This window comes from Rhodoplanes sp. SY1, from assembly GCF_046000175.1.
Classification (GTDB): Bacteria; Pseudomonadota; Alphaproteobacteria; order Rhizobiales; family Xanthobacteraceae; genus Rhodoplanes.
The window spans coordinates 1-107,401 of sequence record NZ_JBEOMB010000009.1; the positions used below are offsets into that span (position 1 = coordinate 1).

General features: G+C 69.8%; 92 protein-coding genes, 2 tRNA genes, 3 pseudogenes and 1 riboswitch. Of the genes and pseudogenes, 57 read left to right on the top strand and 40 right to left on the bottom strand.

Annotated features, from left to right (window positions below):
• Positions 1-176 precede the first annotated feature (176 nt).
• The 3 genes from rpsI to ABTU92_RS03290 all read right to left on the bottom strand — a co-directional run bounded on the left by rpsI (position 177) and on the right by ABTU92_RS03290 (position 1,808).
• Positions 177-656 (bottom strand): 30S ribosomal protein S9, encoded by a 480-nt coding sequence (rpsI, locus tag ABTU92_RS03280; RefSeq protein WP_111356765.1) that lies wholly within the window; start codon positions 654-656, stop codon positions 177-179.
• Positions 657-658: 2 nt separating this feature from the next.
• The gene (gene rplM, locus ABTU92_RS03285; protein ID WP_111356766.1) at positions 659-1,123 is read right to left on the bottom strand and encodes a 50S ribosomal protein L13; all 465 of its coding nucleotides are present in this window, start codon (positions 1,121-1,123) and stop codon (positions 659-661) included.
• Between the two features lie 202 nt (positions 1,124-1,325).
• Positions 1,326-1,808: a PaaI family thioesterase gene (locus ABTU92_RS03290; RefSeq protein WP_408087639.1), complete on the bottom strand. Its 483-nt coding sequence runs from the start codon at positions 1,806-1,808 to the stop codon at positions 1,326-1,328.
• Between the two features lie 171 nt (positions 1,809-1,979).
• Between ABTU92_RS03290 and ABTU92_RS03295 the strand changes: the two genes are divergently transcribed.
• The 6 genes from ABTU92_RS03295 (at position 1,980) to ABTU92_RS03320 (ending at position 11,656) form a co-directional block, all read left to right on the top strand.
• The gene (locus tag ABTU92_RS03295; protein ID WP_408087641.1) at positions 1,980-2,801 is read left to right on the top strand and encodes an enoyl-CoA hydratase; all 822 of its coding nucleotides are present in this window, start codon (positions 1,980-1,982) and stop codon (positions 2,799-2,801) included.
• Between the two features lie 23 nt (positions 2,802-2,824).
• The gene (locus tag ABTU92_RS03300; RefSeq protein ID WP_408087643.1) at positions 2,825-3,127 is read left to right on the top strand and encodes a hypothetical protein; all 303 of its coding nucleotides are present in this window, start codon (positions 2,825-2,827) and stop codon (positions 3,125-3,127) included.
• A gap of 136 nt (positions 3,128-3,263) precedes the next feature.
• A complete protein-coding gene (locus ABTU92_RS03305) occupies positions 3,264-3,530 on the top strand; it encodes a cysteine rich repeat-containing protein (protein WP_408087645.1) in 267 nt (88 codons plus the stop codon).
• Between the two features lie 177 nt (positions 3,531-3,707).
• The gene (locus ABTU92_RS03310; RefSeq protein WP_408087647.1) at positions 3,708-4,289 is read left to right on the top strand and encodes a CoA-binding protein; all 582 of its coding nucleotides are present in this window, start codon (positions 3,708-3,710) and stop codon (positions 4,287-4,289) included.
• Between the two features lie 855 nt (positions 4,290-5,144).
• Positions 5,145-10,172 carry an autotransporter-associated beta strand repeat-containing protein gene (locus ABTU92_RS03315; RefSeq protein ID WP_408087649.1) on the top strand — a complete coding sequence of 1,676 codons (5,028 nt, stop codon included), beginning with the start codon at positions 5,145-5,147 and terminating at the stop codon, positions 10,170-10,172.
• A gap of 203 nt (positions 10,173-10,375) precedes the next feature.
• Entirely contained in the window at positions 10,376-11,656 is a 1,281-nt protein-coding gene (locus ABTU92_RS03320) for an O-acetylhomoserine aminocarboxypropyltransferase (protein WP_408087651.1), read from the top strand.
• Between the two features lie 149 nt (positions 11,657-11,805).
• Here the strand turns inward: ABTU92_RS03320 and ABTU92_RS03325 are convergent, their stop codons facing one another.
• A complete protein-coding gene (locus ABTU92_RS03325; protein ID WP_408087653.1) occupies positions 11,806-13,788 on the bottom strand; it encodes a diguanylate cyclase domain-containing protein in 1,983 nt (660 codons plus the stop codon).
• A gap of 186 nt (positions 13,789-13,974) precedes the next feature.
• Between ABTU92_RS03325 and ABTU92_RS03330 the strand changes: the two genes are divergently transcribed.
• A complete protein-coding gene (locus ABTU92_RS03330; protein WP_408087655.1) occupies positions 13,975-15,555 on the top strand; it encodes an NADase-type glycan-binding domain-containing protein in 1,581 nt (526 codons plus the stop codon).
• Complete coding sequence (locus ABTU92_RS03335) at positions 15,555-15,713, top strand: hypothetical protein (protein WP_170145880.1); 159 nt, start codon at positions 15,555-15,557, stop codon at positions 15,711-15,713. The genes ABTU92_RS03330 and ABTU92_RS03335 overlap by 1 nt, the downstream gene beginning before the upstream one ends.
• A gap of 9 nt (positions 15,714-15,722) precedes the next feature.
• Here ABTU92_RS03335 and ABTU92_RS03340 read toward each other — a convergent pair whose 3' ends face one another.
• Positions 15,723-16,793, bottom strand: coding sequence for a COX15/CtaA family protein (locus tag ABTU92_RS03340; RefSeq protein ID WP_408087657.1), 1,071 nt, complete (start codon positions 16,791-16,793; stop codon positions 15,723-15,725).
• A gap of 199 nt (positions 16,794-16,992) precedes the next feature.
• Between ABTU92_RS03340 and ABTU92_RS03345 the strand changes: the two genes are divergently transcribed.
• Positions 16,993-17,196 (top strand): DUF2842 domain-containing protein, encoded by a 204-nt coding sequence (locus ABTU92_RS03345; protein ID WP_408087659.1) that lies wholly within the window; start codon positions 16,993-16,995, stop codon positions 17,194-17,196.
• A 119-nt stretch (positions 17,197-17,315) separates the two neighbouring features.
• On the opposite strand, the gene ABTU92_RS03350 is transcribed toward ABTU92_RS03345, so the two are convergent.
• Positions 17,316-18,020 (bottom strand): hypothetical protein, encoded by a 705-nt coding sequence (locus tag ABTU92_RS03350; RefSeq protein ID WP_408087661.1) that lies wholly within the window; start codon positions 18,018-18,020, stop codon positions 17,316-17,318.
• Positions 18,021-18,160: 140 nt separating this feature from the next.
• Positions 18,161-19,219, bottom strand: coding sequence for a polysaccharide deacetylase family protein (locus tag ABTU92_RS03355; RefSeq protein ID WP_408087663.1), 1,059 nt, complete (start codon positions 19,217-19,219; stop codon positions 18,161-18,163).
• A gap of 277 nt (positions 19,220-19,496) precedes the next feature.
• On the opposite strand from ABTU92_RS03355, the gene ABTU92_RS03360 reads away from it, so the two are divergent.
• Positions 19,497-20,744: a GNAT family N-acetyltransferase gene (locus tag ABTU92_RS03360; protein ID WP_408087665.1), complete on the top strand. Its 1,248-nt coding sequence runs from the start codon at positions 19,497-19,499 to the stop codon at positions 20,742-20,744.
• A 198-nt stretch (positions 20,745-20,942) separates the two neighbouring features.
• On the opposite strand, the gene ABTU92_RS03365 is transcribed toward ABTU92_RS03360, so the two are convergent.
• On the bottom strand, positions 20,943-23,453 hold the full coding sequence (locus ABTU92_RS03365) for an exopolysaccharide transport family protein (RefSeq protein ID WP_408087667.1): 2,511 nt from the start codon (positions 23,451-23,453) through the stop codon (positions 20,943-20,945).
• Positions 23,454-23,680: 227 nt separating this feature from the next.
• Between ABTU92_RS03365 and ABTU92_RS03370 the strand changes: the two genes are divergently transcribed.
• The 3 genes from ABTU92_RS03370 (at position 23,681) to ABTU92_RS03380 (ending at position 28,078) form a co-directional block, all read left to right on the top strand.
• Entirely contained in the window at positions 23,681-25,084 is a 1,404-nt protein-coding gene (locus ABTU92_RS03370) for a glycosyltransferase family 4 protein (protein ID WP_408087669.1), read from the top strand.
• A 148-nt stretch (positions 25,085-25,232) separates the two neighbouring features.
• Positions 25,233-26,756: an undecaprenyl-phosphate glucose phosphotransferase gene (locus tag ABTU92_RS03375; protein ID WP_408087671.1), complete on the top strand. Its 1,524-nt coding sequence runs from the start codon at positions 25,233-25,235 to the stop codon at positions 26,754-26,756.
• Positions 26,753-28,078: an O-antigen ligase family protein gene (locus ABTU92_RS03380; RefSeq protein ID WP_408087673.1), complete on the top strand. Its 1,326-nt coding sequence runs from the start codon at positions 26,753-26,755 to the stop codon at positions 28,076-28,078. The genes ABTU92_RS03375 and ABTU92_RS03380 overlap by 4 nt, the downstream gene beginning before the upstream one ends.
• Before the next feature lie 184 nt (positions 28,079-28,262).
• On the opposite strand, the gene ABTU92_RS03385 is transcribed toward ABTU92_RS03380, so the two are convergent.
• Positions 28,263-29,114, bottom strand: coding sequence for a class I SAM-dependent methyltransferase (locus ABTU92_RS03385; protein WP_408087675.1), 852 nt, complete (start codon positions 29,112-29,114; stop codon positions 28,263-28,265).
• A gap of 476 nt (positions 29,115-29,590) precedes the next feature.
• Between ABTU92_RS03385 and ABTU92_RS03390 the strand changes: the two genes are divergently transcribed.
• Positions 29,591-29,668: transfer RNA gene (locus ABTU92_RS03390), tRNA-Pro, on the top strand.
• A 173-nt stretch (positions 29,669-29,841) separates the two neighbouring features.
• On the opposite strand, the gene ABTU92_RS03395 is transcribed toward ABTU92_RS03390, so the two are convergent.
• The 3 genes from ABTU92_RS03395 to ABTU92_RS03405 form a co-directional block, all read right to left on the bottom strand.
• Positions 29,842-30,444 (bottom strand): hypothetical protein, encoded by a 603-nt coding sequence (locus ABTU92_RS03395; RefSeq protein WP_408087677.1) that lies wholly within the window; start codon positions 30,442-30,444, stop codon positions 29,842-29,844.
• 286 nt (positions 30,445-30,730) lie between these two features.
• Positions 30,731-32,317, bottom strand: a complete 1,587-nt coding sequence (locus ABTU92_RS03400; RefSeq protein WP_408087679.1) for a cobyric acid synthase — start codon at positions 32,315-32,317, stop codon at positions 30,731-30,733.
• Entirely contained in the window at positions 32,314-32,730 is a 417-nt protein-coding gene (locus tag ABTU92_RS03405; protein ID WP_408087681.1) for a cysteine-rich small domain-containing protein, read from the bottom strand. Before ABTU92_RS03405 ends, ABTU92_RS03400 begins: the two co-directional genes overlap by 4 nt.
• A gap of 181 nt (positions 32,731-32,911) precedes the next feature.
• Positions 32,912-33,137: riboswitch (cobalamin riboswitch) on the bottom strand.
• A 136-nt stretch (positions 33,138-33,273) separates the two neighbouring features.
• On the opposite strand from ABTU92_RS03405, the gene ABTU92_RS03410 reads away from it, so the two are divergent.
• From ABTU92_RS03410 to ABTU92_RS03440, 7 genes are all read left to right on the top strand, one after another.
• Entirely contained in the window at positions 33,274-33,699 is a 426-nt protein-coding gene (locus ABTU92_RS03410; RefSeq protein WP_408087683.1) for a phosphopantetheine-binding protein, read from the top strand.
• Positions 33,700-33,770: 71 nt separating this feature from the next.
• Complete coding sequence (locus tag ABTU92_RS03415; protein WP_111359018.1) at positions 33,771-34,286, top strand: MotA/TolQ/ExbB proton channel family protein; 516 nt, start codon at positions 33,771-33,773, stop codon at positions 34,284-34,286.
• Positions 34,283-34,711: a DUF2149 domain-containing protein gene (locus tag ABTU92_RS03420; protein WP_408087685.1), complete on the top strand. Its 429-nt coding sequence runs from the start codon at positions 34,283-34,285 to the stop codon at positions 34,709-34,711. Before ABTU92_RS03415 ends, ABTU92_RS03420 begins: the two co-directional genes overlap by 4 nt.
• Before the next feature lie 8 nt (positions 34,712-34,719).
• The gene (locus ABTU92_RS03425) at positions 34,720-37,218 is read left to right on the top strand and encodes a TonB-dependent receptor family protein (protein ID WP_408087687.1); all 2,499 of its coding nucleotides are present in this window, start codon (positions 34,720-34,722) and stop codon (positions 37,216-37,218) included.
• Between the two features lie 22 nt (positions 37,219-37,240).
• Positions 37,241-41,215, top strand: coding sequence for a cobaltochelatase subunit CobN (gene cobN, locus ABTU92_RS03430; RefSeq protein ID WP_408087689.1), 3,975 nt, complete (start codon positions 37,241-37,243; stop codon positions 41,213-41,215).
• 234 nt (positions 41,216-41,449) lie between these two features.
• Entirely contained in the window at positions 41,450-41,830 is a 381-nt protein-coding gene (locus tag ABTU92_RS03435; RefSeq protein ID WP_408087691.1) for a hypothetical protein, read from the top strand.
• Positions 41,831-41,898: 68 nt separating this feature from the next.
• On the top strand, positions 41,899-42,450 hold the full coding sequence (locus ABTU92_RS03440; RefSeq protein WP_408087693.1) for a DUF3124 domain-containing protein: 552 nt from the start codon (positions 41,899-41,901) through the stop codon (positions 42,448-42,450).
• Here the strand turns inward: ABTU92_RS03440 and ABTU92_RS03445 are convergent.
• The 5 genes from ABTU92_RS03445 to ABTU92_RS03465 form a co-directional block, all read right to left on the bottom strand.
• Entirely contained in the window at positions 42,408-43,229 is an 822-nt protein-coding gene (locus ABTU92_RS03445; protein ID WP_408087695.1) for a hypothetical protein, read from the bottom strand. The genes ABTU92_RS03440 and ABTU92_RS03445 overlap by 43 nt on opposite strands.
• Before the next feature lie 223 nt (positions 43,230-43,452).
• Entirely contained in the window at positions 43,453-44,409 is a 957-nt protein-coding gene (locus tag ABTU92_RS03450; protein WP_408087697.1) for a PAS domain S-box protein, read from the bottom strand.
• Positions 44,410-44,898: 489 nt separating this feature from the next.
• Positions 44,899-45,393 carry a CreA family protein gene (locus ABTU92_RS03455; RefSeq protein ID WP_408087788.1) on the bottom strand — a complete coding sequence of 165 codons (495 nt, stop codon included), beginning with the start codon at positions 45,391-45,393 and terminating at the stop codon, positions 44,899-44,901.
• A 382-nt stretch (positions 45,394-45,775) separates the two neighbouring features.
• Complete coding sequence (locus ABTU92_RS03460; protein WP_408087699.1) at positions 45,776-46,513, bottom strand: hypothetical protein; 738 nt, start codon at positions 46,511-46,513, stop codon at positions 45,776-45,778.
• Between the two features lie 135 nt (positions 46,514-46,648).
• The gene (locus tag ABTU92_RS03465; RefSeq protein ID WP_408087701.1) at positions 46,649-47,347 is read right to left on the bottom strand and encodes a metal-dependent hydrolase; all 699 of its coding nucleotides are present in this window, start codon (positions 47,345-47,347) and stop codon (positions 46,649-46,651) included.
• 152 nt (positions 47,348-47,499) lie between these two features.
• Between ABTU92_RS03465 and ruvX the strand changes: the two genes are divergently transcribed.
• Complete coding sequence (gene ruvX, locus ABTU92_RS03470; protein WP_408087703.1) at positions 47,500-47,976, top strand: Holliday junction resolvase RuvX; 477 nt, start codon at positions 47,500-47,502, stop codon at positions 47,974-47,976.
• Between the two features lie 80 nt (positions 47,977-48,056).
• Here the strand turns inward: ruvX and ABTU92_RS03475 are convergent, their stop codons facing one another.
• Together ABTU92_RS03475 and ABTU92_RS03480 are read right to left on the bottom strand one after the other, a co-directional pair.
• Positions 48,057-48,599, bottom strand: coding sequence for a hypothetical protein (locus ABTU92_RS03475; protein ID WP_408087705.1), 543 nt, complete (start codon positions 48,597-48,599; stop codon positions 48,057-48,059).
• A 313-nt stretch (positions 48,600-48,912) separates the two neighbouring features.
• Positions 48,913-50,550: an acyl-CoA dehydrogenase family protein gene (locus tag ABTU92_RS03480; RefSeq protein ID WP_408087707.1), complete on the bottom strand. Its 1,638-nt coding sequence runs from the start codon at positions 50,548-50,550 to the stop codon at positions 48,913-48,915.
• A gap of 180 nt (positions 50,551-50,730) precedes the next feature.
• On the opposite strand from ABTU92_RS03480, the gene ABTU92_RS03485 reads away from it, so the two are divergent.
• The 5 genes from ABTU92_RS03485 to dprA all read left to right on the top strand — a co-directional run bounded on the left by ABTU92_RS03485 (position 50,731) and on the right by dprA (position 56,174).
• Positions 50,731-51,684, top strand: coding sequence for an aspartate carbamoyltransferase catalytic subunit (locus tag ABTU92_RS03485; protein ID WP_408087709.1), 954 nt, complete (start codon positions 50,731-50,733; stop codon positions 51,682-51,684).
• 186 nt (positions 51,685-51,870) lie between these two features.
• Positions 51,871-53,172 carry a dihydroorotase gene (locus ABTU92_RS03490; protein ID WP_408087711.1) on the top strand — a complete coding sequence of 434 codons (1,302 nt, stop codon included), beginning with the start codon at positions 51,871-51,873 and terminating at the stop codon, positions 53,170-53,172.
• Between the two features lie 133 nt (positions 53,173-53,305).
• The gene (plsY, locus tag ABTU92_RS03495; protein WP_408087713.1) at positions 53,306-53,968 is read left to right on the top strand and encodes a glycerol-3-phosphate 1-O-acyltransferase PlsY; all 663 of its coding nucleotides are present in this window, start codon (positions 53,306-53,308) and stop codon (positions 53,966-53,968) included.
• 291 nt (positions 53,969-54,259) lie between these two features.
• Positions 54,260-54,910 (top strand): class I SAM-dependent methyltransferase, encoded by a 651-nt coding sequence (locus ABTU92_RS03500; RefSeq protein ID WP_408087715.1) that lies wholly within the window; start codon positions 54,260-54,262, stop codon positions 54,908-54,910.
• Between the two features lie 142 nt (positions 54,911-55,052).
• The gene (gene dprA / locus ABTU92_RS03505; RefSeq protein ID WP_408087717.1) at positions 55,053-56,174 is read left to right on the top strand and encodes a DNA-processing protein DprA; all 1,122 of its coding nucleotides are present in this window, start codon (positions 55,053-55,055) and stop codon (positions 56,172-56,174) included.
• Between the two features lie 201 nt (positions 56,175-56,375).
• Here dprA and ABTU92_RS03510 read toward each other — a convergent pair whose 3' ends face one another.
• Entirely contained in the window at positions 56,376-56,585 is a 210-nt protein-coding gene (locus ABTU92_RS03510) for a hypothetical protein (RefSeq protein WP_408087719.1), read from the bottom strand.
• 251 nt (positions 56,586-56,836) lie between these two features.
• Here ABTU92_RS03510 and topA point away from each other — a divergent pair, with 251 nt between their 5' ends.
• From topA to ABTU92_RS03535, 5 genes and pseudogenes are all read left to right on the top strand, one after another.
• Entirely contained in the window at positions 56,837-59,566 is a 2,730-nt protein-coding gene (gene topA / locus ABTU92_RS03515; RefSeq protein ID WP_408087721.1) for a type I DNA topoisomerase, read from the top strand.
• 333 nt (positions 59,567-59,899) lie between these two features.
• On the top strand, positions 59,900-62,212 hold the full coding sequence (rnr, locus tag ABTU92_RS03520; RefSeq protein WP_408087723.1) for a ribonuclease R: 2,313 nt from the start codon (positions 59,900-59,902) through the stop codon (positions 62,210-62,212).
• An 11-nt stretch (positions 62,213-62,223) separates the two neighbouring features.
• Positions 62,224-63,120: an NUDIX hydrolase gene (locus tag ABTU92_RS03525; RefSeq protein WP_408087725.1), complete on the top strand. Its 897-nt coding sequence runs from the start codon at positions 62,224-62,226 to the stop codon at positions 63,118-63,120.
• Between the two features lie 123 nt (positions 63,121-63,243).
• Positions 63,244-63,405: pseudogene (locus ABTU92_RS03530) on the top strand (type II toxin-antitoxin system HicA family toxin); the annotation flags it as partial.
• Between the two features lie 25 nt (positions 63,406-63,430).
• Positions 63,431-63,970, top strand: coding sequence for a type II toxin-antitoxin system HicB family antitoxin (locus ABTU92_RS03535; RefSeq protein ID WP_408087727.1), 540 nt, complete (start codon positions 63,431-63,433; stop codon positions 63,968-63,970).
• A 16-nt stretch (positions 63,971-63,986) separates the two neighbouring features.
• On the opposite strand, the gene ABTU92_RS03540 is transcribed toward ABTU92_RS03535, so the two are convergent.
• Positions 63,987-65,510, bottom strand: coding sequence for an efflux transporter outer membrane subunit (locus ABTU92_RS03540; protein WP_408087729.1), 1,524 nt, complete (start codon positions 65,508-65,510; stop codon positions 63,987-63,989).
• A 7-nt stretch (positions 65,511-65,517) separates the two neighbouring features.
• Positions 65,518-66,180, bottom strand: coding sequence for a TetR/AcrR family transcriptional regulator (locus ABTU92_RS03545; RefSeq protein ID WP_408087731.1), 663 nt, complete (start codon positions 66,178-66,180; stop codon positions 65,518-65,520).
• 165 nt (positions 66,181-66,345) lie between these two features.
• Here ABTU92_RS03545 and ABTU92_RS03550 point away from each other — a divergent pair, with 165 nt between their 5' ends.
• The 4 genes from ABTU92_RS03550 (at position 66,346) to rpmG (ending at position 71,877) form a co-directional block, all read left to right on the top strand.
• Complete coding sequence (locus tag ABTU92_RS03550) at positions 66,346-67,647, top strand: efflux RND transporter periplasmic adaptor subunit (RefSeq protein WP_408087733.1); 1,302 nt, start codon at positions 66,346-66,348, stop codon at positions 67,645-67,647.
• 4 nt (positions 67,648-67,651) lie between these two features.
• Positions 67,652-70,801 (top strand): efflux RND transporter permease subunit, encoded by a 3,150-nt coding sequence (locus tag ABTU92_RS03555; RefSeq protein WP_408087735.1) that lies wholly within the window; start codon positions 67,652-67,654, stop codon positions 70,799-70,801.
• Between the two features lie 51 nt (positions 70,802-70,852).
• Positions 70,853-71,419: a sigma-70 family RNA polymerase sigma factor gene (locus ABTU92_RS03560; protein ID WP_408087736.1), complete on the top strand. Its 567-nt coding sequence runs from the start codon at positions 70,853-70,855 to the stop codon at positions 71,417-71,419.
• Between the two features lie 290 nt (positions 71,420-71,709).
• Positions 71,710-71,877 (top strand): 50S ribosomal protein L33, encoded by a 168-nt coding sequence (rpmG, locus tag ABTU92_RS03565; RefSeq protein ID WP_111355553.1) that lies wholly within the window; start codon positions 71,710-71,712, stop codon positions 71,875-71,877.
• Between the two features lie 581 nt (positions 71,878-72,458).
• On the opposite strand, the gene ABTU92_RS03570 is transcribed toward rpmG, so the two are convergent.
• Positions 72,459-73,835 (bottom strand): PleD family two-component system response regulator, encoded by a 1,377-nt coding sequence (locus ABTU92_RS03570; RefSeq protein ID WP_111355552.1) that lies wholly within the window; start codon positions 73,833-73,835, stop codon positions 72,459-72,461.
• Positions 73,836-73,847: 12 nt separating this feature from the next.
• Positions 73,848-74,219 carry a response regulator gene (locus tag ABTU92_RS03575; RefSeq protein ID WP_111355551.1) on the bottom strand — a complete coding sequence of 124 codons (372 nt, stop codon included), beginning with the start codon at positions 74,217-74,219 and terminating at the stop codon, positions 73,848-73,850.
• Between the two features lie 250 nt (positions 74,220-74,469).
• On the opposite strand from ABTU92_RS03575, the gene ABTU92_RS03580 reads away from it, so the two are divergent.
• Complete coding sequence (locus ABTU92_RS03580; RefSeq protein WP_408087739.1) at positions 74,470-75,750, top strand: DNA polymerase IV; 1,281 nt, start codon at positions 74,470-74,472, stop codon at positions 75,748-75,750.
• A gap of 229 nt (positions 75,751-75,979) precedes the next feature.
• Here ABTU92_RS03580 and ABTU92_RS03585 read toward each other — a convergent pair whose 3' ends face one another.
• Complete coding sequence (locus ABTU92_RS03585; protein WP_408087790.1) at positions 75,980-76,771, bottom strand: cell envelope integrity EipB family protein; 792 nt, start codon at positions 76,769-76,771, stop codon at positions 75,980-75,982.
• Positions 76,772-77,187: 416 nt separating this feature from the next.
• Between ABTU92_RS03585 and ABTU92_RS03590 the strand changes: the two genes are divergently transcribed.
• The 3 genes from ABTU92_RS03590 to ABTU92_RS03600 all read left to right on the top strand — a co-directional run bounded on the left by ABTU92_RS03590 (position 77,188) and on the right by ABTU92_RS03600 (position 79,769).
• The gene (locus ABTU92_RS03590) at positions 77,188-77,652 is read left to right on the top strand and encodes a RidA family protein (RefSeq protein WP_111355548.1); all 465 of its coding nucleotides are present in this window, start codon (positions 77,188-77,190) and stop codon (positions 77,650-77,652) included.
• A gap of 32 nt (positions 77,653-77,684) precedes the next feature.
• Positions 77,685-78,413: a glycerophosphodiester phosphodiesterase family protein gene (locus tag ABTU92_RS03595; protein ID WP_408087741.1), complete on the top strand. Its 729-nt coding sequence runs from the start codon at positions 77,685-77,687 to the stop codon at positions 78,411-78,413.
• 78 nt (positions 78,414-78,491) lie between these two features.
• Positions 78,492-79,769 (top strand): GNAT family N-acetyltransferase, encoded by a 1,278-nt coding sequence (locus ABTU92_RS03600; protein WP_408087792.1) that lies wholly within the window; start codon positions 78,492-78,494, stop codon positions 79,767-79,769.
• A gap of 10 nt (positions 79,770-79,779) precedes the next feature.
• Here ABTU92_RS03600 and ABTU92_RS03605 read toward each other — a convergent pair whose 3' ends face one another.
• Positions 79,780-80,028, bottom strand: a complete 249-nt coding sequence (locus ABTU92_RS03605) for a PilZ domain-containing protein (RefSeq protein ID WP_408087743.1) — start codon at positions 80,026-80,028, stop codon at positions 79,780-79,782.
• A gap of 227 nt (positions 80,029-80,255) precedes the next feature.
• On the opposite strand from ABTU92_RS03605, the gene ABTU92_RS03610 reads away from it, so the two are divergent.
• On the top strand, positions 80,256-80,681 hold the full coding sequence (locus ABTU92_RS03610) for an HIT family protein (protein WP_408087794.1): 426 nt from the start codon (positions 80,256-80,258) through the stop codon (positions 80,679-80,681).
• 144 nt (positions 80,682-80,825) lie between these two features.
• Here ABTU92_RS03610 and ABTU92_RS03615 read toward each other — a convergent pair whose 3' ends face one another.
• The 3 genes from ABTU92_RS03615 to ABTU92_RS03625 all read right to left on the bottom strand — a co-directional run bounded on the left by ABTU92_RS03615 (position 80,826) and on the right by ABTU92_RS03625 (position 82,696).
• Positions 80,826-81,755: a metal ABC transporter solute-binding protein, Zn/Mn family gene (locus ABTU92_RS03615; RefSeq protein ID WP_408087796.1), complete on the bottom strand. Its 930-nt coding sequence runs from the start codon at positions 81,753-81,755 to the stop codon at positions 80,826-80,828.
• Positions 81,756-82,137: 382 nt separating this feature from the next.
• Positions 82,138-82,443, bottom strand: coding sequence for an ETC complex I subunit (locus ABTU92_RS03620; protein ID WP_111355543.1), 306 nt, complete (start codon positions 82,441-82,443; stop codon positions 82,138-82,140).
• Between the two features lie 176 nt (positions 82,444-82,619).
• A tRNA-Pro gene (locus ABTU92_RS03625) sits at positions 82,620-82,696 on the bottom strand.
• A gap of 407 nt (positions 82,697-83,103) precedes the next feature.
• On the opposite strand from ABTU92_RS03625, the gene ABTU92_RS03630 reads away from it, so the two are divergent.
• Positions 83,104-83,364, top strand: coding sequence for a hypothetical protein (locus tag ABTU92_RS03630; RefSeq protein WP_408087745.1), 261 nt, complete (start codon positions 83,104-83,106; stop codon positions 83,362-83,364).
• Positions 83,365-83,507: 143 nt separating this feature from the next.
• Here the strand turns inward: ABTU92_RS03630 and ABTU92_RS03635 are convergent, their stop codons facing one another.
• Complete coding sequence (locus tag ABTU92_RS03635) at positions 83,508-83,732, bottom strand: hypothetical protein (RefSeq protein WP_408087747.1); 225 nt, start codon at positions 83,730-83,732, stop codon at positions 83,508-83,510.
• A 261-nt stretch (positions 83,733-83,993) separates the two neighbouring features.
• Between ABTU92_RS03635 and ABTU92_RS03640 the strand changes: the two genes are divergently transcribed.
• Positions 83,994-84,275, top strand: a complete 282-nt coding sequence (locus tag ABTU92_RS03640; protein ID WP_408087749.1) for a hypothetical protein — start codon at positions 83,994-83,996, stop codon at positions 84,273-84,275.
• A 136-nt stretch (positions 84,276-84,411) separates the two neighbouring features.
• On the opposite strand, the gene ABTU92_RS03645 is transcribed toward ABTU92_RS03640, so the two are convergent.
• Positions 84,412-84,789 (bottom strand): hypothetical protein, encoded by a 378-nt coding sequence (locus tag ABTU92_RS03645; protein ID WP_408087751.1) that lies wholly within the window; start codon positions 84,787-84,789, stop codon positions 84,412-84,414.
• Between the two features lie 422 nt (positions 84,790-85,211).
• Between ABTU92_RS03645 and ABTU92_RS03650 the strand changes: the two are divergent.
• Together ABTU92_RS03650 and ABTU92_RS03655 are read left to right on the top strand one after the other, a co-directional pair.
• A pseudogene (locus ABTU92_RS03650) lies at positions 85,212-85,394 on the top strand (caspase family protein); the annotation flags it as partial.
• 52 nt (positions 85,395-85,446) lie between these two features.
• Positions 85,447-85,659 (top strand): annotated as a pseudogene (locus tag ABTU92_RS03655) (IS630 family transposase); the annotation flags it as partial.
• 205 nt (positions 85,660-85,864) lie between these two features.
• Here ABTU92_RS03655 and ABTU92_RS03660 read toward each other — a convergent pair.
• A complete protein-coding gene (locus ABTU92_RS03660; protein ID WP_408087753.1) occupies positions 85,865-87,631 on the bottom strand; it encodes a ShlB/FhaC/HecB family hemolysin secretion/activation protein in 1,767 nt (588 codons plus the stop codon).
• A 141-nt stretch (positions 87,632-87,772) separates the two neighbouring features.
• On the opposite strand from ABTU92_RS03660, the gene ABTU92_RS03665 reads away from it, so the two are divergent.
• The 3 genes from ABTU92_RS03665 to ABTU92_RS03675 all read left to right on the top strand — a co-directional run bounded on the left by ABTU92_RS03665 (position 87,773) and on the right by ABTU92_RS03675 (position 92,806).
• Positions 87,773-89,056 (top strand): FecR domain-containing protein, encoded by a 1,284-nt coding sequence (locus ABTU92_RS03665; protein WP_408087755.1) that lies wholly within the window; start codon positions 87,773-87,775, stop codon positions 89,054-89,056.
• A gap of 25 nt (positions 89,057-89,081) precedes the next feature.
• Positions 89,082-91,871 (top strand): EAL domain-containing protein, encoded by a 2,790-nt coding sequence (locus tag ABTU92_RS03670; protein WP_408087757.1) that lies wholly within the window; start codon positions 89,082-89,084, stop codon positions 91,869-91,871.
• 533 nt (positions 91,872-92,404) lie between these two features.
• Positions 92,405-92,806, top strand: coding sequence for an H-NS family nucleoid-associated regulatory protein (locus ABTU92_RS03675; protein ID WP_408087759.1), 402 nt, complete (start codon positions 92,405-92,407; stop codon positions 92,804-92,806).
• 297 nt (positions 92,807-93,103) lie between these two features.
• Here the strand turns inward: ABTU92_RS03675 and ABTU92_RS03680 are convergent, their stop codons facing one another.
• From ABTU92_RS03680 to ABTU92_RS03690, 3 genes are all read right to left on the bottom strand, one after another.
• The gene (locus tag ABTU92_RS03680) at positions 93,104-93,466 is read right to left on the bottom strand and encodes a hypothetical protein (RefSeq protein WP_408087761.1); all 363 of its coding nucleotides are present in this window, start codon (positions 93,464-93,466) and stop codon (positions 93,104-93,106) included.
• A 122-nt stretch (positions 93,467-93,588) separates the two neighbouring features.
• Positions 93,589-94,224: a hypothetical protein gene (locus tag ABTU92_RS03685; protein WP_408087763.1), complete on the bottom strand. Its 636-nt coding sequence runs from the start codon at positions 94,222-94,224 to the stop codon at positions 93,589-93,591.
• A 184-nt stretch (positions 94,225-94,408) separates the two neighbouring features.
• Positions 94,409-94,621 carry a hypothetical protein gene (locus tag ABTU92_RS03690; RefSeq protein WP_408087765.1) on the bottom strand — a complete coding sequence of 71 codons (213 nt, stop codon included), beginning with the start codon at positions 94,619-94,621 and terminating at the stop codon, positions 94,409-94,411.
• A gap of 92 nt (positions 94,622-94,713) precedes the next feature.
• Between ABTU92_RS03690 and ABTU92_RS03695 the strand changes: the two genes are divergently transcribed.
• The gene (locus tag ABTU92_RS03695) at positions 94,714-94,884 is read left to right on the top strand and encodes a hypothetical protein (protein ID WP_408087767.1); all 171 of its coding nucleotides are present in this window, start codon (positions 94,714-94,716) and stop codon (positions 94,882-94,884) included.
• 515 nt (positions 94,885-95,399) lie between these two features.
• Here the strand turns inward: ABTU92_RS03695 and ABTU92_RS03700 are convergent.
• Positions 95,400-96,257, bottom strand: a complete 858-nt coding sequence (locus ABTU92_RS03700; RefSeq protein WP_408087769.1) for an IclR family transcriptional regulator — start codon at positions 96,255-96,257, stop codon at positions 95,400-95,402.
• Between the two features lie 24 nt (positions 96,258-96,281).
• Here ABTU92_RS03700 and ABTU92_RS03705 point away from each other — a divergent pair, with 24 nt between their 5' ends.
• The 6 genes from ABTU92_RS03705 to ABTU92_RS03730 all read left to right on the top strand — a co-directional run bounded on the left by ABTU92_RS03705 (position 96,282) and on the right by ABTU92_RS03730 (position 102,844).
• Complete coding sequence (locus ABTU92_RS03705) at positions 96,282-97,253, top strand: ABC transporter substrate-binding protein (RefSeq protein WP_408087771.1); 972 nt, start codon at positions 96,282-96,284, stop codon at positions 97,251-97,253.
• Positions 97,254-97,256: 3 nt separating this feature from the next.
• Entirely contained in the window at positions 97,257-98,447 is a 1,191-nt protein-coding gene (locus ABTU92_RS03710; RefSeq protein ID WP_408087773.1) for a CobW family GTP-binding protein, read from the top strand.
• Positions 98,448-98,466: 19 nt separating this feature from the next.
• Positions 98,467-99,849, top strand: coding sequence for a dihydroorotase (locus tag ABTU92_RS03715; RefSeq protein ID WP_408087774.1), 1,383 nt, complete (start codon positions 98,467-98,469; stop codon positions 99,847-99,849).
• 137 nt (positions 99,850-99,986) lie between these two features.
• On the top strand, positions 99,987-100,769 hold the full coding sequence (locus ABTU92_RS03720; RefSeq protein ID WP_111356045.1) for an ABC transporter permease: 783 nt from the start codon (positions 99,987-99,989) through the stop codon (positions 100,767-100,769).
• Positions 100,770-100,779: 10 nt separating this feature from the next.
• Positions 100,780-101,583 carry an ABC transporter ATP-binding protein gene (locus ABTU92_RS03725; protein ID WP_408087775.1) on the top strand — a complete coding sequence of 268 codons (804 nt, stop codon included), beginning with the start codon at positions 100,780-100,782 and terminating at the stop codon, positions 101,581-101,583.
• A 187-nt stretch (positions 101,584-101,770) separates the two neighbouring features.
• Entirely contained in the window at positions 101,771-102,844 is a 1,074-nt protein-coding gene (locus tag ABTU92_RS03730; protein ID WP_408087776.1) for a GGDEF domain-containing protein, read from the top strand.
• A 119-nt stretch (positions 102,845-102,963) separates the two neighbouring features.
• Here the strand turns inward: ABTU92_RS03730 and ABTU92_RS03735 are convergent, their stop codons facing one another.
• On the bottom strand, positions 102,964-103,113 hold the full coding sequence (locus tag ABTU92_RS03735) for a hypothetical protein (protein WP_408087778.1): 150 nt from the start codon (positions 103,111-103,113) through the stop codon (positions 102,964-102,966).
• Positions 103,114-103,800: 687 nt separating this feature from the next.
• Between ABTU92_RS03735 and ABTU92_RS03740 the strand changes: the two genes are divergently transcribed.
• The gene (locus ABTU92_RS03740) at positions 103,801-104,070 is read left to right on the top strand and encodes a hypothetical protein (RefSeq protein WP_408087780.1); all 270 of its coding nucleotides are present in this window, start codon (positions 103,801-103,803) and stop codon (positions 104,068-104,070) included.
• A 137-nt stretch (positions 104,071-104,207) separates the two neighbouring features.
• On the opposite strand, the gene ABTU92_RS03745 is transcribed toward ABTU92_RS03740, so the two are convergent.
• Positions 104,208-104,783 (bottom strand): hypothetical protein, encoded by a 576-nt coding sequence (locus tag ABTU92_RS03745; protein WP_408087782.1) that lies wholly within the window; start codon positions 104,781-104,783, stop codon positions 104,208-104,210.
• A gap of 80 nt (positions 104,784-104,863) precedes the next feature.
• Between ABTU92_RS03745 and ABTU92_RS03750 the strand changes: the two genes are divergently transcribed.
• The gene (locus ABTU92_RS03750; RefSeq protein ID WP_408087784.1) at positions 104,864-105,175 is read left to right on the top strand and encodes a hypothetical protein; all 312 of its coding nucleotides are present in this window, start codon (positions 104,864-104,866) and stop codon (positions 105,173-105,175) included.
• Between the two features lie 29 nt (positions 105,176-105,204).
• Here the strand turns inward: ABTU92_RS03750 and istB are convergent, their stop codons facing one another.
• Both istB and istA read right to left on the bottom strand, forming a co-directional pair.
• Positions 105,205-105,990, bottom strand: coding sequence for an IS21-like element helper ATPase IstB (istB, locus tag ABTU92_RS03755; protein ID WP_408087786.1), 786 nt, complete (start codon positions 105,988-105,990; stop codon positions 105,205-105,207).
• Positions 105,990-107,267 carry an IS21 family transposase gene (istA, locus tag ABTU92_RS03760; RefSeq protein WP_408087798.1) on the bottom strand — a complete coding sequence of 426 codons (1,278 nt, stop codon included), beginning with the start codon at positions 107,265-107,267 and terminating at the stop codon, positions 105,990-105,992. The genes istB and istA overlap by 1 nt, the downstream gene beginning before the upstream one ends.
• Positions 107,268-107,401: the final 134 nt, after the last annotated feature.

Below are 107,401 nucleotides of genomic sequence, written 5' to 3' on the forward strand. Positions count from 1 at the left end.
GCCCGGCCCGCCGCCGGCCGAGGCGTCCGGCACGCACGCGAGCAGCGGCACGGCCGGGACGACCGTCGCGGCCGCGGCCTGACCCTCGCGCGTCGGCGCGACCGTCGGCGATGGTGCGAACGCAAAAAGGGGGGCCGCAGAGCCCCCCTTTCGCGTTCCGCAAACGAGCGAAGAAATCAGCGCTTCGAGAACTGGAACGACCGGCGGGCCTTGGCGCGGCCGTACTTCTTGCGCTCGACGACGCGCGAGTCGCGGGTCAGGAAGCCGCCGCGCTTGAGCACGCCGCGCAGATCCGGCTCGTAATGAGTCAGCGCCTTGGAGATGCCGTGGCGCACCGCGCCCGCCTGGCCGGACAGGCCGCCGCCCGACACCGTGCAGGTGATGTCGTACTGGCCGTTGCGGTTCGACGAGACGAGCGGCTGCTGGATCATCATGCGCAGCACCGGACGGGCGAAGTAGACCTCGACGTCGCGGCCGTTGATGACGATCTTGCCGGTGCCCGGCTTCACCCAGACGCGGGCGACCGCGTCCTTGCGCTTGCCGGTCGCGTAGGCGCGGCCTTGCTTGTCGAGCTTCTGCTCGTACTTGGGAGCCTCGACGACGCCGGCCGTCTTCAGGGCCGAGAGATCTTCGAGAGATTGAATGGTCTCGGCCATGATCACGCGCTCCTGGCGTTCTTGCGGTTCAGCGCCGCGACGTCGAGCGTCTCCGGCGTCTGGGCCTCGTGCGGATGGGAGGGGCCGCTGTAGACGCGCAGGTTGCCGAGCTGACGGCGGCCGAGCGGCCCGCGCGGCAGCATGCGCTGCACGGCCTTCTCGACGATGCGCTCGGGGAACCGGCCCTCGAGGATCGACTTGGCCGAGCGCTCCTTGATGCCGCCGATGAAGCCGGTGTGGTGGTAGTACACCTTCTGCTGCACCTTGCGGCCCGTGAACACGACCTTGTCGGCGTTGACGATGATGACGTTGTCGCCGCAGTCGACATGGGGCGTGAAGGTCGGCTTGTGCTTGCCGCGCAGCCGCATCGCCACGATCGCCGCGAGCCGGCCCACGACGAGGCCGGAGGCGTCGATCATCACCCACTTCTTGTCGACCTCGGCAGGCTTGGCCGAATAGCTCTTCATGGCGTCCTGATCCGATGGTTTTGATTTCGTCGGAGGCGCGCCCGGGCCGAACCACAGCCCCCGTCCCGGACACGCCGTCGGCGGGCGCCGGGAGGCCTCCACCGTGGCGGCGTGTGTACCGTCCGGAGCCGTTCGCGTCAATCCGAACATGCGAGAAATTACGCTTTTAAATCAGTCATTTGAAAATATGGTAATTTGGTACCTAGAGCGAATGCCTTGCCGGAATGGAGTAGGTCGCGGTCACATGCGCCACCGGATCGGGGTGCCCCTCCGACAGGATCGCCACCTCGCCGACCGCCAGCCGCTTGCCGAGCTTCATCAGCGCGGCCTGCGCGACAAGGTCGCGCTGCGCCGGGCGGCGCAGGAAGTTGATGTTGAAGCTGGTCGTCACCGCGAGCGGCACCGGGCCGATCGAGGCGAGCACCGCGACATAGAGGGCGACGTCGGCCAGCGCCATCATGGTCGGCCCGGAGATGGTGCCGCCCGGCCGCAGCATCTCGGGCCGGAAGGCCTGGCGGACGCGGGCGCCGTGATACCATGCCGCCTCGATCCGGACGCCGGTTCCGGCGTTGAACATCTGCGGGTACTCGTGCGCCAGAAACGCCTCGAGCTCGGCGACCGCCATCACGGCGGGATGCTCGGGCGAGGACGAGACGGGCGGCGGGGGCGGCGTGCGGTCGGACATGCGGGGGCTGGTCCTGGCTGCGGGGAAAAGCTCCGTCGCCGAAGCGTCGAAGCCGGGCCGGATCATCGTCGCGGCCGGCGGTCCGGAGCAAGCGTTCGCGAAGTTGCGGCCGAAGCTTCCGAGCCGACGCCCGGGCGTAGCGCACCCGCGCCCCCGTCGAGGAGACCATCGATGACCACCGAGACGCTCACCCCTGCCTCGATCGCCACGCCGCCGCTCCGCCGCACGGACGCCGACGGCGTCGCACTGCTGGTGCTCGACCGGCCCGCCGCGCGAAATGCACTCTCCGACGCCATGCTGGCGGCACTCTTCGGCGCCCTCTCTGCGATCGCGCAGGACCGCGGCGTGCGCGCCGTGGTGCTGGCCGCCGAGGGGCCGGCGTTCTGCGCCGGGCACGACCTCAAGGAGATGACGGCACACCGGGCCGACCCGGATCGCGGCCGCGCCTATTTCGCCGACCTCCTGGGCCGCTGCGCCGCCGTCATGCAGGCGATCGTCGCCCTGCCCCAACCCGTGATCGCCGCGGTCAACGGCATCGCGACCGCCGCCGGCTGCCAGCTCGTCGCGAACTGCGACCTCGCGATCGCCGCCGATGACGCCCGCTTCGGCACGCCCGGGGTGAGCATCGGCCTGTTCTGCTCGACCCCGATGGTGGCGCTGTCGCGCGCCGTGGCGGGGAAGCACGCCATGGAGATGCTCCTGACCGGCGACCTGATCGGCGCCGAGGACGCGGTGCGCTTCGGCCTCGTCAACCGGCTGGTGCCGGCCGGGCACGAGCGCGCCGAGGCGCTGGCGCTGGCGGGCCGCATCGCGGCGAAGTCGGCCGTGGCGATCCGCTTCGGCAAGGCGGCCTTCTACAAGCAGCGCGAGCTGCCGCTCGCCGAGGCCTACCACTTTGCTGCCGAAGTCATGACCGAGAACATGCTGGCGCGCGACGCCGAGGAAGGCATCGGCGCGTTCGTGGCGAAGCGCCCGCCGGTCTGGGAGCGCTGAGACCCGCAAGTGACGGAGGTTCGATGACTGCAACGGCCCGTGCCGCCTTCGCCCGCCCTGCTTTCTCGCCGGTCGGGATCGCGCGTAAATGCGTCGCCCACCTCGACGGGCCGGCGCTGCGTCGCATGCTGCTCGCCGGCGCCGCCTGGGGCCTCACGGTGTCGCTCGGGCTGACCGCGGCGCGCGCCTGGCGCTGCGGCGAGCTGTGCCTCGATGCGGCGGCCGTCGACGCCCTGGTGACGGCGGCGATCGGCGTCGTCACGATCGGTCCGCTGGCGCTGCTCCGCCGGCCAGCGGACACCGCCGCGCGCCCATCCGAACCATGAGCCGATTCGCCGACACTCACCACCGGGGAACCTCTGCCCCGTTCGATCCATTTCAGACCGAAGGCTTTTTCTCCCCGACCGCTCTCCGAACGTCACCTCGCTGAAAAGTCACCTCCCTGAAAGGAGACGACGACCCATGCGGATTGCTCTCGTCCCGGCCGCCGCCGGCCTCGCCATCCTGCTCGCGCTCGGTGCCGCGCCCACCCCCGCCCTCGCCCAGTCGAGCCAGGACCAGATGGCCTGCCAGTTCGACGCCCAGACCTACTGCCAGGAGGCGATCCCGGACCACGGCAAGGTCTATCGCTGCCTGAAGCGCAACGCCCGCAAGATCAGCCCGGCCTGCCGGGCGGCGATCAGCAAGGGCAAGGCCCCCCGCCGCAACCGTCCCGGCACGGCCTACTGAATAGGCCGCGCCTTTCAGAATCCGGCGGGACGGACTAACACCGGCCGCGCTTTCTGCGTCATGCCCGGCGTCGTGCCGGGCATCCACGACTTTTAGCCGGTGCGAACCTGGCGTGGATGGCCGGGACGAGCCCGGCCATGACGAGGCAGAGGGTCGCCGAATCGGCCTCGCTCACGCATGACCCACGACGACTATCCTGACTCCTACATCCGCGGCATCCTGACGACGTGCCGGACCATCGCCATGGTCGGCGCCTCGGCCAAGGACAACCGGCCCAGTTACTTCGCCTTCAAGTACCTGCTCGAGCGCGGCTACCGGATGATCCCGGTGAACCCCGGCCTGGCCGGCCAGGAGATCCTCGGCCAGCGCGTGGTGGCGCGGCTCGCCGACATCGACGAGCCGGTCGACATGGTCGACCTGTTCCGCAACGCCTCCTATGCGGCGGGGACGCTCGACGAGATGCTGGCGATGGCGCCGCGCCCCGGCGTGCTGTGGCTGCAGCTCGGCGTCCGCGACGACGCGACCGCGGCGCGCGCCGAGAGCCTCGGCCTCAAGGTGGTGATGGATCGCTGCCCAAAGATCGAGTACGGCCGCCTCTCCTCCGAGATCGGCTGGATGGGCGTCAACTCGCGCACCCTCTCCTCCAAACGCGCCCCGATGCCCCAGAAGGGCGTGCAGCGCCTGTCCCTCGGCCGGGTGACGATGGCGGGTGGCACGTCCGCAGCGCCGCCACGCGAGGACGAGCCGAAGCAGAGCTGATGCGGACGTCCGGCGGCGCCTTCAACCATGTGGACGGGACCGGACGTCACGCGAACCTTATTATATTACCTCACCCAGCCACCGCATCCCGCCTCGACGTTGCTGAACTGCAACGGCCAGGAAAATAGAGCAACCTTTGGCAAAAACGAGAACGGGGGAATCGTCGGACAGATGCTCGGGCCGATCAAAATTCTCTTTTATTTCTCATAACCTATCCGACGCTCACCCGGATGAGCCCATAATTCCTAATTTTTGACTAATCCCTGCTCCTCGCTAGCATCCCGGCGCGAGGGAACCGGTCTCCGCACGCATGCAGACGACGAGTTTGCCGGCGCCGGTCCGTGGGGGCGCCCGCGATGCAGGACCATCGCGCGCCTGTCGGAAGAATGTGGTGGCGACATGCGCGAGGGACCTGGTTCGGCTCGGGAGCTCTCCGGCTGGCGGGTGTCGAGAGAATCTCTCGGCCGACACGCCGCGCGCGGCCGGACACGTGGCGCAGCGCCGGCAGTCGTGCCTGCTTCCGCGGATCCGGCGGATGCGACAGCAACCTCGGCAGCCATGGCGATCAGCCCCGTCGGTCGTCGGTCGGGCGACAAGCGCCCGCGCCACCGTGGTCGGCCGGCGCTGCTCGGCACCAGCGCGCTCGTCGGTCTGCTGCCGGCGGCCGCCCTGTTCGGGATGCTCGCCGCGACTCCCGCGTGGGCCGACGGCGGGAAGGGCACGGCCGGCCCGGGAGGCACGGATAGCGCGACCGGCGCGGGCGGCGTGGGTGCCAGTACCAGCGCCACAGATCCCGGCGGGGGCGGCGGCGGCGCCGGTGTCACGGGCGGAGCGGGTGGAAGCGTCGGAGGTGGAGTGATCGCAGGCGGCGCCGGCGGAAGCTCGGCCGGCGCAAACGGCGGCACCGGCGGCAGCAGCAGCAGCGGCGCCGCCGGCGGCGGCGGCGGTGCTCACGGGTTCGTCGATACGGTGCTGCCGACCGTTGCGGTGCAGGGCGGCCACGGCGGCGCCGGCGGCGCCTCGGTCGGAACCGACGGCGGCGGTGGCGGCGCTGGCGGCTATGGCGCGGTGATCACCGGCGCCGGCGACCTGGGCACGCTTTCGACCAACGTCACCGCGGGCCATGGCGGGCCGGGCGGCGCCGGCGTCGATAATGGCGGCTGGGGCGGCAGTGGTGGCCTCGGCCTGCTGATCCAGGGAACCGCGACCAGCCTCACCAACACGGCCACCATCACGGGTGGCGCAGGCGGCGCCGGCGGAGACAGCGTCGACTTCGGGAACCCGCCGCCGGGCAACGGCGGCACTGGCGGCACAGGCGGCGTCGGCCTGTCGGCGTCGGGCATCCTGCTCACCAACAGCGGCACCATCTTGGGCGGCTCCGGTGGCACCGCTGGTGTCGGCGCGGCCGGGCAGAGCGGGGCAGTCGGCGCCGGCGGGGCCGGCGTCGCCGGCGCCGACCTCACCATCGTCAACAGCGGCGGCATCTTCGGCGGAGTGTCGGGCGACGGCGTCACCCGCGCCAACGCCGTCACCTTCACGGGCGGCACCAACACCTATCAGCTCCAGGCCGGCGGGTCGACCATGGGCAATGTGGTGGTGGCCGGCGGAACCGGAACATTGCAGCTCGGCGGCACCACGAACAGCACGTTCGACGTCTCCGCCATCGGCGCGACGACGAACGGCTATCAGGGCTTCACGGCCTATCAGAAAACCGGCAGCAGCACCTGGAGCCTGACCGGCACGACCACGGCGACGACCTCCTGGCAGATCGACCAGGGCACGCTCGCCATCTCCTCCGACACCAATCTCGGCGCGGCGGCGGGCGGGCTCGGCTTCGGCGGCGGCACGCTGCAGTTGGAGGCGGCCCTCACCAGCGCCCGCACCGTGACGCTGAATGCCGGCGGCGGCACCATCGACACCAATGGCTTCGCCGGCACGCTGTCCGGGATCATCGACGGGACCGGTGGCCTGACCAAGACCGGCACCGGCACGCTGACATTGTCCGGCACCAACACCTATTCGGGCGGCACGACGGTCTCGGGCGGCATCCTCAACATCTCTTCCGACGCCAATCTCGGCGCCACCACGGGCGGGCTGATCCTGGCGGGCGGAACGCTGCAACTCGCCTCGAGCCTCGATCTGGCATCGACCCGGACCGTCACGCTGGGCACGGGCGGCGGCACCATCGAGACCAACGGCGCGACGACGATCTCGCAGGGCATCGGCGAAAACACCGCCGGCGCCGCCTTGACCAAATCCGGCTTCGGGACGCTGACCCTCACCGGCGCCAGCACCTACACGGGCGGCACCACGGTGACGCAGGGCAATCTGAACATCGGCAACGGCGGCACCTCGGGATCCATTCTCGGCGACGTCGTCCTGGGCACGGCCACGAACCTCAATTTCGGCCGGTCCAACGACTATACGTTTTCGGGCAATATCAGCGGGCAGGGCGCGGTTGGTGTAAGTGGTGCGGGAACGCTGACGCTGACCGGCAACAACAGCTACACCGGATCGACGAGTGTTACCAACGGCGGCACGCTCAACCTCGGCAGCGCCGGCGCGATCGGCACGACGGGGACCATCTTCTTCTTCGGAGGCACGCTGCAATACAGCGCCGCCAACCAGACCGACTACTCGTCGCGCTTCGCCACCAATGGCGGTCAACTTTACTCCGTCGACACCAACGGTCAGAACGTCACCTGGGCCAGTAATCTGACGTCGTCCTTAGGCTCGCTCACCAAGCGCGGCGCCGGCAATCTCACCCTCTCCGGCACCAACACCTACGACCAAGGCACGACGATCAGCGCCGGCACCGTCACGGTCGGCAACAATTCCGCGCTCGGCACCGGCACCGTGACGATGGCGCAGGGCACCACCCTGGCGTTCTCGGCCGGCAACAACTACACGCTCACCAACAATTTCGTCATCAACGGCGATCCGATCTTCGACACCCCGACCGGCACCACTCAGACGATCTCCGGCGTGATCTCCGACGGCGGCACGCCCGGCATCGTCGAGAAGACCGGCGCCGGCACGCTGGTGCTGTCCGGTGCCAACACCTATTCGGGCGGCACCATCATCAGCGCCGGCACACTGCGGGTGACCAATTCGACGCCCGGCACGTCGAGCTCGGTCGGCACCGGCGCGGTGACGCTGGACGGCGGCGTTTTCCAGGCGGGCGCCGCCAATCTCGTCTTCGGCAACGCGTTCCGGCTCAACGCCACGGGTGGCCAGATCGACACCAACGGCAATGATATGACGTTGTCCGGCGCCGTCGCGAACGGCACCGGCGCCGGCGCCCTGACGAAGTCCGGCGCGGGCGTCCTGACGCTCACCGGGGCGCTGTCCTACACCGGGCTCACCACGATCACGGGCGGCAGCCTGGTGCTGGGCGACGCGGCCAACGCCGTCACCCTGCCCGGCAATGCGACGCTGAACGGCGGCAATCTCGCCGTCGCCAACGGCTCGCTCGGGACGGGCACGATCACGTCGACAGCGGGCGATTCCATCGTGGTCGGCTCGACGGCCGGGCTGAGCGCGACGGCGGGCAGCGCGACCATCGTCAGCAGCGGCACCGTCGCGTTCCAGAACGCCGGCAGCGCCGGCACCGCGACGATCACCAACACGGGCCTGGTCGACTTCGCCGACACGACGACCGCCGCGAATGCCCGGATCACCAGCACGGGCGGCGGCCTTCTCCAGTTCCGGAACACCGCGACGGCCGGCACCGCGACCATCGTGACCGGCGCCGGATCGAGCACCACGTTCGGCAACCAGTCGACGGCGGGCGCCGCTACCATCACGACCGATGCCGGCGGCCTGCTCACCTTCCAGAGCCAGTCCACGGCCGGTTCGGCGATCATCGTCACCAACGCCGGCGCCGCGCTCGACGGCACCGGCACGCTCTTCACGGACAACGCGACGGGCGGCACCTCGCGCCAGGTCGTCAATGCCGGCGGCCTTCTCGACATCTCGCAGGCGACGGGCGGCGTCACGATCGGCTCGCTCGAAGGCGCCGGCCGCGTCGGCCTCGGCGGCAACACCCTGACGGTCGGCGCCAACGATCTTTCGACCGCGTTCTCGGGCGTGATCCAGAACCTCGGCACCCTGCCGGGCAGCGGCACCGGCACCGGCGGCCTGACCAAGATCGGCACCGGCACGCTGACGCTGTCCGGCACCAGCACCTACACGGGCGCGACGCAGGTCTCGGGGGGCACCCTGATCGTCAACGGCACGATCGCGACGTCGAGCGGGCTGACGGTCGACGCCGGCGCGACGGTCGGCGGCACCGGCACGCTGCCGAGCACCGTGATCGCCGGCACGTTGTCGCCCGGCAACTCGATCGGCACCGTCACGGTCGCCGGCAACCTGACTTTCACGACCGCCGGCACCTACAAGGTCGAGGTGTCGCCGAGCGCCGCCGATCGCACCAATGTCACCGGCACGGCGACGCTCGCAGGAACCGTGTCGGCGCTGTTCCAGCCCGGCACCTACGTCACCCGCAACTACGTGATCCTGTCCGCCGCCGGCGGCCTCGCCGGCACCAGCTTCGCGGCCCTCTCGACCACCAACCTGCCGGCCGGGTTCCTGGCGAAGCTGAGCTACACGTCGACCGACGTGCTGCTCGACCTCACGGCGACGATCGGCACCGTGGAGGGCCTGAACCGGAACCAGCAGGCGGTCGCCTCCTCGCTCGGCAACGCCTTCAACGCCGGCGCGGCGCTGCCGCCCGCCTTCCTCGGCGTGTTCGGCCTGACCGGGACGCCGCTGCGCACCGCGCTCTCGCAGCTCTCCGGCGAACCGGCGACCGGCGCCATCCAGGCCGGCCTGCAGGCGACCGGCGCGTTCCTCGGCCTGATGCTCGATCCGTTCGTCGCGACGCGCGGCGTTTCCGGTACGGGGGCCGGTGGCCCGGCCCTCGCCTTCGCGGGTGATACCGCCGCGGCGAACGCCGCCGCCGCCCTGCCTGCGGACGCCGCCCGCGCCTATGCGGCGGCGATGCCGGGCGTGTACGGCAAGGCGCCGCCCGCCGGCCGTCCGGCGCCGCAGTGGACCGTCTGGGGCGCCGCCTTCGGCGGCAACGGCCGGGTCGACGGCGATGCCGCGACCGGCAGCCACGATCTCGACACCCGCGTGTTCGGCGTCGCGGCCGGTGCCGACTATCGCGTCTCCCCCGACGCGGTCCTCGGCTTCGCGCTCGCCGGCGGCGGCACCCGCTGGACCACGGCCGGGCTCGGCGACGGCAAGACCGACACGGCCCAGGCCGGCCTCTACGGGTCGCACAGGTTCGGGCCGGCCTTCGTCTCGGCGGCGCTCGCCTATGCCTGGCACGACGCGACGACGACCCGCATGGTCTCGGTCGCCGGCGAGACGCTGGAGGGGCGCTTCCATCCGCAGGTGTTCGGCGCCCGGCTGGAGGCCGGCTGGCGCTTTGGCGGCCCGGCGCTCGGACTCACGCCCTACGCGGCCGGCCAGGTGCAAGCCTTCCGCATGCCGGGCTTCGCCGAAACGGCGACGGCCGGGGCCGGCAGCTTCGCCCTCGCCTACGCCGGCGAGACGGTCACGGCGCCGCGCAGCGAGCTCGGCGCCTGGGCCGATGCCCGCACCCCGACTCGGCTCGGCGAGCTGATTCTGCGCGGGCGCGCCGCCTGGGCGCACGACTTCGAGACCGACCGCCGCCTCACTCCGACCTTCCAGGCCCTGCCGACGGCGAGCTTCGTGGTCGCCGGCGCCGCGCCCGACGCCGCCCTCGCCCTTCTGTCCGCCGCCGCGGAGCTGCGCCTCGCCACCGGTGTCACCCTGATCGGCAAGGCCGACGGCGAGCTCGGGGCACACACCCGTGCCCTCGCCGGCACCGGGACGCTCCGCATCACGTGGTGAACGCGATGCCCCGTGTCACGTGGTGAGAGTCTCGCGAAAGAACCCTGTCCTCCTCCAATCGGCATGGGAAGCAGTTTTCTTCGCGATGCGGCAAACGCGTAGGCTGAGATTGCCTTCCGGCGGGCCGCCTTGACGGCCCCCGACGGTGGGCTACACCGGAGGCCCGATTTCCTCTGGTCCGCCCCTCTCCGCACGGAGCCATCATGACCGACCGCCAGCCCGGATTTTCGACGCTCGCCATCCATGCCGGCGCCCAGCCCGATCCGACCACGGGCGCACGGGCGACGCCGATCTACCAGACCACGTCCTATGTGTTCGACAGCGTCGACCATGCGGCCTCGCTGTTCGGGCTGCAGGCGTTCGGCAACATCTACACGCGCATCACCAACCCGACCAACGCGGTGCTGGAGGAGCGCGTCGCCGCGCTGGAGGGCGGCACGGCGGGTCTCGCCGTCGCGTCGGGCCACGCGGCTCAGATGCTGGTGATGCACGCGCTGATGACGCCGGGCGACGAGTTCGTCGCCTCGACCAAGCTCTACGGCGGCTCGATCAACCAGTTCAACCACTCCTACAAGAGCTTCGGCTGGAACGTCGTGTGGGCCGACCCGGACGACCTCGCGAGCTTCGAGCGTGCGGTGTCGCCGAAGACCAAGGCGATCTTCATCGAGTCGATCGCCAATCCGGGCGGCGTGATCACCGACATCGCGGCGATCAGCCAGATCGCCAAGCGGGCCGGCGTGCCGCTGATCGTCGACAACACGCTCGCCACGCCCTATCTGTGCCGGCCGATCGAGCACGGCGCCGACGTCGTCGTGCACTCGCTCACCAAGTTCCTCGGCGGCCACGGCAACTCGATCGGCGGCGTGATCGTCGACGGCGGCAGCTTCAACTGGTCGCGCGAGCGCCGCTATCCGATGCTGTGCGAGCCGCGCCCCGAGTACAACGGCATCGTCCTGCACGAGACCTTCGGCAACTTCGCCTTCGCGATCGCCTGCCGGGTGCTGGGCCTGCGCGACCTCGGGCCGGCGCTGTCCCCGTTCAACGCCTTCATGATCCTCACCGGCATCGAGACGCTGCCGCTGCGCATGCAGCGGCATTGCGACAACGCGCTCGCCGTGGCCGAATGGCTGTCGAGCCATCCGCGCGTCGCCTGGGTGAGCTATCCGGGCCTGCCCGGCGATCGTTATCACAACCTCGCCAAGAAGTACGTGCCGAAGGGCGCCGGCGCCGTGTTCACGTTCGGCCTGAAGGGCGGCTACGACGAGGGCGTGAAGCTCGTCTCCAACGTGAAGCTGTTCTCGCATCTCGCCAACATCGGCGACACCCGCTCGCTGATCATTCACCCCGCCTCGACCACCCACCGCCAGCTCTCCGACGCCCAGAAGGTCGGCGCCGGCGCGGGACCGGACGTGGTGCGCCTGTCGATCGGGATCGAGGACGTGGCCGACATCGTCGCCGACCTGGAGCAGGCGCTGGCGGGGTGACACCGTCTCGGCGACGGGCATCGAACAAGGACGTCATGGCCGGGCTCGTCCCGGCCATTCACGTCTCTACGGCGCGATGAACACCGCCGTGGATGGCCGCGACACGCGCGGCCATGACAAGGCCGAGATTTATAGAGGTTTCGTCGCGTTCACGCCGCGTCGATGCGGGCTCCGCCGACGCCGTGCACCGGGCCGGTGAAGCGCGGGGCGCGGCCGGCCCAGCAGACGCCGTTGCGGCCCTGCGCCTTGACCCGATACATGGCCTGGTCGGCGGCGCGCAGCAGCGCCTCCATGCCGGCGCCGTCCTCCGGCGCGAGCGCGATGCCAACGCTGGCGCCGACCTCCACGGTCTCGCCGTCGATCCGGTAAGGCGCCGTCAGCGCCTCGAGGATCATCCCGGCGAGCGCCGCGCGATCGTCGTCGCCGTGGCGCCGCGTCGCCAGCACGGCGAACTCGTCGCCGCCGAGCCGGGCTGCGACGTCGCCTTCGCCGAGGCAGCGGCGCAGCCGGTGGGCGACCCGCAGGAGCAGCGCGTCGCCGACGGCGTGGCCGTGGCAGTCGTTGACCTCCTTGAAGCGGTCGAGGTCGATGCCGAGCACGGCGAAGGGTGCGCCGCGATCGCGCTGGCGGTCGAGCGCCTGCTCCAGGCGGCTGCGGAACAGCGTGCGGTTGGGCAGGCCGGTGAGCGGATCATGGAGCGCCATGTAGGCGATCCGACGCTCGCCGGCGCGCCGCTCGGTGACGTCCGTGTAGGTGCGCACCATGCCGCCGTCCGGCATCGGCACGCAGCTCACCTCGATGGTCTGGCCGGTCGGCCGGACCCGCTCGAACACCACCGGGCCGGTGTCCGCGGCGGTGGCGCCGAAGGCGACCGACAGGCGCCGGGCCGGCGCGCCGCCCGCCCCGCCGTCGCCGGCGACACCGAGCTCGCCGCGGCGCGCCATCTCGGCGACGAGCGCATCGAAGGTCGGCCGTTCGGCCAGCATCTTCAACGGCACGCCGAGCAGCTCGGCGGCGCGGCGGTTGGCGACCGCGATGCGGCCGTCCCGGTCGACCATGACGATGCCCTGCGCCATGGTGTCGAGCGTGACGGCGAGCTCCTGCGAGGTGCGGCGCGCCACCGCCTCGCTGGCATGCAGGGCCACGCTCGTGCGCTCGAGCCGCATCCGCTGGCGCACGGCGAGCACCATGGCGACGAGCACCACCAGCGTGAGGACGCCGGCGAGCGCCGAGTAGACCTTGACGTACCAGGCATTGTCGGCGAGCGCGTCGGCCGCCGACACCGAAGCGTAGACGACCAGCGGCAGCCCCTCGACCCGGCGGAACGCGACGAAGCGGGTGACTCCGTCGATCAGGCTCGGCCCGACCACGGTGCCGACCGGAACCTTGGCGATGTTCTCGAGCGTCGGCCATGGGCGTTCGCCCTTGCGGCCGATCAGCGGCGCGGCCGCGCCGGCCCCGGCCCGGACCACCCCGTCGGTGCCGACCAGCATGATGGTCCCCTGCCGGCCGATGTCGATGGAGGCGTAGAAGCGCGAGAAGTAGTCGGCGTCGAGCGACGCCACGACGACGCCCCGGAACCGGCCGTCGGGACCGCGGACCGCACGGGAGAGCTGCAGGGTGGTTCGATGAGAGACCCGCCCGACCATCGGGACGCTGATGTCGAGCTCGTCACCGGCCGCGTCACGATGCGCGATGAAATGCGGCCGGTCGGAGAGGTCGATCGCCGCGGTCGGCACCATCAGGCTGTTCAGGCGCAGCCGGCCGTCGGGGCCGATCAGCGAGAGCTGGATCGCGATGTCACCCTGCGGCGTCACCTCGCGAGCGAAGGCGCGCAGGTCGACGCCGTCGGGGTTGCGCAGGATCTCGGCGCGGGCGAGGCGGAGAATCTGGTCCGCCCCGGTGATGGCGCGCGCCGCGTGCTCCTCGACCACGCGAGCGAGATTACGGGTGTTCTGCAGCGCCACGGCACCGAGCTTCTCCCGCTCCAGGCCGAGCTGGTAGCCGATCCCGCTCCACAGCAGCACGATGACGAGCAGCCCCAGCCCGGTCGCCGGCTGGACGACGGAGCGAACCCCGATCGACGAGAAGTGCGCGCCGATTCGCGCCGAGAGGGAATTCCGGAACACCATGTGGACCTTGTAGGCCCCGTGGCTTTCGTTTCCCTTAGGCGAAATCGCGAGATTTCAGACAGTTTTATCGCTGTTTCGAGGACATATCCGCGCGATTCCGATCAACCATCGGTGACCATTTCGCCGCCCCCTAGGCCATGCGCTATCCTGCGGCGGCTCGTCGGGGATCCCTCAGCGATGATGCCCATGCGATATCGATTGCTCGCCGTCCTCGCCGCGACCTTGGCCGCGATGCTTCTCGGGGTCGCGACGCTGACCTGCACGACGCCGGTCCAGGCCCAGGAGCGGGTCGCGCTCGTCATCGGCAACGGCGCCTACCGGGCCGCGACGCCACTGCCCAACCCGCCCAACGACGCCGCCGACGTCGCCGCCGCGCTGCGCCGCATCGGCTTTACCGTGATCGAGGGCCGCGACCTCGACAAGCCGGCGCTCGAGGACAAGATCCGCGCCTTCGGGCGGGCGCTCGACCGTGCCTCGGTGGCGCTGTTCTTCTATGCGGGGCACGGCCTGCAGGTCGCCGGCAAGAACTACCTCGTGCCGGTCGACGCCAGGCTGGAGCGGCCCGGCGACCTCTCCTTCGAGACCGTCGAGGTCGGCCAGGTCTTGGGCCAGATGGAGGCCGAGGCGCGCGTCAATCTCGTCTTCCTCGACGCCTGCCGCGACAATCCCCTCGCCCGCACGCTGGCCCGCTCGCTCGGCACCCGCTCGGCCTCGGTCGGCACCGGGCTCGCCTCGATCCAGAGCGCGGTCGGCACGATGATCGCGTACGCGACCCAGCCCGACAACGTCGCCCTCGACGGCGAGGGCCGCAACAGCCCGTTCACCACGGCGCTCCTGAAGCATCTGCCGACCCCGGGGCTCGACATCGCCGTCACCATGCGGCGCATCCGCTCCGACGTGGTCGCCGCGACGCGGTCGCGCCAGGTTCCGTGGGACCACTCCTCGCTGATCGGCGACGTCGTGCTGGTGCCGGGCGGCGGCGCGCCGCCGCAGACCGCGACGCAGCGGCCCGCCCCCGGCCCCGCGGCGACGACCACGCCGTCCACGACGCCGCCGTCGGCGGCCGCCGCGGGCCGCGGCCAGGATGCCGACATCGCCTACTGGAACTCGGTGAAGGACACGGGCGACGCCGCCCAGCTCCGCAGCTACATCGCCGCCTTCCCGAACGGCACCTTCGTGGCGCTCGCGCATCTCCGCCTCCAGGAGATCGAGAGCCGCGGCGGCCGGCCGGTCGACGACCGCAGCAAGGTCGCCGCCCTGCCGCCCGACGGCGGCGTGCCGCCGCGCCCGCGCTCGCCGCGGGAAAGCTGCGCGAGCTTCTCGGCGCCGGCCGGCACCGATCTCTACTGCGCGAGCTCGGTGCTCGATCCGCAGTTCGGCAGCACCTACGGGGTGCGCAACCTGTTCGGCGGCGATCCGGGCAGCGCCTGGGTCGAAGGCGCCGCGGGCGACGGCACCGGCGAGTGGGTGACGATCGCGTTCGACGGCGAGCGGACGGTGCGCGGCCTCGTGGTCAACAACGGCTACGAGAAGAGCACCGACCTCTACGTCAAGAACGGCCGGGTGCAGACGCTGCGGCTGGTCTTCTCCACCGGCGAGACCCGCAGCCTGACGCTGCAGGACCGCCTCGGCCCGCAGACCGTCACGCTCGACCGTCCGGTGCGCGCCCACTGGGTCCAGCTCGTCATCGACCGCACCTATCGCGGCACCCGCTACACCGACACGGCGATCTCCAAGCTGACGGTGCTTTCTGAAAGGGCGCGGTAGTGGGCACGGCCCGGGCCGCAGTCGTCGTCGACACAGGCGAGGGCTTTGCAGAACTCGTCATTCCGGGGCGCGCCGAAGGCGCGAACCCGGAATCCAGCGGCGAGCTCGACATCCTGGGCTGGATTCCGGGCTCGGCGCGGTGCGCCGCCCCGGAATGACCGAGCCCCTCACCGCGCCGCCAGCACGAGATCCGGCGCCGGCGCCGCGGCGGGGCCGGGCCGGGTCAGGCGCTCGGCGTGCAGCGTCGCGAGCAGCAACACGACCAGCGCCGTGCCCTGATGCAGGATCGCGAGGTCGAGCGGCACGCGGGCGAGCAGCGTCATCACCCCGATGCCGATCTGCACGACGATCGCGACGGCGAGCGCCAGCGCGCCCGCCCGGACGCCGCGCCGAGCGCCGGCGGTCAGCGTCGCGTCGACGAGATGCAGGATCGCGACGAGCGCCAGCGCGTAGCCGACCATGCGGTGGGTGAACTGGATGGTCAGGGTGTTCTCGAAGAAGTTGATCCACACCGGATCGGCGAAGAACAGATCGCGGGCGCTCGGGATCAGCGCGCCGTCGATCAGCGGCCAGGTGTTGTGGACGAGGCCGGCCCGCATGCCGGCGACCAGCGCGCCGACATAGATCTGCGCGAGCACCAGGCCGACCAGCACGCCGGCGCCGACCCGCAGCCGCCACGGCACCGCCTCGCCCGGTCGTGCCGAGAGCCGCGCCCCGGTGAAGACCAGGGCCGAGAAGATCACGCAGGCGAGCGTCAGATGAAAAGCGAGCCGGTAGTGCGAGACGAAGATGCGGTCGGCGAGCCCGGACGCGACCATCCACCAGCCGACCCCGGCCTGCACGGCGCCGAGCGCGAAGATCACCGAGAGGCCGACGACGAGGCCGCGAGTCAGGGCGCCGCGCCAAAGAAACCACAGGAACGGCAGCAGGAACGCCATCCCGGTGAGGCGCGCCACGTTGCGGTGGCCCCACTCCCACCAGTAGATCACCTTGAAGTCGTGCAGCCCCATCCCGCGGTTGAGGATCTCGTATTGCGGGATCGCCTTGTACTTGTCGAACTCGGCCTGCCAGGCGGCCTCCGAGAGCGGCGGCAGCGCACCCGTCAGCGGCTTCCACTCGACGATCGACAGGCCGGACTCGGTGAGGCGGGTCGCCCCGCCGACGATCACGGTGAGGAAGACGAGGCCGGCGACGGCGAACAGCCACAGGCGGAGTGCGACGGAGATGCGATACGGCACGTCGGAGTCCCGGGGGTTGAAGACGACACAACGGTCACGGCCGCTTGCGCGAGCCCGCATCGACCATATAGACCCTCGGTCGCGGGCGGCCAATGTCGGGGTCCCCGCCTCCGCCGGACGCCCAGGTCGCGCCGGCACGCGCGCGAGACGGGGCGCGGTCCGAGGGACCGGCGACCGCCGCGAGGATCGGGGGATCGCCATGACACGCCGCCGCCGCCGCCTGGTCGGGCTGTTCGGCCTCATCGTCCTGCTGGTGCTCTGGGGCTTCTTCGCCGTCGGCGCCGGCTACTTCTTTCTCGGCTCGGAGAGCTGGGCGGTGCGGATGGCCTATTACGCCATTGCGGGCGCCGGCTGGCTGCCCTTCGCGCTGCCGATCGTCACCTTCATGGCGAAGGTGGAGTGAGGCCGGCCGCCTGCGCCGGACGGGGCGTGGCCGGCGTCGCCTGATCGCACCGGACCCGGCTTCGCGGCGCGCCCGGGACACGAGGCCGCGCGCGGCCGCCGGCCGTCACTAAAGCCCGGTCACGCCAGACCGTGTCGCCGCAGCGAGTCCCACAAGGTGCGCAGGTTCGCCTCGACCTGGCGGGTGCGCTCGGGCGTGTTGTAGGCCCGCGCAGCCTCGTTGGCCGAGATGAGATCGGCCATGTGGCGGTTCCAGTCGAAGCCGTCCGAGACATCGCGGGCTCGCGGGTTCCCTCCGTCGACCGGGATCAGAATCCCGCCGACCTGCATCGACAGCATCAGGATGTCGCCTTCGCTCATGCTCGCCGTCGCCTCCTCCCAGGCGGCGCGCAGCGCCGGCGAGGCATTCACGGGCCGGAACGAGAACAGCAGCGCGGCGCCGGTCTGCAGGAGCCCGTCGCCGTTCAGATCGACCCCTTCGGTCGGGGCGAGCAGCAGGTTCTCGGCGCCCTCCTCGGACAGCGCGCCGACATCGATCGGGTCGGCGAGCGACGCCGCACTCTGAAGAAGCGCGAGCGAGGCCGTGTCCAGCCCGGCCAGGAAGCTCCTCGCCTGTCCGCTGCGGACCGCCGATCGTCCGGCCGTGTAGAGGGCTTCCACGCTGTCCTGTCGGGTCTGATCGAGACCGCGGGCCGAGAGAATCCGCTCGTCGTCGACGCTCAATGCGAAGGGCTGGGAGAAGTCCGGGCGATGCCGTCCCTTCAACAAGGGACTGCTCGCGGCGGCCCCGCTGGTCGCGGCGGCCGTGCTGGAAAATGCCGTCATGTCTCGTCCTTCCGGCAGATCTTGCCGGCACGCGTGTCACGATGCGGAAGGCGTTGCCGGAAATCCCGGCAACGCCCGCGCCGCGGGAGCATGGATGCAAGACGAAGGCCGGGGACGGGAGAACGGCGGTCGACGAAACCTCACGCCGCGCTGAGCTTGCGCAGGCCGTTCCACAGCGCCGTGCCGGTGCCGGACAGAAGCACGTCGACATAGCGGCCGCGCTGGAACTCGCCGTTGATCGAGATGCGCGGCAGCGCCGTCAGGGTCTCGGCGTGCTCCGGGAACAGCACGCCGGGGCGCGTCGTCACCGCGGTCTTGAAGCCGAGCTCGGCCGCGATGGCGAACTCGCGCGGCCCCGCTGCGGTGGCGTCGCCGTATGGATAAGCGAGATGACGCGGCGCCTCGCCGAGCGCCGCCTCGAGAACGGCCGATCCCATCTTCAGCTCCGACCGCGCCACCGTGTCGCAGGCCTTGGCCAGCATCACGTGATTGACCGTGTGGGCCCCGATGGTGACGAGCGGATCGGCCGCCAGCGCGCGGATCTCCTCCCAGCTCATGCACAGGCTGTCGCAGATGGCGGCGCTGTCGACCCGGTAGCGGGCCGTCAGCTCGCGTACCGCGTCGAGCATCTGGGCGTCGGTCGGCATCCGGCGGAGCCAGCAATAGAGGAGCGCGAAGGCTTCGCTCTTCTCGGCCGTGGTGGCACAGGCGATGCGGCAGTCGCGCCCGTCCATCTCCAGCACGATCTTGTCGTTCTGCGCGATCACGGCCTCGAGCGCCGCCCACCACAGCTCGCCGAGCCGGTCCGGGAAGCTGGTCGGCACGTAGACGGCGAACGGAATCCCGTGCCGCTTGAGGATCGGATAGGCGAAATCCTTGTTGTCGCGGTAGCCGTCGTCGAACGTGAAGCCGACGAAGCGGCGCCCGAAATCGCGCTCCGAGAGGCGGCGATACACCTCGTCGAGGCTGACGAAATCGACCTTGCTGCGGGCGAGCCGTGCGACGACCTGCTCCAGGAACTCGGGGATGATCTCCAGGAGCCGGTTGGGCTGAAAGCCGTCCGGGCGGGCGGGCCGCACGTGATGAAGCATCAGGATGGCGCCGATGCCGCCCAGGACCGGCCGCATCAGCCGATGCGCCCCCGAGAAGTAGAGCGCCTCGAGACCCGATCTGATGATGGCTCGTTTCAACTGATTCACGTCCTCGAGTCCATTGCGAGGTCGGCTAATCCGCACACCATGATGCGCGAAGCTTCGAACCGTGCAAAGCCGATCCCCCAGGGCCGGGACCGAACGTCGCAGCCACCCGATCGCCTCGGTCGACCGCCACGCGACCCCGACGCGCGCGAAACGTGTCCTCCGCCGGAACTACCTGATCGGCTCGAACATGTTCCATTCCGGCTATACCAACGCTTTGTTGATTTTTCTTTGCCAATCTCGGCGGCAGAAACGATCCAGACAACCAGGCGGTCCCTGCATGAGCGTCATCGAGCTCTCGGCGAAGCACGAGCCGCGCGCGACCGTGTCGCAGTCCGCAACGTCGGGCGGCCCGTCGACGATGCCATGCGCAGCCGGCCCGGTGGTCGAGGTCGCCGTCGTCGACAGCCTCGCAGCCGCGCAACCGGCCTGGCAGGCGATCGAGGCCGTCGGGGCGGTCGCGACCGCGTTCCAACGGCACGCCTGGGTCGACGCCTGGCAGCGTCATGCGGGTGACGCCGAGGGCGCACAGCCTCTGGTCGTGATCGGGCGCGACCGCGACGGGATCCCTGCCTTCCTGTGGCCCTTCGTGGTGTCGCGCGGGCTTCTCTCGATCGCCCGTTTTCCCGGCGGAAGCCATTCGGGACTCAATATCGGCCTGTGGCGGCCCGACGCGGCCGCCGCCATGACGACGGGGGCGATGGTTCGCGACCTGCTGGTGCGGATCGGGCGACAGCACGGCATCGACGCCTTCGCGCTCGTGCGCCAGCCGCGGCGCTGGCGCGGGCTCGACAATCCCTTCGCCCTGCTGCCGTCGCAGCCCTCGGTCGACGACGTGCTGGCGACGACGTTTCCCGAGGGCGGCACGCCCGAGGACGCCGTCAAGGCGACGCTGACGCGCGACATGCGGGGCCGGCTGCGCAACAAGGAGCGCAAGCTCGAGAAGCTCGACGGCTACGGCTATCGGCGGGTCACGACGGGCGCCGACGCCGACCGGGTGCTCGACGCCTTCCTGGCCCAGAAGGCGGCGCAATTCGCCGCCCAGGGCATCCGCAACGTCTTCACCGCGCCGGGCGTCGAGGACTTTCTGCGGGCGGCCTGCCACGCAGGCCTCGCGGACGGCCGTCCCGGCATCGAGCTGCATGCGCTGGAGGGCGGCGGCGAGGTCATCGCGGTGATGGGCGGGGTCTGCGACCAGTACCGCTTCTCCTGCATGTTCAACGCCTACACGACCAGCGAGAACGGCCGCTGGAGTCCGGGCCTCATCCTGATCGGCCACATCGCGCGCGACTGCGCGACGCGTGGCGTCGCCAGCTTCGACCTCGGACCGGGGGCGGCGTCGTACAAGACGTTCTTCTGCCGCGAGCCCCAGGGGTTGTTCGACAGCATGGTGCCGGTGTCGCTCGCGGGCCGCGTCGCGGCGCTCGGCCTCGCCGGCGTCGCCAGCGCCAAGCGGCGCGCCAAGGAGAGCCCGCTGGTGATGAGGCTCATCCAGCGCCTGCGCCGCGGCACGGCGGGCGCTGGCTGAATCACCATCCACGACGACTTGCCCTGACCGACTCGTGTCGCGGCTCTCGGCCGCGTGTCCCGGCGAAAGCCGGGACCCAGGGGCGGCTCGGCCAGCGCCTGCTCCAACCGCTCTGGGTCCCGGGTCACGGCGCAACGCGCCGTGCCCGGGACACGAAACTCTGGTCCGCGGCGGAGAGTTCGAGGCGCAACCGAGAGCCTACGCCGCCTCCGGGTGCGGAGTCGGGGCCACGAGGGGGGCGCCGGCGAGCACGATGAGGCCGTCCCCGTAGCCGGCGTCGGCGAGGCGGGCGCGGGCGACGCCGGCGATCGGGTCGGTCGGATCGGGCACCACCAGCACGCCGCCGGGCGCGAGCTCGGCCATCTGGTCGGCGGCGATCACGTCGAAGGCGCCGGCGTCGATGATCACGTGGTCGTAGGTGCGGGCGAGCGCGTCGATCATGGTGACGAAGCGCAGCGAGGCGAGCAGCGCCGCCGTCTCCGCCTCGCCGCGGCCGCGCGGCACGATGTGGGCGCGCGAGACCTTGTCGCGGGCGATGATCTCGCCGAAGGTCGCCTCGCCCCGGACCATGTCGGTGACGCCGGGGCCGTCGCCCCCGACCGCCGCGGCCGCGCTTCCGGCAGGCTCGGCGCCGAGCCGCACCATCACCACCAGCGCATCGCGGGCGAGCAGCCGCGCCACCGCCATGGCGGCCTGGGTGGCGCGCCCGTCCGGCGCGGTGCCGAAGAACGCGACCTGGCGGCCGACGGCGCCGTCGCGCAGCCGGCCCGCGAGCTCGTCCACGGACGACAGGGTGACGGCCGCGTCGGGCATCACCTCGTCCCGCGCCGCAAAATCCCGCGCCACCAAGTCCGGCGCCGCGACGTCGGCGCCCGCCCGGGCCGGCGGCTCGGCGGCGCCGTCGTGCGGCATGGGGTCGCCGGGGACCGCCGCCGGCGCGTCCGGCAGGTGAGGCGTGGCGTCGGCGAAGGCCGGCGGCACGGGCTCGGCGGCAGCAGCCGACGGCTCGTGCGCCGCGGTGGCCTCGTCGGTGTCGTCGCGCGGCGGCGACGGCGGCTCGGACGTCACCGGCTCGGACGACAGCGCCGGAATGGCGGGTGGCGCACGCCCGGTCCACAGGCTTCGGCCGAACAGGCGGCGGCCCGGTCGTTCCGGCTCCTCCAGGCGGGGCGCCGGTCCGGGCGGCGGGACCGCGGCCGCCGGCGCGACCGGCGGCGCCTCCCGATACGGACCCGCCTCCCTGAACGGAGACGCCTCGCGATAGGGAGACGCAGCCGGCTCGACGCGCGGCACCCCGGCCGGCGCCGGTGCGGCGGCGCGGATCAGCTCGCCCGCCGTGACGAGGCCGGCGGCGACGAAGAAGGTGGCCAGCGTCGCGACCAGCACGATCGGCATCTTCTTCGGGAAGAACGGCGTGTTGGAGACGATCGCGCGGGAGATGACGCGGGCGTCGGCCGGCGCCGAGCCGATGCTCTCGCGCGCCGAGGCCTCGCGAAACTTGCCGAGATAGGACTCGAGCAGATCGCGCTTCGACTTGGCGTCGCGCTCGAGCGCGCGCAGGCGGACGTCGTCCTCGTTGCTGGTCGCGGCCTGGCGCTTGAGCGCGTCGAGCTCGGCGGTCAGCTTGGTCACCCGCTCGGCCGCTTCGCGGGCGTCGTTCTCCAGCGAGCGCACGAGCTTCTCGGCCTCGGAGCGGATCTGCCGGTCGTAGTCGGAGATCTGCGCCTTCAGCTCCTTGATGCGGGGATGGTTGTCGAGCAGCGTCGAGTATTGCTCGGCGAGCTGGGCGCGCAATGCGACGCGCTGCTCGGACAAGCGGCGGATGAACTCGGAGTTGACGATCTCGGACGCCTCGATGGCGTCGCCCCGCCGCAGCATGTCGCGCAGCAGCCGCGCCCGCGTCTCGAGATCCGCCTTGCGGGCGCGCGCCGCGCCGAGCTGCGTGTTGAACTCGCCGAGCTGCTGGTTGGACAGCGTGGTGTTGTTGGTGCCGACGAACAGGTTGCTGGTGGAGCGGAAGCTCTCGACCCGGGCCTCCGCCTCGGCGACCTCGCGGCGCAGCCGGTCGATCTCGCCGGACAGCCAGCGGCTGGCCGCCTGCATGTCCTCCTGCTTGTTGCCCTGCTGCAGCTTGAGATAGGTCTGCGCGATCGCGTTGGCGACGCGCGCCGCCAGCGCCGGATCGAAGGACTGGAACTCGACCGTGATGACCCGCGACTTGTCGACCGCGTAAGCCGTGATCCGCTCGTACCAGGCGTCGAGAACCCGCTCCTCCGGCGTCATGCGGTAGGGATCGCGCGAGACGCCGACCGCCACCAGCACGCGCTTGAGCAGCGGCAACCCGCCGATCAGCGGGTCGAACTCCGCCCGCTTGGCGAGCTCGAGCTCGGCGATCACCTGGGTGGCGAGGTCGCGCGAGAGCACGAGCTGCACCTGGCTCGTCATCGTCTCCTGGTCGGCGGCGCTGCGGTCGAAGCTGTTGCGATCGGCCTCCGGGCGCAGGAAGACGTTCTCGCGCCCCTCGTAGAGGATGCGCGTCTCCGATTTGTAGCGAGGCGTCAGCACGTTGACGACCGCGGTCGCCACCAGGGCGGCGAGCAGCGTCGGAATCACGATCAGCCACTTGCGGCGCCACAGCGCACGACCGATGGCGCGCATGTCGAGCTCGCCGCGCCCGCCCACCGCCTCGGGGTCCGATCCGAACGACATCCTGCAAGCTCCGCACCACACAGACTACGCACGCGGCTCGATTACACTCTATTATGGTTGCCGGCGGGTTAATCGTCACCCCCTGCCCGGAATCCGTGGCGCAACTCCCGCTCAACCTTGACAGACCGTGTGCGGTGTCATGGATTCACGGCCGGTTCTGCCCGGCCTTTGGTCCCGGATCGGCGGCGCCCCCGAGAATCGACGCGAGCCTGCGGAGGATGCGGTTCATGGACATGCCGGTTCGGTTGAGAATCGTGCATGTCGTGCGCGCGCCGATCGGCGGCATCTTCCGCCACGTCTGCGACCTCGCGACCGCCCAGAGCGCCGCCGGCCATACGGTCGGGATCGTCTGCGATTCTCGCACCGGCGGAGACTTCGAGGCGGCGGCGATCGCAGCCGTCGCCGACCGGCTCGACCTCGGGGCGACGCGCATGCCGATGCGGCGCGACGTATCGCCGGCCGATCTCGCCGCCCTGATGCGGCTCACCCGCCACATCGGCGCGATGGCGCCCGACGTGATCCACTGCCACGGCGCCAAAGGCGGCGTCTACGGCCGGCTGATCGGCGCCTGGCTCGGCCGGTCGCGGCCGATCGCCGTGCTCTACGCCCCGCATGGCGGCAGCCTGCACTACGCGGTCGGCTCGCTGGAGGGCCGGTTCTACTTCGCCATCGAGCGGGCGCTGGAGCGGGTCACCGACGCGCTCGTCCATGTCAGCGCCTACGAGGCCGAGACCTATCGCCAGAAGATCGGCCCGCCGCGCTGCCGCGCCGTGGTGATCCACAACGGCCTGCGCGAGGCCGAGTTCGAGCCGGTGATCCCGCACCCGGACGCCCGCGACCTCCTGTTCCTCGGCATGTATCGCGAGCTGAAAGGAACCGACGTGTTCCTCGAGGCGATCGCCAAGCTGCAGAGCCGGTTCGGCCGCCGCGCCACCGCCCACCTGTTCGGCCAGGCCGAGGACGAAGGCCGGGCGCGCTACCAGATGTTGGCCGAGACGCTCGGCATCACCGACCGGGTGACGTTCCACGATCCCGCCCCGACCCGCGAAGCCTTCGCGTTCGGCCGTTCCGTCGTGGTGCCGTCGCGGGCCGAGTCGATGCCCTACATCGTGCTGGAGACGATCGCGGCCGGCCTGCCGATCGTCGCCACCCGGGTCGGCGGCATCCCCGAGATCTTCGGACCGCGCGCCGGCGAGCTGGTGCCGCCCGGCGATCCCGACGCCCTGGCCGGCGCCCTGCAGGCCCTGCTCGCCGATCCGGTGCGGGCCCAGATCGACGCCGCCGCGCGCTACGACTGGGTGCGCCCGCGCTTTCACATCGACGCGATGCAGCGGCGCGTCGACGAGCTCTACCGCGAGATCCTGGCCGGCAAGGCGGCGCGGTTCGGCACGACGGCACTCGGGCGCCCCGCCGCGGAGCCGCGGACCCGAGCGCCGCGCACCCGGGAGCCGGGTCCACCCGCCCCGCCGGCCGCCGAGCCGGACACCGGCTCGCGCCGCGCGCCCGAGCCCGAGGCGAGAGAGACCCGGGTGGACGCGCCGTCGGCACGGCGTATTCTCGGTCCGCACGTGGCCGGACGACGCGCGGGACCTGCGGGCGGCGGGGCCTTCCGGCTGGTTCCGGCGGTCTAGTCGTCGTTTACCAGGTTATGTGAATGCCGCGCGAGAAGCGTCGACGTTTACGCGACCGTGGCCATTTTTACGTATGCCGGAAGCGGAACGACGGCGGACCGTCGCGGCCGTCGAGCGGTCGGCTCCGCAGCCCCCCGGAGGCATCGACATGGCGATCGCAGCTCCACCGATGAACGGTGCTCCTCCCGGCCGCCCCGGCAGCCACTCGGCCGTCCCACGCGAGCTCGGGCCGCTCGCCCGCAAGATCGCCGAGGAGCCGATCGCCGACGCCATCTCGCCCGTCGTGCTGACCGGCGTCGCCCGCATCGTCGAGTTCCTGCTGGTGGTGCTCACGGGTGCCGCCGTGCACGCCGTGTGGCTCTACCCGAGCGAGGGCTTCGAGCCGATCTACCTGATCATCGAGCTCGCCGTCGCGACGGCCGCGATCCTCGCCTTCCAGATGGTCGACATCTACAACGTGCAGGCGTTTCGCTCGCACGTCTATCAGCTCGGCCGGCTGTGGGTGGCGTGGACGGCCGTGTTCCTGATCGCGCTCGCGCTCTCCTTCTTCGCCAAGCACGAGTACTTCTTCTCGCGCGCCTGGACGGCCGGCTGGTACGTCACCGGCATGGTGGTGCTGTTCGCCTTCCGGATCGGCCTCGGCTGGCTGGTGCGACACTGGGCCGACCAGGGACGGCTGATCCGGCGCGTCGTGATCGTCGGCGGCGGCCGCGAGGGCGAGGCCCTGGTGCGCGCCATCGGCGCCGAGGCGCATTCGGACCTGCGCATCTGCGGCGTGTTCGACGACCGCGGCGACGACCGCTCGCCCTCGGTGGTGGCCGGCGTGCCGAAGCTCGGGACGGTCGACGACCTGGTCGAGTTCACCCGCCGCACCCGGGTGGATCTCATCCTGGTGTCGCTGCCGCTCACGGCGGAAGACCGCGTGCTGCAGATGGCGCGCAAGCTGTGGGTGCTGCCCGTGGACGTGCGGCTCGCCGCCCACATGAACCGCCTGCGCTTCCGGCCGCGCGCCTATTCCTACATCGGCAACATCCCGGTGCTGGACATCTTCGACAAGCCGATCGCCGACTGGAACCTGGTGATAAAGTCGGTGTTCGACCGTGTCGCGGCCTTCCTGATCCTGGTCGCGATCTCGCCCGTGATGCTCGCGACAGCGCTCGCCATCAAGCTCGACAGCAAGGGGCCGGTGTTCTTCAAGCAGCGCCGGCTCGGCTTCAACAACGAGGTGATCGAGGTCTACAAGTTCCGCTCGCTGCGTCACGAGCACTCCGATCCCGATGCGAAACGGGTCGTCACCAAGGGCGACGACCGCGTCACCCGGGTCGGGCGGTTCATCCGCAAGACCTCGATCGACGAGCTGCCGCAGCTCATCAACGTGCTCCGCGGTGACCTCTCGCTGGTCGGCCCGCGGCCGCACGCCATCCACGCGCCGCTCGCCAACAAGCTGTGGGACGACGTGGTCGACGGCTACTTCGCCCGCCACCGGGTGAAGCCCGGCATCACCGGCTGGGCGCAGATCAACGGCTGGCGCGGCGAGCTCGACACGCCCGAGAAGCTGCAGCAGCGCGTCGAGCACGACCTGTACTACATCGAGAACTGGTCGCTGCTGTTCGACCTCTACATCCTGCTGCGCACGCCCTTCGCGCTTCTCGAGACGGAGAACGCCTATTGAGCGCGATCGATTCGCCGCTTTCCGGTCCGCTGCCCGGCCCGGCCATGGCGGCCGGTATGCCGGCGGCCGGCATGCCGGCGCGCGTCACGCCGGGGGTGGAGCGGCTGCGTCTCGCGCTGATCTTCATGATCGCCTTCACCAGCGGCTTCGTGCAGCGCGAGCCGGCCCCCTACGAGCTGATCGTGTCGATCGCCATCGTGGTGTTCGCCGCGACCGGGCTGACGCTGCGGGCGACGCTGCTGCCGCTGCTCGGGCTCCTGGTGATCCAGAACATCGGCTATCTCGTCTCGCTGATGCCGGTGATCACCCTCGAGCGCACCGCCATGTGGACGGCGGTGACGAGCTTCCTGTCGATCACGACGCTGTTCTTCGCCATGGTGCTGTCCCAGAACACGGCGCAGCGCCTCGACATGCTGATCCGCGGCTACATCGGAGCCGCGCTCGTCACGGCGGCGATCGCGATCCTCGCCTTCTTCCGCGTGCTGCCCGGCTACGATCAGTTCCTGCTGTACGACCGCGCCGCCTCGACCTTCAAGGACCCCAACGTGTTCGGGCCGTTCCTGGTGCTGCCCGGGCTGGTGCTGCTGCAGCGCATGGTCTCGGCGAGCGATCTGCGCCGGCTCCTCGCCGACGGGCTCAAGCTCCTGGTGATCGCGGCCGGCCTCCTGCTCACGTTCTCGCGCGGCGCGTGGGGGCACTTCACCGTCTCGGCCCTGGTGATGCTCTTCCTCACCTACGTCACCACCCGCTCGGCGAGCGACCGCTTCCGCATTACCTTCGTGTCGGTGATCGGGGTCGTGGTGCTGGCCGGCCTGGTGCTCCTCTTGCTGTCGTTCGACGTGGTCGGCGACATGTTCAAGGTGCGTGCCAATCTGGTGCAGGACTACGACGCCGGCGAGCAGGGCCGGTTCGGTCGCCACATCGCCGGCGCTCTCCTGGTCTTCGAGCTGCCGTGGGGCGTCGGGCCGCTGCAGTTCTCCAAGGAGTTCTCTTACGAGCCCCACAACTCGCTGATCAGCGCGTTCATGAACGGCGGCTGGATCGCCGGCACGACCTGGCTCGCCCTGACCGTGCTGACGCTGGTGATCGGGCTGCGCCACGCCTTCGTGCGCACGCCCTGGCAGCCGATCTTCATCGCCGCCTACGCGACCTTCGTGGGCGAGGTCGGCGAGAGCTGGATCATCGACGTGGCGCATTGGCGCCACTACTTCCTGATCATGGGGATCGTCTGGGGCCTGATCGCGGCCGGTCGCGTCGCCCCGGCGCCGCCCGATCCGGTGGCGTATCGCCGGCCGCAGCCGGGCGTGCGAGACGCATCTTAATCGCGGAGACGTCCGTCATTCCGGGGCGCGCCACCCGGATCGGCGCGTCGCGCCGTAAGGGCGCAGGCTCAGGCGCGAGCCCGGAATCCAGCGGCGGACTCCACATTCTCGATTGCATTCCGCATTTTGGACTGGATTCCGGGTTCGGCGCGGCGCGCCGCCCCGGAATGACCAGGGCCCAGCCTCAGCCCTGCACCCGCACGTATTGCTGATACGAGTAGCGGGTGCCGATGTCGTGGCGGAACAGGAAGTCGTCGATCGCCGCCATCGGCTTCATCAGGCGGCCGCGCAGCAGATAGAGCGAGGCGAGCGCGAAGAACTCCATGCGCGGATGCTCGGTCGTCACCTCGAACACGCCGCGCAGGGTCGCGATCTCCGACGGGGTCAGCGGGAACTCGTGCTCGTCGCCGTATTTCGGCACCCACAGCTTGCCGACCACGTGCTTGCGGAACCACAGCAGCAGATCGCTCGCCGCGTTGTTCTCCCAGAAGAAGGCGCGGCCGCCGGGACGGATGGTCCGGCGCAGCGCCTGGCAGAACTCGCCGAACGGCTCGAGGTGGTGGAGGATCATCGAGCCGTAGACGAAGTCGACCGGCCCCAGCGTGTCGATCGTCATCGCGTCGCAGACGACCGGCCGCACCCGCGTCACGCCGCGCGCCCGGCAGCGCTCGGTCAGCGAGGCGATCGCCACCGGCGAGGCGTCGACCGAGATCACGTCCGCGCCGATCTCGGCGAGCAGCAGCGACGAGGCGCCGGCGCCGCAGCCGAGATCCAGCACGGTCTTGCCGGACAGGTCGCCGAACCAGGCGGCCGCCGCCTGGATCGCCTCGCGGGCCTCGTCGGAGAGCTCCTTCGAGTAGATCGGGTTGGTCGAGTAGACCTCGTCCCAGAAGCCGGCCGAGATCGAGGCGCCCTGCGGCTTCGCCGTGTCCGGCGACGTCGTGGCACCTTGCGGCGGCGTCGCATCCGGCGCCATCGCGGCGCCCTGCGGCGCCGACACGGCGCCGTTCGCCTTCACGGAAACGGCCTGGGTCATGAATCCTCCTGCGGGCGCACGGCCGCTCTCGCGACCCGAGGGGGCGCGCCCGAGACACCGACTACTACGCGACCGGCGTTGGTTTTAGCTTAACGGGAGGCGCGGTCCGCACACGTTGCCGCGAGGTCGCCGCGTTGTGGTCGCGCTGTGTCGCGGTCGCCGCCGCCTTGTCGCAAGTGGCAGCGGAACCCGCGCGATTTCACCGGGGAACCGCGTTCACCCCCTCCTCCGGAGCGCCGCTCGGAGTTTCGCCGGTCGACCTCACCGCCGCTCGGAACGCCCGTGGAGACGGCGACTCGGCGCCCCGGGCATGCCGGTCCCTTCCCCCTGCTGGCCCGCTTGCCAGCCCTCTGCACGGCTCGCCCCCTGCACGGCTCGCCGACGACGCGCGCCTTGCAGACCGGCCCCGCAGCCCGCCGACGAGACATCCGGACCGGTTGCGCGGGCCCGGCCGCCTCTCTATAGTCCCGGCCGCTCGGAGCGTAGCGCAGCCCGGTTAGCGCACCAGTCTGGGGGACTGGGGGTCGAGAGTTCAAATCTCTCCGCTCCGACCATTCAAACCACTGTAATCAAAAGAATTCTCCGAATCCTGTCGCCGAGCCGGCCGCTCCTCGTTGACCGTTGGCACGCAAATGGTCGGCGGCCGCGGCGAATCGAGGTCCTCGCGACCGACACCAGCCCGGATGCCGTGTGCCGAACGGCGGAGCCGGCTGCTCATCACCGGGCTTCACGCCTGGATCGCCGCCAGCGCACCGAACTCTCCGCCGAGAGCCAGACTGCCAAGCCGATCGACGACGCGCTGAAGCGCGGGGCCGCGCTCACCCGCGTCCCCGACATCGGCCGCCTGTGCATGTCCGACAATGTCGCCGAACCGGCGCTGCGCGGGATCAACGTCCGTTTCACTCGCCTCCGACTGTCGGACCATGGTCGCCGCCATGGTGACGCTCGGCGCCAGCCTCGGCCTGATGCTGCCCGGCAATCTCGCGGTGCTCAGCCCGGCTCCGGGCCCGCCGCGCAGGGCAAGATCGCCGGGATCACCGCCATCGATGGCGCCAAGCTCGCCTTCTTCCGCGACATCGCGGCGGCGCTGCGGCCCGGGGCACCGCTGGTCCTGATGGATCACGCGACCGTCGACACCGCGACCGCCGCGACGACCGCGACCGCCTATCGCCGCTGGGCGATCCGCGGCGGCGCCGTGGCGGCCGAGGCCGACGGCATGCTCGAGCGGATCGCCGGCAACTGGCATCCGATCGACGGCGGACGGCTCACATGCGTTCTCGCCGGCACGGGGTTCGAGCGGCCGACGACGTTCTTCCAGGCGCTCGGCCATGTCGGCGTGATCAGCCGCGCATCGGCACGCGAGAGGTCGGACCAAGCAGCATCGAGCGGCCCTCGCAAACCGCGCCCGCGAGCACGCGGCGACGGCGAGCCCGCGCCGGGCCGCCGGCAATCCGCAGATGCCGGACGACGAGCAGAGCGACACGCGCCGGCGCTGACGGCACCATTCTGCCGCGACGCGATAGCCCATGTCATCAGTGGACCTCCTCCGGAATGCAGAGACCGCAGTGTCGGAACGATCCGTCGATCGGCCGCCATAGCCCTCGCTACACCCGCAGTCAGCGGGCGAGCGCGAGGAGCGCGTCGAGATCGAGGTTCTCCTCGCAGTGGTCGGCGAGCGCCTCGATGGCCGCCTCGGTGCGCTGCGCGAAGTCGAGACCGGACGCCTGCGCCCCGACCGACCGGAGCCAGTGGCCGCGGAACGCATCGGCGCCGAACAGGCCGTGCACATAGGCGCCGGCGACGCGGCCGTCGGCCGACACGGCGCCCTCGGGCCGGGCGCGCCCTGCCCCGTCGTCCAGCATCAGCCACGGTCGTGACAGACCCGGCCCCGTGGTGCGCCCCATGTGCATCTCGTAGCCGGTGACGCGACAGCCGCTGAGGCGATCCACCGCGTCGATGTCGACGAGGCGCTTGTCGTCGCCGATCTCGGTCTCGACGTCGAGCAGGCCGAGGCCGGCCGTCTCGCCAGGCGCGCCCTCGATGCCCTGCGGGTCGCGCACCACGCGGCCGAGCATCTGGAAGCCGGCGCACAGGCCGATCACGCGGCCACCGCGGCGCGCATGAGCGAGAATGTCGATGTCCCAGCCCTCGCGGCGCAGCACGTCGAGATCCGTGCGTGTCGCCTTCGAGCCGGGCAGAATGATCACGTCGGTGTCGACCGGGATCGGATTGCCGGGCTGGACGAAACGCAGCGCGACGCCCGGCTCGGCGGCGAGCGGATCGAGGTCGTCGAAATTGGCGATGCGCGAGAGCCGCGGCACCGCGACGACGAGGCCCCGTCCGCCGAACTCGGCGGAGCGCTCCAGCGCGAGCGAGTCCTCCGCCGGCAGCCGGTCGGCGATCGGGAACCAGCGCAACACGCCGAGGAACGGCCAGCCGGTCTGCGCCGTGATGGTCTTGACGCCGGGATCGAACAGCGAGAAGTCGCCGCGGAACTTGTTGACGATGTATCCCACCACGCGGGCGCGGTCGGCCGGATCGAGCAGCGCGTGGCTGCCGACGAGCGCCGCCATGGTGCCGCCGCGGTCGATGTCGGAGAGAATCACGACCGGCAGGTCGGCTTTCTCGGCGAGGTGCATGTTGGTGATGTCGGAGCGGCGCAGGTAGATCTCCGCGCCCGAGCCGGCGCCCTCGACCAGCACCAGGTCGGCCTCGGCGCGCAGCCGGTCGAGTGAGTCGAGGATCGCCGGCATCATGCCGTGGCGCATGCGGTGATAGATGCGGGCCGGGCAGTTGCCGAGCACGCGCCCGCGCAGGACGACCTGCGAGCCGATGTCGGTCTGCGGCTTCAGCAGCACCGGGTTCATGTGAATCGACGGCGCCGCCTTGCAGGCGCGGGCCTGCAGATGCTGGGCCCGGCCGATCTCGCCGTAGATGATTTCTCCATCCGGTCCCGGGGGGAGATCGCTGTCGGCCGCGACGGCGGCGTTGTTGCTCATGTTCTGCGCCTTGAACGGCCGCACCACGAGGCCGCGGCGCGTGAAAGCGCGGCAGAGGCCGGCCACCACCATGCTCTTCCCGACATCCGAGGCGGTGCCCTGGATCATCAAGGAGCGGGCGCGGCGCGGCAGCGGCAATGCGGCGGGCGTGAAGGCGATGCGGGAGACGAGGCCGGCGATCTGGGCATTGACGTCGATGGTCATGATCTGGTCCGAGGAGGCTTCATCTGATAACGCCGCGTCTGCTCGTGTCCGTCCCAGACCACGGGCCGCTCGAGCCACTTCTGGATGAAATTCCAGGCGCCGCCGTAGCCGTTGTGCGGCAGGGTGCAATCCGAGCAGTCCTTGCGGCGGATCCCATTGCGATCGGTAAAGACCTTGTAAGGACCGGGACAACGGTAAGCGATCAAGGGGCAGTAGCAGAACAGGCAGTTGAACTGTCCGCGCACGCCCGTGTGGCAGGGCAGGAACGGACAGGCCGTGTTGGTGAAGCCCTTGAAGGCTTCGTTGGTGGTGGTGTCCTTCGGCTGCATGCGAGGCCCGAGCAACAGCGAGCGCAGCGGCGACGTCGTCACCAGCGCGAAATGCGCGGCAGAGGTTCTGCCGGCAAGCGACATCGCCCGCCGACGCGATGCGCCGCGGATGCGGATGACGATCGGCTTCGCTCGAACGGCAAGGCCGCACGGGCATTCGCGCCACCGACCGACCCGATGCCGATCGTGCGCGGACCGATCACGTGAAAAGCGGAATCAGAATTCGATGATCATTAGCGCTCCCCTTTCGACCCGCCGTCGAACGGAATGGACCAGCGTCTTCGGCCGGTCTCCTGGCTCACGGATCATGGTCTCCGATCACCTTCCCGGGACATGGCCTGATGGCGTCCCAGTGGCTCCGATCGGCGACGATCCGTCTACAGTTGCGGGGGCAGCTGCGGCATTGGCGAGACGCTCGTGTGACGAACGTTCGCCGGACCGCATTCCCGTTTCACCTCTCGACGAGAGGCACCGAAGACGCCTTCAAATGAGCACGAAGGCGGCCGGGGTGCAAGGCCGGGCTTTTCCGGAACTGCGAGACCGACGGCTCACGACCGCGCCGATCCGGCCGTCGCGATCAGCGCGCCATCACGGCATCCGCGCGGACGGAACAGCTGGAGACGATGTGTGCGGACGCCGAGTCCGGCGAGCTCGCCGCCGCTCACCGTCAACGGCAAGATCGACCGCCGCGCCCTGCCGGTGCTCGCCGCCGCGGCGCCGTCGGCAGGACCCGCGTCGCTGCTGGAACGCCGGATCGCCACCGTGTTCGGCCGACTGCTCGGCCGCGCCGACATCCCGCCAACTGAGAGCTTCTTCGAGCTGGGCGCCACCTCGGTGCTGCTCATCGAGGCGCACGGGCGGCTGCGCGACGAGCTGCGAAGGAATTGCCTGCTCCACGGCGTCCGGAGAGACGAGCAGGAGCCTTCGAAGCCGAGACAGAGCCGGTCGGGCTCTCCGGTCGCGATGCAGAAATATCACAGCGTCCGGGAGCTAACCCGGCAGGGCTCATCCGCTCTTGCAATCGCGCCGAGATTGTTACGATATAACATTTAATTCAGGATCGAGGCGCCGACCGTCGGAGACCCAAGGGCCGGACGGTCGGAAAGCGCCCGCGGAGTCGTGCCATGTCGTTCTTTACGCAGCTCTCCGAGCTGCTGCTGACCCCCGTCCAGCTCGCCATCCAGGCGCTGTTCCTGCTCTCGCTGTTCGAGAGCGGGCGGCTCGTCGTGCAATGGGCCTTGCGGTGGCGCGGCCGCCGCGGCTTCCGCACGCCCGCGGCCGGCGGCTTCGGGGCGCTCGGCGGCGGCTACCCGCTGGCGCGGCGCTATGCGGACGATCCGGCGCTGACGCTCGACGAGCTCGACGTCGCCGCCATGAAGCAGCTCGAGCTGATCCGGGTGGCGACCCGGGTGACGCCGATGCTCGGGCTGATCGCCACGCTGATCCCGATGGGGCCGGCGCTCGTCGCCCTCACCCGCAACGACGTCGCCCAGATGAGCGAGCTTCTGCGCTCGGCCTTTGCGGCCGTGGTGCTGGCGCTCGCCGCCGCCTGCTTGTGCTTCTGGATCGCCTCGGTGCGGCGGCGCTGGTGCGCCGAGGAGCTGGTCGCGGTGAAGCGGCGGATCGAGGCCCGGCCATGACGCTGCGCATTCTCGAAGAGGACGAGGAGCTCGACCCGATCCTCTCGGTGGTCAACCTGGTCGACGTGTTCCTGGTGATGATCGGCGCGCTGATGATGATCATCGCCGTCAACCCGCTCAACCCGTTCGCGTCCGAGACGGCCGTCGCGGTGAAGAACCCGGGCCGGCCCGACATGCAGATCGTCGTCAAGGACGGCGAGAAGATCGAGACCTACACGTCGACGCAGGAGATCGGCAGCGGCGAGGGCGTGCGGGCCGGCATCGCCTACCGGCTGAAGGACGGCTCCTTCGTCTACGTGCCCGAGACTGCGCCGTCCGGCGGCGCCCCGGCCGCGACGCCCGGCCGCCGGATGCCATCGGGCCCGGCCGCCCCGCGCGGCCCCCTCCCCTCGCCCCGCCCCGTTCCGCCATCGCCCTCGCCGTGAGGCCCGCCATGCGTATCGCCTGCATGTCCCTGAACGCCGTTCTCCTGTCCACGGTCGCGCTGCTGCCCGCAGCCGCTCTCGCCCAGACGGCCGAGCCGCCACCGGCGACGCCGGCGTCATCGGGCGCCACGAGCGGCGCCGGCGGCGCGGGCGCGAGCGAGCCGGTGCTGCTGGAGACCGTGGTGGTGACGGTGCCGAAGCCGCGCGTGACGCCGGCGCGGCCCGCCTCGGGAACGGCGCGCGGCCCCCGCAGCGGCAGCACCGCCACGGCCGTGCCGGTCGCGGGCACCGGCTCCGGCACGGCCGACGGGGCGGCGCAGACCCAGCCGGTCAACCCGCCACCCTATGCCTTGCAGGCGCGCCGCGCGCTGCGCCGCCCCGGCGCCGAGTCGGTGGTCTCGGTGACGCAGCAGGATCCCGGCACCAAGTCCAATCTCCGCCAGGTGCTCGACGAGGTGCCGGGCGTGCTGATCGGCCAGCGCGGCGGCGAGAACAGCCTCGGATCGATCTCGATCCGCGGCAGCGACACGTCGCAGGCCGGGCCGCGCGGCGGCCGCGGCGTGCGCGCCTTCGCCGACGGCGTGCCGCTCGGCCGGCTCGTCACCGGCGTCACGCTGCCGCTCCTCGATCTGAAATCGACCGACTACATCGAGGTCTATCGCGGCGCGAGCAGCCTGCGCTACGGCGCGCTCGCCACCGGCGGCGCCTTGAACCTCGTCTCCAAGACCGGCCGCACCGCGCCGGGCGCGACGATCTCCACGGCGGTCGGCAGCAACCGCTTCCGCGAGAGCCAGATCGAGCTCGGTGGCTTCAAGGACAAGTACGACTTCTACGTCCAGGTCAACGACCACTTCGACGGCGGCTACGAGTTCAACTCGCGCAACTACGCGCCGCGCTTCAGCGGCAATTTCGGCTGGCAGCCGACCGACAACATCGAGAACCGCACCTATGTGGCGATCGGCAAGAACCTGCAGGAGCTGCCGACCTCGGTGCCGCTGAGCCAGCTCTCGCGCTATCGCCAGTCCGGCTACGACCCGAACAAGACCTCGTTCCCCTACGACCTGCGGGCGAACTACGAGTATCAGCGCGTCGTCAACAAGACCGTGATCCGCTCGGACCAGACCTCGGTCGAGATCGCGCCGTATTTCCTGCGCTCCGCCTTCGACCACCTGCCGAGCGCGTCCGCCGGCATCCAGGACGTGGTGTGGACCGACTGGGGCGTCTCGCTGCGCCTGGAGAACCGCAACGAGCTGATCGGCCGGCCGACCGAGCTGGTCTTCGGCTATCGCCCGACCTACGAGGACGCGAGCTACAAGACCTATCAGTGGGCCAAGGGCACGCGCGGCACGACCAAGGCGTCGCTGGTCTACGACGACGCCTTCCACGCCTGGTTCCACGAGGGCTACGGCGAGGCGGCGATCGAGGTGATGCCGCGCGTGAAGCTGTTCACCGGCGCCCAGGCGTTCTGGACCGACCGCAATTATCACGACGGCTATGCGGGCCCGCGGATCGCGTCGGGCACCGAGGCGAGCCCGGCCGGCGGGGTCGGCATCGGCCCGGCCTCGTCGAACGGGCTGCGCAACTACGAGCGCGACTTCTCCGCCTTCAATCCGAAGTTCGGCGTCAACTGGGAGTATCAGCCGAACCACTTCGTCTACGCCAACATCGCGCGCAGCACCGAGGTGCCGAACGCCGGCGACATCAGTTCGCTCCTGACCCTGCAGCAGACCGTCAACGGCCTGCGTGCCGGCACGCTGAACATGATCGACAACCTCGCCATGCAGCGCGCCTGGACGGGCGAGATCGGCGTGCGCGGCGGCTGGGACCGCTTCCGCTACGACGTCGCCGTCTACGACATGCGGCTGAACGACGAGATCCTGTCCGCCTGCGCGCTGAACTTCATCCCGCTGTCGCGCTTCACGGCGGCTCAGCAGGCGCAGCTGCGCGGCCAGTTCGCCTGCAGCAACGCCAACAGCCTGGTCGCCTTCAACGTCGACAAGACGCGCCGCACCGGCGTCGAGGCCGGCTTCAAGACGCGGCCCGTCGTCGACGTCCTCGCCGCGGGTGACCATGTCCATCTCGACATCACCTACACGTTCATCGACTCCCGCTTCGTCGACGATCCGACCTTCGGCAATGCGCAGATGCCACTCACGCCGCGCCACCAGGCCTTCGCCGAGCTCGGCTACCGGCATCCGGCCGGCTTCTTCGCCGCCGGCAACATCCGCTTCGTCGGCGAGCGCTGGACCACGTTCGACAACTCCGGCGGCGACGCCTTCGTGGCGCCGGCCTCGACGCTCTACGGCGCCCGCGTCGGCTGGAAGGCACCGGACAGGTCGTGGAGCGTGTGGGCCGAGGGCCGCAACCTCGGCGACGTCGCCTATGTGAGCGACTTCGCGCCGCTCTTGCGCTCGGCTGACGCGCCGACCACGCCGGGCGGCACGCCGTTCGTCTATCCGGGCGCCGGCCGCGCCTTCTTCGCCGGCTTCAGCAAGACGTTCAACTGACGACCTTCGAAGGATGACCGCCATGCGGCTGCCGCACCTCGTGATCACGATCATGACCCTGGTGCTGGCGGCCGTGCCGCTCGCCCTGCGACCAGTCCTCGCCCAGGAGACGCCGGCGCCGCTGTCGATCGCCGTACTGGCGCCGTTCCCGTCCAATCCCGGCAAGGGCAGGCTGATGGAGGCGCTCGCCCGCGAGCGCGGCATGACGCTCGACTACGTGATGGTCGACAAGCTCGACGACGCCGCGATCGCCGATGTGCTGCGCGGCCGCGATCTGGTGCTGCTCGACTGGGTGATGGAGACCACCTTCGTGCCGATGGTGGCGCGCCTGAAGGCGCCGCTCGCGGCCTTCCCGGGCAAGGTGTGGGGCGGCATGATGTGGCGGCGGCCCGACCTCACCCGCGGCCTCTCCCCGCAGGCGGCCGAGCGCATCCACGCCTACTGGACCAATGGCGGCGACGCCAATGTCCGCGCCCTGCTCGACTATGTCCGGGTCGACCTGTTCGGCCGGCCGGGCGAGGCCGCGGCGGCGCCCGTGCTGCTGCCCGAGCTGGCGATCTACCATCCCGACGCACCGCAGCGCGTCTTCGCGACGCTCCCCGAGTACCTGGCCTGGCGGGCGCCGCGGCCGGACCAACCGGTGATCGGCGTCGGCTTCCATCGATCGGAGCTGGTCAACAACACCACGGATCACGTCGACGACGTGATCCGCCGCATCGAGGCGAAGGGCGCCATGGCGCTGCCGTTCTGGGATCCGAACAACGGCCGCAAGACGCTGCCGCTGTTGCAGCAGGACGGCCGCACCGTGCCGGACGCGCTCGTCTCGTTCACGGGCGTCTACACGAACGTCGACGAGCAGCGCGAATGGATGGCAGCGCTCGACCGGCCGGTCATCCAGGTGCTGCCCTACACCGAGGGCTACGAGGAGGACTGGCGCAAGGACGACGCCTATCCGGTGCGGCTGCAGGGCGTGTTCTACTCGCTATCGGAGGCCGCCGGCCGCATCGACCCGACGCTCGTCACGGCGCGCCGGCGCAGCGACGAGAAGCTCGCCGTGATACCCGAGCAGGCGGACGCGCTGGTCGCCCGCGTGCTCGGCCAGGCGGCGCTGCGGCGCAAGCCGAACGCCGACAAGACCGTGGCGATCTTCGTCTGGAACAGCCCGGCCGGCGAGGAGAACTTTTCCGCGTCCTACCTGAACGTGCCGGCCAGCATCGTCGAGATCGTCGACCGGCTGCGGCGCGAAGGCTACGACGCGCCGGCCGTCGACGAGGCGACCGTGATCAGCACCATGAAACGCCTGATCCGGCCCTACTACCGCACCAAGGACGACCGCGAGCTGCGCGCCCTGCTCGCCGACGGCCTCGCCGAGCGCGTGCCGCTCGCCGACTACCGGGCGTTCCTGGCCGGCCTGCCGGCCGAGACGCAGGCCGCCACGCAGGCGGCGTGGGGGACACCGGACGACACCTACCTGACCCTGAAGGACGGCGACCGCGTCGACTTCGTCGTGCCGCGCTGGAAGATCGGCAAGCTCGTGATCCTGCCGCAGCCGCTGCGCGGCAGCCGGCGCGACCAGGAGGACGACATCACCCACGACAAGAAGCGGCCGCTCCATCACGCCTACCGGGCCGTCTATCTCGGCGTGACGACGCAGATGGCGGCCGACGCCATCGTGCATCTCGGCACCCACGGCACCCAGGAATGGGCGCCCGGCAAGGAGCGCGCGCCGGCCGTCGGCGACGACACCCAGACCACCATCGGCAACATCCCGGTGATCTATCCCTACACGATCGCGAACGTGGGCGAAGCGATCATCGCGCGGCGGCGCGGCCGCGCCGTCACGGTGTCCCACAACGCCCCGCCCTTCGCGCCGTCCGGCCTCTACGGCGCGTTCACGGCGTTCCACGAGCTGCTGCACCAGGCGACCGGCGGCGCCGAGGGTGCCGTCCAGGAGGCGGTGCGGCGCCAGGTGATCGCGCAGGCGAGCAAGCTCGGCCTCGTCCGCGACATCGGGCTGTCGGAGGCGGACGCGGCCCGCGACGTCGACGGCTTCCTCGACAAGGTCCACAAGCATCTGCACACGCTCGGCGCCCTGCCGCAGCCGCTCGGCCTGCACACCTTCGGGCGCGTCGCCGACACCGACAAGACGCTCACCACCGTGCTGCAGATCCTCGGCCCCGACTATCTGAAGGCTTGGGGCCAGGATCCGGCCGAGGTTCTGGCCGAGCCCTACGACACGCTGCAGGGCGAGGAGGCCTTCACGGCGCTGCGCCGCGCCGTGGTGGAGAACGCCGATCTCGGCGGCTTCCCGGAGCCGGTGCGGCCGTTCCTTTCAGACGCGCGCCGGCACTTCGCCAACATCACACAGCCGATGGAGATGGAGAGCTTCGTCAAGGCGCTCTCGGGCCGCTTCGTGCCGCCTTCGACCGGCAACGATCCGATCCGCAATCCGGACGCCGTGCCGACCGGCCGCAACATCTACGGCTTCGACCCGCGCAAGATTCCGACCAGGGCCGCCTGGGAGGCCGGCCGCACGCTCGCCGACGCGCTGATCGCGGACTACAGCGCCAAGCACGGCGTCGCCCCCGACAAGATCGCGCTGTCGATGTGGCAGACCGAGACGCTGAACCATTTCGGCGTGATGGAGGCGCAGGCCCTGCATCTGCTCGGCGTCCGCCCGGTGTGGAACCAGCGCGGCGACGTGACCGGCGTCGAGGTGGTGCCGCGCGAGGACCTCGGGCGGCCGCGCGTCGACACAGTGCTGTCGATCACCGGGCTCTATCGCGACAACCTGCCGGAGCTAGCGGCGCTGCTGCAGGGCGCCGTCGACACGGTCGCAGCGCTCGACGAGCCCGACAACCCGCTCGCCGCCGCGAGCCGTCGCGTCACGCAGATGCTGATCGACAAGGGGATCGCGCCGGAGCGCGCGGCCCGGCTCGCCCGCGTGCGCCTGTTCGGCAACGAGTCGGGCGTCTACGGCACCAACCTGCCGGAGGCGACGCTCGCCTCGGGATCGTGGGAGAGCGAGGGGACGCTCGCGACCACCTATCTGTCGCGCATGGGTTACGCCTTCGGCAACGATCCCGACACCCGCAACGTCAAGATCGGCGCGCTCGGCCTGTTCGCCGAGGCCCTTAAGGGCACCAAGGCCGCCGTGCTGTCGCGCTCCTCCAACGCGCACGGCATCGTCTCGATCGACCATCCGTTCGAGTATCTGGGCGGGCTCGCGCTCGCGGTCCGCCATCTCGAAGGGCGCACCCCCGATCTCGTGATCAGCGACCTGCGCAATCCGCGCGACGCGAGGAACCAGTCGGTGGCGCAGTTCATGAGCACCGAGCTGCGCAGCCGCAACTTCCATCCGCGCTACGTCAAGGAGCTGATGAACGAGCGCTACGCCGGCGCCAACCGCATGCTGGAGGGGGTGAACAACTTCTGGGGCTGGGCCGTGATGGACCCGGGCAGCGTGCGGGCCGACCAGTGGCAGGAGTTCCACGACGTCTACGTCGCAGACAAGCATCAGCTCGGCCTGAAGGACTTTTTCATGCAGCACCACCCTGCGGCGCTCGCCCAGATCAGCGAGCGCATGCTGGAGGCGGTCCGCAAGGGCTACTGGGACGCCCCCGAGGAGGTGGTGAAGCGCCTCGTCGAGACGCATCGCGAGATCGCCGCGAGCCGCGACCTGCTGGTGGAGAATCAGAAGTTCGCCGAGTTCGTCGCCACCAAGGCCGCGGGCTTCGGCCTGCTCGCGGCGGCCCCGTCCGCGACCGCGAGCGACGCGACGCCGGACGCCGCGGCCGAGATCCCGACGGCGGCCCCCACCGTGGTCACCGGGATGCGGCTCGAGAAGCAGCCGGAGCCCGCCGCCCCGGACGCCCCGCAGCCGTGGGCGCTGTGGCTGACGATCCTCGGCACGCTCTTCGCCGGCGGCGCCTTCGAGCTCGGCCGCGCGCGCCCCCCGCCTCGTCCGCGGATCGCCAGCGGACACGCGAGCGTTTGAGCGTCGGCCGGAGGCGGGCCGGGGTCGTCTCGGCCCGGTGAGCTGTCGATCTTCGGCGCGCCTCCGCGGCCGCACGCTGGTGGTGCTCGGCGCGTGCGAGGCCGAGCACGCGGCGCGATGGACGAGCGGCACTCCGCCCACGACGTGCACGTGCGGTGTCGTCCGGGCGCGCCTCGGCTATAGTCGGTCGATGCCGCAGAGCCCCCGACTCGAACCCGAGGACTGGACCGCGCCATGACATCCGTCGAGCTCTCCGCCGAACGGCCGACCGAGACCCCCGCCCTCCGACGTCGCCCCCGCGCCCGCGGGAGCGCCGCCCGGCTCGCCGCGCTCCTGGCCGGGCTGGCGAGCGTCGCCGTGGCCATGCCGGCCGAAGCCGGCCATCGTCGCGACCGGACCTTCGTCGGCTCCTTCGTGGTCGTTCGGACCTGGACCCCGCCGACCTGGTCCGTGCCTCAAGCCGGCTGGGTCTACGGCGTGCCGGCGATCTACGGCAGGGCCGTGCGCACCAAGGTCTATCCCTACGGGCCACGGGGCGACGCCAAGACCGCCTACTGGTATCCGCACCTCGTCTACGGCCGCTGCGGCTGCGCTGTCGACGGGCTGTGCTGCTGAGGTCGGTTCGCGCCGTCGCGTCGCCGGCCGGGGTCGTCCACCGGCCGGCTCATCTGGAGGAGGCAACCGTGCCGTCCGCCCCGCATCGCTCCCGCGTCGGCGCGCTCGCGCTCGGCGCGTCCCTGCTGGCGGTCGTCCTGATCGCCGGGCTCGTGGCGCCGTGTCCGGCCCGCGCCGAGCAGGCCGTGATGCTGCTGCCCGACGCGACCGCCACGGTGCCGGCCGGACCGCCGGCCGCGCGCGGCCGCACGCTGGTTCCGCTGCATTCGACCGTCATCGCCGGCGGCGGCCGCACCAAGATCAATTTCTCCGGCCTTCTATCGATCCACAACGCCTCGGCCAAGGACGTGCTGGTGATCGAGGCGGTCGAGTATCGTGATCAGGCCGGCCGGCTGGTCGAGCGGACGCTCGACAAGCCGGTGGCGTTGAAGCCCTATGCGTCGATGCAGGTGGTGATCGCCCAGGAGGACGTGCGCGGCGGCATCGGCGCGAGCTTCGTGGTCGACTGGGCGGCGCCGGCTGCCGACGCCGAGCCGGTGATCGAGGCCGTGATGGTCGCCGTCCAGGGCACCCAGGGCTACAGCTTCGTGTCGGCCGGCCGCCGCATCCCGCGACCGTGACGGCCGCCGATCGCCCCGCTCGGCGCGCCGGCGCGCGCCGGAGCGCCCGGCAGCTTCCGCAGGATCAGGCCCGGCAGATCGTCGCTGGCGTCCAGCGCCCGCGCGGCCGGGCCGACGACCCCGCCCGGCCGATACCCGGGCGCACCGAAGATCGGTGGCTCGGAGACGGGTTGCTCGAAGACTGGTGCCTCGCAGACCGGTTGCTCGAAGACCGTTTGCTCGAAGACTGGCGGCCCGGCGACGACGGCCGGTGCCGCACACCCGTCGGCTGCGGCGTCACGGCGCGGCTCGACCGCGATGACCATCGGGGTCGCGCCGGCCACCATCGCGGCAGGCGTGGTCGCAGCAGGGATGACAGCGGCAGGCATGGGCGTGGCCGGCATGGGCGTGGCAGGCATGGGCGTGGCAGGCAACGTCGCGGCAGGCCTGGTCGTGACGACGCCGGAGCTCGATGCGGATGTCGACACTGGGATGTGCTCCGCCGGCGATTGCGTCTTGTCGGACGGCGACAGCGCGACGGTTCCGCGCGCCCGCGTCATCCACCCCTCGGTCTCGAGCGCGCGGACCAGCGCGTCGGTCGCCAAGCGAACGTCGATTGTCGATCCCGTGTCGGAGGCGATCAGCAGCAGCCGCGCCACCGCGGCCCAGTGCGGACGGAGCCGGGATACGAACGGCAGGTCGTCGAGCAACGCCCGGTTCACGTCCACCAGCGTGCGCATCGGGCGCATCGGGCCGGACTTCGGCGTCACGAAATAAGCGAGTTCGGTGTTCCAACTCATGAAAATATGGCGCTCACGGCGCGAGATGCACGACAACGACCTTCAACGAATAAAACAGTACCTTATTCGGACGACTTAGCCGCGGTAAATTAGACGCTCAACCACCGATCGTGACAAATCCGTGTCGCCTGGGCAACGAACCGCTCTAGCCCGGTATCACGTCACGCCAGATCGCATTATTCAGGATCTGGATGACGTGAGCGACCGGTGACGTATCGAGCACTCAGATCGTCGAGTCGTCGACCACCCAGCCGACCTTCTCGAGCGGCGCTTCCATGCGATACTTCAGGCCCTGCGGCGCATACTCGATGGAATGCTTGCCGATCCGCCGCATCGTGTCCTCGATGATCTTGCGGCCGTAGCCGCTGCGGGTCGGCGGGGCGACGGTCGGGCCGCCGTCCTCCTGCCACGACAGCACGAAGGCCATCGGTCGCAGATCGCGCTCGACGCTCCAGCGCACCGCGATGCTGCCCTCGGGCGCCGACAGCGCCCCGTACTTCACGGCGTTGGTGGTGAGCTCGTGCAGCAGCAGCGCGAAGCTCTGCGCCGCGTTCTGCTTCACCATCACCTCCACGCCGTCGAGGGTGACGCGGTCCGCGAAGGCCGACGTCTCGGAGGCGAGAATCTGACGCAACGGCGCACCGCGCCACTCCTGCTCGGTCATCAACGTGTAGGCGCGGCCGAGCGACTGCAGGCGATCGATGAACACGTCGCGCGCCTCGCGCAACGGCCGCTCGCCCGACAGGCTCGACAGCGCCACCGACTGGATCACGGCGAACAGGTTCTGGATGCGGTGATTGAGCTCGCCGATCAGCAGCCGCTGGCGGTCCTCGGTGCGCTTGCGCTCGGTGATGTCGACCAGCTCGGCCAGCACATAGGCGCGCCCGTCGACCGTCATCGGCTTGAGCGCGATCTCGACCGGGAACTCGCTGCCGTCCTTGCGGCGCGCCGCCAGGTCGCGCCCCATCCCCATCGGCCGGTCGCGCGGCGACAGGTCGAACACCCGGCGGAGATCCGGATGGCCGTCGCGGAAGCGATCCGGGACCAGACACTCGACCGGCTGGCCGACGAGCTCGCCGCGCGCGTAGCCGAGCAGCTCCTCGGCGTGCTCGTTCGCGAAAACGATGCGCGCCACGCCGTCCACCAGGACCAGGCCGCTCGGTCCCGACTCGAGGATCATGTGAACAATGTCGCGTGGATCCCGCATCTCGGTCACTGTCGCGGTCAGGCTATTGCAGGACGCGCAGTCCGGCAACCAGACCCGTTGTCCGTGTCACGCGTGGACTTTCCTAATCCGTCGCCACTTTGGGTGATACGGACGGCCTGCAATGTGAGCAGCCTCACACCGCGCCTCGAACCAGCGCGTCCCGAGGCGTGCGGAACCACCCATGCCGACCGAACTCCTGGACAACCAGGGCGTCCGGCGCGTTGACCAGTGTCAAGCCGCTGCCGGTCGGACGTCGTTCCGGCTGGCCGCTGCCGCGCCGGCCCGCTCGTTCGCGCCTCCATCCGGATCCGCCCTCCTGCCCGCGAACGAGTACAGGACAGAGAACGAAGGGCGCGCAACTGTGGAAATCAGGGCGGATCGCAATACCAGGGCCGACGTCCGCCGCGACGGACGTGGCACCGGTTCGGCCGCAGCGATCCGTGTCGCCGCAAATGGACGTGACTACTCGACAAAATCGCCGCAACGCTGCACCGCCGTGTCGGCGGGACCCCACGGCATGATCGGCACGCTCGACGTCGAATTCTTCGGCGAGCCTTCGATGATCCGATCTGAATAGACCATATAAACTAGTACATTGCGCTTCACATCGCAGCCCCGGACGATCTGCATCTTCTTGAAGAAGAGAGAGCGGCGCTGGCGGAACACGTCCTCGCCCTGCTCGAACTTTTTCTTGAATCGCACGGGTCCGATCTGCCGGCAGGCGAGCGAGATGTCGGAGACCTCCTCGGCCAGCCCGAGCCAGCCCTTGAAGCCGCCCTTCTCGGGCACCGTGAAATGACAGGCGACGCCGTCGACCTCCGGGTCGTCGAGCCCATAGGTCGCCAGCTTGTCGTTGGGGCTCAGCCACTTGAACACGGTCGACCGGCGGAAGATCAGGTCCGGCTCCTCGGCCGCGGCGGCCGGCACGACGCTCGCGAGACCGAGGCCGAGGGCCATCGCGACGGTCGCGACGACACAGCGCGCCCGCCGGGAAACCCGGCGCGACTTGTCGACATCACCTTGCATTTCCAGCTCCGTTTTAGACGACACGGCGGCGGGCGGGTACGGCCCGCGCCGTGTCGAGACAGGATCATTGTGACGGTTGTCAATTACCCAACGCGGGATCGGTTTCCTGGCGCCGCAAGAAATGCCGAAGACGGCGCCTCGCAGGGGCACCTCGACGGGCGAGCCGCGGAGACACGGCGCGACAGCGACCTGTGGGCGATCACCAAATGGGTCTCGTCGGTCGTCGTCGGGGGGTCCCGATCGGCCGCTGTCGGCCGGAGTCGGAGACCGGATCGAGAACGGATCGGGCGAGAACGGATCGGTCAGGAACGGGTCAGTACGGGAAGAAGCCGCCCTGCCGTTGGCCACCCCAGCTCTGGCCCCAGCCACTGCGCTGCCAGGCGTCGGCGCGGCGATAGCCGCCCCAGCCCTGGTCGACCGTCTCGGTCCGCGGCTTGCGGCGGACGGCCTTCTTCTTCTTCGGCTTCGCCGGCTCGGCCGCGGGCTTGTCCTCGCCGGCGGCCATGATGGCCTCCTTGGGCGGCTCGCCGGTCACAGGCGGCGCGGCCGCGGCCGGAGCGGGCGTCGTCGGGGCCGCGACCGCCGACGTCGTCGCCGGGTCCACCGGGGGCCGCCCGTCAGGGACCCGCCGACCGTCCGTCGAAGCGGTCGGGCCGGTGGTGCCGATCGGGGCCAGCGCGGTCGCCGACACCCCGCGCCGTTGCCGCGGCGCGGCCGACGGTGCCGCTCCCGGGGCCGCGACGGCCGTCGGCGGGACAGCGGCGGGCGGCGCTTCTGTGGCAGCGGGCGCCAGCCCGACCGTGCCTGCACCGGTCGTCGCCGCGTAATCCTCCCAGCTCCGCCCGACCGGCGCGTCGAGGGCGGAGGTGCGGGTCATCTCGTCGACGACCATGTAACCGGCCGCCGCCATCACGACTGCCACCGAAGCCACGCCGCCGAGTCGCGCGAACGACAATCGACGGCGGCTCGGCCGGGCCCGCTCGGGCCACAGCGAATAGTTACCGGATGAATGGGAAGCCATGATCGTCCCCGAGACGCCGTACGCGGACACGGCCGTCTCGTGATAACGTCGCGACGCCCCGAAAGTTCCCGTCCGCCGCCGCGAGTCGGCCACAAAGCGTGGTGCGCCGAAACGCCGGGACGGTTCAACCTTTCGCGGCGAGCAATGCCGCCAAATGCTGGAAAATCAGACAGCCACGGGCCGCCCCTTCTCCGGCACGATCACCCGCGTCGCGTGGCCCTTCATCTCGGCGACGAACTTCTCCGCGGTCGGATCGATGATCGGGAACGAGCCGTAATGGCAGGGGATCACGGCATCGAGCTGGAAGAAGCGCTTCACGGCGAATGCCGCGCTCTTCGCGCCCATGGTGAAGCGGTCGCCGATCGGCACCATCGCGATCTTCGGCCCGTGCAGCTCGGCGATCAGCCCCATGTCGGAGAACACGTCGGTGTCGCCCATGTGATAGACGGTCGGCTCGCCCGCCGCCTTGACGATCACGCCGTTGGGATTGCCGAGCCCGATCGGAATGCCATCGACGAGATCGCCGGAGGAGTGGTCGGCTCGCACCAGCGTCACGGTGAAGGCGCCCAAGTCCGTAGTGCCGCCCGTGTTCATCGGGTTGAAGCTCTTCAGCCCCTTCGACACCAGCCACATGCCGAGATCGTAGTTGGTCGTCACCGTCGCGCCGGTCTCGGCCGCGATCGAAAGCGTGTCGCCGACATGATCGCCATGGCCGTGGGTCACGAGGATGTGCGAGACGCCCGCGATCGCCGCGGCACGGTCGCTCGCGAAAGCCGGATTGCCGGTGAAGAACGGATCGATCAGCACGGCCGTGCCCTTGAAGTCGAGCCGGAAGGCGGAATGGCCGAACCAGGTGATCTCCATGACGAACTCCCCCTTTCGCGCGATGACGCCTCGCGCCGCGCTGCGGATCATATCGATCGAAAGATAAGCCGCAGGCGCGCAGGAGCGTCAATCGCACCCGACCGGCTCGGCGCGGGACTCGCGCCGCTGTGGACGCCGTGCTAGGCGGGCGCATGCCCGCACCCGTCCTTCCTCTCGTCGAGATCGCCCCCCTGCTGCCGGAGCGCGGCGCCCTCGTCGGCCTCGATCTCGGCGACAAGACCATCGGGGTCGCGGTGAGCGATCCCGACCGCCGCCTCGCCACCGGCGTCGAGACCATTTCCCGCAAGCGGTTCACCGAGGACGCGAACCGGCTGCTGGCGCTCGCCGCCGAGCGCCGCGTCGCCGGCCTGGTGCTCGGCCTTCCGCTCAACATGAACGGCAGCGAGGGGCCGCGCGCCCAGGCGACCCGCGCCTTCGCGCGCAACCTGGCGAAGCTCACCGAGCTGCCGATCGGCCTGTGGGACGAGCGGCTGTCGACGGCCGCGGTCGAGCGCGAGCTGATCGCCGCCGACGCCAGCCGCAAGAGCCGCAAGGCCGTGATCGACCAGCACGCCGCGATCTTCATCCTGCAAGGCGCCCTCGACCGCCTGCTGCGCGGACCGGCGTGAAGCCGGCGCACGCATGAAAAAGGGCGGGTCCGAAGACCCGCCCTCTCGTGATCGACATCAGCGCGTTCGAACGCGCCCGATCAGTACAGCGGATACGGCAGCACGGTGCCCTGAGTGCCCGGCTGGCCCGTGATCGCGGCCACGCCGAAGTCGGCGCGACGGGTCCGGCAGTCACCGATGTAGCCGTAGCCCCGGTTGAGGTCGGTCGAGATCCAGCACTGGCCGGAGCCCGCGACCGCGGCGGTGCCGCCGGCCGGGCCGGTCACCGGACCGCCGGCCGAGGCGTAACCCTCGTAACCGGGCTGCCAGCCGGCGTTGTAGCCGCCGGTGAGAGGGCTCAGCGCGGCCCCGGCGATGCCAGTGGCGAGGCCGACGCCGGCGCCGACCGCCCCGGCCGCGAGACCGACGCCGGTGCGGGCCGCCTGGCCGGCGACCCCGACCCCGGCGGCGACCGGACCGCCGTAGTAGCCCTGCGAATAGGACTGCGTGGCGACACGGTCCTGGTAGCGCATCGACTTGCGGGACTGCGCCTCGCTCGGGGTGGCGGCGCCGAGGGCGACCGCACCGACCAGACCGGCCGCGAGGGCGTAACGAATCGTCGTCTTCATCGTGTTCTGCTCCATGTGATGACGAGCCCGCTCCGGACAACGATCACGCCGCGCGGGGCGCGAGGTCGCCGCCCCGGTCGTCCGGTTCGTGACGTCGCGGTGACAGGCTCTCGTGCCGTCAACAGGCGGCCGCGCGGTCGGTTCCGCCGCGGCGCAACATGACGCACGGCATTGACATCATTCGATGATCGCGGTCTGGGGAGGATGATCGCACCGGTCGCCGCGGCATCGCCACGAAGCTGCCGCGGAGGGGCCGCGCATGGCGGGCGCGGCGCGCCGCGGACCGCCTGCGGCCGATGCGCTCACCCCGGCATGGCGCGGGTGAGGCTCACCCCGGCATGGCGCGGGTGAGCAAGTGGTCGATCTCCTGGCTCGAGAGATCGCTGGTGCCCGCCGTCGCCTCCGCGGCACCGGCGAGCCGCAGCCGGGCGAATATCTCGGCGATCGGCGAGGCCGAGGCGCGCAACGCGGCCGCGGTGGCGAGCAGCGCCAGCCGCTCCACGGCGACGCGGGCGAGCCGCTCGCGCTCCGGGCTGTCGAACGCCGCCCGCACGGCCATCGCCGTCGCGACGGCGCCGGGCAGGTCGCCCGCCTCGCCGGCGAGGTCGTCGACCACGGCCATGACGGCGTCGCGGTGGCGGCCCAGCGTGCGCAGTACGTCGAGGCACAGGACGTTGCCGGCGCCCTCCCAGATCGCGTTGACGGGCGCCTCGCGATAGAGCCGCGGCAGCGGCCCGTCCTCGACGAAGCCGTTGCCGCCGAGGCACTCCATCGCCTCCGCCACCAGGGCCGGCGCGGTCTTGGCGACCCGGAACTTGGCGACCGGGGTGAGCAGGCGGGCGCGCAGGCGCTCGGCCGGATCGGCGGACGCGAGATCGAACGACCGGGCGAGCCGGAACACCAGCGCGACGGCCGCCTCGGTCTCGAGCGCGAGGTCGGCCAGCACGGCGCGCATCAGCGGCTGCTCGTGGAGCCTCCGCCCGGACACATCGCGGTGGCGGGCATGGTGGACCGCGTGGGCGAGCGCGGCCCGCATCAGCCCGGCCGACGAGACGGCGCAGTCGGCGCGGCTGAGCTGGATCATCTCCATGATGGTGCGCACGCCCTCCCCCTCGGCGCCGAGCGGCCAGCCGAAGGCGTCGCGGAACGCTACCTCGGCGGTGGCGGCCGAGCGGCCGCCGAGCGTGTTCTTCAGGCGCTGCAGCTCGAGCCCGTTGATCTCGCCGTCCGGCCGGAAGCGCGGCACCAGCACGGCGACAGGCCCGCCCGGCGCCTGCGTCAGCACGACGAAGCCGTCGCTCATCGGCGCCGACATGAACCACTTGTGCCCGCTCACCGCGTAGCCGTCGGCGACCGGCGCGGCCGTTGTGGCGACGCCGCGCACGTCGGTGCCGACCTGCCGCTCGGTGACGCCCATGCCGAGCGTCAGGCCGAACTTCTCTTCCCATGGCCGGAAGCTCGGGTCGTAATGCCGGTTCACCACCTTCCTGATCATCTCGACCGCGACCGGCGACGCCGCCGCGGCGAGCGGCGCCACCGCGGCCCGGGTGGTGATGACGGTGGCCAGGTGCCCGTTTTCCACCTGGGCGACCATGTAGAACCGGGCCGCGCGCGCGACCTCGGAGGGGGCGTCGGCGCGGGCTCCGTCGGGCGTCCAGGTCGAGCAGTGGAGGCTGGCCCCGACGCTCTCCTTCAGCAGATGATGGTAGGACGGGTGGAACTCGACCGTGTCGCGCCGCTCGCCGCGCGCGTCGAAGGCCTGCAGGCGCGGCGTGTTCTCGTTGGCGAGACGCGCGTGCTCGCCCATCTCGCCCGCACCCCAACGCCGTCCGAAAGCGCCGAGGAGGCGCGCCTCGTCGACCGCGCCGTTGGCGACGACGGCGTCCTTCAGGGCGCGGTCGGTGTCGTAGAGATCGATGTCGGCGAAGAATGGAGGCTGGTTGTGGCGACCCTGCTCGGCCATCATGCGTGTCCCGCCCTGTGCACTCGCCCAACCCTAACCCGATCTCGCCGGCCGTGCCGGATCTTTCCGGCCGAGTCCGGACCATCTTGTCCCCAGCCCGTGCCCTCGTAGCTGGGGACAAATACGGAGCTTAGCACGGCGTGCTTGCTGGGCTCCGCGAACGAGCCTATACGGCTGGCTTTGATGAATATGGCACCCAAACCCGCCTTCGTGCTCCGCCAGCGTCATTTGCTGGGGATCGAGGGCCTTTCGCGCGAGGAGATCGTCGGTCTCCTCGACCTCGCCGAAGAATTCGTCGATCTCAACCGCCGCGTCGAGAAGAAGACCACCTCGCTGCGCGGTCGGACCCAGATCAACCTCTTCTTCGAAGCCTCCACCCGGACCCAGGCGTCCTTCGAGCTCGCCGGCAAGCGGCTCGGTGCGGACGTGATGAACATGTCGGTCGCGTCCTCGTCCATCCGCAAGGGCGAGACGCTGATGGACACGGCCATCACGCTCAACGCGATGCACCCCGACATTCTCGTCGTGCGGCACAACGCATCGGGCGCCGTGAAGCTGCTCGCCGACAAGGTCGACTGCTCGGTCGTCAACGCCGGCGACGGCGCCCACGAGCATCCGACCCAGGCGCTGCTCGACGCGCTGACGATCCGCCGCAACAAGGGCCGCCTCGAAGGCCTCACGGTGGCGATCTGCGGCGACATCCTGCACTCGCGGGTGGCGCGCTCCAACTTCCTCCTGCTCAACGCCATGGACGCGCGGGTGCGGGTGATCGCGCCCTCCACGCTGCTGCCGCCCGGCATCGAGCGGTTCGGCGTCGAGGTGTTCCGCGACATGCGCGAGGGCCTGAAGGACGCCGACATCGTGATGATGCTGCGCCTGCAGCGCGAGCGCATGAACGGCTCCTTCATCCCGTCCTCGACCGAGTACTTCGCCTATTACGGCCTCGACGAGAAGAAGCTCGCCTACGCCAAGCCGGACGCGCTGGTGATGCATCCGGGCCCGATGAACCGCGGCGTCGAGATCAACTCGACCGTGGCGGACGGCGCCCGCTCGCTGATCCGCGAGCAGGTCGAGATGGGCGTCGCGGTCCGCATGGCGATCCTCGAGGCGCTGTCGCGGAACCTGCCGAATGCGTGAGCCGGCTCTTCGGGTCGGCCACGTCGTTTCTTTCCGTCATGGCCGGGCTCGTCCCGGCCATCCACGTGTGAACCACCGCGGGACGTCCAGAACGTGGATGCCCGCGACGAGCGCGGGCATGACGGGCCGGGGTGACCGGCGACCGCATCACGCCTCGCGCACGCCCGCTGAAGTCCTGGTGTGACCATGCTCTCCGAACGCCGCCCGATCCTTCTCGCCAATGCCCGCGTCGTCGACCCCTCGCGCGATCTCGATCTCGTCGCCGACGTGCTGATCGCCGACGGGCTGGTGCGCGACATCAAGCGCGGCATCGGCGCCGCCGGCGTGCCGGAAGGCACCGAGGTCGTCGACTGCGCCGGCAAGGTCGTCGCACCGGGCCTCGTCGACATGCGCGCCTTCATCGGCGAGCCGGGGGCCGAGTATCGCGAGACCTTCGCGTCGGCGAGCCAGGCGGCCGCCGCCGGCGGCGTGACCACGATCGTCTGCCAGCCCGACACCCATCCGCCGATCGACGATCCCGCCACCGTCGACTTCGTGATGCGGCGCGCCCGCGACACCGCGATCGTCAAGGTTGTGCCGATGGCGGCGCTGACCAAGGGCCTGAAGGGCGACGAGATGACCGAGTTCGGCCTCCTCAAGGCCGCCGGCGCCGTCGCCTTCACGGACGGGGCGCGCAGCGTGACCAACGCCAAGGTGATGCGCCGCGCCCTCACCTATGCGCGCGACTTCGACGCGCTGATCGTCCACCACACCGAGGATCCGAACCTCTCCTCCGACGGCGTGATGAACGAGGGCGAGTACGCGGCCCGGCTCGGCCTGCTCGGCATCCCGAAGACCGCCGAGACGATCGTGCTGGAGCGCGACATGCGGCTCGTCGGGCTGACCGGCTCGCGCTACCACGCGGCGTCCCTCACCTGCGCCGACTCGCTCGACGTGTTGAAGCGCGCCAAGGACGCCGGCCTCGCCGTCACGGCGTCGGCGTCGATCAACCACGTCACGCTCAACGAGCTCGACGTCGGCTCCTACCGCACCTTCTGCAAGGTGACGCCGCCGCTGCGGCCGGAGAGCGACCGCGTCGCCCTGGTCGAGGCGCTGTGCAGCGGCCTCGTCGACGTGATCATGTCGGACCACGACCCGCAGGACGTCGAGACGAAGCGGCTGCCCTTCGCCGAGGCGGCGCCGGGCGCGATCGGCGTCGAGACCATGCTGGTCGCCGGGCTGCGCCTCGTCCATTCCGGCGACGTGCCGCTGCCGACGCTCATTCGCGCCATGTCGACCCGGCCGGCCCAGCTCCTCGGCCTGCCCGGCGGCACGCTGAAGCCCGGCGCGCCGGCCGACGTGATCGTCATCGACGTCGAGACGCCCTGGGTGCTCGACCGCGAGGACCTCAAGTCGAAGTGCAAGAACTCGCCCTTCGACGAGGCCCGCCTGCAGGGTCGCGTGGTGCGCACCATCGTGGCCGGCCGCACCGTCTACGAGTTCGTCTGACCGGCCGGACGACTCGCGATCGATGTGAGCGGCGCGTCACGACGGATTGTCGGGGAACCGGCCGCCCGATAGGGTCCGCCGCACGCGCCGCCGCTGTGGCCGGCGGACAAGCTCACCCCCGGAGCGGACGACGATGCTCCAACCCGGTTCCTGGATCGACGCCGCGCCGCTCATCGCGGCCGCGCTGGCGCTCGGTTATCTGCTCGGCTCGATCCCGTTCGGGCTGCTGCTGACCCGGATCGCCGGCGAGGGCGACATCCGCACCATCGGCTCGGGCAATATCGGCGCCACCAACGTGCTGCGCACCGGGCGGAAGGGGCTCGCCGCCGCGACCCTGCTGCTCGACGCGCTGAAGGGAACGGCGGCCGTGCTGATCGCCCCGCTGCTCGCCGGCGCCGCCGCCGGGGCGGCCGATCTCGGCCTGGTCGCCGGGCTCGGCGCGTTCCTGGGCCACCTCTATCCGGTGTGGCTGCGCTTTCGCGGCGGCAAGGGCGTCGCCACCTTCATCGGCGTGCTGATCGCCGTGTCGCCGCTCGTCGCCGCCGGATTCGGCGTGGTGTGGCTCGCCGCCGCCTTCGGCACCCGCTACTCGTCGGTCGGCGGCCTCTCGGCCAGCGCGGCGAGCCCGGTGCTCCTGTGGATCCTCGGACAGCCGAAGGCGGCGCTCCTGTTCGCCGTGCTGGCCGCGATCACCTGGGTGAAGCATCTCCCCAACCTGAGGCGCCTCGCCGCCGGCACCGAGTCGAAGATCGGCGCCCGCGGGAAAAAGACACCGGCGGCCGACGAGCCGGCCTGAGCCGCCTCCGTCGGGACGCGGCGGCGCCGGGCCGGCGCGGGGCGGTCGACGGTCGCGCCCGCGACAATTCGCGCATCCCGAAAATCCTGAATGGCTGGCGCCGGAACAACGTTCCGGCCGCAAACCGAACCGGCGGTTCTTTACAGGCCGCGGCCCCATGCCGTATCGCGACCTCCGGGAACCGTGACGCCGCCGACTCCGGCGACGTTCGGCCGTCGGCGTCTCGCGGGGCGCGGCGGACCGGTCGCGGCAGGGGAATCGCGTCGAGCGGCGCGACGCAGGGGGTGTCTCGTGGCTGTTCAGTGGGCCGACTACGATCTCGACTACATCCGCCACCGCTACGACCGCATCGCCCGCCTGATCGTCCCGTTCGAGTGGCTCTTGTTCATGCCCTCGGCCTTCCGTCGCACCGCGGTCCAGCGCATCGGCCTCGCGCCGGGTGAGCGGGTGCTGGAGATCGGCTGCGGCACCGGGCGCAATCTGCCCTTCCTGCGCGACGCGGTCGGCCCGGCCGGGCGGGTCTACGGCGTCGACTTCTCGCCCGGCATGCTGGCCCGCGCCCGCGCGAGCGTCGCGGCCGCCGGCTGGGACAACGTCGTCCTCACCGAATCGGACGCCGCCGAATACCGCGCGCCGGAGCCGCTCGACGCGGTGATGTTCGGCCTGTCCTACAACACCATGCCGCACCACCGCGCCGTGCTGGCCCGCGCCCTCGACCTGCTGAAGCCCGGTGGCCGCATCGTCGTCATGGACGCCAAGCTGCCGCCCGGGATCGGCGGCCGGATGGTGCTGCCGTTCAGCATCTGGCTGATGAAGCACACGGTGCTGGGTAATCCCTACATCCGGCCGTGGGAGCACCTGGAGCCGCTGGTCGACGACTTCCGGATGGAAGAGTTCCTGTTCGGCTCCTACTACGTCTGCCGCGGCGTGAAGCGCGGCTGACCCGCCCGGATCGCCGCCGCGCCTGCAACCTCACCTCGCGCAGAACGCGAATCACCCCTCGCGCATCGCGCGCTCCCATGCCACGATACCGCCCGGCGGTGTGGCCGGCCCGGTCGGCCCGCCCGGCAGGGGGAGCGTCCGCGTGGCGCCCGGCGTGCGTCTCACCGACGAGCAGCGGCTCGACTGGCTGCGGCTGATCCGCAGCGAGAATGTCGGCCCACGCACCTTCCGGGCGCTGCTCAACCGGTTCGGCGGCGCCCGCGCCGCGCTCGCCGCCCTGCCCGACCTCGCCCGCCGGGGCGGCGCCACCCGGCCCGTCCAGGTCACCACAGTCGACGAGGCCCGCAAGGAGATCGCGACGGCGCGCCGCCACGGCGTCGTCTTCGTCGCGCTCGGCGAGCCCGACTACCCGCCCGCCCTGCAGGCGATCGACGACGCGCCGCCGCTGATCGGCGTGCGCGGCCGCCTCGACCTCCTGCAGCAGCCGGCCGTCGGCATCGTCGGCGCCCGCAACGCCTCGGCGGCCGGGCTGATGTTCGCCGAAAGAATCGCCCGCGAGCTGGGCGAAGCAGGATTCGCGGTGGTCTCGGGCTTGGCGCGGGGGATCGACGGTGCCGCCCACCAGGGCAGCCTCGCCCGCGGCACCATCGCCGTGCTGGCCGGCGGCCAGGACCGGCCCTACCCGCCCGAGCATCTCGATCTCCTGGAGACGATCGCGGCGCGCGGCGCCGTGGTGTCCGAGATGCCGATGGGCTGGGTGCCGCGCGGGCGCGATTTCCCCCGTCGGAACCGCATCATCTCCGGGCTGGTGCTGGGCGTCGTGGTGGTCGAGGCGGCGCGCCGCTCCGGCTCGCTGATCACGGCCCGGCGCGCCCTCGAGCACGGCCGCGAGGTGTTCGCCGTGCCCGGCTCGCCGCTCGACCCGCGCGCCGAAGGCAGCAACGACCTGCTCAAGCAGGGCGCGACCCTGGTGACCGGCGCCGCCGACGTCGTCGCCGCGCTGGAGCCCATGCTGGGCGGGCGATTCGAGCGGCCGCTCGACGAACCGGCGCCGATCACCCTGCCACTGCCCTTCGAGATGCCGGAGGACTCGCGCACCCGCGACGGTATCACGGCACTGCTCGGCCCGACCCCGGTCGCCGTCGACGACCTGATCCGCTGGTCCGGCGCGGCGCCCGCCACGGTCCACATGACGCTTCTGGAGCTCGAGCTCGCCGGCCGCCTCGACCGCCAGCGCGGCGGCCGGGTGGCGCTGCTGGTCTGAGGGCCGCGCGGTAGGCGCTGCCGTGTCTCGAAACGCCAGATCCGCAAGACTAGGTCATTCCGGGGCGCGCCGAAGGCGCGAACCCGGAATCCAGCGAACTCGGCATTCTTGGCTGGATTCCGGGTCCGGCGCTCCGCGTCGTCCCGGAATGACGAACTTCGCAAAGCCCTCCGAACTGCACAGGGCCAAGCGCCTTCCCGCTCACCGCGGCGGCGCGCCGTTGGCGCGCTCCTGCGGGCGGCCGGCCCCGCTGTGCGCCTCCGCCTCGACCCGCGCCATGTCGAGGATGTAGCCGAGCGTCGGCAGGCCGTGGCGCCGCGCCATCCGGGCGAGGTCGCCGGTCAGATCCGCGATATAGGCGGCCGTGGCCTGCGGCGTCGGCCGCTCGTCGGCAGGCGAAAGATCGGACATGAGATCCCCTGCCGCGCGACCGGGCGGGTTTCCCGCGCGGCCGCACGGGCGCATGGTCTCGCTCGTGGTTTCCGACAGGAATTCTATCTCAAATCGCGACCGTAAATAAACACAACTTTTGATACGTGCTCGGGTGTGCGAGCGGCGCGCTGCAGCCCGGATTTGACACCTGCCCCCCGCTTAACCATTTTCCGGGCCGCGGCGGCCCGGAACCGGGTCCCCGGCGCACCACGTCCACTGCAAGGCTTTTCATGAACGTCGTCGTTGTCGAATCTCCGGCCAAGGCGAAGACCATCAACAAGTATCTCGGCCGTGGCTACGAGGTGCTGGCCTCCTTCGGGCATGTCCGCGACCTGCCGCCGAAGGACGGGTCCGTCGATCCCGAGGCGGACTTCCGGATGATCTGGGAGGTCGACGGCAAGGCGCAGAAGCGGATCGCCGACATCGCCCGCGCGCTGAAAGGTGCCGACAAGCTGATTCTCGCGACCGACCCGGATCGCGAGGGCGAGGCGATCTCCTGGCACTTGATCGAAGCGTTGCGTGAAAAGCGCGCGCTCTCGCCGGACCAACCGATCGAGCGGGTGGTGTTCAACGCCATCACCAAGCAGGCCGTCACCGAGGCGATGAAGCACCCGCGCGTGGTCGACCAGGCGCTGGTGGATGCTTACCTGGCGCGCCGCGCGCTCGACTATCTGGTCGGCTTCACGCTGTCGCCGGTGCTGTGGCGCAAGCTGCCGGGCGCCCGCTCGGCCGGCCGCGTGCAGTCGGTCGCGCTGCGGCTCGTCTGCGACCGCGAGCTGGAGATCGAGAAGTTCGTCAGCCAGGAGTACTGGTCGCTGGTCGCGACGCTCCTGACCCCGCGCCAGGAGGCGTTCCAGGCCCGGCTCGTCGGGGCGGACGGCAAGAAGATCACCCGGCTCGACATCGGCAGCGGGGCGGACGCCGAGGCGTTCAAGCAGGCGCTGGAGGCCGCCCGCTACACGGTCGCGAGCGTCGAGGCGAAGCCGACCCGGCGCAACCCGCAGCCGCCCTTCACGACCTCGACCCTGCAGCAGGAGGCGAGCCGCAAGCTCGGCTTCGCCCCGGCCCACACGATGCGGGTGGCGCAGCGGCTCTACGAGGGCGTCGACATCGACGGCGAGACGGTCGGCCTGATCACCTACATGCGAACCGACGGCGTGCAGATGGCGCCGGAGGCGATCGCTTCGGTGCGCAGCGTCGTCAAGGAGGACTACGGCGACCGCTATCTCCCGGCCGCGCCGCGCCAGTACCAGACCAAGGCGAAGAACGCCCAGGAGGCGCACGAGGCGATCCGCCCGACCGACATGGCGCGCCGCCCGCGCGACATCAAGCGCGGCCTCGAGCCCGACCAGGCGAAGCTCTACGAGCTGATCTACATGCGGGCCGTGGCGAGCCAGATGGAATCGGCCGAGCTGGAGCGCACCACGGTCGACATCACCGCGAGCGCGGGGGGCCGCACGCTCGATCTGCGCGCCACCGGCAGCGTGATCACGTTCGACGGCTTCCTCGCCGTCTATCAGGAGGGCCGCGACGAGGATCCCGACGACGACGAGAGCCGCCGTCTGCCGGCCATGAGCCAGGGCGAGCCGCTCGCCAAGCAGGCGCTCGACGTCACCCAGCACTTCACCGAGCCGCCGCCGCGCTACTCCGAGGCGTCGCTCGTGAAGCGCATGGAGGAGCTCGGCATCGGCCGGCCGTCGACCTATGCGTCGATCCTGCAGGTGCTCAAGGACCGCAACTATGTGCGGATCGACAAGCGCCGCCTCGTCCCGGAGGACCGCGGCCGCATCGTCGTGGCGTTCCTGGAGAGCTTCTTTTCCCGCTATGTCGAGTACGACTTCACGGCCGATCTGGAGGAGCAGCTCGACCGCGTCTCCAACAACGAGATCGAGTGGCACCAGCTGCTGCGCCGCTTCTGGACCGACTTCACCGGCGCGGTCGACGGCATCAAGGACCTGAAGATCAGCGAGGTGATCGACGCGCTCGACGCGATGCTCGCCCCGCACATCTTCCCGGCCCGCGAGGACGGCTCCGACCCGCGCGTCTGCACGACCTGCGGCACCGGCCGCCTGTCGCTCAAGCTCGGCCGCTTCGGCGCCTTCATCGGCTGCTCGAACTATCCGGAATGCCGCTACACGCGGCCGTTCTCGGTCGGCAACGGCGAGGGCGGCGAGGCGGAGAACAAGGTCTTGGGCCAGGATCCCGACACCGGCTTCGACGTGACGCTGCGCAGCGGCCGCTTCGGCCCCTACATCCAGCTCGGCGAGGCGAACGGCGGCGACAAGCCGAAGCGCGCCGGCCTGCCCAAGGGCACCGACCCGGGCAGCGTCGACCTCGAGATGGCGCTGCGGCTGCTGTCGCTGCCGCGCGAGGTCGGCAAGCATCCGGAGGACGGCGAGCCGATCCTGGCCGGCATCGGCCGCTTCGGCTCCTACGTGCAGCACGGCAAGACCTACGCCAACCTGGAGCCGGGCGACGATGTGCTGGCCATCGGGCTCAATCGCGCCGTCACGCTGATCGCCGAGAAGCGCGAGAAGGGCGGCAAGGGACGGCGGTTCGGCGGCGACCCCGGCAAGACGTTGGGCGACCATCCCGACCAGGGCGGGCCGATCGTCGTCAAGGCCGGCCGCTACGGGCCGTATGTGAGCCACAACGGCATCAACGCGACGCTGCCGAAGGACAAGACGCCGGAGACCATCACGCTCGCCGAGGCCGTCGAATTGATCGCTCAGCGGGCCGAGAAGACGGGCGGCGCCCCCAAGCGCAAGGCTCCGGCCAAGAAGGTGGCGGCCCCGAAGGCGAAGGCCAAGGACACCAAGGCGAAGGACGAGGGCGAGGCGAAGCCCGCCAAGAAGGCCGCGCCGAAGAAAGCACCGGCCAAGAAGGCGGCTGCCAAAGGCGCAGCGAAGAAGCCGGCCGCCAAGGCGAAGAAGACCCCGGAGCCGGCCGACAGCGAGTGAGCTCTCGGCGCGAACATCTGAATCCGACCTGTCGGCACCTGCGTACGGCGCCGGCGTTCGAGGGTGGGCTTAGCCCTGCATCGCAGCCTGCTCTCTCCCCCCTTGTGGGGGAGAGGTGGAGAGGGGGGTGAGCCGCGAACTCAGAGACCGTGGCTCACCCCCCTCCCTGTCCCTCCCCCACAAGGGGGGAGGGAACGCAGGAACCGCTACGCCTGATCACGGCTCCGAAGACGACAAGCTCTGCGGGCAGTCCCTTCCATGCCGGCTGGCGGAATCCCGCTTCGCCGCTTACCTTGGGCGCATGACCAAGACCCTCGGCGCACGGACCTCGCGGTGAAGACGAAGCAGCACGGTCCGACCCTCCCCTCGAAAGACGAGATCCTCGCCTTCGTCGAGCAGAACGGCGGCAATGTCGGCACCCGCGAGATCGCCCGCGCGTGGGGCTTGAAGAACGCCGATCGCGCCGCCCTCAAGACGATGCTGCGCGAGCTGGCGAACGAGGGCCGCATCGAGAAGTACCGCAAGAAGATGCGGCGCAGCGGCGTGCTGCCGCCCGTCGTGCTCGCCGAGGTGACGGGCCGCGACGCCGACGGTGAGCTGATCGCCGTGCCGGCCGAGTGGGACGAGGAGGAGAACGGCCCGGCGCCGAGGATCCGCCTCCACGTGCCGCGCCGGGCGCGGCCGGCCGAGATCCCCGGCATCGGCGACCGTGCCCTCGTGCGCACCGAGGAAAGCACCGACGAGGACGATGGCGTTCGCTACACCGGTCGCGCGATAAAAGTGCTGGACCGCACCAAGCACCGCACGCTCGGCGTGTTCCGGGTGCTGCCCGACGGCGGCGGCCGGCTGGTGCCGGTCGACAAGCGCAGCCTGGGGCGCGAGCTGACGATCCGGCCCGGCGACACGTTCGACGCCCGCGAAGGCGACCTCGTCGCCGTCGACGTCCAGAAGCACGGGCGCTTCGGCACCACGGTCGCCAAGGTGAAGGAGCGGCTCGGCTCGCTCGCCAGCGAGCGCGCCGTCAGCCTGATCGCCATCCACGCCCACGGTATCCCGCACGAGTTCGGGAAGAGCGTGCTGGCCGAGGCCGAGGCGGCGCGGCCGGCGACGCTGGAACACCGCGAGGACTGGCGCGAGGTGCCGTTCGTCACCATCGATCCGATCGACGCCAAGGATCACGACGACGCCGTCTTCGCGCGCACCGACAGCGACCCGGACAATCCGGGCGGCTTCGTCATCGACGTCGCCATCGCCGACGTCGCGGCCTATGTGCGGCCCGGCACCGCGATGGACAAGGAGGCGCTCGCCCGCGGCAACTCGGTGTACTTCCCCGACCGCGTCGTGCCGATGCTGCCGGAGCGCATCTCCAACGACCTGTGCTCGCTGCGCCCCGCCGAGGACCGCCCTGCCCTGGTCGCCCGCATGGTGATCGGCGCCGACGGCCGCAAGCGCAGCCACGCCTTCCATCGCGTGCTGATGCGCTCGATCGCGAAGCTGCATTACGGGCAGGCTCAGGCGGCGATCGACGGGCATCCCGACGACACCACCGGCCCGCTGCTGCCGCTGGTGCTGCGTCCGCTCTACGACGCCTATGCGGCGCTCAAGCGCGCCCGCGACGAGCGCAGCCCGCTCGACCTCGAGCTTCCCGAGCGCAAGATCCTCCTGAAGCCCGACTTCACGGTCGACCGCGTGGTCGTGCCGCCGCGGCTCGACGCGCACCGGCTGATCGAGGAGATGATGATCCTCGCCAACGTGGCGGCCGCCGAGACGCTGGAGAAGCAGAAGACCCCGCTCGTCTACCGGGTGCACGACGAGCCGAGCCTCGACAAGATGACGGCGCTGCGCGAGTTCCTCGCGACCCTCGACATCAACGTGCCGAAGGCCGGCGCGCTCAAGCCCGCGCAGTTCAACACCGTCCTGGCGCGCGTGAAGGGCCGCGACAACGAGGCGCTGGTCAACGAGGTGGTGCTGCGCAGCCAGGCGCAGGCCGAGTACGCGGCCGAGAACTACGGCCATTTCGGCCTCAACCTGCGCCGCTACGCGCACTTCACCTCGCCGATCCGCCGCTACGCGGATCTGATCGTGCACCGCGCCCTGATCCGGGCCTGCCGGCTCGGCCGCGACGGGCTGGCCGAGAGCGTCGACGTCGCGGCGCTGACCGAGGTGGCGGCGAAGATCTCGGCGGCCGAGCGGCGCGCCATGGCGGCCGAGCGCGAGACCGTCGACCGGCTGATCGCCCACCATCTCGCCGACCGCATCGGCGCCAGCTTCACGGGCCGGGTCGCCGGCGTGACGCGCTCCGGCCTGTTCGTGAAGCTCGACGAGACGGGCGCCGACGGCTTCGTGCCGGCCGCGACGCTCGGGCGCGACTACTATCGCTACGAGGAGGGCCACCACGCGCTGGTCGGCGACGCGACCGGCGAAAGCTGGCGGCTCGGCGACACCGTCACGGTGAAGCTCGTCGAGGCGGCCCCCGTGGCGGGCGCGCTGCGCTTCGAGATCACGTCGCACGGCCGCAAGCTGGAGACGCGCGGCGGACGCGGCAAGAAGCGCACCGGCCCGCGCGAGCACGCCGCGCCGCGGCGCGAGACGACGCGCACGAAGCCGAAGCGGGGCCCCGCCTCGGCCGGCCGGAAGAAGCGGTGACGGGCGCAGCCATGACGGGCCGAGTGATGCGGGCGACGAACGGGGCTGCGGACACGGCCGACGACACGCGGCCGGGCGACGCCGCGGCGCGGCGTGACGCCGACGATGCCTTCCCGATCGCCGACGTCGCGCCGAAGGACCTCCCGGCGCGGCTGACCGACTGGCTCAACCGCGCCGATCGGGACATGACCTCGCAGAATCTCAAGCCGCGCGACGCCGCGACCCTGATCATCATCGACCGCACCGAGGCGACCCCGAAGGTGCTGATGGGGCGACGGCACGCGGGCCTCAAGTTCATGCCCGGCGTGTTCGTGTTCCCGGGCGGCCGCGTCGAGCCCGCCGACCGCGGCGTGCCGGCCTCCGGCGAGCTCGACCCGCGCATGGCCGAGCGGCTGATGCTGGCGACGCAGCGTCCGAGCCTGACCAAGGCGCGCGCCTTCGCGATCGCGGCCGTGCGCGAGACTTTTGAAGAGACCGGGCTGATGCTCGGACGAGCCGAGACGCAATGGCCGGCGACGTGGCCTCCGGCGACCCGCGCGACGGCGCCGGGCGACGCGGCGCTGTGGGAGCAGTTCGCGAACGCCGGCGTGCTGCCGGATCTCTCCGGACTGCAGCTCGTCGCCCGCGCCATCACGCCGCCGCGCCGGCCGCGCCGTTTCGACGCCCGCTTCTTCGCCGTCGACGCGACCGCCATCGCGGGCCGGGTCGACGGCATCGTCGGACCCGACGCCGAGCTGGTCGAGCTCGTGTGGATGCCGCTCGACGACGCCGAACGGCTCGACCTCTCGCCGATCACCAAGACGGTGCTGGCCGAGCTCGACCATCGCATCGCCAGGGGCTTCACGCCCGACCTGCCGGTGCCGTTCTATCGCTTCGTGCACGGCCGCTTCCACCGGACGGAGCTGTAGGGCGACGCCCTCGCCGGCGCGCCCGCCCTCCCCCGGCTTGTGCCGCCTCCAATCGGTGTGTATTTTATACTCACGATCGAGGCGTCGCCGCGATGACGAGGAACCCCGGCCGAAGTCGTCCGACGGCTCGAGGCCGACGGCTGGGTCGGCCAGCGCGGAAAGGGCGACCACCTGAACTTCAAGAAGCCCGGGCATCGCCACCTCGTCACTGTCGACACCTCGGTCCGCGAAATCCCGATCGGCACGCTCCGCAGCATCTTTCGAGCCGCCGGCTGGAAGTGGTGAAGGTCGCCGAGGACGAGGAAGCGACATGACGACCTACGTGGCGCTGGTGCACGGTGAGCCGGGCTCCTACGGCGTGAGCCTGCCAGACCTTCCGGGCTGCACATCGGGCGGGGCGACCGTCGACGAGGCGCTGGCGAAGGTGCGGCTCGCGGCCGCCGACTGGATGGAGAGCGCGCGTGAGGATGGTCACGCCATCCCGCCGCCCAGCAGCATCGAGGCGCTGAGACGCGATCCGGAGTTCGAGGACGACTTCGCGGACGTCGTCCTGGTCGCCGGCGCGGACATCGATCCGCCCGGCCGTGCCGTTCGGCTCAACATCACGCTGGACGAGGCGCTGCTCGCCCGGATCGACCGCGCCGCGAGCGAGGCCGGCGAGAGCCGTTCGGGCTGGCTCGGCACGGCGGCGCGGCAGCGGATGATGCAGGACGTGCTGCGAGGCGCGAAGACGCCCGCCGCGAAGGTGAGGGCGGCGAAGCCGCCCGTCGTGGCCCGGGCGAAGCCGGCGAAACCTCCGGTGCGGGCGGCGAAGAAGGCGGCACGGCCGCCCCGCGCCTCGACGCGGTGACGGCAGCCCCTCCCCTTCAGCGTACCGGGTCCATCACCCGCACGTCGATCAGGTGCGGCAGCGTGCCGGTGTCGACGACCTCGGGCTTCGACACGTCGACCGGGCGATCCCAGCCGCCGCCGAGCGCCTTGGCGAGGGCGATCCAGTCGGTCGTGATGGCGACTCGGCTCTGCAGGAGCGAGTCCTCGGCCGAGTAGGCGGAGCGCTCGGCGTCGAGCACGTCGAGGAAGCTCGACGTGCCGGTCTGGTAGAGGGCACGTGACAGCCGCGCCGCCTCGCCGTAGTTCCTCGCCGACTCCCCGAGCTTGGTCGCGCGCTTGCGCTCCTCGGCGAGCGCCACCAGGGCGTTCTCGACGTCCTCCAGCGCGGTCAGCACGGTCGAGCGGAAGGTGAGCAGATACTGGTCGCGCTGCGCCTCGGCGGCGTCGACGGCGGCGAGCAGGCTGCCGGCGTTGAAGATCGGCACGGTCGCCGACGGCCCCCACGACCAGCCGATGGTCGAGCTCTTGGCGAGATCGCCGGCCTTCTGGGCCGCGGTCGTGATGCTGCCGGTGAGCGACACGCTCGGATAGAGCGCCGCCGTGGCGACACCGATCCTCGCCGTGTACTGGGCGTACTGGCGCTCCGCCCTGCGCACGTCCGGACGGCGGAGCAGCACGTCGGCCGGGATGCCGGCCTTCAGCGGCAGCCGCGGCGCCGGGATCGGCGCGCCGCGGTCCATCCGGGCGGCGAGCGCCGAGGGCTCGCGGCCGAGCAGGATGCCGAGCCGATGCACGGCCGCGACATAGGCGGCGGTGAGCTGCGGGGTGTTGGCCTCGGTCGAGGCCGCCTGCGCCACCGCCTTGGCGACGTCGACGGCCGACGCCGAGCCGGCGTCGAACTTGCTCTTCGTCAGCGCCGCGGTCTCGCGCTGCGAGGTCGCGGTCCGCTTGGCGAGCGCGATGCGGGCCTGGTAGCCGCGCGACTCGGCGTAGGTGGAGGCGACGTCGCCGAGCAGCGTCAGCAGCGTCGAATCGAGATCGTCGAACGACGCCTCAAGCGCCCGGGTGGAGGCCTCCAGGCTGCGCTTGTTGGCGCCGAAGATGTCGAGCTCGAAACTCGCGTCGAAGCCCGCCTGATAGAGCGTGTAGGGCGAGCCGGAGATCGGCGCCGTGTCCGAGGGCGCCGCGTTGCCGGTGCGGTTGCGGGTCAGCGAGCCCGAGCCGTCGAGAGACGGGAACAGCGCGGCGATCGACTGCTTGCGGCTGGCGCGCGCCTCGCGCACCCGTGCCTTGGCGGCGGCGACGTCCAGGTTGCCGGCGACCGCCTCGTCCATCAGCGCATCGAGGGTGCGGTCGTTCAGGCCGCGCCACCAGCGCGCCAGGTCGCGCGGCGCCGCCGGTTTCTGCTTCGGCGCGTTCGCCCAGTGCAGCGGCAGGACGATCTCCGGGGCGCGATAGTCCGGCCCGACCGCGCAGCCGGCCAGCATGGTCGCAGCGAGGAGACAAGGCAGAGCGAGAGCGGCGCGGCGCAGCCGCGGTCGCGAAACATCGGGGGTCATGAGCTGATCAGTCTCGTCTACGCTTCGGCACGACGCCGTTCAGGAAGATGGAGAAGGCGGCCGTCGCATGGGCGCGGCGCTCGTCCGGCCCCGGCAGGCGCGGGCCGTCCTCGTCGAAGCCGAGCGGCGCGAACACCATGTGCAGCAGAAGCGAGGCCGTCCGCTCGGGATCGGCGATGGCGATGCGGTCGCGTTCGGCCTGGCGGGCGAGCCAGCGCGCCAGGATGGTCTTCGACTCCTCCGGGCCGTGACGGAACACCACGCGGGCCAGCTCGGGCCGCTGCGGCGCCTCCAGCATCATCAGCCGCAGCAGCGCATTGCGGTCGCGCTCCGAGTCGGCGTCGAGATCGAGCCGGAAGATCGACGCAAGCGCCTCGTCGAGCGGACGGTCGTCGTCACCCTCCGGCACGTTCAGCATGAGATCGCGATGCTCCGCGACGATGGCGGCGAACAGCGCGTCCTTGCCGTCGAAGAGCTGATAGACGGTCTTCTTCGACACGCCGGCGCGCTGCGCCACCGCATCCATCGTGGTGGCGTCGTAGCCGCCGGCCAGGAAGACGTCGCGCGCCGCGGCGACGATGCGGGCCCGCTGGGTCGCGTCGTCGACCTTGGGGCGTCCCCGCCCCCGCGCCGGAGCGGCCGCCGGCGGCGGTGTCTTCGGTTTGGTCAAGGATTTGTCGACCGTCATCGCGACCAAGAGGCTCCTGGAGAACGCCGCAACCGGCCGCTGGTTGACGGGTCCGGATGCGCGAATATATAAACTCAACAGTTTCCTAATTCAAGCCGGATCGGAAATCCACCACCGACGGCACGAAACATCGGACGGATGCACGTCATGCTCTCCACCCCCGACGGACTTTCCCGACGCGCCGCGACCGCGGCCGCCCTCCTCGCGGCGGCGTTGCTCGCCGCTTGCGGCCAGGACAGCGGCAAGGCCGGCGCCGCGATGGGCGCGCCGGGACCGGGCGGCGCGATGCCGACCCCGGAGGTCGGGGTCGTGGTGCTGCATCCGCAGTCGGTCGCGGTGACGACCGAGCTACCGGGGCGCACCACGGCGTTCCTCACCGCCGAGGTGCGGCCGCAGGTCAACGGCATCGTCAAGCAGCGGCTGTTCACCGAAGGGGCCGAGATCGCCGCCGGCACGGTGCTCTATCAGATCGATCCGGCGACCTATCAGGCCTCCTACGACAGCGCGGTGGCGGCGCTGCAGAAGGCCGAGGCCGCGGTGCCGAGCGCCCAGGCCAAGGCGGAGCGCTACAAGGGGCTGAGCAAGGAGAAGGCGGTCAGCCAGCAGGACGTCGACGACGCCGTGGCGACGCTGGCGCAGAACAAGGCGACGGTCGCCTCGGCCAAGGCCGATCTCGACACGGCCCGCATCAACCTCGCCTACACGGAGATCAAGGCGCCGATCGGCGGCCGTATCGGAAAATCGTCGATCACGGTCGGGGCGCTGGTGACGGCCAACCAGACCGATGCGCTCGCCACCATCCGCCAGATCGACCCGATCTATGTCGACCTCACCCAGTCGAGCCTCAACTTTCTGAAGTTCCGCCGCGCACTGGAGGAGGGACGCCTCGCCAACCGCGGCGACTCGGTGCCGGTGCGACTGATCCTGGAGGACGGCCGCCCCTATGCCCATTCGGGCAAGCTCGGCTTCGCCGAGGTGAAGGTCGACGAGAGCACCGGCACGTTCACGCTGCGCGCCGAGTTCCCCAATCCCGATCGCCTGCTCCTGCCCGGCATGTATGTGCGGGCCGTGCTGGAGGAAGGCATCGCGGCGGGCAGCTTCCTGGTGCCGCAGCGCGCCGTGACCCGCAACGCCAAGGGCGAGGCGGTCGCGCTGTTCGTCGGCAAGGACGACAAGCTCGAGCAGCGCGTCCTGCAGGTGCGCCGCGGCATCGGCACCAGCTGGCTGATCGACAAGGGCGTCGCCGAGGGCGACCGGGTGGTGATCGAGGGCTCGCAGAAGGCCCGCGCCGGGCAGCCGGTGAAGCCGGTCGCCGTGAGGCTCGACGAGACCACCGGGGAGGTGAAGCGCGCCGCCGCCGACGCGCCCTCGCGGCTCGCCGCGACGCCGGCCGCTGCCGGCACGGCCACGGCGCACGGCGCGGCCGCGACGGCGACGGCGACGGAGTGAGACGATGGCCCAGTTCTTCATCGACCGGCCGATCTTCGCCTGGGTGGTGGCCATCGCCATCATGCTGGGCGGCCTCCTGGCGCTGAGCACTCTGCCCGTCTCGCAATATCCGCAGATCGCCCCGACCTCGGTGCGCATCACCGCGACCTATGCGGGCGCCGACGCCCAGACGGTCGAGAACTCGGTGACCAAGGTGATCGAGCAGGGCATGACCGGCATCGACCATCTCGACTACATCACGTCGTCGTCGAGCTCGTCCGGCTCGGTCTCGATCAGCCTCACCTTCACCAACGCGGCCGATCCCGACATCGCGCAGATGCAGGTGCAGAACAAGCTGCAGCTCGTCACCGCGCAGCTTCCGTCGGTCGTGCAGAGCACCGGCGTGACGGTGTCGAAGTCGTCCGACAGCTTCATGATGGTGATCGCCTTCGTGTCGCGCGACGGCACGCTGAGCGACGTCGACCTCGCCGACTACGTCAACAGCACGCTCAACGACACCATCAAACGCCTGGAGGGCGTCGGCTCGACCCAGCTCTTCGGCTCCGGCTACGCGATGCGGATCTGGGTCGATCCCGACAAGCTCGCCCAGTTCGCGCTGATGCCGGGCGACGTGTCGGCCGCCATCCAGGCCCAGAACGTCCAGATCGCCGCCGGCCAGCTCGGCGGCCTGCCGGCCGCCAAGGGGCAGCAGATCAATGCCGCCGTCACGGCGCGCTCGCGCATGCAGACGCCCGAGCAGTTCCGCAACATCATCCTCAAGAGCGCGGCCGACGGCTCGATCGTGCGCATCGGCGACGTCGCCACGGTCGAGCTCGGCGCCGACAACTATCGCTCGTCGAGCCGCTACAACGGCATGCCGGCGGCTTGTCTGGCCATCATGCTGGCGAACGGCGCCAACGCGATCGGCACGGCCGACCGTGTCAAGGCCGCGATCGCCGACATGGCGCCGACCTTCCCGTCCGGCGTCGAGGTGCACTACCCCTACGAGACGACGCCGTTCGTCCGCCTCTCCATCGAGGAGGTGGTGAAGACGCTCGCCGAGGCGATCGTGCTGGTGTTCGTGGTGATGCTGGTGTTCCTGCAGAACCTTCGCGCCACGCTGATCCCGACACTCGCCGTGCCGGTGGTGCTGCTCGGCACCTTCGGGGTGCTGGCGATCGCGGGCTACTCGATCAACATGCTGACCATGTTCGCCATGGTGCTGGCGATCGGCCTTCTGGTCGACGACGCCATCGTGGTGGTCGAGAACGTCGCGCGCGTCATGCAGGAGGACGGCCTGCCGCCCAAGCAGGCGACCGAGAAGTCGATGCGCGAGATCACCGGAGCGCTGGTCGGCATCGCCACCGTGCTGTCCGCCGTGTTCGTGCCGATGGCCTTCTTCGGCGGCTCGGTGGGCGTCATCTACCGGCAGTTCTCGGTGACCATCGTCACCGCCATGGTGCTCTCGGTCGTCGTCGCCATGGTGCTGACGCCGGCACTGTGCGCGACGCTGCTGCGTCCGTCGTCCGAGCACGGCAAGTCGCGCGGCCTCGCGGGCTGGTTCAACCGCACTTTCGATCGCGCGACCGACAGCTATCGTCGGGCGAACGGCCGCATCCTCGGCCGGCCGCTGCGCGTGCTCGCCCTGTTCGCGGCGCTGGCCGTGACGGCCGGCGTGATGTTCGTTCGGCTGCCGAGCTCGTTCCTGCCCGAGGAGGACCAGGGCATTCTCCTCACGATGGCGCAGCTCCCCATCGGCGCCACCATGGACCGCACCGACCGCGTGCTGGCGCAGGTGGCGCGGCACTATCTCGACAACGAGAAGGACGCGGTCGACGGCGTCATGACGGTCAGCGGCTTCTCGTTCGCGGGCGAAGGCCAGAACGTCGGCATGGCCTTCGTCAAGCTGAAGCCGTTCGACGAGCGCACGTCCCCCGCCCTCAAGGCGCAGGCCGTGGCGGGCCGCGCCATGGGGGCGTTCATGGCGATCTCCGACGCGCAGGTGTTCGCCCTGGCGCCGCCCACCGTGCCGGGGCTCGGCAACTCGACCGGCTTCGACGTCTATCTCCAGGACATCGGCGGCGCCGGCCACGAGAGCCTGATGGAGATGCGCAACCGGGTGCTGGGCGCCGCGGCGCAGAGCGGCAAGCTCGTCGCCGTGCGCCCGAACGGCCAGGACGACACGCCGCAGTTCGCCATCGACGTCGATCAGGAGAAGGCCAGCGCCTTCAGCCTGTCGCTCGCCAATGTCGACACCACGCTGGCCACCGCCTGGGGCGGCACCTACGTCAACGACTTCATCCACCGCGGCCGCGTCAAATACGTCTACGTGCAATCCGACGCGGCGCACCGGATGACGCCGGAGAACCTCGAATCCTGGTACGTGCGCAACACGTCGGGATCGATGGTGCCGTTCTCGGCCTTCGCCTCGACGCGCTGGACCTACGGCTCGCCGAAGCTCGAGCGGTTCAACGGATCGTCCGCCGTGGAGATCGTCGGCCAGGGCGCGCCGGGCGTCAGCTCGGGCGACGCGATGGCCGAGATCGCCCGCATCATCGCGACGCTGCCGGGCGGCTTTCGCTACGCCTGGGCCGGCCTCTCCAAGCAGGAGCACCTCGCCGGCAGCCAGGCGACGGCGCTCTATGCGATCTCGCTGCTCGTCGTGTTTCTGGCGCTCGCGGCGCTCTACGAGAGCTGGTCGACGCCGCTCGCCGTGCTGCTCACGGTCCCGGTGGGCATCCTCGGCGCCGTGGTGGCCGCGACCTTGACGGGTCAGGCGAACGACGTCTACTTCAAGGTCGGTCTGCTCACCACGATCGGCCTGTCGGCGAAGAACGCGATCCTGATCGTGGAATTCGCACTGGAGCGTCTCAAGGCCGGCCAGGATCTTGCATCGGCGGCACTCGATGCGGCACGGCAGCGCCTTCGGCCCATCCTGATGACGTCGCTCGCCTTCATTCTCGGCGTGGTGCCGCTGGCGACGGCGAGCGGTGCCGGCTCGGGCAGCCAGAACGCGATCGGGATCGGCGTGCTGGGCGGCATGATCGCGGTGACGGCTCTCGGCGTGTTCCTGATCCCGCTGCTGTTCGTCACGGTGCGGCGGGTGACGGATCGGCTGGTGCGCCGGCCTGCGCAAACGCCGGCGACGACACCGACGGCGGGGCGAGCAGAATAGCGCCGCTCGGATCGACGCGCGCAGGAGAGGCCGGCAGGCGCGGAGGAGCGGGTGCAGATACCGGACGACGAGCTCGTCAGGCGGATCGCGGCGGACGACGAGGCCGCGTTCCGCATTCTCGTCGGCCGGCACGTCGACCAAGCCTATGCGCTGGCGCTGCGCATCCTGCGCAACGTCGCCGACGCCGAGGACGTCGTCCAGGACGCGTTCCTGAAGATCTGGACCGGCCGGCACCGCTACGAGCCGGGCCGCGCCAAGTTCTCCACGTTCCTGTGCCGGGTGGTGATCAACCGCGCAATCGACCTGCACCGGCGCCAGCGCGGCGAGCCGCTCGACGCGATCGCCGAGCCCGCCGATCCGCGCCCCGACGTGATCACGATGATGGAGCGGGCCGAGGCCGACGCGATGCTGGAGCGCGCCGTCGACGCGCTGCCGGAGCGGCAGCGCCTCGCGATTCTCCTCTCCTATCACGAGAACCTCGGCAACGAGGAGATCGCCGCCGTGATGCAGACCACGGTGTTCGCGATCGAATCGCTGCTCAAGCGGGCGCGCGAGCGGCTGCGCGCCATGCTGCGCGACGCGGCGCAGCACGTGCGCGAGTCGGTGCCGGTCGACTGAGCGCCCGATCGGGCACCGCCGGCGAGCGGGCGCGCGGCGATTACATTTCGGCACCGGCCCGAAACACGCCGCAACACCCCTGCCCCGCTCCTGCCGCAGCGCGTTGCGACAGAGGGGTCATCGACGCCCCTTGCGTCGATCGCCCCCGCCCGGCCCCCCGCCGCGCCGGCCGATGCCCGTCGCCGGCCCGGAATGGCGGCCGGGCGGGGTGCTTCCTTGACATTTCGGGCTCCGTCACTAGGTTGCCCGCAACTCACCGCATCGTTCGAACGATATTTCGAGGGCGCCCCATGGCGAAGGCCACCACCATCAAGATCAAGCTCGTCTCGAGCGCCGACACCGGCTACTTCTACGTGGCCAAGAAGAACTCGCGCACGCAGACCGAGAAGCTCGTCAAGAAGAAGTACGATCCGGTCGCGAAGAAGCACGTCGAGTTCCGCGAAGCCAAGATCAAGTGAGGCCGCCGCGGCGCACGCCGCGGTCCGCCTCTCCTTCGATCCGTTGTTCTTCTTCGATCCGCTGACGACACGCTGGCCGGGCTCGTCCCGGCCTTCGGCGTTTGTGGGCGCGCCTCATCGACGCCGCCTGATCGGCGGCGCGTGACCGTGGCGTGTACACCGGACGCGGGAGACGGCTGCTGCTGTGGGGAGACTGCCGGCCGGCTCGTCGGCCGCCTCCGGCGCGCGCGAGACGCGCCATGCGGGACGGCGCACGGCATCGGTTTGCCGGCCGAGAAGACAAAGTGGCCGGCCGGGAGCGGTGTTTCGAGGAGGCCACTCTCACCGCTCACCGGCCGGCCGAACCCTACGGACCCAGGAGATGCGGCGGACCTGAGCACTCCGCAGGGTTAGCCCAGCTCGTTCGGATCGCGGCGACTCGATGTGCCTGCACACCCCCGTTCGAGCAATTTCAATCAAAATCTAGCGCAAGTTCCCGGGAAATCAACCTTCGTCCTCCACCCGACCTCGGCGGCCGTGCGGCATCCTAAACATTTAAGGTTTACGGATCAGGCGCTTAAATCCGTCGGGACGGATGCGCCTCAGGCCGCGGCGGCGACCACCCGGTTGCGTCCGTCCCGCTTAGCCCTGTAGAGCGCCTCGTCGGCTCGCTTGAGCACCTTTGCGGGGCTATCATCCGTTCCGGCTAGACCGGCGATACCCACCGAGATCGTCACCTCGACGCTGCGTCCCGAGGCATGGATCAGGAACGGCTCGGAGGCGATGCGCCGCCGCAGTCGTTCCGCCACCTTCGCGGCGACCGTGATGTCGGTGTCCGGCATCACGACGACGAACTCCTCGCCGCCGTAGCGGCAGGCGAGATCGATGCCACGGATCGACTTGCGCAGCCGCATGGCGAACTCGCGCAGCACGTCGTCGCCGCCGTCGTGGCCGTGGGTGTCGTTGATCGACTTGAAGAAGTCGATGTCCAGCACCAGCACGGTCAGCGGCTTGCCGCGGGCGATCGCCTGGTCGACCAGCGTCGCCACATGGGTCTCCATGTAGCGGCGATTGTGCAGCCCGGTGAGCGCGTCGGTGATCGCCATCTCGATCGACAGCGTGACGTTGTCGCGCAGCCGCTCGGTGAATCGCCGCTTGCGCACCTGGGTGCGGGCGCGCGCGAGCAGCTCGTTGCGGTCGACCGGGCGGAACACGTAGTCGTTGACGCCGATCTCCAGGCCGCGATTGAGCCGCGAGCTCTCCTCCTCCGGATCGGCGATCGCCAGGATCGGGACGTTGCGGGTGCGGTCGAGCGAGCGGAGCTGGCTGCACAGGCGCAGCGCGTCGAAGCTCTCCAGGCCGAGCGACACGACGACGAGATCGTAGGGGCCGTCGGCGGCGCGGAACAGCGCCTCGGCGGCGTCGGTCTCGACGTCGACCGTGTGCTCGGCCGACAGCATGCCGGCGATCCGGTCCCACGACGACTTGCGGTCGTCGATGAGCAGCACACGGCCGCTGCGGCCCTTGTCGGCGATCGCCTCCATGACCGGATTCTCGATGCCGATCTCGCGCGAGGTCTGGGCTCGCATGCGCAGCTCGTCGGTCATCAGCTTGAGGCGGGTGAGCGAGCGCACCCGGGCGACCAGCGCGATGTCGGAGACCGGCTTGGTGAGGAAGTCGTCGGCGCCGGCCTCCAGGCCGCGCACCCGGTCGGCGGCCTGGTCGAGCGCCGTCACCATGACGACCGGGATGTGGTGCGTCTTGGGATTGGCCTTGAGGCGCCGGCACACCTCGAAGCCGTCCATGTCCGGCATCATCACGTCGAGCAGCACGATGTCGCACTGCGCCCGCTCGCAGACCGCCAGCGCCTCGGCGCCGGAGAGCGCCGTGATGACGTCGAAATACTCGGCCGAGAGCCGCGCCTCGAGCAGCTTCACGTTGGCCAGGACGTCGTCGACGACGAGGATGCGGGCGGTCATCGGTGGGTCACCTCACGGCTGTCCGAGGAAATGGCGGACGGTCTCGATGAACTTGCCGACCGAGATCGGCTTCGACAGATACGCCTCGCAGCCGCCCTCGCGGATGCGTTCCTCGTCGCCCTTCATGGCGAAGGCCGTCACGGCGACCACCGGGATGGCCTTGAGCTCGGGATCGTCCTTCAGCCAGCGCGTCACCTCGAGGCCGGAGACCTCGGGGAGCTGAATGTCCATCAGGATCAGGTCGGGGCGATGACGGCGGGCGAGGTCGAGCGCCTCGATGCCGTTGCGCGTCCCGATCGTGCTGTAGCCGTGCGCCTCCAGAAGATCGTGGAAGAGCTTCATGTTGAGCTCGTTGTCCTCCACGATGAGGACGGTCTTCGGCATCGAAGCCCCCCGCGGTTCGCGACCGCTCCGGCGAATTCGGCGTTTCACCGCCGTCCGCGATATGGTCCTTACTAGCTCATCCTACAAGCTATTCCTTTCACAATCGCAAACAATCGCGCGTGGGAAAGGACTTGTTAAGTATAGTGAATCCGAACGCTGCGGCGAGTCCCGCGATGGCGTCCCGCATGGGAGGCTTGATCGACTCGACCCGCCGCCCGACAGTCGGACCGAACGAGACCAAGAGGCGCCGATGGCGGCCTTCTGCCGCGACTGCCTGAGCGAGGCGCCGGACGCCGCCCGTCGCTGCGCCCGCTGCGGGTCGCCTCGGCTCGTCCGCCACCCCGATCTCGACCGCTTCCACATCGCCCATGTCGACTGCGATGCCTTCTATGCCGCGGTCGAGAAGCGCGACCGGCCGGACTTGCGGGACCTGCCGGTGATCATCGGCGGCGGCAAGCGCGGCGTCGTCTCCACGGCCTGCTACATCGCCCGCACCTTCGGGGTGCGCTCGGCCATGCCGATGTTCGAGGCGCGCCGGCTGTGCCCCGACGCCGTGGTGATCAAGCCCGACATGGCCAAGTACGCCGAGGCGGGCCGCACCGTGCGCGCCATGATGCGGCAGCTCACGCCGCTGGTCGAGCCGCTGTCGATCGACGAGGCGTTCCTCGACCTCGGCGGCACCGAGCGCCTGCACGGCGCCGCCCCGGCCGTGACGCTCGCCCGCTTCGCCAAGCGGGTCGAGCAGGCGGTCGGCATCACGGTCTCGGTCGGCCTGTCGGAGAACAAGTTCCTCGCCAAGCTCGCCTCCGACCTGGAGAAGCCGCGCGGCTTCTCGGTCCTGTCGCAGGCCGAGGCGGCGCGGCTGCTGGCGCCCAAGCCGGTGACCGCGATCTTCGGGGTCGGCCAGGCGACCGCGGCGACGCTGGCCAAGGCGGGCTACCGCACCGTCGCCGACCTCCAGCGGGCCGACGAGACCGCGCTGATGCGCGCCTTCGGGGCCGAGGGCCTGCGGCTCGGCCGTCTCGCCCGCGGTCTCGACGCCCGCACCGTGACGCCCGACCGGCCGACCAAGAGCATCTCGGCCGAGACGACGCTCGACACCGACGTCGCCGACCTCCGCCGGCTGGAGAAGCTCCTGTGGGCGCTGTCCGAGAAGGTGTCGGGGCGGCTGAAGGCGGCCGGCCTCGCCGGCAGCACCGTGACGCTCAAGCTCAAGCGCCACGACCACCGGCTGCGCACCCGCTCGCACAGCCTGCCGGCCCCGACCGCGCTCGCCGCGACGATCTTTTCGGTCGGCCGCGACCTGCTGGTGCCCGAGACCGACGGCACCCGGTTTCGGCTGATCGGGATCGGGGTCGGCAGCCTCGCCGCCGGCGAGACGGCCGATCCGCCCGACCTGATCGATACCCGCGCCACCCGCACGGCCGCGGCCGAGCACGCCGTCGACAAGCTCAGGGAAAAGTTCGGCAAGGCCGCGGTGGTGCGCGGCCTGTCGCTGGACGACGCGGAGGAGACGCGGCGGAAGGGATGACTCGTCCGTGCTACAGGGACACCCCTCACGACTGAACGACTTTCCCGGTACTCGGCCGCGTGCCCCGGACAAGGCGCAGCGAGCCGCAAGGCCCGCTGTGCCGCAGAGCCGGGGCCCAGGGGCCGCGCGGGATACGCCTCGCCCGATCGCCCCTGGGTCCCGGTTCGCGGCGCATCGCGCCGCGCCCGGGACACGAGGCAACGCCCCGGAATGACGGCGGCTCAGTTGCTTACGGGCACGCCTTGTCGGGCTTGATGTCGAGCTGGGTCATGTCGCCGGCGACGACGAAGTCGCCGTAGTCGAGGCGCAGCGCCCGCGAGATGCCGTTCTCGTAGAGCTGGAAGCCGATCGCGTAGACCGGCGTCTGCTCGCCCGGCCCGGCCGCGCGGTCGAAATAGCTGATCGTCACGGGCCACCGCTTGAGGCCGTCGAGCGCCGCCTGGCCGGCCGTCGCGTCGCCTTCGGGGCGGTTCTCCGGGCCGATCGCCGGGCCGATGACGGTGAGCGTGTTGAACGACTTCTGGCCGTTCTCGGAGCCGTCGTAGACGGGCAGCTCGAGCAGCGTCTTGCCTTCGCGCGCCGCTTCGAGAACGCGCCGCATGTGCTCGGTCGGAAACACCATTTCGACGCCGAGATCGAACGTCGTGCCGGTCGGCTTGGTGAGCGCCACCGCGACCTTGCCGTCGCCCCGCTCGGCCTTGCCGTCGACCATGTCGCCGGGCCGGTCGTTGACGTAGTTCTGCGAGCTGAAGCGGAAGCTCTTGGCCGCGGCGTCCTCCCAGGTCGAGGCCCGCAGATCGCTCACCGCCACCTTGCCCTCGCCGTTGTCCAGCTCGGAGACCTGGCGGAACTGCAGCACCCAGCCGTCGCACGCATTGCCGGAGAAGTCGTACAGGATACGGCCGCGTACCGACTGCAGGGTCCGCTTGCCCTGCGAGCGGAGGAGCTTGAGGTCGTAGACGGCGCGGTGCGAGGCGAGCCCCGGCGCGGCGCCCGCCGAGGGCGCCGGCGTCGCCGCCATGCAGGCGGCGGCGATCACGACCGCGGCGGTGAGGCGGAACTGTAGGAGGCGGGCTTGCACGAGGCGCGTGCACGAACGTCCGAGAGGGCCGAGGTCCATCGCGTCCGGAAACTCCTGTGCGGCACCGGGCCGTCCCGCGCACCGTGACGCGAACATAGGCGGCGCCCGGAGTCGCCGCAACCGCGCGCCGCCCTGCGTCCGGCGTGCACGCGGGCGTTCGCCCGACCGCGCCCCACCCGCGATGCGCGCCGCGGTATCGCGCGGCCGGCATCGCGGGCCGCCGTGCCGGGCTGTAGTGCCGGGCTGCCATGCCGGGCTGCCATGTCGGGGCCCGCGCCATGGCGACGCCCCATTGCGCGGCGATCCGCGATCGACGACAAGGTCGCGTTCCACAAACGGCCGGGGAGGCTCGACAAATGACCAGCAGTGCCGAACAGAAACTCGCGGAGCTCGGGATCGTGCTGCCGACGCCGGCGGCGCCGATCGCCAACTATGTCGGCTTCGTCCGCTCGGGCCGGCTCCTGTTCGTCTCCGGCCAGCTCTGCCTGGTCGACGGCAAGGCCGTCGCCACCGGCAAGCTCGGCGCCGACGTGACGATCGAGCAGGGCCGCGACGCGGCGCGCATCTGCGCCATCAACCTGCTCGCCCAGGTGAAGGCGGCGCTCGGCGATCTCGACAAGGTGGTCCGGGTGGTCCGGCTCGGCGGCTTCGTCGCCTCGGCCCCGAGCTTCCTCGACGGCCCCAAGGTGCTCAACGGCGCCTCCGACCTGATGGTCGAGGTGTTCGGCGAGAAGGGGCGGCACGCCCGCACCACGATCGGCGTCGCGGTGCTGCCCGGCGACGCGGCGGTCGAGGTCGAAGGCACCTTCGAGGTCGCCTGACCCTGAACGCCTGACGGCAGGAGCGGCGCGCCATGGGAACCCTCGCTTGGCTCACGGCGCGCCCGATCGCCCATCGCGGCCTCCACGATCCCGCAGCCGGCATCGTGGAGAACACCGCCTCGGCCTTCACGGCCGCCATCGCGGCCGGCTACGGCATCGAGACCGACCTGCAGCCGAGCCGCGACGGCGAGGCGATGGTCCACCACGACGACGCCCTCGGCCGGCTGGTCGAGGGCAAGGAGCGGGTCCGCGATCTGGACGCGGCCGCCCTGAAGGCCCGCCCCTACAAAGCCACCGCCGACCGGATGCTGACGCTCGGCGAGCTCTTGGACCTCGTCGGCGGCCGCGTGCCCCTGCTGATCGAGCTGAAGAGCCGGTTCGACGGCGACCGGACGCTGGCGCGCCGGGTCGCGGCCGTGCTGGCCGGTACCACCGCGCCGGTCGCCGTCATGTCGTTCGATCCGGCCCTGATGGCCGCCGTGCAGGACCGGGCGCCGACGCTGACGCGCGGCCTCGTCGGCGAGCGCCGCTTCGCCGGGGCCGGCCCGCTCGACCGCCGCGCCGGGATGCTCGTCGATTCGCTGCGCGCCGATCCGGCGTTCCTGGCGTGGCGCTTGCAAGATCTCGACGGCTGGCCGCCCCGGCTGGCCCGGCTCTTCGGCCGTCCCCTGCTCTCCTGGACGATCCGCTCCGCCGCCCAGCGCGACGAGGCCCTGCGGGCCGGTGCCGATCAGGTGATCTTCGAGGGGTTTCGGGCGTAGACTGAGAGGATCGCTCCATCGGGAGATCGCCCCCTGACCTCCACCCCGGCTACCCCCGCCCCTCCGGACCGCCCGGCCATCCCGGCCGGCCTGCGCATCAACGTCGTCTCGTCGATCACCGAGATCCCCGCCGCGGTGTGGGACGCCTGCGCCAACCCGGTCCCGACCGGCCCGTCGGCGAGCGCCGGCGCATCGTTCGCCGCGGCTTCGGGCGCGACTTCGGGCGCGACTTCGGATACCGCCTACAACCCCTTCGTTTCTTACGCCTTCCTGTCCGCCCTCGAGGCGTCGCGCTCGGCCGTCGCGCGGACCGGCTGGCAGCCCCGCCACCTGATCCTGGAGGACGGCACCGAGACCGTGCTGGGCGTCGTCCCCTGCTATCTCAAGTCCCATTCGCGCGGCGAGTACGTGTTCGACCACGGCTGGGCCGACGCCTACGAGCGGGCTGGCGGGCACTATTATCCGAAGCTGCAGGTTGCGGTGCCGTTCACGCCGGCGACCGGACGGCGCCTCCTCGTCGCCCCCGGCCCGCAGGCCGAGGTGGCCGAGGTGGTGCTGCTCGACGGGCTCAAGACGCTGTGCGGACGCGAGGGCCACTCCTCGGTCCACGTCACCTTCATGACCGAGGCGGAGGCGAGCCTCGCCGCCGACTACGGCTGGCTCACCCGCACCGACCAGCAGTTCCACTGGGACAATCCGGGCTACGCCACCTTCGAGGACTTTCTCGACGCGCTGGCCGCCCGCAAACGCAAGGCGATCCGGCGCGAGCGGCGCGAGGCGGTGGAGAACGGCATCGAGATCACGAGGCTCACCGGCGCCGCGATCGACGAGGAGGCGTGGGACGCATTCTTCGCCTTCTACATGGACACCGGCTCGCGCAAATGGGGCCGCTCCTATCTCACCCGCGACTTCTTCTCGCGCGTCGGAGCCAGCATGGCCGACCAGATTCTTCTGGTGATGGCGAAACGCGAGGGCCGCTACATCGCCGGCGCGCTCAACTTCATCGGCGGCGACACGCTGTTCGGCCGCCACTGGGGCGCCGTCGAGCACCACCCGTTCCTGCATTTCGAGCTGTGCTACTACCAGGCGATCGAGTTCGCCATCGAGCGCCGCATCCCCCGCGTCGAGGCCGGCGCGCAAGGCGAGCACAAGCTCGCCCGCGGCTATCTGCCCAACACCACCTGGTCGGCCCACCACATCGCCGATCCGGCGCTGCGCCGGGCGATCGCCGACTATCTGAAACGCGAGCGCGCCTATGTCGACGCCGCCGCCCGCGAACTCGCCGCAGCGAGCCCGTTCCGCCGCGACGCCTTCGACATCCGCCCGCCCGCGGAGGCCGAGATGGAGGCGGACTGACGAAGCGCCATCAGAACTGGATGCCGATCTTGCGGCCCTTCTCCCAGACGACCCGGCTCGACTTCTTCACGGCGCCGTGCAGGAAGGTGAATCGCTTCGGGATCGCCCCGTTGCCGCCGACATAGAGGCAGGCGCCGCCGGCGCTCACGTCGATCACCTGGCACTCGATCGCCGGGCTCTTCGGATCGACGAAAATCTTGCCGATGCGCGGCACGAGACCGCTCGGGCGCACCCGCACGAACCTGCGCTTGTCGTTCATGGCCGCTCCGCGTGCCTGAGAGATGCCACGATCTTCGGCAGCCGCACTTAAAGCCGCGTTAAACAATCGCGCGTCGCGCGTGGCCCGATTGCGCCTCGCCGCGGCTTGACGGGCGGGCACGCGGTTTGCCATCCATGCGGGGACCGATCGGTATCGTCGCGGACGGCCGCGATCGGCGCGGCCCCCTCCCCGACGACGGGAACGAGGCAGCGGGAATGAGGCAGCCCATGGCGAGCTACGACACCTCGAACGTGTTCGCGAAGATCCTCCGCGGGGATCTGCCCTGCCACAAGGTCTACGAGGACGACCGCGCGCTCGCGTTCCTCGACATCATGCCGCGCTGCCCCGGCCACACGCTGGTGATCCCGAAGGCGGCGGCGCGCGGCATCTACGACATCACCCCGGAGGATCTCGGCCACGTCCACCAGGTGGCGCAGCGGATCGCCAAGGCGGCGACCGCGGTGTTCAAGGCCGACGGCGTCACCATCCAGCAGTTCAACGAGCCGGCCGGCGGCCAGGTGGTGTTCCACCTGCACGTCCACGTGCTGCCGCGCCACGACGGCGTGCCGCTGAAGCCCGCCGCGACCTTCAAGGAAGAGACGGCGACGCTCGCCGACCACGCCGCCAAGCTCTCCGCCGCGCTGGCGGGGTGAGGGCAACAAAGCTAGTTCGTCATTCCGGGCCGGCGCAAAGCGCCGGACCCGGAATCCAGCCGACACCGTCTGAGTACGCCGATGGATTCCGGGTTCGCACCTTCGGTGCGCCCCGGAATGACGTCAGATGCCGATTGTCCCGCCTCAGCCCTTCAGCGCGTCGGCCAGCGCCTTGGTGTTGGCCCGCATCATGTCGATATAGGTCGGCGCCGGGCCGGTGGCGTCCGACAGCGCGTCGGAGAACAGCGTGCCGCCGACCTTGGCATCGGTCTCCTGGGCGATGCGGTCGAGCAGGCGCCGGTTGGAGGTGTTCTCGACGAACAGGGCCCGCACCTTCTCCTTCTTGATCAGCTTGATCAGGTCGGCGATCTCGCGCGCCGACGGCTCGGACTCCTCGGTCACGCCCTTGGCGCCCCGGAACTCGATGCCATAGGCGGCGCCGTAGTAGCGGAACGCCTGGTGCGCCGTGATGACCTGGCGCCGGTCCTTCGGCACCCCCTCGAACGCCGCCTTGATGTCGCGGTCGAGCGCGTCGAGCTGCTTCAGGTAGGCGTCGGCGTTCGCCGCATAGGTCGCCTTGTTGGCGGGGTCGACGGCCGCCAGGCCGTCCCGGATGTTGGCGACGTAGAGCTTCACGTTGCCGACCGACTGCCAGGCGTGCGGATCGTCCTTGCCGTGGTCGTGGCCGTGACCATGGTCGTGGTCGTGCCCTTTCTCCTTCGGCTTGGCGATCGGCTTCAGGCCCTTGGCGGCGACGACGACCGGCCCGGTGTAGCCGGACGCCTTGGTCATCCGCTCGACCCAGCCCTCGAGCCCCAGCCCGTTGATCACCACGAGCTTCGCGCCGGCGAGCTTCTTCGAATCGGCCGGCGAGGGCTGGAAGGCGTGCATGTCGGCGTTCGGTCCGACCAGGAGATCGACCGCGACCAGCGGGCCGCCGACCTGCTTCACCAGGTCGCCGAGGATCGAGAAGCTCGCCACCACTTTTACGGGCGCGGCGGCGCCTCCCGGGGCCGCGCCGGCGGGCTTCTCGGCCTCGCTCGCCGCCTGGGCGAGCACCACGGTCGGGGGCATGAGCACGGCGGTCAGGGCCAGCCCGGCGGTCGCCGCCGTCAGGGTGCCGAGCAGGGTCCGCCGCGAGATCGTCACCGGGTGCCGGAGGGGCATCGAAGTCTCCTGTAATGTCTATGTAATAACGTAACACTCAGGAGACGTTCTGAGCCCGAAGCGGGCGGCTGTCAATCGGCCGCCGGGCGTGGTGAGGGGCGCGGAGGAGCTTCCGGCGGCGGCGATCGCCTGCGTGACAGTCGTGCTTCGGCGCAGCCGAGATCGAGCCCGTCCGCAGGAGCCGGCTCGAGCCGGCGCGACGTCGGGAGCCGCCCGCGCCCGTCGAGCCGGCCGCCATGCGGCCTCCTCGGGGTGCGGCCGGATCGAAGCTGTTCGACCGCGCGTCGCCTCAGTGAGTCCAGAGGCCGCGGCGCGAATAGGCGAAATTGTCCGAATAGGCGATGGTGCGGCGGCTCGGCGACTTCGGCTCGAGCACCTGGTAGGCGACGCCGTGCTGCTCGCAGAAGGCGATCGCCTCCTCCTTGGTCTCGAACTGCATGCGGACCTGCTGGCGGGTGTCGCCCGAGCTGGTCCAGCCCATCAGGGGCTCGACCCGGCGCGGCTCGTCGGGCTCGTAGTCGAGCACCCAGTGCTTGGTCTTGGCGGTGCCGGACTGCATCGCGTTCCGGGCGGGCTTGTAGATGCGTGCGATCATGAAGGCCTCGGCGACGATCCCGCGTGTTCGGTCCGCCCCCGCTGAGGCAGCCGGCAACGCCGGCGCAGCGCACGGAGGGACCGCAAAAGTCCTACGCGACCCGCGAAGAAACGCAAGCCGGTCGGGCGACGCGGCACCGGCCCCTCCGGCGTCGGCTCCCGTGTCAGCCGAAAGAGTGGTCGGGGCAGCAGGATTCGAACCTGCGACCTGGAGTACCCAAAACTCCCGCGCTACCAGGCTGCGCTATACCCCGAAGCCGTGAAGTCGATCGTGCAGTACCGGGCGGGGCATGCCGGGTCAAGGCGGCGGCCGCCCAGGAGCGCAGGCGGCACCTCTCCCGCGGGACACCCACGTCAGCCCGCAGAGCAATGGGTTCGTTTTGCCGAGATGCAACTTCTATATAATATAAAACGCCAACGCTATCTTAACGTGATTTATGTGGGTCCCGCGAATTCGTCTCGCTCGAACCGGCGAATTCGGCAGCCGCCGCGTCCCATTCGAGCTGATCGCAATCGCTGAGCGGATGCCCGAACAGCGGCCGCGAATTCCCAAGGGTGTTCATGGAAAGGACGTGCGGGTAGCATTCCATTGACCGAATTCATTCTATGGTACCAATGTTATGTCCGCTGTTCACGCGGATCGACACGCGGAGACGTCACGATGATCGCACGATCCCTGTTCGGGTCCCTTGTCCTGTCCATCGCGATCAGCGGTGGAGTGGCGCAGGCGATGCCGCTCGCCCCCTCCCCGGTCCCGGAACAGACGCTCGTCGCGCCGGCGTCGTTCTGGGCCAAGCCCTACCCTTACGGCTATCGGTGGCGGAAGACGCCCTGCGTTCGCACCGTTCCGAGTTGCACCGAGGCGGTCGTCGCCGTTCCGGCCTGCGAGGTGCGCTGGAAGCGGGTGGTCGTCTGCCGCTGACCCGATCCTGATGGCGGATATGCCCCGGCGCTCTTGCGGAACGATGCCGTGCGACGAACGTGGTGAGACGAAATCGGACAGAGGCCCGATCCGGGAGAGGCACGAATCAGGCGGAGGCACGGAGCGGAGAGGCGCGCGGCCGGTCACTCGGCCGCGGACGTGCCGCTAAGACCGGCCGCTGCAGAGTCGTCCCCGTCCACCGCGATGGTCCGTACCACCTCGTCGATCCGGCGCGTGCGTTCGGCCGCTTCGAGGGCCGCGACGACGGCGTCGCGAACATGCCAGCGTTTCGCGCCCCCCTTCAGCGCGTCGTCGATATAGGCCGCATAGGCCTTCACGGCGGACTCGATCTCGGCGTCGCTCGGCATGAGTCTCTCACATATTGATAATGTTATATTCAATCAAGTCACATTTGGCGTGTAAAGCGAGGCCGACCGATCGATGCGCGTCGGGAAAGCCGTCTCGCGAACCCCGACGCGTCGGGGTGGCCCGACCGAACCGCGACGAATTTTGACGCGCCATATCGCGGTGGGCCGGGAACCATCGGACCGGCGCCGCGTCGAGTCCTGAGCGCAGTTCTGGCCGAACAGCGCCCACCCCTGGGCCTGGATCACGGAGAGGATTTCCCCATGCGATTTCTCACCGTCGGTCTGTCGAGCGTGGTCGCATTTGTCATGACGTTCGCGGATGGGAGCGCTCGCGCCCAAGGCGTGAACGAGCGGATGATCACCGGCGCCCCGCCGCCCGGTTCGACGACCATCATCGTGCCCGGCCCGGAACCGCGCCGGCCGACCGCCGTGCCGACCGGCCCGCCGCCTCAAGTCTACGCGCCGCTCGGGACCTACCCGCCCCCGCCCTACGACTATGGGCAACGACGAGCACGTCCGAAGATCATCGACCGGCGACGGTGAAGGCGGAACGACTTCCCTCGCAACCCTGTAGCCCCGCCTCGGCCGAAGGAACCGCCAGCGTGAGGCCGATCGGAGCGTCTGCCGCGAAGCGGTGGCCGCCGGGCGCACGCGCCGACCGGCACACGCGACCACAGACTCAGGCGCTTCGCCTCTCCGCCGTGACGGGTGCGACATCCGCTGCAGCGACGTCGGTCGCGACGACCGCGCCTGCCGGTGCCCCCGTGTCTCCGGTTCCCCCACGGTCGGGAACGCCCGTGGCCGCGGTGGGCGCCACCATCAGACGACGCACGGCCTGGAGGTCGTCGACGCAGGCCGCGATCTGGCGCCCGGCCCAGTGCCTGACCGCCTCGTCGAGCCAGCGCTCGGTCAGCAGGAGATCGAGCTTGGCGCGCGTCCGACCGTCATGGCAGCGCCGCCGATCGAGGGGCCGCTCCGCCGCGAACTCCCGCGCCGCGGAGGCGCCGCAGTCGAGGAGCGCGCCGAGCTCCTCGTAGGTCAACCAGATCTGGGGCACGGGCACCTCCGCGTAACGTTCGCGAAGATGTGCCACGACACCGGTTCAAAAACGGTTACGTATTTCAGAATCGGTTACATATGTGGCGCCCGCCACGCCGCGCTAACCTTCGTTTCGCAACCGGCTGGCTCGCCTTCGGCGGTCGTGCTCTTATGTGCGACCGCGCGGCACGGCCTTGCTGGTATCGCCCGATTGGCACGTTCTGCGTCGCATCGAGGGTGAGATCTGCGCTCGTAAGGCTGTATCACATCGAACGTCCGCGGCCCTTTGTGACACAACACGAAGTTATGATCGTGTTTTGCCACGACACGCAAATGGTGGTATGAAACGGCTGGTAGAATTTTGTTAACCACGCGTACATTCCGCTTCGTCGCGTCCCTCGCCGGAGTTTACGGTGCGGTGCGGCGACGGTTGGTTTCACGATGAGCAAACTGATTCCGATCGTCGGATTATGTCTGCTCCTCCTCGCCGGCTCGCCGGCCTGGGCTGAACGACGCGTTGCCTTGGTGATCGGCAATTCCCGCTACCAGCATGCCAGCGCTCTCGACAATCCGCAGCGTGACGCCACCGCAATGGCGGCGATGTTCAAGGCCGCCAAGTTCGACGTGGTGATCCAGCAGTTTTCGCGATCGATCACGGGAAAATCAGACGCATCCACCGGCTCGCGGCACCGGCGCCGCCGTCGCCATGCCGGTCGCCGATACCGAGGCCATGCAGGTCCACCTCGACGAGATCGCCCGCACCGTCGTCAAAGGAGCCCACGCCGTCCTGTTGCTCGACCGCGCCGGCTGGCACACCACGCCCGCGCTGAAGGTGCCGGAGAACATCGCCTTGCTGTTCCTGCCGTCGCGCTCGACGGCCCCATCACTCCCGCTCGCTATCCCGGGTTCGAGCACGCCATGGCCCGTCCTGCAGAGGCTGGAGCTGTTCGGTCAGCAATGCCGCCGTCCCAGACGATCAGCTATACCAAATCGGCACGCTCGGCCGGGACAAAGGCCGCCCCGCAGGACGAACGACCCGCTTCACCGAGGCCTGTGCGAACCGGCGGCGATTGCCCTCAGGAGTGAGCGACAACTCACGAGCAGCGCAGCTGGGCGCTCCCGGGACACAGCTTGAATGTCTTCGCCACATAGAAGAACAGGCGGGGATCGGGCCGCGGCTCGACGGTGACGCGATATTCGATCGGCACGGCAGCCTCGACACCGACCTGAAGGTCTTGCGGCAAGTAGAGTCGCGCACCGGCGCCGGCGAGCGTCAGCGACAGCGGCGCCCCGTCGATGCTGTGGAAATTCCACACCATCGAGCCATCCAGAAACCCGTAGAGCTGATAGCCCTTGAGGATCTCGCTCGACAGCGTCTGGTCGAACCGGAGTTCCGCCGCGGCCTCGAAGCCGTTGTCGCCCGACAGCTCGACGCCGAAATAGCCGCGTCCGAACATGCTGCCGAGATAGAGTTCCTGGACGGCGAGCAGCCCCGTCGAGGCCCATTGGCCGAACGCCGAGAGCTTCACGGACCAGACGTCCGACAACGGCTGGTATCGTGTGTAGGCGAGCTCGAGCTTGGTGAACTCGCCCGCGCCGTCATCGCGCGACAACAGGGTGTCGCCCCGACGCGAGGCACCCCACAGATCGATACCTTGCCGGACCGTGAAGGTCAGGTAGTTCCAGCCGTTCAGCGCATCGTGCTGCTGATAGTCCACGGTGAGCCCGACGGTGCGGAGATGGTCACGGTAACTGATGTCGTAGGCCGTACCCTCGAATGCCTCCTGGATGGTACCGATTCCGGTGAGCCACAAGGACGCCTCTCGGGTCCGCAGGGGAACCACACTGCCTCTCAGCTCGAAGGTCTCGGCCCAGGACCGCGTATCCAGGACACTGCGTTCGTCGCCGGGCCGGATCGCGCCGTAGGATCCGCTCGCCGTGATGCGAGCGCCGGCGTCGCCGACCGGTGCCGTGTAGTAGAGGCGGCCGAAGGCGAGCTCGCGGATATCGTCCGGCGTGCTGGACACGTTCACGCCCAGCGTGTCGCCGCCGATCATGGCGGAGTTCAGGTTCGCATTGAGATAGGATTGCAGCGGGCCGACGGCCGGGGTCCCCCGGTTGTCCATGTCGAGTGCGGTGAAGATCCGCCAGGTCTCCGCCCAGACGGTCAAGCGGAACCGCCCCGTGCCGGCCCCGATCTCGTCGATCGCCGTGTCGGCGATGCGCACGCCCGGAATGTCATTGGCGAGAAGAAGCTGGCGTTCCAGCGTATCGCGGCGCGACGGATCCTCGCTGGTGACGACGGCGAGCAGCGGCCTGATGCCGAACTGCTCGGCCCGTGGGCCTTTCAGCACCACCTCGGTGATACAGCCTTCGATCACCTTGATCAGGATGCGATTGCCGACCACGTCCTGCGGCGGCACGATGGCGCGACTGAGATGGTAACCACGGTCGCGATAGAGCGCCGTGATGCGTTCGGTGATCTGGACAAGATCGGCCTGCGAGACCCGCCGGCCGATAAACGGCTGGTAAGTCGCGGCGATCAGATCGGCCGGGACATGTTTGGCCCCCTCGATGACGATCCCGGACAGGGTCGTAAAGGGTCGCGTATCGGCTTTTGCCGGGCCCATGGTCTGCCCGGGCACGGCCGGCGCACGTGCGGCGCGGCGTTGATCCGTCTGGAACGTCTCGAACCAGCGGTGCGTCCGGGCGAGATCCGACTGCTGGGCCGCAACCGGGCTGATGATCGCGCAAACGAGCGCACCCCCCAACACGGCAGCCGCGCCCGAAACGCGACGTCGGCGCTCGCGGGACGTGCCGAATGTCTGCTTGCGTACATAGTGGCACATACCCGAGAGCATAAACTTACTATGGTTAATGTTCACCTAAACAAAGGCGGTCTAGACGCCTTGATCGATCGCGAAATGTTAAATTCTATCAGGTATATATACCGACTCCAGCCGGAGCTAGCCCGGTTCGGCGATATGGGTGGAGTAGGCATAATGCGCGGTCCGGGTCAGTTGCGCGTTAAAAGCATTGTCTTCGCCTCGATCGTCACGCTGCTTTCCCTGTCCGGCGCCCGAGCCGAACCGCCGACCGCGAACTGGATGATCGGCAAGGCGTCCGGAGAGGTGTGGGTGACGAGCACGGCGGCGCAACCGGCGTCGCTCGGCGACACCTCGGTCCTGAAGCCGGGCGAGACCATCCGCACCGGCCGGAACGGTCGCGTGCTGCTCGTGCGGGGCGGCGACACGATCCTGATCGCGCCGAACTCGTCGGTGATCATTCCGGGCCAGCAGAAGGACGAGACCACCACCACCATCCTCCAGCAGGCAGGCTCGATCCTGCTCGAGGTCGACCGCAAGGCCGTTCCCCATTTCGAGGTCGAGACGCCGTATCTCACCGCAGTCGTCAAGGGCACCCAGTTCCGGGTGAGCCTGAACGACGCGACGGCGAAGGTCGACGTCCTGAAGGGTGAGGTCGCGGTCGCGGACTTGCGGTCGGGCCAGCATGCCTCCGTGCTGCCGGGTCAGAGCGCGAGCGTGCCGACCCGCGGACCCGCCGGCCTGTCGTTGACGGGAGGCGGCGTGCTCGGCCCGGTACTGAACGGCCCCGGGCGGATGCCGTCCATCGACAGCATCTCGGTGCCACGTCGCGGTCTGACCGCCCCACGCGCCGCTCCGGCCGGACAGCACGTGCACGTGCTCCGCAGCGCGGCACTGAGGACCGACGGTGCCAAGACGGGCCCGCAGCATGCGCAACGGGCCCAGGGCGTGCTGCGTATCCGGGCGCCGCTCGGCGAGGTCAGGCTCAATGTCCAACGCGCCACGGGCGGTCTGGCACGTTCGAGCGGCGGTCCTGGTCAGGCCCGCACTGCCGGAGCAAAGACCTACTGGACCTCGGGACAGGTCGTGCCCGGGAACGGCATCGGCAAGACCTATGACACCGGCAACACCGGCAGTGGAAACGCCGCCGTCGCGGTCATCGGGAGCACGAACGCCGGCACGGTCCGAAGCGTCGCCGCCGGTGGTCCGGGCCTCGGCGGCGGGAATGGCAACGCATACGCCTACGGTCGTTACAACGGAAACGGCTCCGGTAGCGGGAACAACGGCGCCGGTAACGGAAACGGCGGAGGTAACGGCAACGCCTACGCTTATGGTCGTTACAGCGGAAACAACGGCGCGGGCAACAGGAACAACGTCGCCGGTAACGGAAATGGCGGCAATGGCAACGCATTCGCCTACGGTCACAACGGGAACACCGGCAACGGCCGCGGCCGGAACTGATCCCAAATCATGAACGAGCTCTGACGTGCGTCGTCCCGACCTGCGACCCATTGGAACTCACCTGCTCGCGCTCGCCACAGTGGTCTTTCTGGTGGCCGTCGGCGGCGATCGCGTGGTCCGGGACGCGATCGTGGACACTCGGTTCGAGCTGCTGTCGCGACCGGCGAGCGGCGACGTGGTCGTGGTGGCGATCGACTCGCCATCGATCAACCGGCTTGGTGTCTGGCCGTGGCCTCGAACCGTGCACGCGGACCTGTTGGAAAAGCTCGACCGGGCGGGCGCTGCCGGGGTCGCCTTCGATGTCGATTTCAGCTCGCTCTCGAAGCCCACCGACGACCACGCCTTCGAGAAGGCCTTGCGCGCCGTCGGCGGCTCGACGATCCTGCCGAGCTTCAAGCAGATGGTGAGGACCGACGGCAACAAGCTCTACGTGGATCGTCCACTCGCGCAGTTCGGTCAATGGTCGTGGGCGGCGAGCGTCAACATCGAAGCCGATGTCGATGGGGTATTGCGCCGCTACCGTCGGGGCGATGTGATCGACGGCGCCTTCATGCCGTCCCTGGCGACGCTGCTCGGCGGCGGGCAGATGACGCGAGGCTCTTTCCTGATCGACTTTGGCATCTCCCGCGGTTCGGTGCCGACACTCTCTTATCACGACGTGCTCGACGGCGGCGATACGCTATTGGCGTCCCTCAAGGACAAGAAAGTCATCGTCGGGGCGACGGCGGTCGAGCTGGGCGACCGCATCCAGGTTCCCAACGGGCAAATCATTCCCGGTGCGCTTCTGCAGGCGCTCGCGACCGAGTCGGTTCTCCAGGGGCGGACACTTCAGGCGACCGCGCCGGCGATCGGGATCGCCGGGGCGGTCGCGATCGCCATTCTCATGGCCGCGCTATGGCGCAAACGTTCGGGCGCGTGGCGCGTCGCCCTGCTGGTCGCGATCTCCTTCCTGGCGGAAATCGGAGCCGTTCTGCTGCAGGCGAAAACACCGGTGGTCGCGGACACCTCGCTCCTGCACTTCACCGTGCTCGCCTACATCGTCGTCGCGGCGCTCGACGAGCTCGATCTGAGACGGCGGTTGCAGGCTGCAGCCGACCGCCGTTTTCAGCAGGTGGCGATGGCACTCGGGGACGGTCTCGTCTTCTACGACAGGCGCGGCATGATCACGTTCTGGAATCCGGGAGCCGAAGCGATCTTCGCGTACCGCGCAACCGACATGGTGGGGAGGCCGTTCGCCACGATCCTGGTGGATGACCCGAGTCGTCAGGCGCCGCGTCAGGCCATGCGGCCGGCGCTGTCAGAGTTGCTTGAACGGTCGGGAAGCAAAACCCTCGAGCTGGAAGGGCGCCGCAGCGACGGCACGGTGTTCCCGCTCGATGCCTGCATCTCCACTTGGACCGACGCCGACGGTCCGCAGTTCGCCGCCATTCTACGCGACGTGTCCGAGCGGAAGCGCCGGACGGAGCGCATCCTCTATCTCGCAAGACACGACACGCTCACCGGTCTACCCAACCGTAACGCCTTGTACGAAGAGCTGAAGCAGGCGATCCGAGGGGCGCCGTCGCACAAGCGCGAGATCGCGCTCCTGATGCTGGACCTCGACCGCTTCAAGGACGTCAACGACACGCTGGGTCACCGGTACGGTGACGAACTCCTCGTCCAGGTCGCAGCTCGGCTCAGGGAGATCGTCGAACCCGACGGCTTCGTGGCACGCATGAGCGGCGACGAGTTCACCATCGTGTTGATCGGCGCAGACCTTGCCGAAGACGCCGAGCAGCTCTCCAAACGAATTCTCACGAGTTTCAAAACGTGGCCGTTTTTGCTCGCCGGGGAGAGCATTCGGATCGAAACCAGCATCGGCATGTCGATCTATCCGCGCGACTGCGACGATCAGGACGAACTCTTGGCGAACGCCGACCTCGCCATGTACAAGGCGAAATCCTCCGGCCACAACAAGCACGCCGTCTTCGATCCGAGCCTGAAAATGGACCTCGAAAGCCGCCGCCTGCTTCTTGCGGAGCTCGACCGCGCACTGGTCCAAGGCGAGTTCGAGCTGTTCTATCAGCCGCAGGTTCGCCTCGCCGACGGCTTGCTGATCGGCGCCGAGGCGCTCATCCGTTGGCGGCATCCGGTTCGCGGTATCATTTCGCCGGGCGTCTTCATGCCGACCGTCAACACCAACGTGATCGGCGAAAAGGTCGCAGCCTGGGTTCTGACGACCGCCTGCCGGCAAGGCCGGATCTGGGAAGAGCGGGGACAGAAGCTCAAGATCGGCGTCAACCTTTCGCCGTCGCAGTTCAAGACCGGCGACCTCGCAGCGACGGTGATGGTCGCCCTCGCCGAATCGGGCCTGTCGCCGGAACACCTCGAGCTCGAAGTCACCGAGAACATCCTGCTCGACGACGACGTTCGCACCATCGAAACCTTCCAGCGCCTTCGCAATCTCGGCGTCGGTATCGCGTTCGACGATTTCGGCACCGGCTACGCCAGCCTCAGCTACCTGAAAAAGTTCCCTCTGACCCGGCTGAAGATCGATCAGTCCTTCGTGCGCGCGCTGGCGCCCGGCACCGTGGACGCAGGCATCGTCGAGTATACGATTCGGCTCAGCCGACTGATGCAACTCGACGTCATCGCGGAAGGCATCGAGACGCAAGCGACGGCGGACCTGCTCCACGCGATGGGTTGCGAGAACGGCCAGGGCTATCTCTATGGCCGCCCCCTTTCGGTGCCGGAGTTCGAGCATGCGTTTCTGGCCGTGGCGAAATGCGGACGCCGCAAAACCGGCAATGGTTCGCTTGTCCCTGATGCGGCCTGAATCGTCCTTTCCGTTCTCCACTCGTCACGCTCACAAACATCTTTGTCGGCTCTGGATTATCGAGTGGCGACATCCGTCTGCTCGGTGCGGGCGAGGGACCGGCGGCACCACCGCGCATTACGTTCCCCGAATGCGGGTTCGTCCAAAGCGACCACGAAGCCGGCAGGGTCCGTCGAACAGGCGATGACCGGTTGGTGGCGCGCGTGGCTCCGGCACGTGTTCCGGCCGCCGGAAACGACGAGGAGGAGCTCATGATGCATCGGTTTATCGAGCCTTCGTCATATATTTCATGCCAATGGGACGAGCATCTGCGCCTGCGATTGGACGGAACATTCTCCGATAGTCCGCGGGCGTGAGGCCGGTGCACCACGTGAACAGCCGGTGAAAGAACACCGAGTTCCGCGCCGCGCCATACCTTCCATCCCGGACGCATCCACAACGTCCGATTACGACTTCATTTGATTCTGCTCGACCGGCGTAAGATAGTGTCGTCATTATCGAGAAAGCGATTCGATCGGGAACGGGAGTACGCTATGGCTTCGGTGAACTTGACGACCATGGACGTGGATTCGCTTCTGGCATTGCGCGGCGAGATCGACGGCGAGCTCGAGGAGCGCAGCCGCGACCTGCGCCAGCAGCTTGCACGCCTCGAAGGCACGCGCCGTGGTCCGGGGCGGCCCGCCGGCAAGGGTCCGAGCACGCTCAAGGGCATCAAGGTCGAACCGAGATTCCGCGGACCGAACGGGGAGACCTGGGCGGGTCGCGGCGCCCGGCCGAAGTGGCTGCAGGCGCTCCTCGAAGAGGGGCATTCCCTCGACGAGTTCGCGATCGCCGGTGCCGAAGAGGGCCGCGCCGACGAGAGCGAAGAAGAGGTGAAGCCCGCCCGCACGAAGCGCGGCCCAGCCAAGAAGAACGGCCGCCGTAAAGCGGCGTGACGTCCTCTGAGGCGAGGAGTGGAGTCTTCGACCGGCGCCCGAACCATCGGGCGCAGCCGAGAATGCCGAAGGTCGAGTATGGATCGAGGCGACCGATTCGCCGCCGCCTCGCACACCCACCGCAGGTCCATCCAACGAGCCATAACGCCTGAATGTCTGGCCTGCGGCTTCCCGGGACCTATGCCGATGTCGCAAACGGGATTCGGCGCCGGCTGCTGTTCAGATCCGACCTGTCCCGTCTCGCGCCGAGCTGCGTGGAAAGCAGGCGACGGCCCTCAGCTGGAAACCCTGCCGCGGTCAGGGCCTCCGGCTGCACAGCTCGACCATGACGCACCACTGGCGGATCAGTCGGTTGCGCCGCCCGATGCCCTTGACTTCGTACCCGGCCAACTGTTCGAGGCCGGTCAGCACGTCGTCGAGCTGGCCTTTGGAGATGGGATTGCGCTCAGGACCCGACACCGAACTCGCGCGGTCGGGATCGGCCGCAAAGACGGCGAGCTTCTCCGCGAGAAGGAGCTGCGCGTCGCGCGCCCGCTGGACGTAGAGGACAGAACGGGCGAGATCCTCGGCAAGGCCGATCGACGCACCCTCGGGAGCACCCCCGAAAAACAAGCTATAGAAGTAATGTTCGTCCAGTTCCTGATAACGCGGCGGGCGCAATCTCGCGAATATCCCGTGCCGGAGAGCATTTCGGCGGGACTGCGCCTTTCCGCCGGAGGTCCGTGGTCCCGTACTCGACCTTGCGTTCCCACGGTTCGCTGCGGTCCGCTTGTCGGAGCCGATCACGCGGCTTCTCCTGCCTCGGCGCCGCCCTCCGCCTCACGGGCAGGCGGCGGCAGGCGGTGTTGTTCCGCAGCGGAGCTTTCGCGCTGCCGCTGTATCGACGCGTAGTGCTCGCGCACCTGATAGAACGTCTCCAAGCCGGCTTGCCGGGTACGCTCCTTGATCGCGATCAGGCGCTCGAGCCGTTCGAGTTCGGGTGCAAGCCGAATGTGGGCCTGGGAGAGCACATGGTGGGGCGAAAGCCCGTGTTCGGCCATCGTCTCGCGGAACCAGCCCGGCCGCTCCTTCAATACATCGGCTGATATATTTACGGTATTGCAATGACGACTGATTCTTCCATCAAGGGAGTGCGAGACGTCAGAGGCGACCTCGTAGAGCGCCACGTTCAGCATGCTGGTCTTGATGTTTTGAAGCCGTACGATCTCCCAGGTCAGATCGGCGTGCTCCTTCAGGAACACCCACTCCTCCAAGCGGGACGGCTGCAAGCTGGCGATGGCCTGATGCAGCAGGATCGCATAATCGTCCAGATTCTCGGTCTCCAGGACTGGAACGACGCTGAAGAATGGATGGAGGTTTTCAGGTATCCCTTCGAGGTACCCTCCGGCGACGAGCTCCTCGCGTGCCTTGCGTCCCATGACGTCTCCTGGTTTGTTGGTTGTGGATTCTGACATGAACGCGGCGCGATAGGCCGCGCTCAATCTCGATGTCGGCTTTCCGGGAAGACATCACCACTTTCACGGGCCGCCTCCCTCTCGCCGAAGAGCCAGTTCAATCGCGCCTGAAGCGCATCGTACGTTCGAATGGCTTCGCTCCGTCGATTCATGGCGTCACGTTCGCTCGGATGAAGGACGTCGTCGGTCGGTAAGCGCTTGCGCCGTCGGTCAAGCGTGCGCGATAGTCCTCGTGACGTTCGGCCTTCTTGAACACCTTCATGATAGTCCACATCGGCTTCTGATTATTCGACGCGGGTCGCAACGCAGCTTTCAGCACGTCAGGATCAGAGTGATCGTCGCGGCTCGGTTCCGCCTGCATCCGCTTCGACCCCGTCTATCGAAGGCTGGTGTCGCCGCGGGCGTGCCCACATCCGCTTGAGCGTCCCACCGAGATGCGTCCAATTCCGTGACATGATTGACCTCGTCGTCGATGTCGTCAGGCGGGAACATGGCGACTTGCTCCTCGACCGCGGCGTCGACAATCAGGTTGAGCTGCATCGCGAGGTCTTTCGCGGACCCACCGCGACGATGCCCCAGGTCTTGGACGGCGACGTCCCGCCGCGCGTGATTGCGGGCCTGTAACTCTTCGTGGATCCGCTTGCGGACCAAGTGATCGTCCGCCTCTCCGTGCATCTTTGTTAGCGACGTGCCTCCGAGGGCGAGCAACTGGTCGAGACGCGCTTCGAGTGCGCGACCGGGAGCCGGCGTCGGCCGGCGACGCCGAACGGCATTCTTCAAACATTGGTATGATCAGAGGGTTCACCACGGCGCTCCGGATCGGCGAGAGCGCGGGACATAGGCGGGCTGCTCGAGCTGTTCAACCCGAATGGTCGTTCTCGTCCACACCTGTGACGTCGGGGAGCCTTGGACGTTGCGCAGGTCAAGCGTCACGGGGCGTTGGATCGCGCTATTCAGTCGGCACAGTCGGGGGCGCTCGACCGCTCCCGTTCGGTGCCGATGACAACCGCGTCGGCGCACGACGCACGCTCGACCGGACTGGCGAACGGATCGGCGAAGCACGTGACAGGCCGTCGAGATAGCGGGTCGCCTGCTCGCGTCCATATCGTTGAAGGTCGTCACCAGCGGCGTCGGCCGTATCAGCGGGGAACAGCATCGGCGTCGCGCGATATCCCTTCAGTGACGGCCCTCGCCGCGTCCACGAGCGTCGGCACCAATGCCTCCACGGCCGGGCGGGTCATCACCGAGGTCGTGACCACGAGACTGAGGCCGGCGATCACCTGATCGTCCAGGAAGACCGGCGCAGCGAGGCCGATTCGGCCTCTGGCGACCTCGGAATCGGTCAGCGCGTAGCCGCGGCGGCGGATCTCCCGCAGCTGCGCCTTGAACTCGGGCCAGGTCGCGGGGCCCGAGGCGCGGATCACCGCCTCGTTGGCGAGGTAGACAGCCTTGAGCTGGCGGTCCGGCAGGAACGCCATGATCGCCTTGGAGCTCGCGCCGACGAACATCGGCATGGCGACGCCGCGCTCGTAGGTCGTCTCGGCGTAGGGCGCGTCTCCGCGCACCTCGTGCACGCACATGACGCAGTCGCGGAAGCGACGGCACAGGATCACGGTGCCCCGCCCTCCCGCCGCCACGACGAGGTCGCGCATCACCGGCTCCGCGATCCGGCTGAGCCGATCGCCCTGCCGCAGCAGCCGGTCGTAGCGGATGAAGGCGGGTCCGAGCGCGTAGCCGGCGCCCGCCACCGGATCGAGAAAACCCGCCTGCACCAGCGAGCGGACGCTGCGATAGGCCGTGCTGGCGGACAGGTTCAGCGACCGCGCGATGTCGTCGACGGTGAGGACCGGCCCAGCGGTCTCGTAAAGCTGCAGGACGGCGAGAATGCGCGCTGGGCCATTCATGACGAGGATCCACCCTGTTGCGCAATTTTGCAGTTTTTGACTAAAGGCGCCATTGTCATATACTGACAATGTAGACGCGCCAACGACGACCATCCCTGCCCCCGAGGAGATACCGTCATGCGATCCGTCCTCCGCCCCCTGATTCTCGGCCTCGTCCTGGCGATCGCCATCGCACCCGCTCCGGTACGGGCCCAGCAGCCGACCGAGGTCCGGGTCGCCATGCTGGCCCCCAGCGCCCTGCTGTGGCTGCACGCGATCGCCCGCGACCAGGGGTTCTATGCGGAGCGCAACATCGTCGTGAAGGATCTGGTGGCGAGCTCGAGTCCGACCCTGCTGCAGGCCGTTTCGTCGGGCAGCGTCGAGGCCGGCATCTCGCTGGGCGACGTCGTGATCCGGGCGATCGATCAGGGTGCTCCGGTGGTGATGAGCGGCGCCGTTCTCGGCAAGACGATCCTGCGGCTGGTCGGCGGCACCGGGGTCACGGCGGCGAAGCAGCTGGAAGGCGCGACCGTGACGGCGGGTGCCGTCGAGGGCGGCACCGCCAACCTGTTGCGCTTCCAGCTGCAGCGGCTCGGCGTCGACCCGCGCAGCCTCAAGATGGTGGCGCTGACCAATTCGCGCGACCGCGTCGTCGCGCTCGGTAACGGACAGGTGCAGGGTGCCCTTCTGATCGCGCCGTTCGACACTCTGGCGGTCCGTCAGGGCATGAAGGTGCTCGACGTCTACACGGATCCGTACGTGCAGACGCCGCTGGTGCTCAACAAGCCGTGGGCCGAGAAGAACCGCGAGGCGGCGATCGGTCTCACCAAGGCGATGCAGAAGGCGGCCGTCTGGATCTACGACCCGGCCAATCGCGACAAGGCGATCGACATTCTCGCCGCCTTCACCAAGACCGACCGTGACATCTGCGCGGACTCCTACAAATTCATCGTGGAGGAGCAGCAAGCGATCGCCCGCAATCTCGAGGTGACGGCCGCCGGGCTCGAGAACATCATCAAGATCGACCAGGCGATCGGCGCAAACCCGGCGTCCTCCAAGCCGTTCGACCTGTCGCGCTACTTCGACCCCGCCTATCTCGCGGCGAAGTGAGCGATGCCCGAGAGGACCGACGAGCGCCTGCCGGTGACGCTGCTCACCGGCTTCCTCGGCAGCGGCAAGACGACGCTGCTGAACGCCTGGCTGCGCACCAGCGACCTCGCCGACGCCGCCGTGATCGTCAACGAGTTCGGCGAGATCGGCATCGACCACGCCCTGATCGCGGCGAGCAGCGACAACACGATCGAGCTCTCCACAGGGTGCCTGTGCTGCACGGTGCGCGGCGACCTCGTCGACACGCTGCGTGAGCTGACCGAAAAGCGCGCGTCCGGCGAGGTCAAGGCGTTCGACCGGGTCGTCATCGAGACCACCGGGCTCGCCGACCCGGCGCCCGTGATCCAGGCCTTGATGACCATGCCGGTGGCGCGGCGCTACCGGCTCACGCGCGTGATCACGACCGTCGATGCCGTCAACGGCGGGACGACCCTCGACCGCCACCCGGAGGCCGTGAAGCAGGCGGCGGTCGCCGACGAGGTGATCTTGACCAAGACCGACATCGCGGCAGCGTCGGCGGCCGGAGACACGCTCTCGGCGCGCATCCGCGGCCTCAATCCGGGTGCGCGGCTCCACGTGTCGCGGCCGGACCGCATGCCGATGCCCTCCGAGCTCGCGTCCGCCGACATCTACGACCCCGCGACCAAGAGCGCCGACGTGCTCGCCTGGCTCAACGCGGAAGCCTATGCGGGCGGTCACGACGGCCCGCTCGACGGGTCCGGCCCGACCGGGCACGATCACCGTCACGGTCACCGTCACGGTCACCATCACGGTCACGAACACGAACACGAACACGATCACGGCGACCACGATCGGGACGACGGCGCCCGGGCCCAGCACCGGCACGACGTGAACCGCCACGACGATGCGATCGGATCGTTCTGCCTCGTCTATGACGAGCCGCTGGAATGGGAGCACGTCGCCGCGTGGCTCGATGCCCTGGTGATGGCGCACGGGGACGACCTGCTGCGCGTCAAGGGGATCATGAACATCGCCGGCGAACCGCGCCCCGTGGTGCTGCAGGCCGTGCAGCACCTGTTCCACCCGCCCGCCGTGCTGCCCGCGTGGCCGACGCCCGAGCGCCGCTCGCAGATCGTCTTCATCGCTCGCGCGCTGAAGCGCGACTACGTGGCCGAGGTTCTCGATACGGTGCGGCAGCGCCGGCCGGCCTCTGCCCCCCCGCCAGCGAACTGACCCGGACCGGGAGCCATCCATGGACTGCATCGTCAAGAACGGCCTGCTCATCACCGCCAAGGGCCAGGGCCGCACCTCCATCGGCATCAAGGACGGCAAGATCGCCGGCCTCTACGAGCCCGGCCAGGAGCCGTCTGCCGCCGAGACGATCGACGCCTCGGGGCTCGCCGTCATCCCGGGCGTCATCGACATGCACTCGCACCACCGCGAGGGCAGCGCGCCGGGCTTCGAGTACAAGGACACGATCTACAGCTCGACCCTGCAATGCGCGGCCGGCGGCGTCACCACCTCGGTCGCGATGCCGAACGTCAATCCGCCGCCCAACAGCCTCGACCTCTTGAGGAAGCAATTCGCCATCTACGAGCGCGACGCGATCGTCGACTGGAACTTCAACCCGGCTCCCACCATCGCGGAGGAGATTCCGCGCATGGCCGAGCAGGGCATCGCCGCCTTCAAGATCTTCATGGTGGTCGACACTGGACGCTCCTATCCGCACATGCCCGGCATCGGCGTCCACGATCACGGCAAGATCCTCGAGATCATGACGCATTGCGCCGAGGTCGACATTCCGCTGATGGTCCATCCGCACGATCAGGCCCTGATGGACGTCATCGAGAAGGACTTCTGGGAGCGCCAGCAGCGGGACGCGCTCGCTTACGCCAAGGCTTACGCGGCGCATGACGGCGTGATCTGGGAGACGGCGATCGCGACGCTCCTGCGCCTTCAGAAGGCGGCCGGCTGTCACCTGCACATCCTCCACACCCAGACGTCGGGCAGCGTCGACCTGATCCGCCGCGCCAAGGCGGCGGGCCAGCGGGTGACCTGCGAGATCAATCCGTGGGCCTTGTTCCTCGGCTGCGACTGGGGCGCGATCCAGCGCCTCGGCTCCTACGCCCTGTCCTACTGGGTGCCGGAGAAGAACGTCCCGAGCCTCTGGGAAGGCCTCACCGACGGGACCATCGACATCGTCGCCACCGACCATGCCCCGCACACGCGCGAGGAAAAGGAGATCGGCTGGACCGACGGCTGGAAGGCCCACACCGGTACGCCCTCGACGCAGTTTTACGTCAGCATGTTCCTGACCGCCGCGCTCGAAGGCAAGTTCCCGATCGAGCGCGCCGTCGAGGCGATGTCGACCCGACCGGCGCGGCTCTTCGGCCTGGCGCGAAAGGGCGACGTGATGCCGGGCTACGATGCCGATCTCGTCCTGATCGATCTCGATCGCGAGTACGAGATCAAGGACGCCGACGTGCTGAGCCTGACCGGGTGGTCGCCTTACGCGGGCCGCCGCTTCAAGGCCAAGCCGGTGCGCACCCTGGTGCGCGGCCGCACCGTCTATGTCGACGGCAAGGTGGTCGGCGAGAAGGGCTGGGGCAAGCAGGCGCGCGCCGTCTATGCGTGACCGCCCCACTCGACGCAGAGTCGACGACGAAACCCCGGGCGACCCGTTCGCCTGGAGGGCGCGCGAGACCGGGCCCGCTCACGCCGACACGGGCTGCGGTCCGCTCATGACCATGATCCTCTAGGCGAGAGCGGACCGTGCGACGCCTGTATGACTTCCTCGAGCAGGACACCCGGGCGGCCGGCCTCGCCCGGATCGCCCTGTCGACGACCGCCGTCCTGGTCGTCTGGCAGGTGGTCTCGATGCTGGTGACCAACCGCCTGCTGCTGGTCCCTCCCGCCGAGGTGGCGATCGCGCTCGCCAAGGAGGTCGAGCAGGGCACGATGTGGACCAATGCCGTCGCGACCGTGTCGGCGGTGGTCACCTCGTTCGTCGTCTCGGTGCTGATCGGCGTGGCGACGGGGCTCGCGCTGGCGTCGAGCCGGGCGCTGTCGCTCACCGCCGGGCCGGTCCTCAGCGCCTTGAACTCGGTGCCGATCATCGCTCTCGCGCCCCTCTTCGTGGCCTGGCTCGGCCTCGGCTTCGCGTCCAAGTTCGTGCTGGTCATCATGGTCGCGGTCTTTCCCGTCGTGGTGACCACCGAGGCGGGGCTGCGGGCGACCGACCGCCAGCTCGTCGAGGCGGCGCGCTCGTTCAACGCGACGCCTTTACAGATCTTCTCGACCGTCACGTTCCCCTATGCGCTGCCCTTCATCGTCAGCGGTGTCCGGGTCGCCTGGGCCCGCGCCCTGGTCGGCATCGTGGTGGCCGAGTTCTTCGGATCGTTCGCCGGGTTCGGCTTCGCCATCTTGTCGGCGAGCCAGACCTTCGACACTGCCCGGGTGCTCGGCTACGTCATCATGCTGGGCGCCATGGGGCTGCTCGGCAGCGTTCTGTTCGCGACGCTCGAGCGGCGGCTGGCGCCGTGGAGGCAGGAATGAGCGAGTCGAAATGAGCGAGGCACTGAGCGAAGCGGTGCGGCTGCGGGTCGAGAAGATCGGCAAGGTCTTCGGCCGGCGCGACAAGCCGGTCGTCGAGGCGCTTCGCGACATCGACATGACCGTCGCGGAGGGCGAGTTCGTCTCGATCGTCGGGGCGAGCGGCAGCGGCAAGTCGACATTGCTGCGGATCATCGACGGCCTGCTCGCGCCGAGCAGCGGCCGCGTCCTGGTGGACGGCCGCGCCGTCGATCGCCCCGGTCGCGACCGCGCGATGGTGTTCCAGCAGGATTCGCTGCTGCCGTGGAAGACCGTGATCGAGAACGTCGCCTACGGCCTGACGCTCGCCCGAACGCCCAGAGCCGAGGCCCACCGGACCGCCCAGCACTTCATCGACATCGCCGGCCTCGGCGGCTTCGAGCATCATTATCCGCACCAGCTCTCGGGCGGCATGCGCCAGCGCGTCAACGTCGCCCGGGCGCTCGCCGTGGATCCGAAGATCCTGCTGCTCGACGAGCCGTTCGCGGCGCTCGATGCGCAGACCCGCGAGATCATGCAGACCGAGCTTCTGTCGATCTGGCAGGAGACCCGCAAGACCGTGCTGCTGATCACCCACCAGATCGACGAGGCGGTGTTCCTGTCGGACCGGGTGATCGTGTTCAGCGCCCGTCCCGGCACCATCCGGGAGGAGATCCCGGTGCGGTTGCCGCGGCCCCGCGACCTGCATCTCAAGCGCAGTCCCGAGTTCACGGCGCTCGTCGACCACATCTGGACGTCGATCGAGGCCGAGGTGCGGGCCAGCCTGAAGCAGGGATGACGCGGGACGTCCGGAGGCGTGCGCCCAGGACACACCGGCGCGACAAAATTCACACGTTGCAGTAACAATTCATTTTCTTATTATGTCGCGACGATAGTGTATGGGAAATGCCGATCGACGATCGGCGGCAGGCCATCGCCCGTCATCGTCGGACGATAACGTGGTGTTCGCCCGCTAGAGACCGCGCATGTCGCAATCCACCACCACGTCCGAAGCGGCGGCATTCGCCATCGCCCGAAAAGCCTTGGAGCGGATCCGCGACCTCGGCCAGGTGCCGGACCCGGCGACCTACGCGGTTTGGTTCACATATTTCCAGGGCCACAACCAAACCCTCAACCGCGAGATCGAGGAACTCGAACCGGGTGCCCTGTCGCGCACGCGGCTGAACGCCATCCACGACCGGCATTTCGCGACCGAGCGGCATTTCGGCCAGCTGCTGTCCGTCGGCGAGGCGCTCGGCGCCGAGACCCGCAAGGTCGAGAACGTGATCAAGGTCGCTTCGGGCTCGGCCGCCGACTACGGCCTCGACCTCCAGAACGCAGCCGAGACCCTCGACATCGGTGGCACCAACTCGTCGGCGTCGGAGCTGATCAAGTCGCTGGTCCGCTCCACCGACGCGATCCAGCAAACCAACGCGCTCCTCCAGGCGCAGCTCCAGCAGTCCGAGCACCAGTTCCGGCTCCTCCAGGAGAACATGGAGACGCTCCGCCTGGAGAGCATGACGGATCCCCTCACCCGGCTGGCGAACCGCAAGTATTTCGACTTCTTCTTGAGTCAGGCGACGGCCAAGGCGGCCGACGAGGAGGCGCCCGACTCGTTCTCGCTCGCCATGGTCGACGTCGACCGGTTCAAGCAATTCAACGACCAGTTCGGACACGTGACCGGCGACGACGTGCTGCGCCTCGTCGCCTTCGCGCTGAAGCACAATGTGCGCGCGAACGACCTCGTCGCCCGCTACGGTGGCGACGAGTTCGTGGTGCTGCTGCCGAATGCCTCGCTCGAAGACGCCATGGCGATCGGCGACCAGATTCGCAAGGCGGTCGCCGAGCGGCCGCTCCTGCGCCGCGCCACCAAGGAGACGCTCGGCTACGTCACCTTGTCGATCGGGGTCGCCGCATGGACGCCGGGTGAAACCGCCGAAGCCTTGCTCGAACGGGCCGACCGGCATCTCTACCAAGCGAAGGCCAACGGGCGAAACTGCCTGGTCGGCGCCCCTGTTCCCCCGAAGCCGAGCACCGCGCCGGCACGGCCCACCACGTGATCCCCACCGCCCCGGCCGGGGGGGGACGAGCTGCTGGCGACAAACGACCCCATGCAATGGCTGCCTCGAACTTCAATACCTCTTGGTATACTCCTGGCAAATCAGGATATTTTGCAATTTCAAGACAATCGTCCCGTCTTGACGGACGACCGCTGCGTCAAGACGGACGGGCCACCTTTGAGCACCACAGTGTCGACGAGGCATTCGCGATCGACGCTCTTACCGAAGGCGAACGCAGCGTCGGGACGCATGTCGAGCTTGGACGTCACGACGACGCTCGCGGCTCGAGAGGCCGACTTGTGACACGCCCTACTCCCGCGCCATCACCGCCACGCGATCCACCGTCGCCGCTGCGAGGCTGAACGTGCCGATGCCGGCGCGTGCCAGCGCCTCGGAAAGCTGCGGCGAAAGACACCGGTTCTCGTCCAAGCGGCGGCCGCGGAACGATCGCCATGTCGCGGTGCGCCGCCATCTCGGCGTAGGGCTGCGACCCCGAACGGGGTGGTCGCGATCCCCCAGATCAGGTGGTCGCGATCGATCGGTACGCCTGATCGCGATCAATCGGAATCGGTGATCGCCATCGCGCTGCGCGCGCGGACATGAGAGGCGCCGCCTGATCATGACAGTGTCGCTCGCTCGCAACACGGGCGGCTGTCGGCTCAGGATCCACGGTCGCGCACGCGCGCGTCGCGACCGTGGCGTTGCCGCGGAGATCGAGCGCGGTATCGGTGTTTGATTCCCTCCCCCATTCGGCGGCTCGCCGCCGTGCCGTCTCGAACAAGCCAGTGACGCATGCAAACCGGAGCATCGAAACCGGAGCATGCAAACCCGAGCATGCAAACCCGAGCATGCAAAACCTGCAGTGCTGGTCGCCCACCAAAGCGGGGCGACACCGCAGGATCGCGTACGGAGCGGTGCTATCATTCAATCGGCGAGGTATTTTATCGACGGGTCATATGCGTCCCGATCCTGTTTTCGAGGCGATCCGGCGTCATCGACTGGCGCACCATGCCTTCCTCGCCGCGCGCCATGCCTCGGACGAGGTTGCGCAGGCCGATATGACCGCTCCGGATCCGAGCGCCCATGTCCTGGACCTGGAATCAGCGCTCACCGCAGCGGCATGGGACTTGCTCGCGACACCCCCGGCGTCGCCGGGTGGCTTGTTGGCTCTCATCGATTACGCCGGCGAGTTCGTGGAAAAGGGCTACGATTGGCCTGCCGCCTAGGAAGCGAAGTTCTACTCGGTCGTGATGGACGCTCCGCTGTCGTGGCAGAGCAGGCCCGAGAATTAGCGCACGGCAAGTGATGCTGCACCGTTCAGCCGAACCGAGCCGGGTCGATCAGCCGGATCGACACGTCGGCGTCACAGGCGCATTTGAGCGAACGACCTCAGCGCCGGTGCACCGCGCTCGCGCTTCCAACATTTCAATGGTGGCGCTTCGATGTTCGGCCTTTCAAAGCAGCTGTGCCGGTCCAGATAGATGCGGCGTCTTATGACGTTCCGACTAAGAGAAATGGCGGATTGACGTCCTCCAGTGAGAAGGTAGTGTCGGTTCGTCGACGTACGCTCCACGGCATTGCGGTCGGTGCGGGATCGCCATCGCGGCAATGCTGGTACTTGTTCGGATTTGCGGTCGGTGCCGATCGGCATCGCGTGCAGTGCCGTGGAGCAACGTCTTCGGAAAAGTCGAGATCGGTCTTTCATGGAGAGCCGACCGGCGCTGTCGTTGCGCGTCTGGCGTACTCGTCCACGCAGTCGACTGATGAAACCGAAGGCGATCTTGCTCTGTCGGCTTCTGACGCGTCCCAGCATCACGTCTCGGTTCTCAGCACCAGCAGTTCGGCGGGAAGACGCGATCGAGCTGACGACAGCGGTTGTTATCGAGCCCTGCGCGAAAGAACGCTCCGAGATCATCGCGAGCCCTTCTGTGATCACCATTCGGTCCCTTCCGCCAAGGGACCAGGTCGCGACGAGCACGCCGCCCGGCTTTGTGAAGTAAGCCCGGTCGGAGCGGTTGCGTGGGATACGCTGACAAAGAATCCGCCCAGATCGTGGCGGGCATAGTGGGCCTCCTGGAGGGCACGACGGACTGTGTCTCCTATTTTTATCCCTGCCACTCTGATGAGAATGAGCGTTGGTTCGCGAGGCTGGGCTTTGCCGTGGCACAGCAGAGTGTCTCGGTGGTTCTGGTACATCTCGACATCAGTCGCATGATCGGCCGGGCCGACAACGCCGCCTCTTCCTTCGAAGCCCAGATATTCGGCCCGCCCCAACTATCTGCGGTCAAGCAGTGTCAAGCGACATCCGGAACTGACCCCTTTGCGACATGAAGAACTGACCCCCTCGGTGGTTGGTTGGTTCAAGCGGTCGCCGGCTGGGGGGCCGGAGCGGGCTTCTGCAGAAGCCCGCTCCGGCGCTTTTCGCGCAGCCGCCAGCTGTCGCCCCGGATGGTGACGACGTGGCTGTGGTGGAGCAGGCGGTCGAGGATGGCGGTCGCCACCACGGGGTCGCCGAACACGGTGCCCCATTCGCCCACCGGCCGGTTCGACGTCACCAGCATGGCGCCCCGCTCGTAGCGGCGGCTGACCAGCTGGAAGAACAGGTGCGCCGCATCGGGCTCGAACGGCAGGTAGCCGAGCTCGTCGACGATCAGCAGCTTGGGCTTGCCGTAGTGGGTCAGCCGCTCCTCCAGCCGGCCGTCCTGGTGGGCCTTGGCGAGCTGCGCCACCAGCGTGGTCGCCGGCACGAACAGCACCGTGTAGCCGGCCACGATCGCCTCGCGGCCGAGCGCCACCGCGAGATGCGTCTTGCCCACCCCGGGCGGCCCCAGCAGCAGCACCGCCTCGCCGTTGGCGATGAAGCGCCCGGTCGCAAGCTCGCGCATCTGCGCCTTGTCGAGCGAGGGCTGCGCCGCGAAGTCGAAGCCGGCGAGGTCGCGCACGAACGGGAAGCGGGCGAGCCCCAGGCTCATGTCGATCCGGCGCTGGTCCTTGCGGGCGATCTCGCGCTCGCAGAACAGCGCCAGCGCCTCGCGGATGGTCAGCTCGCGCCGGCCCGCCTCGTCGATGAGCGTGTCGAGCTGGTCGCGCACCGCGGTCAGCTTCAGCCGCGTCAGCATGCCGATCAGGTGGTCGTGCGTGGTCATCAGAAGTCTCCCCCGATCAGCGCCGCGTAGTCGGCGAGCGGCCGCTGCAGCGACGACACCGGCGGCTCCGGACACGGCGCGGGCGCGACCATCGCCACGCCGGGCGGCGCCACGAGGCCGCCCGCGCGCGGGCGCTCCCGGCTCCCCACCACGCCGGCGAGATGGGCCGGATCGACCCGCCGCCCGTGGCGGCCGGTGAGCTCGGCATGCACCGCCACCTCGTGCCCGGCATGCCGGACCCGCACCGCGCCGGACGAAACCACCACCCGCACCCGCTCGCCGATCAGCCGCCACGGCACCGAATAGGCGTTGCCGTCGACCTCCACGGCGCAGTCGCTCCCCACCCGCCGCACCAGCTCGCGCGCCGTCGTGAACGGCGGGATGCCGTCGAGCGGCCGCAGCGCCGCCGCCTCCGCCCGCAGGAACCGCACCATCGGCGCCTCGCCAGTGGTGCCGTGCGCGCGAACATCCGCCACCTCCCGGGTCCAGGCGGCGAGATGCGCCTCCAGCGCCGACCAGGTCGCGAACGTGCGCCCCGCCACCGCGTTGCGCTTCACGTAGCCGACCCCGCGCTCGTCCTTGCCCTTGGTGCGTGCCCGGTATGGCGCACACGCTCGCACCCGAAAGCCCCAGTGCCGCGCGAAGGCGTGCAGCCGCGGATGCAGCACCACCTCCCGGCTCGCCGCATCGTGATGCACCACCAGCGCCCGCGCGTTGTCGAGCAGCACCTCCTCGGGTCGCCCGCCGAACGCCGAAAACGCGCTCTCCAGCCCGTCGAACCAGCTCTCCTGGCGCTCGTTCCGGTAGGCCCGAACGTGCAGCCGTCGCGAAAAGCCGAGCGTCGCCACGAACAGAAAGACCTTCACGGTCTCCCCGCCGATCGCGACCTGCCGCTCGCCGAAGTCGATCTGCAGCTGCTCGCCCGGCCGCGTCTCGAACCGGACCGTCGCCCGCGCCGCCGCCAGAAGCTCGCGCCGCAGCGGCGCCACCGCCCGCTCCATCGTCCGCAGGCTCACCGCCACGCCCTTCTCGGCGAGCAGCTCCTGACGCACCACGTCGGCGTTCCCGCCGTGCCGACGGAACCGTTCGGCAAGCCACTCGTCGAGCCCGTCCAGCGCCTTCGCCCGCGACACCGTCCGGCACGCCTGCCAGCCGCCAAGCCCGAGCCACCGCCGCACCGTCGCCTTCGAGCACCCGAGCTCCGCCGCGATCCGCTTCGCGCCCCACCCAAGGCCCTTCAGTCGCACCATCGCCGCGACGTCGTCCGGCGTCCTCATCGCTTCCCCCCGCGGAACGTCACCCCGCGGGAACTCCTGCACCTCGTTCGGCCTCATGCCGACCTCCTCTGCGATCACGAGAGGGGGGCAGTTCCTCGTGTCGTCAGGGGGTCAGTTTGTCGTGTCGCCTGACA

What these genes read in the sequence shown, in the direction of transcription:
- ABTU92_RS03400 (WP_408087679.1), bottom strand. Translation starts at nt 32,317, where the DNA reads ATGACCATCGACGTCAATGCCCAGATCGCCGGCCTCGTCTCCCGCATC.
- ABTU92_RS03675 (WP_408087759.1), top strand. Translation starts at nt 92,405, where the DNA reads ATGGCTTCGGTGAACTTGACGACCATGGACGTGGATTCGCTTCTGGCA.
- ABTU92_RS03485 (WP_408087709.1), top strand. Translation starts at nt 50,731, where the DNA reads ATGAATATGGCACCCAAACCCGCCTTCGTGCTCCGCCAGCGTCATTTG.
- ABTU92_RS03305 (WP_408087645.1), top strand. Translation starts at nt 3,264, where the DNA reads ATGCGGATTGCTCTCGTCCCGGCCGCCGCCGGCCTCGCCATCCTGCTC.
- ABTU92_RS03665 (WP_408087755.1), top strand. Translation starts at nt 87,773, where the DNA reads ATGCGCGGTCCGGGTCAGTTGCGCGTTAAAAGCATTGTCTTCGCCTCG.
- ABTU92_RS03415 (WP_111359018.1), top strand. Translation starts at nt 33,771, where the DNA reads ATGTCGTTCTTTACGCAGCTCTCCGAGCTGCTGCTGACCCCCGTCCAG.
- ABTU92_RS03295 (WP_408087641.1), top strand. Translation starts at nt 1,980, where the DNA reads ATGACCACCGAGACGCTCACCCCTGCCTCGATCGCCACGCCGCCGCTC.
- ABTU92_RS03555 (WP_408087735.1), top strand. Translation starts at nt 67,652, where the DNA reads ATGGCCCAGTTCTTCATCGACCGGCCGATCTTCGCCTGGGTGGTGGCC.
- ABTU92_RS03450 (WP_408087697.1), bottom strand. Translation starts at nt 44,409, where the DNA reads ATGATCCTCGAGTCGGGACCGAGCGGCCTGGTCCTGGTGGACGGCGTG.
- ABTU92_RS03615 (WP_408087796.1), bottom strand. Translation starts at nt 81,755, where the DNA reads ATGCCCCCGACCGTGGTGCTCGCCCAGGCGGCGAGCGAGGCCGAGAAG.
- ABTU92_RS03725 (WP_408087775.1), top strand. Translation starts at nt 100,780, where the DNA reads ATGAGCGAGGCACTGAGCGAAGCGGTGCGGCTGCGGGTCGAGAAGATC.
- ABTU92_RS03710 (WP_408087773.1), top strand. Translation starts at nt 97,257, where the DNA reads ATGCCCGAGAGGACCGACGAGCGCCTGCCGGTGACGCTGCTCACCGGC.
- ABTU92_RS03525 (WP_408087725.1), top strand. Translation starts at nt 62,224, where the DNA reads ATGACGGGCCGAGTGATGCGGGCGACGAACGGGGCTGCGGACACGGCC.
- ABTU92_RS03570 (WP_111355552.1), bottom strand. Translation starts at nt 73,835, where the DNA reads ATGACCGCCCGCATCCTCGTCGTCGACGACGTCCTGGCCAACGTGAAG.
- ABTU92_RS03310 (WP_408087647.1), top strand. Translation starts at nt 3,708, where the DNA reads ATGACCCACGACGACTATCCTGACTCCTACATCCGCGGCATCCTGACG.
- ABTU92_RS03535 (WP_408087727.1), top strand. Translation starts at nt 63,431, where the DNA reads ATGACGACCTACGTGGCGCTGGTGCACGGTGAGCCGGGCTCCTACGGC.
- ABTU92_RS03745 (WP_408087782.1), bottom strand. Translation starts at nt 104,783, where the DNA reads ATGGTGATCACAGAAGGGCTCGCGATGATCTCGGAGCGTTCTTTCGCG.
- ABTU92_RS03290 (WP_408087639.1), bottom strand. Translation starts at nt 1,808, where the DNA reads ATGTCCGACCGCACGCCGCCCCCGCCGCCCGTCTCGTCCTCGCCCGAG.
- rpsI (WP_111356765.1), bottom strand. Translation starts at nt 656, where the DNA reads ATGGCCGAGACCATTCAATCTCTCGAAGATCTCTCGGCCCTGAAGACG.
- ABTU92_RS03365 (WP_408087667.1), bottom strand. Translation starts at nt 23,453, where the DNA reads ATGTCGTTCGGATCGGACCCCGAGGCGGTGGGCGGGCGCGGCGAGCTC.
- ABTU92_RS03630 (WP_408087745.1), top strand. Translation starts at nt 83,104, where the DNA reads ATGATCGCACGATCCCTGTTCGGGTCCCTTGTCCTGTCCATCGCGATC.
- ABTU92_RS03635 (WP_408087747.1), bottom strand. Translation starts at nt 83,732, where the DNA reads ATGCCGAGCGACGCCGAGATCGAGTCCGCCGTGAAGGCCTATGCGGCC.
- ABTU92_RS03490 (WP_408087711.1), top strand. Translation starts at nt 51,871, where the DNA reads ATGCTCTCCGAACGCCGCCCGATCCTTCTCGCCAATGCCCGCGTCGTC.
- ABTU92_RS03425 (WP_408087687.1), top strand. Translation starts at nt 34,720, where the DNA reads ATGCGTATCGCCTGCATGTCCCTGAACGCCGTTCTCCTGTCCACGGTC.
- ABTU92_RS03445 (WP_408087695.1), bottom strand. Translation starts at nt 43,229, where the DNA reads ATGAGTTGGAACACCGAACTCGCTTATTTCGTGACGCCGAAGTCCGGC.
- ABTU92_RS03660 (WP_408087753.1), bottom strand. Translation starts at nt 87,631, where the DNA reads ATGCTCTCGGGTATGTGCCACTATGTACGCAAGCAGACATTCGGCACG.
- ABTU92_RS03685 (WP_408087763.1), bottom strand. Translation starts at nt 94,224, where the DNA reads ATGGGACGCAAGGCACGCGAGGAGCTCGTCGCCGGAGGGTACCTCGAA.
- ABTU92_RS03730 (WP_408087776.1), top strand. Translation starts at nt 101,771, where the DNA reads ATGTCGCAATCCACCACCACGTCCGAAGCGGCGGCATTCGCCATCGCC.
- ABTU92_RS03320 (WP_408087651.1), top strand. Translation starts at nt 10,376, where the DNA reads ATGACCGACCGCCAGCCCGGATTTTCGACGCTCGCCATCCATGCCGGC.
- ABTU92_RS03605 (WP_408087743.1), bottom strand. Translation starts at nt 80,028, where the DNA reads ATGAACGACAAGCGCAGGTTCGTGCGGGTGCGCCCGAGCGGTCTCGTG.
- ABTU92_RS03330 (WP_408087655.1), top strand. Translation starts at nt 13,975, where the DNA reads ATGCGATATCGATTGCTCGCCGTCCTCGCCGCGACCTTGGCCGCGATG.
- ABTU92_RS03350 (WP_408087661.1), bottom strand. Translation starts at nt 18,020, where the DNA reads ATGACGGCATTTTCCAGCACGGCCGCCGCGACCAGCGGGGCCGCCGCG.
- rpmG (WP_111355553.1), top strand. Translation starts at nt 71,710, where the DNA reads ATGGCGAAGGCCACCACCATCAAGATCAAGCTCGTCTCGAGCGCCGAC.
- ABTU92_RS03620 (WP_111355543.1), bottom strand. Translation starts at nt 82,443, where the DNA reads ATGATCGCACGCATCTACAAGCCCGCCCGGAACGCGATGCAGTCCGGC.
- ABTU92_RS03610 (WP_408087794.1), top strand. Translation starts at nt 80,256, where the DNA reads ATGGCGAGCTACGACACCTCGAACGTGTTCGCGAAGATCCTCCGCGGG.
- ABTU92_RS03360 (WP_408087665.1), top strand. Translation starts at nt 19,497, where the DNA reads ATGAGCGTCATCGAGCTCTCGGCGAAGCACGAGCCGCGCGCGACCGTG.
- ABTU92_RS03540 (WP_408087729.1), bottom strand. Translation starts at nt 65,510, where the DNA reads ATGACCCCCGATGTTTCGCGACCGCGGCTGCGCCGCGCCGCTCTCGCT.
- ABTU92_RS03475 (WP_408087705.1), bottom strand. Translation starts at nt 48,599, where the DNA reads ATGGAGCAGAACACGATGAAGACGACGATTCGTTACGCCCTCGCGGCC.
- ABTU92_RS03435 (WP_408087691.1), top strand. Translation starts at nt 41,450, where the DNA reads ATGACATCCGTCGAGCTCTCCGCCGAACGGCCGACCGAGACCCCCGCC.
- ABTU92_RS03705 (WP_408087771.1), top strand. Translation starts at nt 96,282, where the DNA reads ATGCGATCCGTCCTCCGCCCCCTGATTCTCGGCCTCGTCCTGGCGATC.
- ABTU92_RS03465 (WP_408087701.1), bottom strand. Translation starts at nt 47,347, where the DNA reads ATGGAGATCACCTGGTTCGGCCATTCCGCCTTCCGGCTCGACTTCAAG.
- ABTU92_RS03455 (WP_408087788.1), bottom strand. Translation starts at nt 45,393, where the DNA reads ATGGCCCTCGGCCTCGGTCTCGCGAGCGTCGTGCCGGCCGCCGCGGCC.
- ABTU92_RS03300 (WP_408087643.1), top strand. Translation starts at nt 2,825, where the DNA reads ATGACTGCAACGGCCCGTGCCGCCTTCGCCCGCCCTGCTTTCTCGCCG.
- ABTU92_RS03595 (WP_408087741.1), top strand. Translation starts at nt 77,685, where the DNA reads ATGGGAACCCTCGCTTGGCTCACGGCGCGCCCGATCGCCCATCGCGGC.
- ABTU92_RS03510 (WP_408087719.1), bottom strand. Translation starts at nt 56,585, where the DNA reads ATGTCCGATCTTTCGCCTGCCGACGAGCGGCCGACGCCGCAGGCCACG.
- ABTU92_RS03395 (WP_408087677.1), bottom strand. Translation starts at nt 30,444, where the DNA reads ATGGCCGAGCGCCTGGAAGAACGTCGTCGGCCGCTCGAACCCCGTGCC.
- ABTU92_RS03480 (WP_408087707.1), bottom strand. Translation starts at nt 50,550, where the DNA reads ATGATGGCCGAGCAGGGTCGCCACAACCAGCCTCCATTCTTCGCCGAC.
- ABTU92_RS03640 (WP_408087749.1), top strand. Translation starts at nt 83,994, where the DNA reads ATGCGATTTCTCACCGTCGGTCTGTCGAGCGTGGTCGCATTTGTCATG.
- ABTU92_RS03405 (WP_408087681.1), bottom strand. Translation starts at nt 32,730, where the DNA reads ATGTCGCTTGCCGGCAGAACCTCTGCCGCGCATTTCGCGCTGGTGACG.
- ABTU92_RS03325 (WP_408087653.1), bottom strand. Translation starts at nt 13,788, where the DNA reads ATGGTGTTCCGGAATTCCCTCTCGGCGCGAATCGGCGCGCACTTCTCG.
- istA (WP_408087798.1), bottom strand. Translation starts at nt 107,267, where the DNA reads ATGAGGACGCCGGACGACGTCGCGGCGATGGTGCGACTGAAGGGCCTT.
- cobN (WP_408087689.1), top strand. Translation starts at nt 37,241, where the DNA reads ATGCGGCTGCCGCACCTCGTGATCACGATCATGACCCTGGTGCTGGCG.
- ABTU92_RS03420 (WP_408087685.1), top strand. Translation starts at nt 34,283, where the DNA reads ATGACGCTGCGCATTCTCGAAGAGGACGAGGAGCTCGACCCGATCCTC.
- rplM (WP_111356766.1), bottom strand. Translation starts at nt 1,123, where the DNA reads ATGAAGAGCTATTCGGCCAAGCCTGCCGAGGTCGACAAGAAGTGGGTG.
- ABTU92_RS03695 (WP_408087767.1), top strand. Translation starts at nt 94,714, where the DNA reads ATGATTGACCTCGTCGTCGATGTCGTCAGGCGGGAACATGGCGACTTG.
- istB (WP_408087786.1), bottom strand. Translation starts at nt 105,990, where the DNA reads ATGACCACGCACGACCACCTGATCGGCATGCTGACGCGGCTGAAGCTG.
- ABTU92_RS03690 (WP_408087765.1), bottom strand. Translation starts at nt 94,621, where the DNA reads ATGCAGGCGGAACCGAGCCGCGACGATCACTCTGATCCTGACGTGCTG.
- ABTU92_RS03580 (WP_408087739.1), top strand. Translation starts at nt 74,470, where the DNA reads ATGGCGGCCTTCTGCCGCGACTGCCTGAGCGAGGCGCCGGACGCCGCC.
- ABTU92_RS03715 (WP_408087774.1), top strand. Translation starts at nt 98,467, where the DNA reads ATGGACTGCATCGTCAAGAACGGCCTGCTCATCACCGCCAAGGGCCAG.
- topA (WP_408087721.1), top strand. Translation starts at nt 56,837, where the DNA reads ATGAACGTCGTCGTTGTCGAATCTCCGGCCAAGGCGAAGACCATCAAC.
- ABTU92_RS03375 (WP_408087671.1), top strand. Translation starts at nt 25,233, where the DNA reads ATGGCGATCGCAGCTCCACCGATGAACGGTGCTCCTCCCGGCCGCCCC.
- plsY (WP_408087713.1), top strand. Translation starts at nt 53,306, where the DNA reads ATGCTCCAACCCGGTTCCTGGATCGACGCCGCGCCGCTCATCGCGGCC.
- ABTU92_RS03575 (WP_111355551.1), bottom strand. Translation starts at nt 74,219, where the DNA reads ATGCCGAAGACCGTCCTCATCGTGGAGGACAACGAGCTCAACATGAAG.
- ABTU92_RS03345 (WP_408087659.1), top strand. Translation starts at nt 16,993, where the DNA reads ATGACACGCCGCCGCCGCCGCCTGGTCGGGCTGTTCGGCCTCATCGTC.
- ABTU92_RS03740 (WP_408087780.1), top strand. Translation starts at nt 103,801, where the DNA reads ATGCGTCCCGATCCTGTTTTCGAGGCGATCCGGCGTCATCGACTGGCG.
- ABTU92_RS03370 (WP_408087669.1), top strand. Translation starts at nt 23,681, where the DNA reads ATGGACATGCCGGTTCGGTTGAGAATCGTGCATGTCGTGCGCGCGCCG.
- ABTU92_RS03385 (WP_408087675.1), bottom strand. Translation starts at nt 29,114, where the DNA reads ATGACCCAGGCCGTTTCCGTGAAGGCGAACGGCGCCGTGTCGGCGCCG.
- ABTU92_RS03550 (WP_408087733.1), top strand. Translation starts at nt 66,346, where the DNA reads ATGCTCTCCACCCCCGACGGACTTTCCCGACGCGCCGCGACCGCGGCC.
- ABTU92_RS03590 (WP_111355548.1), top strand. Translation starts at nt 77,188, where the DNA reads ATGACCAGCAGTGCCGAACAGAAACTCGCGGAGCTCGGGATCGTGCTG.
- ABTU92_RS03700 (WP_408087769.1), bottom strand. Translation starts at nt 96,257, where the DNA reads ATGGTCGTCGTTGGCGCGTCTACATTGTCAGTATATGACAATGGCGCC.
- ABTU92_RS03585 (WP_408087790.1), bottom strand. Translation starts at nt 76,771, where the DNA reads ATGGCGGCGACGCCGGCGCCCTCGGCGGGCGCCGCGCCGGGGCTCGCC.
- ruvX (WP_408087703.1), top strand. Translation starts at nt 47,500, where the DNA reads ATGCCCGCACCCGTCCTTCCTCTCGTCGAGATCGCCCCCCTGCTGCCG.